Below are 115,343 nucleotides of genomic sequence, written 5' to 3' on the forward strand. Positions count from 1 at the left end.
CTGTACGAACGAAGTTCGATTATCTTAACATCGAACAAAGGTCCTGAAGAATGGGGAGAACTCCTTGGAGATCAGGGAATCACCACAGCTATTTTAGATCGTATTCTCCATCGTTCCGAGGTTCTTCATTTTGATGATAAGAGTCACAGAATGAAGAACCGTAAGTCTTTATTTTAACCGAAAAGTGTCCAAGCCTACCGAGCAAAAAGTGTTCAGAAAGACTTGACGGTTACAAACGGACGTAATCTTCAAAGATAGAGATAACTAAGTTAGTAAAAGGTGTATGGAAATCGTATTAAGAAAGATATCATTGTTTCTTTATCTAGAAGTATATCGATGATAGAACTAAAAAACGCCCACCTCCAGTGTGAAAAAGGTGGGCAGAAATTTGTCATAGGTATACCTTTGTATACCTACGCACCTACTTGCGAATGGAGCGCTGAGCCTCTCCAAAGAGAGTCGCGTACCCCCGCGGCGATATACCGAGCGATCGAAACAGCTTGTCATACATATGGACCTCAAGACCACCTGAACCGCCCTCGGCTCGTGTGACGGTTGTAAGATCAATATCGGCTTTGTCGGCAAGCTCTTTTTGCGTGAGCGACGCCTCCATACGGGCGGAAAAGGCAGCGCTTCCCAATATCGCACCGATACCGTGGAAGAATACCTCAGTCTCCGGAAGTTCTTTGACGATGTCATCCGTACGAGTCAGGTCCTTCATCGAATCATCTCCTTCCAATTCAGAACTAGGTGAATAAACTTTTCATTTTCGATTGAAGAAAGCCTGGAATAGAAAGTAAATGATAACGCCAATTAGAAAAGACAGCAGAAGACCTAAAACATTTGCGTCTGAAGAAAAATCAGCCCCTTGAATTTCTATACCATAGAGGTTATAACCAAAAAAACTAGGAGCTTGTTTAAAATCTGTATATCCTAACAAAATCATTACTATAGGTGCAGATAAAACAACTAAAATAAAAAGAAACATAAAACATAAACCATTAAAAATACTTTTCAGGTACTTCATTAACTAGTCTCCTTCTTTTATTTTCTTGAAATTGTTCACAGCATTTTTACCGTCTGGAAGCGATGGATGTAAAAATAGTATATTAAAAAGAGATAACAAAAATAAAACCGATACATAATTTGATTCAATATATAAATTGAGTAATATTGATATAACAATTGGAAACATCGGGGTACCGTCAATAAGTTTGTGTAAAACAGTAGGGTGATCCCCGGAGGAGGGTTAGTTCTCCTCCTCACTTCCGGTCTGTGATCCATAACGCTCCTCAAATATGGCATGAAGTTCAGGGCTTGCTTCTTTGAACCCACGGAGTTTGCGTGTGGACCACTTGGTGTTGCATTCGTCGGAAACCATATAGATTACCTTTTCTACGGCTTCTTCGGACGGCAGACTGTTCATCGTCTTCAAGCGCTTCTTGAATTCCTTCATGGTGCGCTCGATGATATTTGTTGTGTAGATCATCGGCCGGATGGAGGAAGGATAATTCAAGAATGTGGTCAGGATGCGGAAGTCTTCCCTCCAGGATTTTGCGATTTTCGGATATTTCTTCTGCCACGTGTCACAGAAAGCCTCCAGTTGCTTTTCAGCTTCTTCGCTACTGTTGGACTGGTAGATCCCTTTCATATCTTCACTGATGGCGGAACGATCCTTCTTCCGGACCTTGTTCAGTGTGTTCCGTCCTTTATGGACGACACAACGCTGGACATCAGCCTTCGGATAGACGGATTTCATCGCTTCTTCCAGACCGGGAAGACCGTCGAAACTGCCGAGAAGCACCTCTTCACAACCACGACGGTAGAGGTCAGAGAGAACCTCTTCCCAGCCAAGGGAGCTTTCCTGACCGCCGACATAGAAGCCGAGAATCTCTCGATACCCGCCTTCCGTGACCCCGATGACAACGTAGACGACTTCGTTCGCTACGTCGTCCCGGCGCAACTTCAGATACGTCCCATCGAGATAAAGAACGGCATACCTTTTCTGGAGAGGACGCTCCTGCCAGGCACGGATGTCATCCATCACCACGTCCGTGATATTACTGATCGTGCCTGGGGCGTAGGCATGACCAAGAATGCGCTCGAGGAAATGTCCGATTTCACGCGTACTCATGCCTTTCTGATACATCGTGATGATCTTCTCCCCCAGCCACTGTTCATACCGCTGATAAGGTTGGAATACTTCGGTCTGAAACGCATTTCCCCGGTCTCGTGGCACCTGAAGATCTTCGATACGCCCGTATTTCGTGTCCAGTTGACGGCCGTAGCTGCCATTTTTATAGTTTTTCAATTCCGGATGTTCTTCGAAGAACTGGTTCATTTCTTCCTTCATGATCGTTTCCAGCTTCTCCTGGACGAAAGAACAGACCATATCGTCCAATTGATTTTCGAAGTTGTTTTGTCCTATACTTGTAGACATGAGGTAGGGCATCTCCTTTTACTAGTTGATTTGGTCGTTAACTATGAGGATACCCTACCTCTTTTTTTATCTTCAAGAGCTTTTACACAAACTATTGTACGTCATCTAAAATTCCTGCTCATCTTCTTCTAATAAATACCGATTTTTTTCAAATGCATTTATCAATTTCTTAATTGATTTAGTAGGTCCTGATACCATCCCTTTAGTTAGGTCTTGATTTAGACGTTGAGATTTAACTAAATTTTGTTGTGCTATTTTCATTAAATCTTCAATACTATTGTTAACTTCTTTTTTCTCACGCTTTTTATCTGGGTGGGAAAATAACACCCATAACAGAAATCTAATAAATTCAATAACAAATACGGCATACACTTTCTTAAAAAAAGACTCAACTCCCACTTCTTGTATCTATTGTCTTTAAAATGTAGACGTCAAGTCGAACTTGGGTCTTACTCATTTTTGGTGAGAAGCAGCGTGTTCCTTTTTCAATGAAAGAAGAGATTTTTTAGCTTACTGAATTCGGTAAAGCATACGCACACATAATAGTGGGAAACTGGCTCTCCCGTAGAGAAGGCGTTTCATCATTTTCAATCGATTTATTTGCCCTTCGACATATCCATTACTATCTTCGTTCATGAAGGCATGCAGGGTTGGTTGAAAGTCTGTAAGCAACCTTTTGGTAAACGTCTTTGTGAAAGGGTCCTTTCTTTGTTTTTCAAATAGAATGAGAAATCGCAATCCTTGCAAGCTTTCGAGCAAGAAGTTTTCCATCATAGACTTCTTTGCTTGAGGGACTTGTGGGGCCATTCGCTGTGAATTTAAACAAATCAATCTTTTTCGGCCGGAGACTTTTAATCATTTTTAGCATCAAAGAGATATGCCACCCGAGAAGTAAGTGATGAGCAAACTAGTGCTCATATCCGTAGGCTTGAAAATAGCTCCGTTTATACAAACATAATATTTTAGCCAATAAAAAAATTGATAACCCTTACGTCGGGGAGATACTGTCTCTGTTCCAAAACTCGTGATTTTCTGAACGTGGAACAAGACCCTTTGTATCAAAATCTCCAATCATTACAAACAGGAGAAAGTTATGATCTTGATGAACAAACAGAAATTCACTATAACACTCATGGGTTATATGAAGTTATAGCAGATGAAACCGAACAAGCATTTTCTTCTCTTGAAGATTGTTATTCTTATATTTCTGCCTTTGGCTTTGAAATAAAGGCTGATCATGTATAAAGACGTTTGATATAATGTCATTGTCTGGATGGATGGTGACAATGCCACAAACGGGCCAATTAATTGAAAAGCACTTGGGGGAATTAGTGTGAATATAAAGCGGTTTTTGTCAGCTGTTTTAACAGGATATCTCTTAATGGCTTTGATAGTGTATCTCTTTTTTGATTACTTTTCTTTAGGGCTCACTGTTGGTTTTATCTTTGGAGTTATTTTATTAGCACTTATCACAACAGTACTAAGAAAACGTATTAAATAAAGCCACAATCGGGCGCAATTCTCTAACAAGGATTAGCGCCCAATGTTGAAGAATCGGAGCCTTTTGTTGGAAAAGGGGGAAGGTAAATTGAACAAACAGACTTTTAACATAATAGGATGGATTTTACTTTTAGTAATGGGAGTATCCTGGATTGTATTTGGTTATTCGAGCTGGTATCTGTTGTTACTCCCATTATCTTATATCAGTTTTTCAATCAGTGATGGTAGCATAAAAAAATTAGGGAAACTGTCTATATCACAAGCTACTTTAATCTTGTTTGCGTTAGCGGTATCGGTGGGTATTGTATTTGGTCTAATTCAATTAGCAAATTACGTCATTAACGAAAAATTACATCTTACAGGAGTAATCAAAACAGTCAGCCAGATAATTGCTATTATTATCTCGTTATACCCTGTTAAGTTTACGTTTGGCAGCATTGTTTATAAGATATACGGTGATTCAAATGCTAATAAAACGTAAGTATTGTTATACAATATTGTGCCAGAATAGGGCGCGATTGCTGAATAAAACCATTTGCCTTAAGGCTTAGGGGGTTGCCATGAAGGCAACCTTTTTTTACATTGAATGTTCAAACAGGGTATAATCTAATTGAACAAAATATGATTGCGAATTAAGATGTTTGGAGTGTTCAGTCCATGTTCAATCTCGAATATTGTTTAACACTCTCCTAAAGCATTGAGACTGTAGAGGGAAACGAACAACCTTTATTTTAAAGCTACACTACATATGACTTATGACATCTATAAAGAAAAGGGAAAACTGGTCATTCGTAAGCAAATGACGAACGCTTTCCTACAAATGATTTGGTAATTTGAGATCTACCCTAGGATGCCTTCTTTTTGTGTTATTGAATTATTGTAGTATTGAGTTAAAGTTCCATTGTGACATTGTGTTACCAATGACTTCATGAACCATGAAGTAAATAACCAGAAGATGAGTAGATCATTCTTTGAAAACGGTAAAGGTGGCGTGAGAAGGGTACATTCCCTTCTCTTTTGTTTACTATACAAAAAGGCGGTAAAACAATGAACCAAAGTAATATTTATGATTTTCTGAACGTTGACCAAGACCCTTTATATCAAAACCTCCAATTATTACAAGTAGGGGAAAGTTATGATCTTAATGACCACACAGAAATTCCCTGTAACGCTCATGGTCTGTATGAAGTTATAGCAGAAGAAACGGAACAAGCATTTTCTTCTCTTGAAGATTGTTACTCCTATATTTCTACCAGTGGCTTTGACATAAAGACCGATCATGTATAAAAACGTTTGTTATAATGGCATTGTCTGGCTGGATGGTGACAATGCCACAAACGGGCCATTTAACGGCACATTGAAAGGTGGTATAAAAGCATATGACAACTAGTAATTCTTCAGAAAAAAGTCCTTGGTATTTAAAAAAAGGCTGGGTATATGCAATGTGCTTAATAACACCGCCAATTGGTTTGATTAATGTTTTATTGAATCGAAATCGTTGGCAACGTGATGAAAAACAATTGTATTTAGGCATTGCTATAATTATGGGCATTGTTTGGCTTTTAAAATTTTTTCCGTTTTGGGTTTCAACCGTATATGCCATTGTTGGATATTTAGTTATCCATATATGGCCTGAGAAACCTGAACAAGAAACATAGTCAAGTTTAGGCAATCGGGCGCGATTCTCTAATAAAGACTTGCGCTCAATATTGAAGAAAAGGGCCAAATTGAGGCATAAAGGAAGGGGAGCTTTTTTGCAACTGGTGAATATTGATGGGTTTCCTGATTCCGAGTTACTAAATAGAATATTGGAAATACACGAGAATATTTTTAAAGACTCTGGCACACTAAGTAGCAAGGCTTAAAATAAGTCGAAAATGGGTATCTTTGCCCACCCCATCGAAAAGGTACATTTCAAAATAGTCTAATCCCCTATAAGTCCTGAGAACAGCTCTGTTATGGGAATTTTTGAATATCATTACTTGACTTAATTTACAACATTTCGAATGTTCCTTTCACAAGGAACAGCTTTCTTGAAAAGGTACGTTTGCTGCCGTTTTGTTATTTCAAATGTACGACATATACCATCATGGCATATGTCAAATTATCTGAAGTAATTTTGACATGCTTAATAAGATGTTAAAAAGTCTGAATTAGACCTTTTCGAGGCTTTGGGTAAAAACATCCAAGGAGGAAAAGAGAGAGGGATAGATTATATCAGGAAGAAAAACGTCGTGAGCGTGGTGATATGACTCGAAAACAATATCTCGAAAAAGAACGCGACAAAACAATCGAAAAAGTAGCTGAGTTAAAGAAACTACTGGACAAAGGTGTTCAACGAAAGGAAATCATAAAAAGAATGGGAATATCTTTACCTTACTATAAGAAGTTGAAAAAACAGATTTAGGGGGATACAGGTTCATCGCCCTTATATTATGGGCGTAGCCTGCTTTCTAGGTTGTGTAAGTGGCCTGTGCTCCTTATTTTCCCAATCTTACCAGCGCTATGAACACTGGCTGGGTGACCCGTTCCTTACGCTGTATTGGAAACTCTGAGGAACGCTCTGAGTCTTAAGCAGAGACAGAGAAAAAAGCTGTTCTCTCCTCCGGAGATCTTTTTCCTGTCTTACACAGACTTATTGACGGTACCTTTCTATGACGGGCGTATGCAGTAGTATATAGCATATTTTGGAATTCAGGTTCTTGCTTATGATTTTTCTTATGTGGTTTATAATAAACTATTGTTGATACAATGCTTAAAATTAAAATTCCTATGTAAAACAGATAACCATGTAAAAACTCAATGACAAGAATTCGTTGGCTATTTCCTTTGTGGACAATATTGGTGACAAGGGAGAGAATTTGATGGGAAAGCTTAAAGCGGAGCTGAGAGAGTTGGAACAAGCACATGTGAATATCGAAGTAAGAGCATCTGCAGAAAGACTTGGTGAAATTCTGGCTGATGATTTTCGAGAAATAGGCAGTTCAGGAATAATGCTTAATAAAGAAGATTGTCTGGTGGACGGTGTAGTTTTGTCAGAAATGAGTATACATAATTATGAGGTGGAACAGTTAGCCCCTGACATTGTACTTGCCACTTACTATATTAAGGATGAAACGAGGGAAAGAAACACCTTGAGAAGTTCAATATGGAAACGGATAAACAACAGATGGCAACTGTATTTTCACCAGGGGACAGTATCTAAGTGATATAACCGATAATATACAAAAGCCTCCGGCACTTTGAAAAACGTTTCCAGCTCCCGCAAAGGTTACGGGTTATGGAAACGTTCATCTTTGGATTGCCGGGGTTTCTTCTTATGCCTGTTCCCCGTACTCCCTGATGATTTTATAAATATCGGGAGCTGATCGGTTAAGGCGGGTCGGCTTAAAGTTTTCGTTGACCCATGTATGTTCCGTACTTCCGGAGGCAATGAGTTCACCGCTGGGACGGGAAACAATTTTGTCCAGGTGATCCCTCTCTGCTTCTTCCGATACTTTCCGCACTTCGTAGACGAATTTCAGTTTCAGTGGGGAATAGTCCGCAATTTTAGTGAAAAGGACGATACAATCATCAAAAGTAGCGGAACTTTTATATCGGCAATCTACATTTGCGACAGGTAGCGAGAAGCCTTTTGTTTCAATTTCTTTATAGGCGATGCCGTAATGTCGCATGAATTCAGTGCGGGCGATTTCAAACCAGTTGATGTAATTTCCGTGATGGACTACTCCCATCCGGTCTGTGTCCTTGTAAGGGACACGGTAATTTGTTTTATGCCATTGCGCGGTCAATGGATGACCTCCCTTCCTTTATCTGGTGCCCTGTTACTTATGTTCCAACCGCTCTTTTGCCAATTCCTGAAGGCGGAATTTCTGGACTTTCCCCGTACTGGTCATAGGCCATTCCGAAGAATGAATAAAAAAGACGTGTCGCGGTACTTTAAATTTAGCGAGTCGTTCGGCGCACCACCGGGTAATATCTTTCCTCCTCAATGTTTCCCCTTCTTTTAATTCGACAAAAGCCGCTCCGGCTTCCGTTGTGAGTTTATCTTTAACGCCGACGACCTGTACTTCTTTCACTTCCGATAGATGGGAGATTGCAATTTCCACCTCTCTCGGAGAAACGAGTTCCCCGGAGACTTTAAACATTTCCTTGCTTCTGCCAAGCATTTGGATATAACCGTTCTCATCGATTTTCCCGACGTCTCCCGTTTTCAGCCAGCCGTCTTTGTCGATGGCCTGTGCTGTTTCCTCGGGTTTCTTGTAATAGCCGTGGGTCACGGTGGCGCCTCTGACCGCCAGTTCTCCCATCTCCCCGTGGGGTAAGTCTTCCCCCGTGTCCCGGTGAACGGTTTTATACTGAACGCTGCTCCCGTTAAATTCGGGAAGTCCGCTCACACCGTTTAGTTTGGGACGGCCGACGCGAGTGGCAACACGCTCCAGAGGGTCTCCGATTTCAGTAGTTACGCCTGAAGAGACGACTTCCGTCTGACCGTAACCCGTGATTATTTCAGTGATATCGAGTACATCCACGGCTTGTTGCCACGTCGACACGGGAGCAGCGGCTGCTCCACACCACATAGCAAACAATGAAGACAGATCAAATTCTTCCACCTGTGGATGGTTCAATACGGGTGTCAGCATCGAAGGAACGCAGAGATAATCGTTGGCCCTGTACCTTTCCATTAATTCCAGTGAACGTAAAGGGGAAGCCCCTAATGCGGAAACAATAGAGCCGCCGACAAAAGACATAGCGAACAAAGCTTCGATAATCGCAAAACAATGATAGAAAGGCAGGGGAGCAAAAGTAACTCTTCCATTCTCAATGGCCCGACTTAAAACAGTGCCGTAGGAACACCGGAGGAGCATGTCATCTGTCAGCATAACTCCTTTAGGATTCCCAGTGGACCCTGAGGTGTACATAATAATAGCTACTTCATCGGGATAGAGGGATAACGCCCGCTGTTTACTCAGTGCCGAAGTGGTCACCGTCCCGGCGCCTTCCAAAAAACCACCCCAGGACAGGAAGTGTTCATCGACCGGTTCTTCCCGTTCCGGGCCGAAACTGATGACTTGTTTAAGACTGCTCTGTTTTTTAAAAGAAGGAGTGGAGAATAGTTCTTTCACGGCCTCGCCGTGGTGCTTGTCTTTAATCTGCTCCTGAACAATTAAATAATGGGAGTCCGACTGTGTTAAAATGTACCCCAGTTCGTTTTTGGTTAACATAGAATTGATCGGGATAAGTACAGCACCAATCATGGATGTGGCGATCATAAGCGAAGGAAAGTGTTCATTATTGTCCATTAAAACAGCTATATGCTCTCTTCGTTTGACTCCCAGGTTCAGGAACCCTTTCGCATAAGTGAGTGCCTGCTCCCATATCTCCCGGTATGTATATTCATTATCGTGAATGTACAGGTAGGGACGGTCGGCATAGGTATGAACCGCTTTCTCAAAATGGCGGGCTACGGTGTCCCGGGGCCATACAGGGAATTGTTCTTCGATTCGATTTCTGCGTTCTTCCACACGTTCCGCTATAGAATTTGCCAAAATGATTCTCCTTCCTCTGTCCGAAGTGCTCCGTTAATGATATTTTTTAAAAGTTAATACGGCATTATGACCACCGAAACCAAAACCGTTGGATAAAGCCACTTCCACTGATCCTTTCTCTGCTTCGTTCGATACATAATCCAACGTACAGTCGGGATCGGGGTGATGCAGATTAATTGTGGGAGGAAAAGTATCGTTCTGCAGACTTTTTAGTGTGATGATACTCTCAACACCACCAGCCGCTCCGAACAAGTGTCCAGTCATCGATTTGGTAGAGCTTACTTTCAACCCGCCTGCATCGTTACCGAACAGTCCCTGGATAGCTTCTGTTTCAGATATGTCACCCGTAGGAGTCCCCGTTCCGTGGGCGTTGATGTAATCGACATCTTTTGTAGAGAGACCGGACCGCTCCAGTGCAAGTTTCATAGCTTTTTGTGCACCGAGTGGAGAAGGGCTGGTCATATGGTAAGCATCTGTTGTACTTCCGTACCCGATGATTTCGCCGACAATTTCTGCGCCGCGCTGTTTAGCGTGGTCGTAATCTTCCAGGAGCAATACCCCGGCTCCTTCAGCCATAACGAATCCGTCCCGGTCCCGGTTGAACGGCTGAGAAGCCTGTCCGGGTGTTTCGTTTTTCGTGGACATGGCCCCCATTTTTGCAAAACCGGCAAAATAAAGCGGGTTGATCGGTGCCTCTGATCCACCAGCAAGCATAACGTCCGCATAGCCGTGAGCAATGGTGTGGTAAGCCTCTCCAATGGCATGGTTACCTGTGGCGCAGGCGGAGGACGGGGAGAAACTTGGCCCTGTAAAGCCTGTTTTGATTGCAGTCAGACCGCTCGCCATATTAGTGATGGAAGTGGGCAGCATGAAAGGGGAGACGCGTTTCGCTCCCTTATCAAGCATCGTTTGATAGTTCTCCATTAAAGTATTCAATCCGCCGGCACCGGAGCCTATATAGATGCCCGCGCGATCCTTATCCAACTGTTGAAGCGGCAGGTCCGACTCTTCCAGGGCCTGTACGGCTGCCGCGTAGGCATACTGAACGAATAAATCGTGTCGCTTCGTTTCTTTGGGTTCAAGATATTCCTCACCCCGGAAATCTTCCACACAGCCTGCAATACGTGTGTTTACCTGATCGAAATCGCTCGAAGTAAGTTGTTGAATCCCGGAATTTCCGTGTTTAATGTTATTCCACAGGGTCTCCGTATCATTTCCGAGAGGGGAGATGGTCCCTGTTCCTGTAATGACCACTCTTCGTTTCATAATGCCGACCTCCTTTGCTGCTTGAGAAATTTCAGTCGATAATCTCTAAAAAGACATGTTAAATTTTATAAGAATACAATCACAATTTTATCATGAAGTCATATTGGTTTGTACATTGGCTCTATAAATGAGCTGATTATTAACAAGGAAGTTGGTATCCTTCGGAATACGGGCCTCAGACTTATTTATTCATTAATTAAAGCACCTTTCTTGTTTAAATTTTATGATAAAATAAGGAAAAGTCAGTTTGTAAAATAAATACAAAATAAAAAATAGAAAGTAGCCACTACGGAAGGTTTTACTACTCCTGAATGTTTTCCGGACAAGGCAATAGTGATTGGATAATTTTAAATGACTCGAATAACAAATATAAATGGTTTAGTAAGGAGTTTCATCCGAATGTAACTACACCCTTTTTCTGTCGATTCTAAAACGATATGAAAGGGGTAGTAAAAATATGAACACTTCATCCTTCCGGTTTTTGTGGGTTGGCCAAACGCTGGCCAATCTTGGTGATGTAATATATATCGTCGCCTTAATCTCTATTTTGTATACAACTTCACAGTCTGCTTTTTACTTAGCTCTGCTTCCGTTTGTTAATACGTTTGCACGTTTTATCAGTGGGTATCTTTCCCCCGTATTATTTAATAAATATCCATTAAAGACGCTTTTGTTCGGTTCTCAAAGCAGCAAGACGTTCTTTCTCTTTGTTTTGGCGTCTTTGACAACAACACAGCTCCGGGACTCTTTAATGCTTATCTTTTCCCTCGTTTTTGTAATCGCCTTCCTCGATGGGTGGGCTGCTCCGGCAAGCCGCGCGATGATCCCGAGGTTGGTCGATAAGAAGGAGATCGTACAAGCGAATAGTTTCTTTTCGGTAGTTTCTCAAATCGTTCAGCTTGGTGGATGGGCGTTAGGAGGTCTGCTCGTTGCTACCGCCGGAGGTCAGTATGTCATATGGCTGACATTGTTCCTTTATATCTTATCTGCGGGGTTACTGATGTTCCTGCGAGATTCGACAACTTTCCGAGTTCCTTACGAGAAATCCCCACTCCGGTCTACTTTGAAAGAAGGATGGGAGATTATTTGGCAGAACCCTATTTTCAGAAAAATCCATGTAGTGATCTTTCTCGAGTCTATAGCAAGTGTTGTGTGGATCGCTGCTATCATATACGTGTTTGTATCTGAGGTCCTTCAAAAGAATGAAGCATGGTGGGGATATATCAACACTACTTTCTTTTTAGGTCTTCTCGTTGGTGGGGTGGTTTGTACGAAGTATGCCATACGAGTTGAAAAAAACTTGAAAAAGCTATTGCTTGCTACTTCATTCATCGTAAGTATAGTAACCATATGTTTTGGGTACAATAGCCTGCCATGGATGGCCTTAGTTTTATCCGTGTTATATGGTGCCGTAGAGCAGGTTAAGTCCATAGCTATGGAAACTTATCTTCAAAAGGAAGCTTCTTCTGAAAATTTACCTAAGATTTATGGAGCCCAGGAGGCGATGACTTCACTGACATTTGGTTGTGCATCCTTGTTGTTTGGCTGGATGAGCGATGTTTTCGGTGTTTCACACGTTTTCCTTTTTGCTGGAATATTGTTGATGATAGCGGCTGTTTATCTGGCTTTATCGAAACATGTTTTTCCTGCAACTTACGTGAATGAGTTCAAAGCTTAAGTCAGCGAAGAGACTGTGCTATTGGCAGGTGCAGTCTCTTTGCCTATTAACATTTTCGCACCTGTATTTATTTTAGAGGAACCTTCCACAAGAAAAAGCGACTTTGATAAGTTCTTCGATTGTTTTGAAGATAGGGGGTGCAATTGTTGACCAACTTGTATTTAGTCAGACATGCTCATTCCGTGTACACTCCGGACGAGCGCGGGAGACCATTGTCCGACAGAGGACTTACGGACGCAGCTATTGTTACGGAACTGCTTAAGAAAGAGGATATCAGCCGGGTGGTTTCAAGTCCTTACAGACGTGCTTTCCAAACAGTTGAAGGAATAGCCAGGCATATAAATAAAGACGTTGAAGTAATGGAGAACTTTAAAGAACGTCTTTTGGCAGGAGAACCCGTAGGGGATTTCACGGCAGCTATTACCAAAGTATGGGAAGATTACGATTTTTCATGGGAAGGCGGGGAGTCGAATAGAATGGCCCCACAGAGAGGGGTGGCTGCCGTTTCGCAACTGCTGAAAGATAGTCCTGAGGAAAATATGGTGATAGGCACACATGGCAACCTTATGACTCTGATTATCAATTATTTCGATGTTAATTGTGGTTTTGCATTTTGGAAGGAGCTTGCAATGCCTGATATTTATAAGCTCTCGTTCGAAGGAGAGAAGTTTTTACACATGAGAAGGTTATGGTCGTAACGGGTTGCATAAGGGAGGTGAACATCATAGCCAGCACTACTTATGAATACTTTGCAGAAAAAGTCGGGGAAGGGGAACCGGTGATTTTTCTTCCTGCCGGAGGATTTTCCGGTAATGAAGGTTTGAATATAGCCGAATACCTACAGGTTGATTTCGAGACTCATATGATTGATTTGCCGGGTATCGGCAGAAGCAGCGGCATCAGTGGAAAGGTGACATCCATTGTGCTGGCGGACTGGGTGAAAGAATACATGGACCGGAGGGAAATGAAGAACGCGGTGGTAATCGGACACTCGTTAGGCGGGGCTGTCGCTCTGTCTTTCGCCAGACACTATCCAGAGCGGGTGCGTACCCTGATTTTATTGGATCAGGGACACAAACCTTTCCCGAAAGTGCCGACTTCGGAATTCGGAATTTTCGCTTACGCTTTTCCATTACTGAATGCGGGAGTGAAGCTGTTCGGAGAGCGTCTGTTAAAAAGACTGGAAACATTTTTTAAAGAGAGTGGAAACGGTGATTTTGATAGGCAGGTTACCAATTTTTGTGCACATGTAAATGTAGAAGAAACTCGGTACGTGCGTACGGCTTTACGATCTCAAACCGACTTTTCCGCCCGCGGGCTGAACTTGATGTTCGGGTACTACAACCTTGATATCCCGGGTCTCCTTAATAATATTACTTTGCCCACCCACGTATACTATGCAACATTCGCCGATCTGGACGATAGAGAACGGAGAAAAACGGAACATCATTTAAAAAAGCTTCGGAACCGTTCTTTTCCTGTAACCTGGCACGCTGTTGAAGGCGGACATTTTGTGCACTGGAATGAAAATTTTTCTTTGAAGAGTGTGAAGGAAGTTTTAACGTTTCACGAAGAAGAAAGGGAGAAATAGTATGAGTATGTCGTTTATTTTTTCTATCATTATGACAGCAGGTCTTATCATTTCCATAATCATTCTCGTCAAAAAAAGAAAAGAAGCGGATATTACCGGGGTTAAAAGCGCGCTGACTTCCATTTGCTTCTTTCTTATCGCTGTAACGAATCTCGTTGCCTACTGGTTTGATATGTTGGGACTAGTATCCTGGTCTCTTACTGTTATTTTACTAATCGCAGGTGCCTATTTTACGAAATACCTGCCGGAAAGAAAGGAGCGGAACTATGGCCGTTGATACCAACGAACAGGAGAACCGCAGTGAGGGTAATTCTTCCAGAGAAACGTATATCAATGACCAGATGCAGAAACACTCGCCATTTTTCAGGAAAATATACCATACCCTATATACGATCAACGATTTTCTGCTGGGGCTGTGGTTTTTCCTCGGGAGTGTCTGTTTTTATTTTGAGGAGCCTTGGCGTGTAATAGGGGTTACTCTATTCGTGGTGGGGAGTTTTCAATTTCTTCTCAGACCTTCGATCCGTCTCGTCCACGAGTTCCATGCACGACGTCATTACGGAGAAGAATACGATAAGCAGCAGAGCGGGCAATAGCTTTCGTCTGCCATAACAAAAGCCGCCTTACCATAATGGTAAAGCGGCTTTTTTGAATGTTTATGAAGTGACTGCTTCGCTTTCGGCAGGAGCCGTGTTGCGAATCAGATAGTCGAAAGCACCGAGGGCAGATGTTGCACCCTGACCCATGGAAATGATGATCTGCTTATAGGCACTGTCTGTACAGTCGCCTGCCGCAAAAATTCCGGGTACGTTTGTTGCACCTTTTTTATCGACTACGATTTCACCGGTTTTCGTACGCTCAATGGAATCATCGAGCCATTCGGTGTTCGGTACGAGACCGATCTGGACGAAGACACCTTCGAGTTCCAGGTGGCGTTCTTCCCCGCTCACGCGGTCTGTGTAAGTCAGGCCGTTCACTGTCTCGTCTCCTGTAATTTCCGTCGTCTGTGCGTTTGTAATAAACGTTACGTTCGGAAGACTGTGAAGACGATCCAGCAGTACGGAGTCCGCTTTCGATGCGGAAGAGAACTCAAGGACCGTGACGTGTTTAACCACGCCTGCAAGGTCGATGGCTGCCTCCACACCGGAGTTGCCGCCGCCGATGACCGCAATGTCTTTCCCTTCGAACATCGGTCCGTCGCAGTGCGGGCAATAGGCTACTCCTTTGTTCTTGAATTCCTGTTCGCCGGGAACGCCGATATTACGCCAGCGGGCACCTGTGGAGAGAATGGCTGTTTTACTTTGCAGAACAGCTCCGTTTTCCAGTTCCACTTCGATGTGGTTATCTTTGCGTTCGATATTCGCAGCTTTTACCTGATTCATCACGTCCACATTGTAGCCTCCGACGTGTTCGTGAAGATTGGAGGAAAGCTTCGGTCCGTCTGTTTCCTGGACGCTGATAAAGTTTTCGATAGCGTTCGTATCGAGAACCTGGCCGCCGACACGGTCGGTAAGCAGTCCTGTACGGATGCCTTTACGTGCAGCATAGATAGCGGCACTTCCGCCGGCCGGGCCTCCGCCTACGACAAGAACATCAAACGGGTCTTTCCCTTCGAATTCAGAGGAGTCGGGACCGCTTCCGAGAGCAGAAAGAATCTCTTCCAGCTCCATGCGGCCGCCGCCCCATTCTTCATTGTTCAGGAAGACGGTCGGAACGCCCATAATATTTTTGCTGTCGACTTCGTCCTTGAAAGCGCCGCCTTCGATCATGGTGTGGGAAATACGCGGGTTCACCACGCTCATGATGTTCAATGCCTGAACGACGACAGGACAGTTGTTACAGCTTAAGCTGACGTACGTTTCGAAATGATAGTCTTCATCAATCGCTTTGATGCGATCAATCACGCTCTGTTCAACCTTCGGCGGACGACCGCTCACCTGAACGAGCGCCATGACGAGAGACGTGAATTCGTGTCCGAGAGGAACCCCGGCGAATGTGATGCCGATCTCTTCATCCGGACGATTGACGCTGAAACTTGGCGTGCGTTTCAGCTCTGTCTTCTCTACGTTTATGCGGGAAGACATAGTGGACAGTTCATCCACCAGCTCGAGCATCTCTTTGGATACGTCATCCGAGCCTGCACTTACTTTCAGGACGATGTCGCCTTCAAGCAACTGAAGATATTGTTCAAGCTGTGCTTTAATATCTTTGTCTAGCATATTTTATCCTACTCCTTAGATTTTACCTACAAGATCAAGGCTTGGTTTAAGCGTTTCTTCGCCTTCTTCCCATTTGGCCGGGCAAACTTCACCAGGGTTTTTACGAACGTACTGGGCAGCTTTCACTTTATCGATAAGCGTGCTTGCGTCACGTCCGATACCGTCTGCGTTGATTTCGGCAGCCTGTACGACACCGTCCGGGTCGATGATGAACGTACCGCGGTCCGCTACACCTTTTTCTTCGATAAGAACGTCGAAGTTACGGGAGATTTCGTGGGAAGGGTCCCCGATCATTGTATAGGTGATTTTATTGATGGCTTCCGAGTGATCGTGCCATGCTTTGTGAACGAAGTGAGTATCCGTGGATACGGAGTATACTTCAACCCCAAGCTCCTGAAGTTTAGCGTACTGATTTTGCAGGTCTTCAAGTTCTGTCGGGCATACGAACGAAAAGTCCGCAGGATAGAAGCAGACGATGCTCCATTTCCCTTTCAGATCCTCATCAGTAACCTCGATAAAATCATCGCCTTCTCTGAAAGCTTGTGCGCTGAATGGTGCTATTTCTTTTCCGATTAAAGACATTTAATATCCTCCTAAATAGTAATAGTAAAGGTCATACCATATCTATCTTACATATTGTTCTGTGCAATGTCACACAAAACGCACAGGAAAAAATTAGACAAAATTGTGACGGAACGTGACCAAATTTTCACCGCTGAACCTGACCTGATTCTTCCTGTTATAAGTCTGTGCATCAGCAATATCCCGGACCCATTTTTTGTGAGTTGATTCCCTATTGGAATGTAAACATTTTTATGCAGTTCCTTTCAAATGTTACGATAGGTTTTTCTTTGAATAGGAAAAAAATGGTTTGTGTGTACATAGTGAAGTTAGAAATCAGTTTAATGAAGGGAGTAATTACTATGCAGACCATCTACTATGGCGGGGACATTCTCACAATGGAAGGAGAGGAAGTTCCCGTAGAAGCCATTCTGGTGGAAGACGGTGTTATTAAGAAGAAGGGGAATCTGCAGGAGGTGGAAGCGGCAGCCGAAACAAAGGGCACAGAACAAGTACATCTGAACGGGAAAACGCTTATGCCTTCTTTTATTGATCCTCACAGTCACTTCCCCTTCGTAGGGCCGGTGTCCCGTATGGCGGACTTGAGTGGATGCGGAAGTTTCGAGGAGGTTGCAGACGTTCTTCGTAAGTACCTGGAACGGAATGAGTTTGAAAAAAACGAAGTGGTCCTCGGATTCGGGTACGATCATACGATGCTGAAAGAACAGAGTCACCCTGTAAAAGAGGTGCTGAACGAAATAACCGATCGCCCTCTCTTCGTGTTCCATGCGTCCGCCCATATGGGATGCGCTAATGATGCCCTTCTGGACATGGCGGGTATCGACTCCCGTACGGAAGAGGTGGAAGGCGGAACGATAGGAAGAATGACGGGCAGTATGGAACCGGACGGCTATCTGGAAGAAACGTGCCTCTCGCTCGTCCAGCAGTACATAGCAGGTGGATCGGAACGTGAATACTTAAAGTTACTGGAAGAAGGTCAGGAAGTATATGTACAGAATGGAATAACGACTGTCCAGGATGGGGCGGCGTCTCTTGAGACGGTGGAACTGTGCAAAGCCCTGGCCGAACAAGGTAAGCTGAATGTCGACGTTATCTCATACCCGCTAGTCGATAATGACCCGGGGAAAATATTTGAAGCGAATGCGCCTTATGTAAAACGGTATCATAACAGATTCAAACTCGGTGGATACAAAATGCTGTTGGACGGGACTCCTCAGGGAAAAACGGCATGGCTCACCGAACCTTACGAAGGAGACGAGGAGTACAGAGGAACGTCCTGGTACAAAGACGAAAAGGTGAGAAAAGTGACGGATGAGGCTGTTCGGAATAATATTCAACTATTGACCCACTGCAACGGAGACGCTGCCGCGGATCAGCTGCTCAGAAATTATAAGAAGTCCATGGAAGAACCACAGCAGTCCGGGAAAGAAGAGTTGCGTCCGGTTATGATTCACTGTCAGACAGTTCGTGATGACCAGCTGGATGTAATGAAGGAAATACAGATGATTCCTTCTATATTCGTCGATCATACGTATTACTGGGGAGATGTCCACTTAAGAAATCTCGGAGAAGCGCGGGGAAGCAGAATCAGCCCTGCCAGATCCGCTATAGACAGAGGGCTGCCGGTTAATCTGCATCAGGATTCTCCAGTGATCAGGCCGGACATGCTTCAGACGATCTGGAGTGCGGTGAACCGGCAGACAAGAGGAGGAGTAATAATCGGTCCGGAGCAGCGGATCAGTGTGAAGGAGGCACTCCAGGCCGTCACGATTCACGCTGCTTATCAATACGGGGAGGAAGACACAAAAGGGAGTATCAAAGAAGGGAAGTGGGCGGATCTGGTTATTCTTGACCGTAATCCTTTGGAGATTGATCCCATAGAGTTAAGAGATATTCAGGTGGAAGAAACTATTAAAGAAGGAGAAACGCTTTATAAAAAAGCAGAAAAATTGAATATACAGTAACCTGTTCCGTTAGTTTGGAGTTTTCTTACGTATAAGTGTAGAGGGGCTATTCACGTTAAAACTCGGTTGCACAATCCTGCTTTATTAAAAAAGAGGAAGGTCCTGTTTAAATCGGAAGGACCTCCCTCTTTTTATGCTACGCATACTTTGTTTCTTCCCGTCCGTTTAGCTTCGTAAAGCGCTTCGTCTGCATCGTTCAGAAGCGCTTCGGGTGATTTGGTCGTTTCTCCATAACAGGCGACACCGACAGAGACGGTTACACTGATGGTTTCACCGGTGGTCAGTAAAAAGGAATGATTCTCGACGCTTTCGCGGATTCTTTCTCCTATTTGTACGGCACGGTCGGTAGGACAGTCGAGAAGAATCACCGTGAATTCCTCCCCGCCGTTCCGGCTCACGATATCAAAAGAACGCACCGCATTTTTCAACAAATTGCCAAGCTCTATTAATACCTCGTCTCCTTCTTTATGACCGTACGTGTCATTAATGCTTTTGAAATGGTCGATATCAATGAAGAGAAAAGAAAGTCTTTCGTCTTTCTTTCGTGCTTCTTCGCTTACCGAATTGAAGATCTGGTCAAATTTCCTGACGTTGTTCAGCCCGGTCAATGCATCAGTGGAAGATTCGGCCTTGAACTGAATCATCATCCTTTGATTTTCCCGGGCGTACTCAATGACATAGAAGGAGCTGAAGCCCGCTATATAGGAAATGGTCCAGTAAGAAGGGATCATCGGGAGAAGGATACCCGTATCACTGATCAGATAAAGGATCAGCATAGTAAACAGTATGTTGGAAGCGGTGAGGGACAGAAATATCTTGACCCGTCTCCCTCTATTAAGTTTTCTCGCGCCAAGCGCAGCGAGAGCGATAAGCACGATGAAAATGATCGCCAGCAGGGACGATTCACCGAAACTGATGAAGAAGCGGCCGATTATAATGAACAATAAGGCTACGAGACTCGGAATACCACCCCCGTAGTATGTAACGAGAACGAGAGGGATATGCCTCAGGTCGATGATAGTCTGATCGAAATGCATACTGTACTGCATTAAAATATTACTTAAAACTCCTGCGAGTGCCCCGGTAATAACTTTTTTTCTTAACGAAGAGGAGGTCCTCAATGAGGAATCGTTGGTAAGCTGGGAGTAAATGAACAGGCAGGTGATCAAAATGGCCAGGTTAGACGTTAACTCTTTTAAAATCATACAGTCACCCCATGTTTCTGCAGCTGAATTATGAAACCGATACAATTTATACTATACCATTTTCACAAATTTGGAAATCTGTATTAAAAGAAAGCTCCCGCACATTCTGATGCGGGAGCTTTCTGCTTTCCTAAGTGCGGTCCGGCTGCAGGGTTTCTTTCATTTTCACCCAGACGATGATACCGGACAAAAGCGGAAGGAACGCGACGAGACCGATGGCCCAGGTAACGCTTAAGATATCTGCTAAAATACCTGCAATCAAGGCTCCGAAGGCGTAGCCGCTGTCTCTGAAGAACCGGTAGATGCCCATGGACGTTGCCCGCCATTCGGGGTGGGCGACATCGCTTATGGAAGCAAGGATGGTCGGGTAGACCATGGCGGTCCCTATTCCGAGCAGAGCCGCTCCGGCTATCCATAGTGGGTAGGTATCCACGAGCAAGATGAACCATAAGGATAAAGCCTGAACAATCATGCCGGGTACGATCAGTTTTTTCCGTCCTATTTTATCGCTCCACACTCCGGTGAACAACTGGAATATTCCCCACGCTGTCGGATATACTGCCACGACCGTACCGGTCTGTACGACACTTAATCCTCCGGCCGTAAGAAAAATGGGGAATAGCCCCCAGGCCATCCCGTCTTTTAAGTTGGTCGTCAGCCCGGCGAAGCTGCCACTTGCGAGGTCAGAGTTTTTCCAGGAGGTACGTTTGAAAATCTCCCACCCGGACACGTGCTCCGCATCTCCCTGTTCGCTGGACTGCGTTTTTACGTGTTCTTCTGTATTCCGTACGGCAAGAGAGAGGAGGAACCCGAGGACGACGAGTACAATTCCTATATAAAAAGGTTCCGGGCTGAGGGAGTAAGTGGAAGCCACGTACCCGGAAACCGAGGCCATAACTGCAAGTCCGAGGTACCCTGCGAATTCGTTGAAACCTACAGCCAGTCCCCGCTGCGTCGACTTTGCGAGATCTACTTTCATATTGACCGTCATCGACCAGGTAAGCCCCTGGTTAACGCCAAGAAAGACGTTCGCGACGATGATCATCCACCAGGCTTGGGCGAAGATGACCATGATCGGTACAAATAAACCGATGCCCCAGCCGAAAAGGAGGACTCTTTTTCTGCCGGTTCGATCCGCCAGGTTTCCTGCGAATAAATTGACCAGAGCTTTCGAGAAACCGAAGCTGACGATAAAGGAGAGCGCAGCACTGGTCGACAGCAGGCCGAAACGCTCTTCTCCTATCATCGGAAGCACGGTTCTTTCCAGACCGACCATGGACCCGACGAACAGGTTAATGATTACGAGCATTACAAATTGCACAATGTTTTATCTGATTCCTACCTGAACTTTTTCCACGCTTCTTCTCTCCTTTTCAAAACTGCATCGGATTTCATATATCTATATTCGTGCATGAAAATTTCCTTTACGACCGGCCGGATTCTGCTGCGGCCCCGGCAATAAGCCGCCACTTTCCTGTCGATCTCTTCTGATTCTGTAATGAAGTCTTCACGCAAAAGAAAGGTATGAGTAGTCCGGTCTGCGTCTAAGGATTTTATGGAGAACAAATCGACTGCCTCCGAGCTCTTCGATATTTACTGAACCGGGAGAACTTGTAATAAATGATATCTTTGAAAGTTCTGATATCCAACCCGTACACCCTTTTTACTATATTTCATTCAACTAATCGATTAAATCTTCTCATCGGCGAAAGTGAAATGTGAAGTATTATACAGCCCAAAGGATAAAAGAAGAAAGTGTGTGTAACCCCGGCAGAATCACGTGGGACCCTTCAATATAATTTAGCAACCATCAGATAAGTCATTATAACGAAGGAATTGTACGATATACGGACGTAAACTCTATACAATTTAAATTGTATAGAAATCCAAAAGTTTACGCGGTTATTTGGAAGTTTGTTTATCAGCTGCCAGAGCTTATACTTTCACACAGATTGAAGGAGAGAAAAATTTGGAGGTGGCGAGTTTGTTGCAATTTGAACGTGTAATGAAGAAGTACGCTGACGGGACGCCTGCTGTCAGTAATCTGAATCTGAACATTGAGGAAGGGGAATTCGTCTGTTTCATCGGGCCGAGCGGCTGCGGAAAGACTACGACGATGAAGATGGTCAACAGACTGATTGATATTACGGAAGGAACGATTTACATAAACGGTAAAGATATAAAGTCCCAGAACGCTGTGGAACTGAGGCGTTCGATCGGATACGTCATCCAGCAGGTAGGGCTGATGCCGCATATGACGATCAAGGAAAATATTTCTCTTGTAGGAACGCTGCTGAAGTGGCCTTCCGACCGTAAAGAGAAACGCGCTAAAGAACTTCTGGCACTCGTCGACATGCCGGAGGAGTACCTTGATAAGTACCCTCACGAGTTAAGCGGCGGGCAGCAGCAGAGGATCGGCGTACTTCGTGCTCTGGCAGCCAATCCGCCGTTGATTCTAATGGATGAACCTTTCGGAGCGCTGGACCCGATCACGCGTGACTCCCTGCAGGAAGAGTTCAAAAAACTTCAGAAGGAATTGAATAAGACGATCGTATTCGTTACTCACGATATGGATGAAGCTCTGAAACTCGGAGATCGGATAGTCATTATGAAAGACGGGGAAGTGGTGCAGGCAGATACACCAGAAGAAATTCTGCGCAACCCGGCCAATGAGTTCGTGGAAACGTTCCTCGGTAAAGATCGACTCATCCAGGCACGTCCGGACGTCACGACGGTGGGTCAGATCATGGACACGGATCCGATTACGGTGACTTGCGGTACCAGCCTCAAGGACGCTATCGCAACGATGCGCGAGCGCCACGTCGATACCCTGCTTGTCGTCGATCGTGACGGTACGCTTCGGGGATTCCTTGATGTGGAGGCGATCAACCTCAATTATAAAAAAGCGGCTTACGTGGAGGACGTTATGGAAACGGACCTGTTTTCCGTGTCCGAAGACAGCCTTCTGAAGGATACTACGCATAAGATTCTGCGTCGCGGTGCCAAATACATCCCCGTTACCGATGGGAATCATCACCTTACCGGAATCGTTACCCGGGCCACGATGGCGAATATCGTATACGACACCATCTGGGGAGAAGGTCAGGAGCTCGACAGTCTGACTGCTACTACATGATAGGGGGAGGAAATGATGCAGACATTTTTTACTGAACACGGAACAGAATTACTCGTGAAGACGTGGGAGCACTTATATATATCGTTCACCGCGGTCGTACTCGGGGTACTGGTCGCCATTCCACTGGGGATTCTTTTCTCGAGAATGCCTAAGTTTGCGGATAAATTCATCTCGGTGATCGGGGTTTTGCAGACGATTCCGAGTCTCGCCATACTGGCGTTTTTCATTCCGCTCGTAGGTATCGGGAAAGTGCCGGCGATCATTGCTTTGTTCGTATATTCACTGCTGCCGATTTTGCGTAACACATACATCGGACTTCGTGATGTCGACAAAAACGTACTCGAAGCCGGATCCGGGATGGGTATGAGTAACTGGCAGTCCATCGTGAAAGTGGAACTGCCGCTGGCGGTACCCGTGATTTTGGCGGGCGTACGACTGTCCACTGTCTATCTTATCGGCTGGGCTACGCTGGCAGCCTTCATCGGCGGCGGCGGTCTCGGTGACTTCATCTTTGACGGCCTGAACCTGTATCAGCCTGTGCTGATTGTCGCCGGTACCGTTCCGGCTACGATCCTGGCCATTATCGCTGATCGTGGACTGGCTTTTGCAGAAGGAAAATTGACCTCGGATGGACTGAAAGACTCGTATAAAGCTGCTTAAATTTTGGAGGTGACTGCACGTGAAGGAGAAAACGACCAAACTGCTGCTGATTGCAGTTGTTCTGGTAATGCTTACGGGCTGTACGCTGCCCGGGCTTGCCAGCGGAGGGAAAGATACGATTAAAATCAGTTCGCTGGCTACGTCGGAATCGGAAATTCTGGCGGAGATGCTGTCGATTATGATTGAACGCAATACGGAGGCGGGAACGGAGCTTGTCAGTAAACTGGGCTCCTCCATCGTCCAGCACCAGGGAATGGAACGCGGAGACATCGATATTTCTGCAACCCGTTATACCGGGACGGACATTGCCGGGGCCCTCGGTATGGATCCCATCAAAGATCCGGAGAAAGCACTGAAAACCGTGAAGGAAAAATTTCCGGAACGTTTCGATCAGACGTGGGCTCCAAGCTATGGATTTGAAAACAGCTACTCTGTTGCTGTGACGAAAGAGTTTGCGGAAGAAAACAATATAGAAAATGTCTCAGACCTCGAGCCGTACGCCGATGAACTGCGCTTCGGGGTGGATAACGCCTGGGTCAACCGGAAAGGGGACGGGTATGACGGTTTTCAGGAAACCTATTTTTCCTTCGGAGATGTATTCCCGATGGACACCGGTCTCGTATATGAAGCCGCTGCAAGCGGTCATATGGATGTCGTGCTGGCTTATTCCTCGGACGGACGCATCAAGGATTTCGATTTGAAAGTGCTCGAGGACAACGAACAGTTCTTCCCGCCTTATGATGCTTCCCCGGTAATCGCGAACGATACACTGGAAAAGTATCCGGAGATAAAGACCATCACGGAAAAACTGTCCGGACAGATTACTACGGAAAAAATGCAGGAGCTCAACTTTAATGCGGCCGTTGAACACGTGAATCCGAGAAAAGTTGCCCGTCAGTTCCTCGAAAACAACAATTACTTTGAAGATGCGGCAAAGGAGGAGAACTGATATGGAAACGATTGTTGAATTCATCAATTATACTCTGCAGAACAGTGGATATATCTGGACCCAGTTTTACCGTCACTTTCTGATGGCGGCCTACGGTGTTCTGTTTGCCGCAATTTTCTCCATCCCTCTTGGCATTCTGATTGCCAGGTACGGCAGGCTCAGCAGCTGGGTGCTGGCTGTCGGCAGTATGATCCAGACCATTCCGGCACTCGGGGCTATGGCGGTTCTCATGATTTTTATGGGACTTGGAACTAACACTGCGATCGTAACGCTGATGCTTTATTCTATTCTGCCGATTACCCAGAATACATATGTCGGTATTAAAGATGTCGATCAGACAGTCATCGAGGCCGGGTATGCTTCCGGTATGACCCGTTTTCAGCTGCTGCGGATGGTCGAACTGCCACTGGCGATCAGTGTGATTATGGCCGGTCTCCGGACGGCTCTCGTCATCGGTATCGGAATTGCAGCTATCGGAGCTTTCGTAGGAGCCGGGGGCCTCGGAGCCATCATCCTTACAGGAACCAACGCCACCAACGGCACTGCGATCATTCTCGCCGGGGCTGTACCGACAGCTGTTATGGCCATCGTAGCCGACCTGATTCTCGGAGGAATCGAGCGGAAACTTCAACCGGCTAATAACAATTGATCCCGGAAGTTTGAACAGTTCGTAGAAAAAAACAGCAGTGCGAGGAGGTGGACGATGATTATCGAGAAGAACGCAGCATGTACGCTTTCGGACGGGGAAGTACTGCGGGCCGATGTTTACCGGCCTGACGATGAGGAGCGGCATCCCGTATTGATGATGCGTCTCCCCTATGACAAAGAGACGCCGAGGTATTTTGAAGAATATTTGTCTGTACCCCGAATGGTGGAGGCAGGGTATGTCGTTATTCTGCAGGATGTGCGCGGCCGATTCGCCTCCGGTGGAGAGTTCTACCCGTTCGTCCATGAAGGAAAGGACGGATATGATGCGGTCGAATGGGCGGCGCGCCTCCCTTTCTCCGACGGCCGGGTGGGAATGTTCGGGATGTCTTATCACGGTTATACGCAACTGGCAGCGGCTTCCCAGCACCCTCCGTCCTTGCGGGCGATAGCCCCCGTCATGACGATGGCTGATCCCTGGGAGGGGCTTCTGAATGATTCGGATACAGTGTCCGCGACCGGAAAATTCGAGACCTGGGTGCTCGGTTCAATGATAGAGGACCATCTGAAACGTAAAGGTACACTGGATGAAGAAAAACTTCAGCATTATCTCGATAACCTGCCGGATTATCTGTATGACTTCCCTGCTGACACATGGGGACCCGTGCAGGATCTTGATCCGGACTCGTATTTTTTTGAAGTAATGCAGCGTCGTGTCCCGTCCAGGGTAGTAAAGGAAGCTGACCTGCGACAGACTCTGCAGTCGGCTACGGTACCCGCTTTATTCATGGGCGGCTGGTATGACGCCCTTCTTCCGTCGACTCTTTCGGCTTATCGGGTCTATAACGGAGAAAAATCGTTCTGGATTGGCCCCTGGACACACGAAGAGATGACGGGAAGGGCCGGTGAGGTCTTTTTTGAAGGAGCGGAAACAGAAATCGGAACTGAGCGTATTAAGGATACGACGGAGCTTCATATCAAATGGTTCGATCACTGGCTTAAATCGAAGCCTTCCGGAGTGGAAGATAAGGTACATCTGTACATTACGGGCAGCAACAAGTGGCGATCTTTTCCATCCATGCCGCATGGCAGAGAGGCAGAAACATTTTTTCTGAAAGGATCTCATGAACTGTCAGCTGCTGAAGGGGGAGGCGGACTTGGTAAGGAGAAAGATCAGCAGCCCCTTCCTCACCATATGCTTCTGGATCCCGGGGCGCCCGTCCCCACTTACGGGGGGAGTGCTCTCGTTGCCGGCAACGAGTCCGGAATGTTCGATATCTCCGGACTGCAGACAAGGCCGGACGTTCTCGTTTACACGAGCGAACCTCTTAAAGAGAAAAAGCTTATTATGGGAGAGGTCGAAGCGCGACTGTGGGGAGAAGCACCTTCCGAATTATTCGATGTGTTCATCCGTCTGTCCGAAGTGGATGAGTCAGGACGGGCCTGGAATATCACCGAGACGTATCACCGGGAACGCGTCGTACCACGTGAACCGGCCGAAATGAATCTGAGCGTCGGGGTCACAGCTCATGAGGTGAAGGCAGGGCACCGGTTACGGATCGATCTGTCAGCCTCGAACGCCCCTCATTACGACGTAAATCTGAATAACGGTCAGACGACAAGGACCGCCGTCCACGGGGAAAAGGCGACCGAGTTCATATATAGCGGGCCGGAAAGAGCTTCAGCCATCTATTTACCTGTTGAACGTTAAACAGGTACCGGCATCTGTTTGGAAACGGCACCGGCTGTGGTATTGTTCAGTTAACACAGGTGAAAAGGGTGGATGGAAAATGGAGAACGAGAATAAGAAAATAGAGGAAATAAGAACACAGTTCGTAGAAAAGATAGCTGATAATATGAATGCTTTCGGTGCCCCGACAAGTCTTGGCCGTGTGCTTGGAATTATCTATATGAATCACGAACCGATGACGCTCGATGAACTGTCGGCGGAAATGGGGATGAGCAAGACGAGGATGAGTCAGGTGGTCCGCGAAATGATAGACATGAACATTGCGGAACGGGTCTTCCAGAAAGGGGTACGCAAAGATTTGTACCAGGTCGAAGAAGACTACTATGAAACATTCATTTCGATTTTCACCTCGACCTGGCAGAAAGCCAGTACCCGAAGCCGCCATTTTGAGGAGCGGATCAACAGGAAGATAGAAGAAATACAGGAGCAGTCCGACCTGACTGAAGATGACGAAAAAGCGATCAATGAGTTATTGGAAGAACTTCATCGATGGACCGAATATTATGACTGGATCCGTCGTGTTACTTACTTTTTCGAAAGTGGCGAAATATTTAAACATGTACCAAAAACAACAGGAGGCGATGTAAATGAGTCGTAAAGTTATGATGTCGTGTGCACTGACAGGAGCAGGAGATACTCCCGGGAAAAATCCTTCCGTACCCGTAACTCCAAAAGAAATTGCGGATTCGGCGATTGAATCGGCGAAAGCCGGGGCTACTATAGCCCATATTCACGTGCGTGATCCGAAAACGGGAGCTCTCAGTCATGATGTGGAGCTGTTCCGCGAAACGGTGGAACGCATCCGTGAATCGGAAACGGATATTATCATCAACCTCACTTCCGGCGGCGGCGGTGACTGGGTGCCGAGTGATGCAGATCCGACCCGTGGTGGAGAAGGGACGGATATGCAGACGCCGGAAGAACGCCATGAACCGATCGGTAAACTTCTTCCGGAAATGTGCACCCTGGACTGCGGAAGTACCAACTTCGGAAACATGCTGTACGTCGGTCCGACAGACTGGCTGCGCCGTCAGGCCAAACTCGTACAGGAGAGCGGTGTGAAGCCTGAGCTTGAGTGTTTCGACACCGGTCACGTGCGCTTTGCCAACCAGTTGATCAAGGAAGGACTGATTGATGGAGATCCTTTATTCCAGTTCTGCCTGGGTATCCCGTGGGGCGCAGAAGCCGATGCGGAAACGCTCGCGTACATGAAGAGTCGTATACCGGAAAACAGCCGCTGGGCTTCCTTTGGTATCGGCCGGATGCAGATGCCTATGGTCGCCGAGTCTGTATTGCAGGGAGGACACATCCGTGTCGGCCTGGAAGACAACATGTATTTGAAAAAGGGTCAGCTTGCGACGAATGAACAGCTTGTCGATAAAGCAGCGGGAATCGTGGAAACACTCGGTGCTGATTTGATGACACCGGCTGAAGCACGTAAAGAACTTAATCTGCTTGATCCGTATGCGAAGAGGGGGTAACGGGAATGTCATCATCGATCACAAATATTACAATTGTAGGAACAGGGGTCATCGGCAACGGCTGGATCACCCGTTTCCTGACTAACGGCTATAAGGTGACGGCCTATGATCCTGCTCCCGGTGCAGAGGAAAAAACGAGGGAAGCGGTGCGTAGTGCCTGGGACTATGCCGGAAAGCTGGGACTGAAAGAAGGTGCTTCAGAGGAGAACCTTACGTTTGAAGAGGATCTCGGGAAAGCTCTGGCTCATGCGGACTTCGTCCAGGAAAACGTGCCGGAACGGGAAGAGCTGAAAAGGAGCGTTATCGCCTCCATCGACGAACATGCACCGAAGCATGCAGTCATTTCTTCCAGCACGTCAGGGATTTTACCGACGGTACTTCAGGCGGACTGTGCACATCACCCGGAAAGGGTCATCGTCGGGCATCCTTTCAACCCGGTATATCTCATGCCACTCGTCGAACTGGTGGGCGGCAATAAAACGGAGGACAGTTTCGTTGACAAAGCCCGGGAATTTTATGAAGGTCTTGGCATGAAACCTCTCATCGTTCATCAGGAAATTGAAGGACACATTGCCGATCGTCTGATGGAAGCGGTCTGGCGTGAATCTCTGCATATCGTTAATGACGGTGTGGCGACGACCGAAGAAGTGGACGCCTCCATCGTTTACGGTCCGGGTCTTCGCTGGGCGCTGATGGGCCCGTTCATGACTCTCCATATGGGAGGCGGCAAGGCCGGTATGCGTCATCTCCTGCATCAGTTCGGTCCGGCCTTGAAACTACCGTGGACCAAACTGGAGGCGCCGGAACTCACGGATGAGCTGGCAGAGAAAGTCATCACCGGCTGTGAAGCGCAGACGGAGGGTGTGGATATGCAGAAAATGGAAGAGCGTCGGGATGACTTCCTCGTGGAACTTCAGCAGCTGCTGGAAAAATACTGGCCGGGCGCCAACTTAACGACCGGCGACAGCAAAGAAGCCGTGCAGGGAGGCGATAAGACATGAGTGAAGCCAAAACCCTCATTACGTCAAAAGTACCTGCCGACTGGATCGACTACAATGGTCACATGAACGATGCCGACTACGTTCGTGCTTTCAGTATCGGTGTGGATGAGTTCATGAGTACAATCGGGCTGGACGAAGAAGCCCGCGGGAAGCATCAATATACGATATATACACTGGAAAATCACGTATGTTATCTCGACGAAATGCATCATGAGGAAGCGTACGAGGTGAAGATGTATATTCTGGATTACGATGCGAAGCGTGTGCATGCGTTCCTCGAGCTTTACGGGGAAAATGGCAAAAGAGCCGCTACGAGTGAGCAGATGCTGATGGGAATGGATCAGAGTGAAGGACGGCCAGCTCCTTTTCCGGAAGCGGTGTCTGCACAGCTTAAGGTATTCGCAGAATATCACACGCCTTCCGAGGCCCCCGAAGAAGCCGGACGGGTAATCGGTATCAGACGTAAAAAGTAATACAGTTCTGTGGGTTATTGAAACGAACAGGAAGACTTCCCATTCATTTTTTTATGAATGGGAAGTTTTTTTGTGGAAAAAATTATGGAATTTCCAGCATTATACTGAAACCTTGGGAAAGTATAATCGTGTCATTCCTTTTTTCAGATAATTATGATAATCTGATGTAACAGTTTAATCTGAAAATGTGAAAGGAGCCTGAGAACATGACTACATACCCGGCAACGCTGCAGGAAGAGCTGCTGAAATTTTTGAGGAATGATCAGGTGAGTGCGAACGATACCGTGCTCGCCAATCATAGCAAAGATGAATCTTACCACGAGTGGAGCACCCCTGATCTCGTCGTTTTTCCGGAGAAGGCGGAGGAAGTTAGTCAAATTATGAAAGCAGCTGAAACTTCAGGGGTCCCGGTCATTCCGTTCGGACTGGGCTCGAGTCTTGAGGGAAATGTGATCGCTTATGATAAGGGGATTACGATCGACTTTTCCTCCATGAATAGAGTAACGGAAGTGCGGGATAAGGACTTCCTCGTGAAAGTGCAGCCCGGGGTGACGAGGTCGCAGCTGAATAAAGAACTGAAAAAATATGGGCTGTTCTTCTCTGTGGACCCGGGAGCCGATGCTACGCTCGGCGGGATGGCCGCCACGAACGCAAGCGGGACGACTTCCGTGAAATATGGGGTGATGAAAGACCAGATCCAGAGTCTTGAAGTCGTTACACCGGGTGGAGATATCATTCATACCGGAAGCCTTGCCAGAAAATCTTCGTCCGGCTATGATCTCACCAGTCTTTATGTAGGCTCCGAAGGGACACTTGGCTGTATTACGGAGCTTACGCTAAGAGTGTACGGCATCCCTGAACATGTCATGGCTGCGAGAGCTTCTTTCCCGACCATCGATTATGCGGTGGGAGCAGTGATTTCCATGTTGCAGGCAGGGGTTCCGGTCGCCCGTGTGGAACTGCTGGATGAAGCATCGATACGGCAGGTGAACCGGTTTAATGACACGGATTACATAGAAAAGGCGACACTGTTCCTGGAATTCCACGGAAACGAAGCAGGATTGCAGGAGGACGTCGCCTTCATGGAAGAGATCGTATCGAGTCATAAGTGTGAAGCTATTGATTTCGAGAAAGATAATGCCGCCCGCGTGAAGCTCTGGGAAGCGCGTCACAATCTCGCCTATGCCTACATCCATGACAGCCCGGGCAAAAAAATGATGGTTACGGACGTCTGTCTTCCGATATCGGAACTCGGCGGGGCCATCCGGCACGGCAGAGAGAAGATGACGGAGCTGTGTCTTGATGGAGGGATTCTCGGTCATGTCGGCGACGGAAACTATCACGCCCTCCTTATGCTTGATATGGAAAAAGAGGAAGAACGCAGAAAAGCTGAAATGTTCAATGAAGAGATTGTGGAATACGCCCTGGCCCGCGGAGGCACCTGTACGGGGGAGCACGGCGTCGGAAAAGGGAAAATGAAGTATCAGGAAAGAGAGCACGGAAAAGCTCTTCCTGTCATGCAGGCGATTAAAGAAGCGCTCGATCCTAAAGGAATTATGAATCCCGGTAAGCTTATTCATAACGGAAGGGGGAACAGACAATGAAGGTGATCGAGTCCATCAGTCGCGTCGCCGGAAAATATTTTGCGCTGTGGGTCATAGCAGCCGCTCTTATATCTTTTTTTGTACCGGAAGTCTTTCTCGGTCTCGGGGCGTATATAACCATTCTGCTTGGAGTAGTCATGTTCGGCATCGGTCTTACGATGCAGCCGGTCGATTTTAAACTGGTCATGAAAAAACCGCTCCCGGTGATTGCCGGTGTGGCGGCCCAGTACGTACTTATGCCGCTGACGGCACTCGGAATCGCTTATTTGCTCAACTTGCCGGCGGAACTGGCGGCCGGTCTGGTCCTGCTCGGTTCTGTTCCGGGAGGCACGGCGTCGAACGTCATGGTATATCTCGCCAAAGGGAACCTGGCATTGTCTGTCGCGATGACTTCTTTCTCCACACTGCTGGCCCCGATTCTGACGCCTGCCATCTTACTGATGCTTGCAGGCCAGTGGCTGCCGGTGGATCCTGTGTCCATGTTTCTGTCAATCGTGCAGGTCATCATTGTTCCTATTACGCTTGGACTTCTCGTCAGGAAACTGTTTCCGGAAACGGTGGACAAAAGCGCCACGGCTGTGCCGCTCATTTCCGTACTGGCTATCATCACCATCGTCTGTGCGGTAGTAGCTGCAAACGTCGAGAGTATTACAAGTTCCGGACTGCAGATCTTTGCAGCCGTGATGCTGCACAATCTGATTGGCCTTATCCTAGGCTACGGAGCGGCTGTGTTGATGAGACTCGATGAAAGTAAACGGCGTGCCATCTCCATTGAAGTAGGTATGCAAAACTCCGGACTAGGCGTAGCACTCGCTACGGCACACTTCGGACCTCTCGCAGCTTTACCGAACGTGGTCGCAGCCGTGTGGCATAATATCTCAGGGCCCATTCTGGCCACCTTCTGGTCGAAGAAACCGGTGAGAGGAGAGGACGAGCCTGAAGTTGAGGAGGAGCTGGAGAGCAGAGTGAAAAGATCGGGAACATAAGAGGGGAAACGTTGCAAAAAATATTTATGGATACAGAAAAAAACACGAAGGCATCCCGGTATACGGTGTCTTCGTGTTTTAGTGAGTGGGAAGTCTTTGTCCGGTGATACGCCGCTTCCGCTGATAGGTTGAGAATATAACACCGCCCACTATCAGAAGAGCTCCGGCTATTTCCACGTCCGTGATGGGTTTGTGAAGCAGTACGAGTCCTGTAATCATGGCCAAAAAGGGTTCCAGGTTCGATAAGATGGAAGCTTTGGAAGCATCCACCTGTCTGATATTCGTATTCCATATGAGCGTAGCTATACCGTGAACGGTAATCGCGGTTCCGATCAGGAAAGCCCAGTCGAAAGTCGTGACACCGAATCGTATCGGATCGTCCCACATAAAGACGAAAGGGATGGATATGAGAAAGCCGATAATATTGGAATAGAGAGTGATAGGGAGCGGGTCTATGCGCTTCGAGAGCACGCGCGTCATTATGATCATTATGGCGAAGGTTATCATTGTCACTACTATCCATAATAGTCCTCTATCCACCTGTAAAACCGTAAAACTTCCTTTCGTAACCACGAGAAAGATACCGGTAATCGCAATTACCGACCCGAGCAGCATACGGATCGTCAATCTCTCTTTCAGGAATGTGGCCCCCAGAACGCCGGCTAAAATAGGCGTCGTGGCAAGAATGAGAGCGGACGTGGTCGGGTCTGCCGTTTCCAGTCCAACAAAAAAAGACCACTGGTTGATAAATACACCAATAATTCCTAAGACGGAAATCGCTATCCATTCTGTTTTACCTAAACGATTCACGCGTTTCTTTGTGAAGGACGCCAGACCGAGCAACAGCAAAACAATAAAGAAAAGCCGTAAAGACGTCAGAAATGCCGGGGAGAAACTCTGCAGCAGTATTTTCCCAAAAACGAAATTGCTGCCCCATACGACGACGCAGAAAACCAGCCAGGAATAAGCTTTAACATGTATAATCCAGTCTCCTCTTTCTAAAGTAACAACTTATATATTTTAAGCTTTTGAAACCCGTTTGTATACCTTTCCGCTTTGATGAAGAATAAATGATTTTCCAGGTAAAAGGGGCAGGAGTATTCGGGGAGGAAAGAATAAATGAAATATGGGGAAGAAAAAAAGATGGGGGTAATAATTACAAATGAATGAAATTAAAAAAATAGGTACGTTGTGTCCTTTGGATACTCAAGGGTACATCATCAACCAGGCTGCGCCTGCATATATTGATAATAAATTTCTGGAAGTCATCGAGCTCATTAACAAAAGCTGTCTGTCCGCTTTGCCGGGGGAAGTCCACAGTATTTATTTGAGAGGATCCGTGCCAAGAGGGGCAGAGGTGGAAGGTGTGTCGGATGTAGACGTAATCATCGTAACTCAATCCGATCCTGAAAACCTTGATTTGGGGTGGACGGAAGAGGCGACCCGGTTTATCGATCAGAAATATCCTTTTATCAATGGTGTTGAGCTGGGATTCAGTTCCCTCAGGGAAGTGAAAGAATACGAGTACTGCTCTATGATACCGTTCATTTTAAAAACTTACGGGGTCTGTGTGTACGGGGAAAACCTTATCAGTCAGCTTCCCGATTACAAACCCGACAGCTCTCTTGCTAACGAACATCTCTTTCATCTGTCCACTTTGATCGACAGAGCCAGACGCGAGCTTGAAGGGAATGAAGATACAGAGGATATTGAAGATTGCTGTTCATGGATTATGCGGATCATAGTGAGAGCCGGCGGAGCGCTTGTTATAATTCAGGAAGAGGCGTATACGAGAGATTTGTATCCGGCATATGAATTGTTTTCGAAGCATTATCCCGAGAAAGAGAAAGAAATGAGGACGGCTCTTTGGTATGCAATAAATCCTTCATCCGATTCTAGAGAAATAAAGAAGTTTCTGGATTGTTTTGGGAACTGGATCGAAGAGGAAACAGAAAATTGGCTTGATATTTATAACAAAGAAAGAAAAATCCATCTGCCACTTGCGTAATCCGGAACAGGAATTTGCGTATTCAAAAGTTGAAATAATAAGAACGATACGTACTATCCAAATGAAAAAGTCTGGGGGGTGATACACCCCCAAACCATGGAGCGTTACAGATAAACCTGTAAGGTTACTGCTAAGAACTCGATTAACAGAGCGGGCATTACACCACTTTAACCAAAATATCGGTGATACAGGGACCTGGCTTCCGCAACATCACTGGTACCATGCACCAGTACGCGTCCGTCCTGAAACAGGACAAGCCGGTTGGCACCAGTGGAGAAAGAAAGGAGAAACGGGTTTTGTTCGACCTCACCTAATGGAGAAAGGTCTTCGGCCGTTCGCTTCAGATCCGGTTTACGTGTGGAGGAGGGACGGATCTGGACTGTATCCCTCCCACACAGAACAGCTGTCCTGGTCTGGTTTTGATAATCCAGGAACGGATAGGAAGGGGAGGCGCCGCACGATGAACAATTATCGTTTTTAAGCATTTGCACATCAATAGAAGAGTGCTGATTGCTCCATAGATCGAAAGAAACGAGATTCTCACGTAACGCATCCCGGTTCCCGGTTAAAATCTTCAGTGCCTCTGCCCCCTGATGTGCCGTTACCAGTTGAACGATGGGGCTGATGATACCGGCCGTATCACAAGTTAAACCGCCGAGCGGAACCTGTTCCATCATGCAGTGGAGGCATGGGGTCTCCCCGGGGATAATCGTGTAACTGATACCGTAACTTCCGACGACTGCCCCATAAATCCAGGGGATATTGTGCTTCTGGGAAATATCATTCATAATCATACGGATTTCGAAATTGTCTGTAGCATCGAGCATCAGATCCACTCCGCCGATGAGCTCTTCCAAATTCCAGGGCGTCACGTCCGTAACGTGAGCTTTGATTCTCACATCCTGATTAATAGCTTCCAACTTCTCCTTCAGTGCAATAGCTTTTGGAAGGCGGTTCTGTGCATCTTCTTCAGTGTACAGCTGTTGTCGCTGAAGATTGCTCCATTCCACGTAATCTCTATCTGCAATCGTTATTTTGCCGGCACCGGCACGGGTGAACATTTCCGCTGTACTGGTCCCGAGAGCCCCGGCCCCTATAATTAGGATATGGGCCTGCTGTAATTTTCTTTGTCCGTCAGTGCCGATGGGGGAAAATAATGTTTGTCTCGAGTAACGCTGTTCCATCAGAAACTGATTCCTTCTTCCGGACTGCTGGCGGTAGCGTACCGTTTTTTTGGTATTTTTCCGGCCTCGAAACCGAGTCTTCCTGACTGCACGGCCAGTTTCATCGCCTCAGCCATTTTTACGGGGTCTGGAGAGCCGGATACAGCTGTGTTCAGCAAAATACCGTCCGCCCCGAGTTCCATGGCCGTGACCACGTCCTGTGGAGACCTTATACCTGCATCCACAATCACCGGTACGTGTGACTGCTCAATGATCAGACTCAGGTTCAGAGGATTGATAATACCCTGGCCGGAGCCGATAGGTGATGCCCCCGGCATGATAGCGTGAGCCCCGAGTTCTTCCAGCTTCCTGGCTAAAACCACATCATCAGATGTATAAGGGAGGACAATGAATCCTTCCTTCAAAAGTTCTTCGGTAGCTTTCAGTGTTTCCACCGGGTCCGGCAACAGCGTTTTTTTGTCCCCGATCACTTCCACTTTAATCATGTCACAAAGACCGGAGGCATAAGCCAGCTTGGCCGTTCGTACAGCTTCTTCGGCTGTATATGCCCCTGCCGTGTTCGGTAACAGGTCGTAGTTGCTGGTGCTGATTTTTTCCAAAAGATTGGGTTGGGAAGATTCAAAAATATCCATTCGACGGACGGAGAAAGTCAGTATTTCTGTTCCGGATGCATCTACCGCCTGTTTTTGTACATCGATATCCGGATATTTGCCGGTTCCGAGCAGTAAGCGGGAGTGAAAAGATTTATTACCGATAGTTAGCATGTCAACCACCTCCTACAAAATTAACCAGTTCTATTTTGTCGCCGTCTTTAACATTTACGGTCGAGTGATTTTCTTTAGTCAGAATGTTTCCGTTGTGTTCAACGACGACCGCCGGCCGGTCGGGTATGAAATAATCGATGACGTCGGAAACAGTTGTAATGTTATTTGATAATTGCACCGTCGTACCATTAATCAAAAGTTCCATAGAATCGCCTCCTTAACGTATCTATCACTGAATCTTAAAGGATTCATATACAGGTTTTCCTTCAATATAATCCGCCATGAGCGACCCGGTGATCGGAGCTAATAAAATACCGTTGCGAAAATGGCCGGCCGCTACCCACAACCCATCGATTTCCGGATGTTCCCCCATATAGGGGAGGCCTGTCTGTGTCTTGGGCCTGTGCCCGCTCCAAGCTTCGCCCCATTCCGCATGCTGCAGGTCAGGAATTAAACGGATAGCACGTTCCATCAGAGAACGCAGACCTCCGATGCTTACAGAATTATTCGGGTCATCAGGTTTTTGTGTAGCGCCGACAATGAACCTGCCGCCGGCCTTCGGTACGATATAACATCCAGGTGAAAATATGCTTGCCGTCGTCAGATGTTCTTTATGATAAACGGAGAAACACTCGCCTTTTACCGGATACATGTTCAATGTGTAGCCCGTTTTTTCGAAAAGCTCCCGGCTCCACGTCCCACCAGCAGAAATGACCGTTTGTGCCAAAATATTTCCGGAGGTTGTTTTGACTCCGGTTACGTGTCTGTTTTCGGTCAGAACATCCAGCACTTCCGTATGTTCCATAATCTCTGTACTGAATTCAACGGATGCATGTGCCAGTGCTTTTGTTAACGATGGGGCATTGACCTGGCCGTCTCCGGGCATGTAGAGTCCCCCTGTAACGGAGAGGTGGGAAAGACGGGGTTCTCTCTCCTGTAACCGGCTTCGTGAAAGCCATTCCGAACAATCTCCCGAACGTTGCTGACGTTCATTCTCCCGTTTTAACTGTTTCGCTTCTTCTTCGGTACGGGCGACTCTGACTATGCCATTTTGAATCAGTTCAATGTCTATGCCGCTGACAGATTCCAGTTCTTCTGCTAAAGAAGGGAACATTTCTCTGCTTTCACGAGCGAGCCGGGAGAGCGGGCTGTCAGGACCCACTTCGTTCTGCGCCCCCAGCATTCCGGCTGCAGCTCTGGAGGCTTTTTGTCCGATTTCCTCCTTTTCTATTATGAGCACGCGATAGTTTCTTTTAGAGAGTTGAAAAGCGATCGAGCTACCGATAACACCTCCGCCTGCAATAATAACGTCATACATTTCCTGCGCCTCCTTTGCGTATCGCTTCTCTGTAGGCCACAGCTTTTTCAACGGGATCATCAGCTAGCAGCACACCGGACAGAACGGCAACTCCACTGGCACCGGCTTCCATCACGACGTTGGTATTTTCCGGAGTAATTCCACCAATTGCTAAAACAGGCACTCTTACATGCTGCACGACTTTTTTCAGTTCTCTTATACCTTTAGGGGACAATCCGGGTTTCGAACTGCTGGTGAAAACGTGACCGAAGATTAAATAATCAGCGCCATCGTGCCAGGCTCTGACGGCTTCCTGTACGGAGCAGCCGATCGTCAAATCCGGATAAAGGCGACGAACTTTCACCTGATTCATGCTTGCATGAGTGAGTTGTACCCCTTTAGCCTTTACCTTGTCGGCGATGGTCGCCCGGTGGTTAAGAATAAGTTTATGCATGGGCATTCCCACGGAATAAAGCTGCTGGGTAAAACATATCATCTGTCTATCGCTCCATTCTTTTTCCCGGAGATGTACAGAATCCACATAGGGGAGCACCTGACCTATTATTCTCATCAGCTCTTCACCAGGCTGCTGACCAGTGGAGATGACATGAAGTTTTCCTATACTGTCCTGACCTGGTTGCTCAAGTTTCACTGAGACCCCCCTTTATCGTTTTTTGAAATTAAAAAAGTCACTTTCCTGGTAAAAGAAAAGTGACTTTGAACGTATGATTAAACAAAAAATAGCAAAAATATCGTCCGCACACTTCCCTTCGCCGGTATCAACCGTATCAGGTTCCGAGGGTCTCAAAGTCGATTACTCTGATCTCAGCCTTTTGAAAAGGCACCCCTAGTGATTTATATTAAATTGTAAGTAAAATTCTAACATTTGTACAAGTATTGTCAACAGTGTGTTTTTTAACATTCATTTTTATAGTTACTCCTGTTTTTCATAGCTTTCACATACCGAAGCTGTAAAAGCGTAATGTACAAGTTCGGGCAGCAAGTGTAACTGCTTCTACAACAGGGAATAGTAAGGGTGGATATCAAAACATGCCTGGCACCAGAAGGAGGAAGATATGATGACTGATAAACATTCGGAAAATGAAGAAACCCTTAAGCAGATCAAAGAACTCATCAAAGATGAAAAAGTGGCGATGCTGACGACCGTATCTCCGGAGGGCAGATTGAGTTCCCGTCCGATGCACACCCAGGAAGTATTGCTGGACGAGGAAGAATTCTGGTTTATCACGGAGAAAGATACAGATAAATACAGGGATATCGGTAATAACCCTTCGGTGAATCTGGCCTACGCCGGCAGTTCCTACGTGTCCATCAGTGGAACGGCTGAATTCGTGCAGGACGTGAAGAAGAAGAAAGAGTACTGGAATAAAATTGTCGAAAAAGTACTGAATGCTTCGGCCGAAGACCCGAACGTTGTGCTTGTAAAAGCGACTCCTGACGTTGCTGAATACTGGGAAGCAGGTGTGAACGTCAAAACCGTTAAAGAATTCGTGAAAAAGATGGCCAGCAGCAATTCCATGGACGACAAGAATAAACTGAAAGACACCGTCCATTTCGACGAAAATTCGAACTAGATACGATCATTTTTCTGAAAACAGAGAATCCCCGCCCGGAGCGTTGACTCGGGACGGGGATTTTGTTCGTATCGGAGGATGTTTCTGTTTAGTGACGACGAAGGTCTCAATGATTTTTAAGATACCACTTCCTTCTTAGCAACCATTGTGGCCGATTTCGGTTTAATGAACATGATACTCCCGATGAACACGGCTAATACATTCAGAAATAACGTAAGTCCGATGACTCCGGCGGCGTGAAGCGTCTCGTAAAAATAACCGTTAACTGCTAAAAGGACGACGACTGTTCCGAGTATTATACTGCTTTTTACAGGGCTGGCAGCAGATATTTTCCAGGTGCCGTAACTGAAAACGACAGTGAATACTATCATGGTAAGAATATTGACGCTCATCCCCACCCAGACCGGATGGATATTGAGAAAGAAATCCGACGGGTGCCAGTTGCTCAAATGATACCAGAGCAAGCCTGCTGTGAAGCCTCCGAACAGAGAACCGAGAACAGCTCTTTTTGTAACGAGCGGCCAGAACAGCGCAGCAACTACAGGAGCGAAGGTTGCGGAATTTCTCATCGTCCAGGCGAGTACGTTCCACCAGGCCGACTGTTCCGTACGCAGGAAGCCGAAGACAATCATCAGGCCTGTAAGGAGCAGCAGTGACCATTTCGTATACGTGACCAGCTTTTCGGGAGAAGCGTCAGGGAAGATAGCGCTCCCCACATCTTTTCCGAGACTTGTAGCGCCTGAGAACTGACACGGGGCACCCCACCCGAGAGCACAGGCCCAGATACCGAGGAAGAACATCCCGACCAGCGGAGCGGGGAGGACTCCCATCAGGTACCGGGGCAGTGCTATGAGACCGAGACTTGCATCGGGGACAACCGCAGCCGCCGAGAGTCCGAAGAGGATCCCGAAAAGAATGAAGGGGATGCTCATCACTTCTGCCACAATCAGTCCTTTTTGCCCTTCTTCCGGTGTTCTGCAGGACAGAGCCATCTGGAAAGCAGCCTGAGCTAAAATGACGTTCACAAGAAATGTGGCAAACCATACGAGAATGACCTGAAGACCGGCTCCGTCCCAGTCGAACATCCCGGGCTGTTCGACTGCCAGCTGCTGCAGACCGGAAATGCCGGGTTTAATGAAGAACGCTGCTGCACCGATTATGAACATGAGGGCGAAAATGATAGTGTTCATCGTTTGTGTAAAGGCGACCGCCCACATGCCGCCCGACTGTAAATAGACGAATAAAAGAAGGGCTGTGAACGCCACGGATAAAGACAGAGACACGCCGGTGAAGACGTGGAAGGCAGAAGCGAATGCAATGGCCGTGGCCACCGACCACATCGGGAAAGCGAAGGCCGTAATGGCGCCGGATAAAGCTTTGGCACGTCTGCCGAACTGATCACCGATCAATCCGGTGATGGTGACGATCAATTTCTCCCGGAACGATTTTATAAGCAGAAGGGCGATCAGGAGAACCTGCAGTGTTTCTGCGACCCCGTACCATATAGCTGAGATCCCCGTAAGATACGAAAGCTCCACAATCGATATGTACGTTGAACCCGAAAAAAGACCTGTAATACAGAAAGCGACCGTCCACCACCGGAACGTCCGTCCCCCTATAAAATATTGCTCGCCCCGGCCGGCTTTCCGCTTTGCCACGTTGCCGACGATGATTAACGCGAGCGTATATAACAGCGCCAGTGTAATGACCCATACTCCATAAGAATTCATTTCCTCTCCTCCTTTACATATCTGTACATACAAAAAGAACCCTTCCACTTTTCCGTAAGAAAAATAGAAGGGTTCTCCTGAGCGTCCCTGCTCTTATCTTTCAGACAGATAGTGTCTGCTGGAAGAAGCACCTTGTTCTTTACGAACAGGTTGCCGCGGGATCACAGGACCAGATTCCTCCACCGCTCTTGATAAGATGTGTATGAAATTAACGTTCATTCTACCGGGGGAAGAAAAGGAATGTCAATGATTTTTTAGAAATTTCGAAAAATAGAAAAGACAGGACTGTATTTCGTTCTCAAAAAAAGGGACGCCGAAGGGCGTCCCTTTAAAGCTGCTGTATCAGACTGTCATTTCTTCCTTCAGGTGTGCTCCTGCAATACCCGGGTAGGTCATTTCATAACTGTCGAGAATAATTTCCAGGTCTTCATAATTCAAAACCTCATACTCCATACAGAGGGTACGCACCGTTTTGCCCGTTCTTATGCCTTCCTGGGCGATTTGTGAAGAGCGTTCGTAACCGATGTGCGGGCTTAAAGCCGTAATGATTCCAAGGCTTTTCTCCACGTTCTCCCGGAGTACTTCTTCGTTCGCCTGCAGATCTTTCAGGCACAGATCCGTGAAAACGCCGAACCCGTTGTTCATAACAGTGATGGATTCAAGCAGATTGAAAATCATGACCGGTTCCATGACGTTCAGCTCCAACTGTCCGGCTTCTGAAGCCATGCTCACCGTGTGGTCGTTTCCCATAACTTGAAAAGCGATCTGGTTAATAACTTCCGGCATGACCGGGTTCACTTTCCCGGGCATAATGGACGAGCCCGGCTGTCGGGCCGGGAGAGTGATTTCGCTCAGTCCGGTTCTCGGCCCGGAGGCCATCAGACGAAAATCATTCGCTATTTTGGACATGCTCGTCATAGTGTTTTTCAAAGCGGAAGAAACTTCCGTGTAAGCATCGGTGTTCTGGGTAGTGTCTACCAGGTTCTCTGCTGCCCTGAGCGGAAGTCCGCTGATGTCAGCCAGATACTCCACTACGAGCTTCGTGTATACCGGATCGGCGTTCAGACCGGTACCGACCGCTGTTGCCCCCATGTTGATTTCGAACAGATTATCTTTGGAGCGTCTAATCCGGTTGAGGTCGCGTTCGATCACACGCTGGTAGCTTTTCAGTTCCTGTCCGAGCCGGATCGGAACGGCGTCCTGCAGGTGCGTACGTCCGACTTTGATGATGTGATCGAAATCAGCCGCCTTTTTACCGAATGTATCAGCCATCGTTTCCATCGTCTGTTCCAGCCGGGTCATCCCGGTTACAGCAGCGATATGCATTGTGGTAGGGAAGACGTCGTTGGTCGACTGTGCCATATTCACATGGTTATTCGGATTGATATAATCGTAGTCGCCTTTGTCCCGTCCTGCGATTTCAAGAGCCCGATTTGCGATAACTTCGTTCGCATTCATATTCACGGAAGTACCGGCTCCGCCCTGGATAGGATCTACAAGAAACTGGTCATGGTAATAGCCTTCCAGCAGTTCATCGGCAGCCCCGATGATAGCTTCGCTTATGTGAAGAGGGAGGTGGCCGGCGTCCCTGTTCGCCATAGCTGCCGCTTTTTTGACCATAGCCACGGCCGTAATCATGGAATCATCGAGGTTGTACCCTGTAATCGGGAAGTTTTCTTTGGCACGCAGTGTCTGGATGCCGTAGTAAGCTTCGGCGGGAATCTCTTTTTCTCCGATAGAGTCTGTTTCTGTACGATATAAACGGTTCATGGTATCTTTCCTCTCTCTGTGAATTCTTATTACCCGTAGTGGGCGGTTGTGTAGTTTTCTTCGTCTTCCAGAACATCGGGGCGGTTCCTGTCAGACGAGCTGACAACGACTGCGGCTGATGCATCCCCGAGAACGTTCACGGAAGTTCTGATCATATCCAGAATACGGTCGATTCCTGCGAGCAGTGCTATACCTTCGAGTGGCAGACCGATGGAAGTCATAACCATCGACAGCATAATAAGTCCGGCACTCGGGACGCCGGCGGTTCCGATGGAAGCCAGTGTAGCGGTCAGCACGACGGTAAGCTGATCGATGAAAGTCAGTTCCATTCCAAAGTACTGAGCGACGAACAGCACGCAGACCCCCTGATACAGGGCTGTACCGTTCATGTTGATGGTCGCGCCGAGCGGCAGTACGAAACTGCTGATCTTTTGCGGTACTTTCAATTTTTCTTCGGAATACTTGATCGTCATAGGTAAAGTTCCCGAGCTGCTGGACGTACTGAAAGCCACCATAATGACCGGTATCAATTCCTTGAAGAAAGTGACGGGGCTCATCTTGCCGAAAACTTTCACGGAAAACGAGTAGACGAGCAGAACGTGCACGAGTGAGCCGACGAGCAGCGCGAGAATGACCTTGAATAAAGGCCACAGTACGGACACCCCGTATTCCCCGACGGTAGGTGCGATAAGGCCGAATATACCGATGGGGGCGAATCTCATTACGACACCGGTGATTTTATACATGACTTCCGCCAGCTGATCGAATATTTGATAAAGTGTACGTGCTTTTTCACCTGCCATCGTGATACCGATGCCGAGGAAGATGGCAAAGAAGATGACCTGCAGCATGTTACCTTCCGTAAGTGCGGCAATCGGGTTGGTCGGCACAATGTTCAGCAGCGTCTCTTTAATTCCGGGAGTTTCCTGGGCAGCGACCTGTTCACCTTCCGGAACTTCAATATCAACTCCGGTTCCGGGAGAGAACAGATTTCCGCTCAGAAGCCCGATGGAGATGGCGACCGCTGTCGTCACCATGTAGTAGGAAACCGTTTTGAAACTCAGGTTCCCGAGCTCTTTCAGATCCCCGGTGCTGGCAACTCCGACTACCAGGGAAGACAGAACGAGGGGAACAATGATAAATTTAATAAGCCTGAGGAAAAGATCTCCGAGCGGCTGTACTACTTGTATGTCAGGTCCGACGAAAATGCCGAGAACAATTGCTAAAAAGAAAGCGATGAATATTTGGAATACGAGATTATTTTTCATAACAACCCTCCAGTCAATATGTAATACACAATGTAAGCGCATACCTACGGATACATACAGAAATCTACGCATACATACAAATAAATCCGTGAATTTTTGAAGGAGAGACCATGATGATTAAAAAGAAACTGCTGATTGTTATAATGGTTATTGTGATGGTGCCGCTGGCCGGAGAGCTGAAATTTTATCCGTTTGAGGGAAGCTTCCGGGTAAGTTTCGGCACCCCCCTGTTTTTCTTTTTTCTGCTGTGGAGGGCGAATCTGCGCCAGGTCACCCTGACACTGGCAGTAGCGACGTCGGTCGTGCTGTTCCGGACGGGACTGGATGTGTACGGAAGTTCCGTGCCGCTTGAGGAAGCGTTCTCCACCCACTTTCCGGTATTCTTTTATTACCTCACCTACGGACTGCTGTTCCGCTTCCTGAAGGTTTCAAAGTACTACCATAAACCTATCGTCGTCGGATTGTTAGGAGTTTCCCTTGAAATCCTGGCAAGTACGGCCGAGATATTGCTGCGAAGCGGAGTCATGGACCAGCCGGTGAATTTCGGAACGATAGGGCTGTTGCTGGAGGTCGCTTTTATCCGCAGTTTTTTCGTCCTTGGTTTTTTCAACATCCTGCTGTATAAACAGGCGAAAACGGAAGAACTGCAGCAGAAAAAGCAGAAGGAGCATATGATGATGGTGCTGTCCGGTCTGTACACGGAGGCCGTTCATCTGTCCAAAACGATGCGGGATGCCGAAACGGTTACGAAAGAGAGTTACGAGCTTTACCGGAATATGAAAGAGGAAAGCGGAAGGGAGGAGTCTTCCTCTCTGCTTGTCATAGCGAATAAAGTGCACGAAATAAAAAAAGATAACCAGCGGATCTACGCCGGGTTATCGAACGTGATTTCAAGGGAAAGCGACACTTCCTGGCTGAGTATGGAGGAAATAGGGAGCATACTGAAAAAGTCCAATGCTGCTTACGCTGAGCTTCTTCAAAAAAACATACGTTTCACTCTCCGTAATAAAACGGGGGAGAATCGTTACCCTACCTACGTACTCCTTTCCGTACTGAATAACCTCATCTCCAATGCCGTAGAAGCCATCGACGGGGAAGGAAACGTGGAAATGATGGTGGAAAGGAGAGGCAGTCACCTGGAAGTAACGATTTCCGATAACGGACCCGGCATCCCTGAAAGGATGGAGGAGGTCGTTTTTGAAGAAGGCTATACGTCCAAGTTTGATTCTGCCGGTGCCCCGTCTACAGGGATAGGGCTGTCCTACGTACGGGAAGTCGTGAAAAAAATGGACGGGAGAATCCGGCTGCTTCCGTCAGTACAGGGAGCTTCTTTTTTAATTCGGATTCCAGAGGAAAAATTAATGGAAATGGGGAGTGACAATGAATTACTTCATCGTGGATGATGATATATCGGTGAGGGCCATGCTTGCCGAGATGATAGAGGATGCGGATCTCGGAACGGTAGCCGGGGAGAGAACTGACGGCCGGGAAGTGGATACTGAATTGCTTGAGGCTCATCAGGTGGATATTCTGCTGATTGATCTTCTGATGCAGGAAAGAGACGGCATAGAGACGATACGGGAAATCAGTGGAAGCTATACGGGAAAAACGGTGATGATTTCCCAGATAGAAAGTAAAAATCTGATAGGAGAAGCGTATTCGCTCGGTATCGAATACTACATTACGAAACCTTTGAATCGGATCGAGGTGGTCAACATTCTGAAAAAAGTTAAGGAAAGACTGGTACTGGAGCGGTCCATAGAAAGTATTCAGCAGTCTCTGCAGGCGGTAACGGGAAAAAGCGCCGGAACCGGGAGTGCGGCTGCTTCCAGAAGCATTAAGGAAGAAGGATACAAAGTACTGGTGGAACTCGGAATGGTCGGGGAGAACGGCTCCAGGGATCTGCTGGATATCATCTATTATCTGGATCAGAATAATATGACGGGGGGAGAGGAAATAATTTCCCTGAAGAATGTCTATCAGAAGACGGCTGCCGACAAGATGAAAGAAGGAGCGAAGCAGCCAGGTCTGCAGCGGGAAGTGAAAGCGGCGGAACAGCGCGTCCGGAGGGCTGTACATCAGGGTATTTCGCACATCGCCTCGGTCGGACTGGATGATTTCAGCAATCCTGTGTTCAGTAAATACGCTTCGACATTTTTTGACTATGAACAGGTACGGAAGAAAATGATGGAGCTTGAGAAAGAGAAGAGATACAGAATAAGAGTCGATACGAAGAAATTTATTCAGATGCTGTACTGGGAAGCAAAACGCCGGATGCAGACGTAAAAAAGCTGAGACGAGGGGGGAGAGCCCTGTCTCAGCTTTTTGTTTGAACTCAGTTGTTGGCGGAGCCTTTGGATAGTTCACCCATAATATAGCCTGCAATCTCATCGGACCCCTGCAAACCGATATCACCTATACTTACGACACCGCTCACTTTATCTTCATCTACTACAAGAAGGCGGCGGATTTGGTGATCCTGCATCAGACGCGCCGCTTCCTGTACTTCCATATCGGAAGTAGCCGTAACGACTTTGTCCGTCATAATGTCTGAAGCTTTTACATTTTCCGCGGATCCTTTAGCCAGGCCGTTCACTACGATGTCACGATCCGTAATTACACCTGCGTACTTATCCTGCTCTGTAATGACGACAAAGCCTACCTCTTCTTCTTTCATGCGTTTCGCTATAGTTGTCAAAGTGTCGGATGCCTCACAAGCTACTACCTCGGTATTCATATAATTCTTAAGTTCTGGCATGATTCCTCCACCTTTCTAATTGAATAATTCGCTTTCCACTTAGAAGTTTTTACTTTTTATGGGTATTTTAAACAATAAATCCCGGGCTTTGTTTCGATTCCTACAAAAGTCAGGGGGATTCTTGAAAAAGAAATTGAGTTTCTGCTGTTCATTTGAAATAATTGTAACTAATGAAAAAGCTGGAGGAAGAAAGGAGAGGAACGAAAATGGAATTCGATTTTTTCTGGATAGCAGTGGGGATAGCCTTTGCCGGATATTTTATCGGGGAAGGTCTTAAAAACTTCAAAAATCCCGAGGCCGGTGATTCGTTCAGTGAAATCTTCAGGGAGGAAGAAGACTACAAGTTAATAAAGGAAAAAGATGTACATTACTACATAGGTGTATCAAAAGAAGATACGAAAGCGCTGCTGCAGGAGTACCCGGACATTCCGCACGTTACGATCAACAATAAAATTTACTACCCGAAAGCACGTCTTCATGAGTGGTTGAAAAGTATAGGAAAGTAACTTAGAAAGTATACGACGATAGGGGGGAGCACCGATGCTGAGAAAAAGCCTGCGGTTCAGTATAATCTTTTTCCTGGTGCCCACCATATGGCAGTGGAGTTTCCAACCGGTGGTTTCGTGGACAGAGAACGTAGCGAGCGCATGTGCCGCTTTTTTGATTTATTTACTGGTAGAGTGGTCCGCGAAAGATTATGACAGGCAAATAAAAATCGAAAATAATGAGCTTTAAATAAATTGAAACGCGTCCTCTTTTTAATCGTATGCTAAGAGAAGCGTTTTCTCACAGGGGAGGCTCAGGCTATATGGAAGTGTTTTTGATATTAATTATTGCAATACTTCTACTTTTCGGTTTTAACCGGCTTATGGGTTACAAAAAAGGTAACATCACGATCGATTTTGACGATAGATATGTAAATAATAAGAAATACGTAGAAGCTATAAAACAGGAACTCGCCTCACAGGGAAGGCAAGTCAGTTATAAAGGTAACCGGAAGTTTATCATAGATGGCCGGTCCTACATTTTTATGGAGCAAAATGTTTCCATGGGCGGTGTGCCTCTCCAAAGGACGATTCTTAAACCTGAAAAATAATGCCTCCGGAGATTACGACTTGAGCAGGAAAGAAGGGGTCGCATGGTATCAGTTACGCAAAGAATTTCAGAAATCAGGCAACCTCGGGGAGGATACGTAAACCCGGGTGAATTCGCCGTCACTTCTCTGCCGGATGAATGTGACCTTAAGGAAAAAGAGAATCTACATCCAAGTCTTACAGGACTGGCGGTAGATTACTTAACGCGGTGTAAAACCGGTACACCGGCTGAAGAGGTATTCAGTATTTCTCTGCTGGGAGCCGCACGTATACGGGAGAAGGAGAGAGCAGCGAACCTGGTCAAAGGAATAAACGGTACGGATGACACTTCCGTTATAAACGCCTGTAAACTTTCCGGATACGATGTGATTGTTCGTGCGGGGGTACAAGGTTATAAGCCGGTTAGATTGATCGAACCTGACAAAGATACGATCGGGAATATACGAGTGATGGTCCAGAGAGCCCTTACGTTTTTTGATATCTACGGGCCGGTAGTGAAAGACGGTTTCACCTTTCAGGGTGGATATACGGATCTTATCCACAGCGGAGACGGGGACTTCCTGACCGCAGATACCTTGTGGGACTTCAAGGTTTCGAAATCAAGGCCGACCGGAAAGCATACGTTACAACTCCTCGTTTACTACCTGATGGGAGAGCAGTCCATACATCCGGAGTTCGCAAAGATTGAAAAGCTGGGGGTATTTAATCCGCGTTTGAATAATGTCTACCTGCTGGATATTAACAGGATTTCCGAAAAGGTGGTAAAGGAAGTCCAAACTGCCATTATAGGATATTGAGCATTAAGCAGAAGGTATTATCTATCTTCCTGATTGACTTATATTCAAAAAAATTGTTAATCTTTCAATAAGTTTACTGTAAGCGTTTTCAATACAGCGTTGTATAGGCGTTTATTCGGAATGTGAGAAACTCCCGGATGATAATCTTGGCAGTACTCTAATAAAACAGGGAAGGTGATGAAAATGGCTCTTTCCGTTAAAGAACTATTGGAACAAAAAGGTATAGATCCTAAAGAAGAACACCTGGAAATTTTAGAGAACCGGTGGGCAGGGCTTAAAGCAGCGCGAGGGAATCTTGAAACTGTGAATGTGGATGATGCCGACATCAGTTTAAGAAACGTTCCCGGAGGTGATCATTCTGAGTAAAGAACTGGCATCACAATCAGTCGAACAACTTGCACCGCTTTTGAAAAAAGGGGAAATATCTCCGGTAGATATCACAAATTCGGTTCTGGACCGGGCAGAGGCTACGCAGGAAACGATTAATTCCCATATTGAAATATACAGGGAAGATGCTTTGAAAGAAGCGGAGAAAGCGGAAAAAGAAATCAGCAGTGGGCAGTACCGGGGCATGTTCCATGGTATTCCTATGGCTATAAAAGATATCATTTATATGAAAGACAAAGTGACTACGATGGGGTCGAAAATCCACAAAGACTTTGTCTCCGATCACGATGCGACAGTGGTATCCAAATTAAAAGAAGCAGGGGTCGTCTTCACCGGTAAATTGAGCCTGCATGAATATGCCTGGGGTGTGACGAATAACAACCCGCACTATGGTGCAGTACGCAATCCATGGGACACGAATAAAATACCGGGAGGCTCGAGTGGAGGATCCGGCGCAGCACTTGCTTCGGATGCCACGATAGCCTCTCTCGGTACGGATACCGCCGGTTCCATACGGATCCCTTCCTCTGCCTGCGGGACCGTCGGTTTAAAACAGACTTACGGAAGAGTCAGTAAATATGGGGTTTATCCACTGGCATGGACGCTCGATCACGTCGGCCCGATGACGAAAACAGTAAAAGATGCAGCTGGGTTGCTTCAAATTATTGCAGGATTTGATAAAAAGGATCCGACTTCAATCAATGTCCCTGTGGATGACTACGTAGGGGCCGTGACAGGGAACGTGAAAGATCTCGTTATAGGTGTCAACGAAGATTTCTTTTTTAAAGGCGTAGATTCAGGAGTGGAAAAACTGGTACGCAACGGAATTCAAAAATTGGTCGACCAGGGTGCTAAAGTGCAGGAAGTCAAGATCCCTTCTCTTCAGTATTCGGATTGGGCGGAACTGATCACCTCCCTCTCGGAAGCATCCGCCATACACCATAGCGATTTACAGAGCAGACCGCAGGACTTCGGAAGTGACATACGTCTGCTGTTTGAACTTGGCGAACTCCCTTCTGCTGTCGATTATCTTCAGGCTCAACAGGTAAGAAGACAGCTGAAACAGGATTTCCAGAAAGCATTCAATAAGGTTGACGTCATTATGGCTCCGACACTGCCTGTACTTCCGAACAATATTGGGGAAGACTTTGCCTATTTGAATGGAGAAAAAGTGGATGTAATAGATAATATTATCCGGTTCATGGGGCCGGAAAACTTAACCGGTCTTCCGGCATTATCCGTGCCCTGCGGACTAAGTCAGGGGTTGCCGGTAGGCATGCAAATCATCGGGCCGGCATTTCAAGAAGGAAGAATCCTTAATGCAGGATATGCTTTCGAAAAAACAGCTCCGATGCAGGGGAAGAAGCCTGAACTCAGGTAAAGTGTTAAACAGGTGTTAATTCTGAATAAACTCACCTGAAATTTATGAAATAGTTTATGTTACAGGACCTGCTGCTCCATTTGGAAATCAGCAGGTCTTTAAACTCAATAGAATGAAAAACGAAGTCGGAGAGCCGAAAGTACAGTAGGTACGGGATACATAATCGACAGAAACGTTTACAGAACGAGAGGAGAAATGCTGATATGACTTTTTCGATTACAGCAAAATGCAAAGAGACCGGTCAGTTTGGAGTGGCGGTCTCCACCAAAGTACCGGCGGTAGGAGCGCTCTGTCCTTTTACTGCACCAAAGGCGGGAGCCGTGGCTACTCAGTCTTTCGTCAATCCTTATATAGGAATTAACGGTGTCCGTTATCTAAATGAAGGATTTTCCGCAGAGAAAGTGAAAGAAAAGGTTTTAAAAGAAGACGCACAACCAGCCATCCGGCAGTTCTGTATCGTGGACAAGGATGGAAACAGTGCCGCTTTTTCAGGAGACGAGTGCGAAGGATGGTACGGTCATCGGGAAGGTGATCACTTTGCGGTGGCAGGGAGTATGCTCACCGGACCCGAGACCATTCAGGCGATGTATGACTCTTTTCTGGAAACGGAAGGTACCCCTCTCTCCGAAAGACTTGTTATAGCTCTCCAGGCCGGCCAGGATGAGGGAGGGGACAAGCGTGGCCGGCAGTCAGCCGCCGTCCGCGTTTCGGACACCGAAGAGTATCCTTTAGTCGATCTTCGGGTTGATGAGCATCCTGACCCTGTGAAGGAGCTGTACAGAATTCATCAGGTAGCGGAAGAAGAACTGTTCCCTTTCGTCGGGGATCTTCCCACTAAAGATAACCCTAAAGGAAATTTTGATTCCTGATATAGAGGAAGCTCTGATAAGGTAAGAAATAAAGTAATAAAAGGAGCGTTTTCGTTGTTAATTAAACCGCAAAAACTGAAAGCAGGAGACAAAGTGGCAACAGTAAGTACATCTTCAGGCATCGCCGGTGATCCGGACATCCGATGGCGTTATGACCAGGGCGTAAAAAGACTTGAAGAAGTGTTCAATTTAGAAGTCGTTCCTATGCCTAACAGTTTAAAGGGCTCTGAATATATTTACGAGCATCCGGAAGCGCGTGCGGAAGATCTGATGAACGCGTTTAAAGACGAGTCGATTAAAGGCATCATTGCCAATATAGGCGGGGACGACAGTGTCCGCCTGCTGCCGTACATCGATTTTGATGTGATCCGCGATAATCCCAAAGTTTTTATGGGATACTCAGACGTTACGGTTTCCCATCTGTTTTGCCATAAGGCAGGTCTCTCTTCTTTTTATGGTCCGGCGGTCTTAACGGACTTTGCGGAAAATGTGGAAATGGATCCGTATACAGTAAATATGCTGAACCGCACACTTTTTTCAGGAGAAGCTATCGGTAACATTCCTCCTGCCAAAGAGTGGACGAGTGAACATCTGGAGTGGGAAGAGTCGAACAAAAACACCCGCCGTACGATGCAGGCGAACTCAGGTTATGAAGTTCTCCAAGGTTCCGGTATAGCACGAGGCAGACTCATCGGCGGCTGTATCGATGTTCTGGAAATGGTGAAAGGGACGACACTCTGGCCGGAGAAGGAAGCGTGGAAGGGCGGAATTATTTTCTTTGAAACGTCTGAAGAAAAAACTCCGCCTGAGGATATAAAACGCTGGCTTCGTAACTACGCGACCCAGGGGATTCTGCAGAAGGCTGCGGGCATCGTATTCGGTAAGCCGAAAGATGAAGCTTACTATGAGGAATACAAAGAAGTTATTTCCCGGGTAATGAAGGAGTATGGTCTCGTGGATTTGCCTGTGCTGTACAACTTGAATTTTGGCCATACGGAGCCGAAATTTCTCCTTCCTTATGGAGCGCAGGCGGTAATTAATTGCAGTGAAAAGACTTTTTCCATTCTGGAAAGTGGAGTGGAATAGATTTCATTTCTTTTTAAGGATAAATGTTCTTTATTTTGAATTTTTTATATGAAGTGATAAGATAAAGATAGGTTCTCTTATCTTCAGGTCAGCTTTCGATTCTAAAAGGGTTCAACTATCTTTCAGGAGGGAGAACTGCTTTATGAAACTTGAAAGTCAGGTAGCTGTGGTAACCGGAGCTGGTTCAGGAATGGGGAGACAAATCGCTATATTATATGCACAAGAAGGTGCGAAGGTCATCGTTTCTGACGTTAATGAAAAAGGCTCGCAGGAAACGGTCGAGGAAATTGAAAAGAATAATGGAACTGCTACAGCGGTCTTGGCGGACGTGACGAAAGAATCAGATGTCCAGCGTTTGATCGACACAGCTGTCGACACGTATGGAACGCTGGATATTCTGGTTAATAATGCCGGGATGATGGATAACATGATGCCTGCTGCCGAGGTAACCGATGAATTATGGGAAAAGGTGCTGGCGGTAAATACAACGGGACCTATGAGAGCTACTCGTAAAGCTCTTCCGATTTTTTTGGAGAAGGGCCGTGGTGTTATTGTCAACATGGGCTCATCCGCCAGCCTTGCAGGTTCCAGAGCCGGAGCTGCATATACAGCTTCCAAGCATGCTCTGGCCGGTTATACGAAAAACGTGGGTTTCCAATATGCGAATCACGGAATCCGTTGCAATGCTATTGCTCCGGGCGGAGTGGCTACGAATATTGGAACGACCATGTCAGAACCGGATGAATTCGGTATGGAAAGGGCTTTGTCCGGGTCCGGGAATAACCCGAGGAATGGCGAAGCGGAAGAAGTAGCCAGAATCGCACTGTTTCTGGCCAGTGAAGACTCAGCTTTTGTCAATGGTGAAGTGATCAGAGCAGATGCCGGGTGGCTGGCGTACTGACGTTCAATCGAAGTGACCCTCCCGAACTTTTCGGGAGGGTTTTATAATGAGCTTCACCTGCACGTTCAGTGACTTATTTAATATAATTTTCAAAAAACTGATTGACGACAAAGTCATGATTGTATTAAGATAGTTCACATCACAAAAAACTATAAACGTATCTTCTTATCCAGAGAGGTGGAGGGACTGGCCCTTTGAAACCTCGGCAGCGGAACTGATGGAATTCCATCGGAAACCGTGCCAATTCCAGCAGGTGCATCGTACTTGAAAGATGAGAAGAGACGGTTTTCTAAATTTTATTAGAAGACCCCTCTTCCATTTTTCTGGAAGAGGGGTCTTTTCGTTTAAGTAAGGAGGATGGAGCATGATTCAGTTCGAGAACGTTTCGAAAGTGTATGAGCACAACGGAAAAGAGTTGCGGGCGGTGGATGGCGTAGACATATCGATCGAGAAAGGTGAAATTTTCGGAGTGATCGGGTTCAGTGGAGCCGGGAAAAGTACGCTTGTCCGGTTGGTGAATCTGCTGGAGCAGCCTTCCGGGGGCAATATATTAGTGGAGGAGGATGATTTGTCCCGGTTATCTAAGCCCGGGCTCAGGAAAATGCGCAAGCGTATCGGGATGATCTTCCAGCACTTTAACTTACTGGAGTCTAAAACGGTTTTACATAATGTCGCCTTCCCGCTGATCATTTCCGGCACTCCCAAGAAAAAAATAAAAGCCAGAGTGGAAGAGGTTCTTGATTTCGTAGGACTTTCGGATAAAGCACATCAGTATCCGGAAGAACTCTCGGGTGGTCAGAAACAGCGGGTAGGTATTGCCCGGGCGCTTGTTACATCACCGGACATTTTATTATGTGACGAAGCGACTTCGGCACTTGATCCTGAGACGACGAAGTCGATCCTTCAGTTACTGAAAAGAGTACGCGACGAGTATAACCTTACGATATTGATGATTACCCACGAAATGAACGCAGTCCGGGAAGTGTGCGACCGTGTCGCTGTCATGGAAAACGGCCAGGTCATTGAACAGGGGTCCATTTTCGAACTGTTCTCGAATCCTCAGCACCCGACGACGAAAAACTTTATCCAGTCGGTGATGGAGAGCGATATCCCGCCTTCCATCCTCGCGGGTATTGAAGAACGCGGGGGAGGACGTCACGTATACCGGGTCACATTCGTCCGGGAGAAGGCTGCTCAGCCCATCTTTTCACAGGTAGCCAAAAACTATCAGGTCGAAGTGAACGTTCTTTTCGGACAAATTACGGAACTGCAGGGAATCCCGTTTGGCCAGCTGGTAGTGGAACTGCTGGGGGAAGACAGGGAGATTGTCAGAGCACTGGATTATATACAGCGGACAGTAAACGTCCAGGAGGTGGAAGCTGATGCAGGTTAATTTACTGGAATTCTGGCCAAAGATTTTGCAGGCCATCAACGAAACATTGATTATGGTAGGGGTGTCACTGGTGGTAGCGGCACTCATCGGTATCCCGCTTGGAATCGCACTTGTCGTTACGAGACACGGCGGGCTTCTCCAAAATAGCGCATTTTTCAAAGGGTTAAGCGTAGTGATCAACTTCTTTCGATCCATCCCGTTCATTATTCTTCTTGTAGCGATCCTCCCTCTTACAAGGTTTCTGGTCGGCACGTCTATTGGGACTGCAGCGGCTGTCGTACCGCTCGTACTATTTTCAGGACCTTATATAGCAAGGCTGGTGGAAAGCAGTCTTATGGAAGTGAAACCCGGCGTCGTGGAGGCGGCAGAAGCGATGGGAGCCTCTCCTTGGCAGATTATATTACGCGTATATGTACCGGAAGCCTTGAGTTCCATCGTGCTGAACCTGACGATAGCGACGATCGGCTTAGTTGGGGCATCTGCCATGGCCGGCTTCGTCGGAGGAGGAGGTCTTGGAGACCTGGCGATAGCCTACGGATATCAGCGGTTCGAAACGGACATCATGATCGTCACGGTTCTTCTGCTGGTTTTAATTGTGCAAGTGGTTCAGACGCTCGGGAACGTATTATCCAAAAGAATGAAAAGACAATAGGCGGGAGGATTTATAAATGAAAAAAATCATTGTACTACTTGGGCTGCTGATAGCGGCCGCGACATTGGTCGCAGGATGCAGTAAAGAGAGCGGAGCTTCAGGAAGTGACGAAGTCGTTAAAGTAGGGCTGAATGGTTCCGGCGTTCCCATTTGGGAAAAAGTGAAGGAAAAAGCAGCCGAAGAAGGAATTGAAATAGAGCTCGTGGAGTTTTCGGATTACGTTCGTCCCAACATGGCTCTGGCGGACGGGGATATCGATTTGAATGCCTTTCAGACCGTTTCCTACTTCGACTCTTTTATTGAAGAACGGAACCTCGATCTCGAACCTATCGCTACTACAATCATTGCGCCGATGGGTGTGTACTCGGAAGAATATGAAGATGTAAAAAATATTCCGGAAGGGAGTTCTATTGCCTTACCGAAAGAAGCTACAAATATGGGGCGTGCCCTTCTTCTGCTGGAGAAAGCAGAACTGATCGGTCTGCCGGAAGATTTTGACGGGAACGGTTCGCTGGATAAAATAACGGACAATCCTAAGAATCTGCAATTTGAACCGGTCGCAGCTGCCCAGACGCCGCGTGTACTGACTGATGTAGCAGCGTCTGTTATCAACAACGGGGTAGCCGTAGAGGCAGGGTTTGTTCCGGTGGACGACGCTATTTTCATAGAAGATGAGACAGCTGAACCTTATATAAACATTATCGCAGCGCAGGCCGAGGAAGCGGATAAAGAAGTGTATCAGAAAATTGTCGATATATACCAGCAGGAAGATGTGGCAGAACACATTCGTGAAGTGTTCGATGATTCATTGATACCGACGTTCGTCCCTCTCGAAAAAATAGGATGGTAAAGGAGAGTAATTATGACTTTGACGACAGCACACGACTTACAGGAACACATCGCCAGTTTTATTGAAAACAGGAAAGAAACTTATATTACGACGAGTCATGCGATTCATGACAATCCGGAAATAGGAAATGAAGAATTTTTCGCTTCAGGGTTGCTTACTTCTCTCCTTGAAGAAGCCGGGTTCACTATTGACAGGCAAATTCCGGACCACGAAACCGCCTTTTTGGCACGTAAGAAATCGAGCCGGCCGGGCCCTGTTATCGGATATTTAGCGGAATACGATGCCCTTCCCGGCCTTGGGCATGCGTGCGGGCACAATATCATCGGTACGGCATCAACAGCGGCAGCGATTGCTCTCGGAGAAGTGATAGAGGAAACAGGTGGGGAAGTGGTAGTTCTTGGAACTCCGGCAGAGGAAGGAGGGCCGAACGGAAGCGCTAAGGGTACGTTTGTAAGACATGGGTACCTCCGGGACATAGACGTCTGTATGATGGTCCATCCGCTCGGAACTACTTCAGGTTCCGCCCCGACGCTGGCGGTGGATCCGGTGGATTTTGAGTTTTTCGGGGCAGCTGCCCATGCTGCCAGTAACCCGGAAGATGGGATCAATGCTCTGGACGCTGTGCTTCAGTTATTCAACGGCATTAATGCTCTCAGGCAGCACGTATCTGAAGACGTACGGATGCACGGAGTGATTCTGGACGGGGGAGAAGCCCCGAACATAGTGCCGGAATACGCACGGGCCCGGTTTTACTTAAGGGCGAAGACGAGAGAGGACTGTGACCGGCTTACCGCCAGAGTAAAAAAGGTCGCTGAAGGGGCTGCTGCGGCAACAGGTTCTTCCTATACTATGACGAGAATTCAGAACGGGGTGGATAACTTCAACGTGACGCCTGCGTTTGAGGAGATTTTCAAAGAAAAGATCGAAGGGCTCGGGGAAGATTATCGGCCGCTGAAGAAAGGACTCGGCTCCACGGACGCCGGGAACATCAGCCAGGTGGTACCGACTATCCATCCTTACATCAAAATCGGTGAAGAGGACCTCGTTCCTCATACGAAGGAATTCAGGGAAGCAGCCCGCTCGGGAGAAGGTGACGCAGCCTTATTGAAAGGAGCGAAAGCGTTGGCTCTGACAGGAGTCGAGTTGTTATGCTCAGCGGATTTGTTACAGAAAGTGAAGAATGAATACCTTGGCAGGGAGGCGTGAATATTTAGAGGAAAGAAAATCTTCGCCGTTTACTGGGAATAGTAAGCCGGCGAAGATTTTTTAGTTGCCTTTCTGTACTCATTTTAAGGATCAGAAGAGGTAGGGAATATAAACAACGAGCAGAATGATTATCCAGATGGCGTCTACGAAATGCCAGTAGTAATTGAATATTTTATGTTTCTCCTTAAACAGGTTGAAAGGCAGAAGTCTGCCCTGAACAAGGAGTACGATCATCCAGCCCAGCCCGAACGTTACATGGACGGCGTGAAGACCGACTAATACATAGTATGCAGACAGGAAGTTGTTCGTTGAGACGACGTGTCCATCGGTAATGAATTTGCGGAATTCTTCTATCTCGAAGTACATGAAGCCGGCTCCGAGCAGAAACGTGATGACCACACCTGCCACTATCAACTTCATCTTCCTCTCCTTCAGTCCTTTTTCCGAGAGGAGCAGAGTGCCACTGCTCGATATCAGGAAGAGAGAAGCGAACAGTGTCGTCTGCCATTCGAACAGTTCACCCGGGTACGGCCCTGTCTGTGGTGGAGTGTAAATGAGGTAAGTGGCGAACAGTGTCGTGAACATAATCGCTTCCACAAAGAGATATATGAAGAAACCCGTTTTTTTGTCGGCAAATAACTCTTCGGACATTAGCTTACTGCTCATTTTCCTCCTCCTCTCTCTTATATGCCTCCGTGCGTTCATCGGAAAACGCTCTGATGACGAAAGTGCTTAACGACAGGATGCCGCCGAGGATCTGCACCCACACCCATCCGTAAATGAAGCCGAAACTTAAGATGAATAAGCTCCCGGCAAGAAACATCGGCTGGAACGTTCTTCTCGCAATGGGAGAAGGACGGGGGTTTTTTGCGACCGGTAACGGCTTGTTATTGATTTTCGACCACCAGAACATGTCTCTGCGGTCGATGACCGGCATTTTTTCGAACGGGTGTTCCGGAGGCGGGGAAGGGACGCTCCACTCCAGGGTCCGTCCGTCCCACGGGTCGTCTCCGGCTTTGGCGCCGCTGCGATGGGTCTTAATGATATTCCAAAGGAAAAACAGCATAGATACAGCCATAAGATAGGCTCCGATACTGCTGATGAAATTGTAGGACCACACTCCGTCTTCCTGGGTGTATTCATAGACACGTCTCGGCATACCGTCGAGGCCGGCTAAGTGCTGCAGGAAGAAAGTGAGGTGGAAGCCGATAAGAAACAGCCAGAAATGCCACTTCCCGAGTGTGTCGTCCAGTATTTTCCCGGTCATGATCGGATACCAGTAGTAAATAGCGGCGAATGCTGCCAGTATGGTGGAGCCGATGATAACGTAGTGCAGATGGGCGACTACGAAGTAGGAATCATGGAACTGCATATCCGCAGCTGCCGAACTGAGCATCACCCCGGTCACCCCGCCCATGACAAAGGTGGGAATGAAGCCCAAAGCGAACATCATAGGAGCTTTCATACTTATGACGCCGCGTCTCATCGTGAAGAGCCAGTTGAACACTTTAATTCCTGTCGGCACGGCGATAAGCATGGAAGTGATTGCGAAGAAGGTGTTCGAAAATGCCCCGAGCCCCACGGTGAACATATGGTGCACCCACACCATCAGGGCGAGCAGACCGATTAACGTCAGGGAAAAGACCATGGACGTATAGCCGAACACATTTTTTCTTGAAAAGTTGGAGATGATGTCCGAAAAGATTCCGAAAGCCGGAAGAGCGATAATATAAACTTCCGGGTGCCCGAATATCCAGAACAGGTGCTGCCAGTAAACCGGATGGCCGAGTTCCCCGAGGAAGAAAGTGGCGTCGTAAAGCCGGTCGAACTGAAGCAGCAGTAAAGCAATCGCCAGCACAGGAAAAGCGATCAAGATTAAGAAAGAAGTAATCAGCGTAGCCCAGGGGAAAAGCGGCATCCTCGACAACGTAAGCCCCGGTGCCCGCAGGCGAATAATGGTAGCCATCATGTTGATCGCTGCAAATATCGTGCCAAGCCCGGAAACCTGAAGCCCGAATATGTAGAAATTGTTGTTGGGCCCGGGCGTATAAGAATCGGTCGAAAGCGGAGCGTAAGCGGTCCACCCCATGTTCGGCGCAGCATTGAAAAAGAAGGCGAGGAAGAAAATCGTTCCTCCCGTTAAAAACAGATAGAACCCAACCAGATTCAAGTAGGGGAAAGCGAGATCGTTGGCACCGATCTGGAGCGGAACCGCTACGTTCATTAACCCGATTAAAATAGGGGTGGCCACGAAAAATATCATCATGGTTCCGTGAGTTGTGAACAGTTCATTATATTTTTCACCTTGAAAGACCCAGAATTCGTTTTCCGGGGTGATAAGCTGGGTCCTCATAAATAAAGCGTCCACACCCGCTCTTAAAAAGAAAAGCATGGAAAAAAGAATGTACAGGGTACCGATTTTTCTGTGATTGGTCGTCGTGGTATAATCCAAAATCGTCGACCAGTACCGGTTTTTAATGATGATATATAGAACAATAGGTGTGATTATAAGTACGCTTAGCCACCCGGCGATGACGTCCGTGGGTACGAATACAGATTTTCCGTTAAACGAGAATTCCATAGTCTCACCTCTTTAACTGTCTATTTTTCTTCACTCAACCATTCTTCGAATTCCTCTGCCGGTATGACTTCGGTATCAAACCTCATATCGGTATGGCCCAGACCACAGAATTCCGCACATTTTCCCTGGTACGTGCCTGTCTGATCCGGGGTCACCTTGAGCTCGTTTTCCTCCCCCGGAATCGTATCCCTTTTGCCGATCAGGCGCGGCACCCAAAAGGAATGGATAACATCGGTGGACTTCAGATGGAGAACTACTTCACGGTCGACCGGCAGAACAAGTTCCTTATGTGTTTCTTTTCCATTTTCATACGCAAACGTCCAGTTCCACTGCTCGGCTATTACGTCTACATGCAGCGTGTCTTCGGAGCCAGCTTCCGTATTTGAAGCCTGGAACGTATACATCACGGTAGGGACAGCCAGAATGGCAAGCAGAACGAAAGGTATGGTCGTCCAGAGAATTTCCAATACACGACTGCCCTCTTCATGTTTTGGAATATCTTTTCTGTTTAAATCATTCTCGCGGTATTTCACTGTAAAAATGATGAAAAGGACACATACAACCGCAACGACAAACATCATAATTCCAAAACTCAGTTTAATCAGGAAAGCCTGGTCAGCTCCTGCCTCACTTACAGGATTAAGCGTCCGGACGTTACAGCCTGTGAGAAATAACATAATCAGTACAGGAAGCAACTTCTTCATATGCATCTCAACCTTTTCTTCTGAGATTTTAGAAACCTTATTATTCACTGTAGCCTTTATTACGGAAGATGAAACAAATAAAGAGAAGGACTTTCTGCTTAATTTTTCTGTAGGGGTAAACTTGAAAGTCTGCTTCCGAAAAAATAGAAGTTTTAGTACCTGGTCTATAAAGGGAAGAATTCTTGAGAGAAGCAGTAATACTTTATTGTTAAAAGAAACCAGTAGAATTAAGGAGGAGTTCTGAAATGGGAAGATTGGATAATAAAACAGCAATAATCATCGGCGGTACTTCCGGTCTCGGAGAGGCGACTTCGAAAAAGTTTGCAGAAGAAGGCGCCCGCGTGGTAGTCGTCGGTCTGGAAGAAGAGAAAGGGGAAGCAATCGTCAAAGAGATCAGAAAGGCGAAGGGAGAAGCCGTTTTTGTACAGATGGACGTTACAGATCGCGAGTCTGTGCAGAACGGGATAAACAAAACCGTGGAACAGTTTGGCACGGTGGACGTACTTTACAACGGCGCCGGAGTGCACGACGCTTATAAAAACGTAGTGGAAACGGATGAAGATACGTTCGATAAATTGATGAACGTGAATGTGAAGGGGCCGTACCTGGCAGCTAACGCCGCGGTGCCGATATTCCTGGAAAAGGTAAGGGAACGATTATAAACATCGGTTCCCAATCCACGTTCGTTGCCGGAGCGGGCGGCAACACTTACGTTACGAGTAAACACGCCATACACGGATTTACAAAACAGCTGGCGTACGACTTCGGCAGCAAAGGCATCAAAGCGAATCTGATTGCTCCAGGATTCATTGATACACCTATGACGAAAGGCATCGATGATGAGAGGCTGAAAGATATTCCTGCCGGAAGAGCCGGGAAACCGGAGGAAATTGCTGCAGCGGCTGTCTTTCTTGCATCGGATGAGTCAGACTATATGCAGGGTGCGGAATTGAAAGTCGACGGCGGCTGGACCGTCGGCCGGTGACAGATATAAGAATAATTAGAGTGTAAAAAAAGGGAGCCGCTGTTTCAGTCGGCTCCCTTTTTAACGTTAGAATCTTATTGCTCCACAGGAGCCAGCTCTTCTTCCGTTACCCACTTGTGGTTCTCCACTTGTTCTTCCGTATCGGTTGTCGTGAAATCGACCATATATACGGTAGTTTCCTTCGCAGAGTCGATAGTGGCTGTGGCTCCTTCCATGCCTTTCATATGAGTAGCAGTCATTACCGCTTCTTCGCCTTCTTTCATCGGAGCTTCTCCCGGATTTTCAAATTCCTCATGGATCACCCATTTATGGTTCTTTACCGGGTCTCCCCCGTTCGTAGGTGTATAGGAAACAGTATAGACCGTTGTGTTAAAAGCGCCGGAAATTGTACTTTCCGCACCCTTCATCCCTTTCATATGTTCGGCTTTGATTTCAGCTTTGTCACCGACTGCAAATTCAGGGTCTTCCGCTTTTTTCAGACCAGCCGGTACGGAGCCGTCACTGGACATCTCTTCCGCTGAGTGTCCCATTCCTCCCTCAGTGTCTTCTTTCTGTTCTTTAGTGTCTTCTTTTTGTTCTTCCTGTTCTTTTTTGTCACCCGAACTTTCTGTTTCTTCTGCGGAATTCCCGCATGCAGCGAGTAATGCGGCCAAAAAGAGAGCCATTACACCGAAAATAATGTTCTTTTTCATTTATTAATCCCTCCTGAATCATTAATGTCACGTATATGGTACCTTTTCTATGTGCATTTTTCGTGCACCTCCGGTGACAGAATGGCGACAGTATCAAATGTATAAATGTTGACATATAAGGTCACTTATTTTAGGATATAATTATCTTGAAGTCGAGATAAAAAATCTCAGACATTTGAATATGCAGATGAAAACTATCAATTAAAGGAGTTGTAACACATGACAGACGGTTTATTAGGAATTCACCACGTAACAGCGATTACGGACGATGCAGCAAGGAACTATAAATTTTTTACAGAAGTACTTGGTATGAGACTGGTTAAAAAAACGGTGAACCAGGACGACATTCAGACGTACCATACGTTTTTTGCAGATGACGTAGGCTCTCCGGGTACAGACGTCACGTTTTTCGACTTTCCGAACATTCCGAAAGGAAGACGCGGCACGAACTCGATCTCGAGAATCGGTTTGCGCGTACCTGACGATGCGGCACTTAAGTATTATCAGGATCGGTTTGAAGAGTTTGGTGTAAAAAATGACGGCATCCAGGAATTATTCGAAAAAAAAGTTCTTCCATTCGAAGAAGCTGACGGTCAGAGATTCCAGTTGTTTTCCGATGAAAACGATAATGGCGTAGCGCCAGGCACGCCATGGAAGAACGGTCCGGTTCCGGAAGAAAAAGCCGTATACGGTCTTGGTCCGATTGAAATCACTGTAAGCTATTTCGATGATTTCAAAAAATTGCTCGGTGACGTATACAAAATGAAGCCGATCCGCGAGGAAGAGGACGTAACGCTTCTGGAAGTGGGCGAAGGCGGTAACGGCGGTCAGGTTATCCTGCGGAAAGATGAAACATCACCTGCACGTCAGGGGTACGGCGAAGTCCACCACGTCTCCTTCAGAGTGAAAGACCACGATACTTTGAAACAGTGGGAAGAGAAGTATAATGAACTCGGCATGGGGCACTCCGGAAATGTGAACCGCTTTTATTTCGAAGCCCTTTATACACGCATCGGAGACATTCTTGTGGAACTTTCCACGGACGGTCCCGGATTTATGGGTGACGAACCTTACGAAACGCTGGGAGAAAGTCTGTCCCTTCCACCATTCCTGGAGTCACAGCGTGAACAGATCGAAGCGAAGGTCCGCCCTTTCAACACGAAACGTTCCTGAACAGGCAAACGGAAATATAAATATTTCTTTTAAAAGGGAGTTGTTTACAAATGGAACACATTTATAAGGAAAATAAAAAAGGCGCCCCGGTATTTATACTGCTGCACGGTACAGGTGGTACAGAAAACGATCTCGTTCCTGTAGCCCAGTTACTGAACCCTGATTACAATATTTTAGGCATCCGGGGGAACGTTCAGGAAAACGGTATGAACAGGTACTTCAAACGTCACGGAGAAGGGAAGTATGACTGGGAGGATCTCGAATTCCGTGGTAATGAACTGTACGAATTCATTACACAGAAGGCTGAGGAATATGGTTTTAAACTGGAAGATGCAGTACCTGTCGGCTTCTCGAACGGCTCCAACATTGCTATCCAGATGATGCTCAAACATCCGGAAGCATTCAAGAAGGCTGCGCTGTTTGCGCCTCTCTATCCGGCAGACGTAGAAGAGAAGCAGGATTTCAGCGAAGTAGAAGTCTTTCTGTCTCTTGGCAAAGGGGACCCGATTGTTCCTGAATCCGAGAGTGAAAGAGTCATCAACCTTTTTGAGGAAAGAGGAGCTGACGTCACGACTGCCTGGGTGCAGGGACATACGCTTACAGAAGACGTAGCGCGCAAAGCGAAAGAATGGCTTAATAAGTAAGAGGATCGAATGATCGGACGGAAGTATCTCGTGAAAGTTCCGACGAACACGCCGCATCTGCTGGAACGATTTGGACTGTTCACGATTATTTTGTTAGGGGAGTCGATTGTCAGCTTGCTCGCGGTGATGCATCCGGAAGAAGGAGACTGGAGCTCTATCGGATTCTCTCCCGTTTCCTTCGCTATCATCATTTCTATGTGGTGGCAGTATTTCGATAGTATGGAGAAAAAAGTTGATAAGAGGAAAGAAACGGCCGGGCAGATAATCATTTACGGTCATCTGTTCATTTATCTTTTGCTAGGTTTGATCGCTGCACCCATCCGTCTGACGTTTTTGGAAGATGTCTCCTATGTATTTTCTTGAGCCTTCTGGGAGGTTTCCTTCTTATCGATAAATTGTTCATCATACCAAATATCTTAGTTTTTGTGCAGCTGGCGATATTCTTCGCTATCTATGCCAAAGTTACGACCTGATTGCTCGCTGCTTTACGAGTTATATGAGGTGCAAAAAGGGCGTTTTGCCCGTCTCCCGGAGGACGGACAAAACGTCTTTTCTATGCCGTTACTTACGTCAGATAAAATTTTGCACCACTCCGGCAGATATAAGAAGGAGCAGTGGGCGTCTATCTTCCTTTTGTTCCTTGCCCGAGGAATCAGTTTTTGTGTGATAATATTAATGTAGGCGCTATCATAGTTCCTGCCATTTTTATACGATGGTTAACGCTCGCCGCCTGTAAACTGCTGGTACTTCGTTAGTGAGAACAGGATCATGGGAAAAATTTTTCTTCGTACGACAATTTCAGCCGTCACCTCGAATACAGTCCGGCTGATGAAAGGAGAAATGGAGATGTCGCTGCCGCTTGAATCGGTGCGAGTGCTGGATTTGACGCGCTTACTGCCCGGCCCTTACTGTACGCTGATGCTTGCAGACTTCGGAGCAGAAGTAATCAAGGTGGAAAATCCATACAATGGGGACTATGCCAGAGGGTATGAGCCGAATCTTGATCAGGATAGCGCTTTTTTTCATTCACTGAATCGGAACAAGAAGAGTATCTGCCTGGATTTGAAAACGGAAGAAGGGAAAGGGTATTTCCTGGAACTGGTGAAACAGGCAGACGTTGTTGTAGAATCTTACCGGCCGGGAGTGATGGAGAGGCTCGGTCTTGACTATGAACAGCTGAAGAAAGTGAATGACCGCCTGATCTATTGCGCAATCACCGGGTATGGGCAGACCGGCCCTTACCGTAATCAGCCCGGCCATGATGTGAATTACATAAGCTATGCCGGGCTGTTGAATCTGACAGGAGAGAAAGAAGGGAAGCCGATTATCCCTTCGGCCCAGATTGCCGATATCGGCGGAGGGGCATTGCCCGCTGCTGTCGGTATTCTGCTTGCTCTGCTGGAGCGCGAAAAATTCGGCACAGGGCAGTTCGTCGATATTTCCATGCTTGACGGAGTCGTATCGTGGATGCAGCTGCTGCTCCCTGCTTTTTTTAAGGAAGAAGAGGAACCGAAGCGCGGAGAACAGATGCTGAACGGCGGGCTGGCCTGTTATGAAGTGTATCAAGCGAAAGACGGAAAATGGCTCTCGGTGGGAGCGCTGGAACCGAAGTTCTGGAAAAACTTCTGCGAAGCCATCGGCCGTGAAGATTTGATTTCACACATCAATTCTCCTCCGGAAGTACAGGAGAAGTTGAAGTCGCAGATCAGCGGTATCGTATTGACGAAAACTTCTTCGGAATGGATGAAAGTCTTCCGTGAAGTGGAAGCCTGCGTCACGCCGCTGCTTACCTTTGAAGAAATGATAAAAGATCCACAGATAACGGCGAGAGAGATGATCCGGACGTTCGAGCACGATACGCTCGGTTCTATAAGGCAAATAGGGATTCCTGTAAAATTATCGGGCACTCCTGGAATCATCCACTCCCGTGCACCAAAACTCGGGGAACATACGGATGAAATACTTAAAAAGATCGGCGTGAAAAAATGAAGTTGGGTCGATATAAAAAACAACCCGTGACTTTAAAGTCGCGGGTTGTTTTCGTAAGAGCTTATTATTCTTCATTCTCCACGTGCCGGCCATAATCGGGTACGGCAATTTCTTCGAAGTTATCGGTCAAATAACTCAGGTTTTTACTGAGTTCGTTATTTTCCATCGGGAGCCCGTGTCCCGTAATCGCCCGTAACGGGTTCAAGTCCCTTAACTTCCGGACGGAGGCATGGGAAGCTTTCCAGTCAGGAGTAAAATAACGGGGAGGCCCGCTGATGTCCTTCTTCTGCAAGGTCACATCCATCAGATTCTCCTGTTTCACTGTAGTGAAAGCGTCCCCGGCAATCAGTGCCTGATCTTTTTCTCTCCACAGGGAAACGTGGCCGGGAGTATGACCGGGGGTGTGGATCCATTCCCACTCTTCGAGAAATGGTACGCTATCGTCATCCGGGAGAGGATGGACCATATCTCCGAGATTTACAGGGTCTTTGGGGAAAAGACCGGACAATTTAGCTACAGCTCCTCCCTGGACGGATGGATCCGGCTTCATATAAGCTTTTTCTCCACGCAGGAAAGGGAGTTCCCGTTCGTGAGCGTATACAGGAACATTCCAATGCTCGACAAGTTCCACGATGGAGCCCACATGATCAAAGTGTCCGTGAGTCAGTACGATAGCCTTAGGAGGATTGTCTTTACCGAAAGTTTCTTCCGCTTTACTGATAATTTCCCCGGACGAATTTGGCATACCGGCATCAACCAGTACCCAGTCGTCATTTGATTTATTTGCAACGTAGCATAAGTTCACAATCTGCACTGTGTGATACCAAAGGTTTTCTGCAAGTTTCTCGAATTTTCCACTTTCCTTGGAAGTTGCCGGGATATTTTTATAGTCTTCTCCATATTGAATGTCATCTTTCATATTTTTCCTCCTTTACCGTTCGTTATCTTCGTGTGTGAATTTTACCCTTTGCATTTTTTGCTGAAACATGAGCGGGAGTTCCCCTTTTCTTGAAAATACCAAAAGCGGAATAGTTTGAATTATGAAATTTTCGTTTGCAATAATCATTACACTTAGAAAAGGGGTCATTCATATATGAAAACAGAAATGACGCAACAGTTTGAACAGTATCTGGGGAAATTCAAAACTTCAGCTTCGGAAGACGTGCAGAATAAGATGGCGCAGGCAATCGAAGAACTGGAAGCTTCCGACGAAGGAAAAGGTTTATCCAGAGGAACGAAGGCACCTGATTTCACTTTGCCCGCCGCTGACGGGACGAACGTACGACTTTATGAAAAGCTGAAACAGGGCCCTGTAATCATGACATTTTACCGCGGGTCGTGGTGCCCGTACTGCAATATGGAGCTGAGAGCTTATCAGCAAATCGTGAATGAGATTCATGAAGAGGGTGCGGAGCTGATTGCTGTCAGTCCTGAAACTCCGGATCAGTCTCTTACCACACAGGAAAAGCACGATCTCGAATATGTCGTGCTGAGCGACAAAGGGAACGAAGTGGCTGGTCAGTTCAATCTGGTTTATCAGCTGCCTGATTATTTAGTGGACGTGTACAAGGAGAAAGGGCTTAATGTCGATGAGCACAACGGGGATGACAGGTGGAAACTGCCGGTTTCGGCTACGTATATCATTGATACAGACGGCACGATCGCCTATGAATATACAAAATCGGATTACAAAGACCGCGCTGAACCATCAGAGGTCCTGCAAGAGTTGAAAGCCCTCCGAAAATAAAATGAGGCATGTCCTCTTTTGTCATTATTATTGAATAACAGCCCCTCTGAGAGCCGGATGCTACTTTCCGGTTTTCAGGGGGGGTGTTCAGTATTTATCCCGGACTGGGTATTACAAGCCGTAAACGGTCATGCCGCCGTCAACAAATATATTCTGACCACTTACATAACTGGAAGCGGCAGATGCGAAGAAGAGGTAAGGAGATTTCAGTTCTTCAAGCTGACCCAGCCTCTTCATAGGGGAACGGTTTTCCACAGCTTTACGGAAATCTTCGTCCGCAAGGTCACTTTCATTGAATTCAGTTTCGAAGAACCATGGACTCACTGCGTTCACCGTAATGTTGTAAGGAGCGAGTTCCAGAGAAAGCTGTTTCGTCTGATGAATGACGGCTGCTTTACTCGTACCGTACACGGAACTGAAAGATAAACTCACTTCTCCGGCTACGGAAGCGGTGTTGATGATACGTCCATAGTTCTGTTCTTTCATGTAGGGAAGAACGGCTTGAGTTGCAAAGAATATGGATTTCGCGTTCGTTTCCATTACCTGGTCCCATCCCTGTTCGTCGAGGTCTTCCACAGTTCCGGGAACCAATGTTCCTGCGTTATTTACGAGGACGTCTATTTGACCGAAATCATCGTATATATTACTGAGGAACTTCCGGATCTCCCCGGAGTCGGTGACGTCTCCCTGATATCCCTTTACGGTATTACCGGTTTTGTTGTGAATCTCGCTGGCAGCTGCTTCTGTCTTCTCGAGCGTACGGCCTACGATAGCTACAGTGGCTCCGCTTTCGGAAAGACCTTCCGCTACAGTCTTTCCGATTCCGCTGCCTCCGCCGGTTACGATCGCTGTTTTTCCTGTATTGTTGAAAAGTTCCATCATTATCGGACTCCTTTTTGTGATGAGGATGTAATTCCAGGTGTCTGCACATGGAATGGAGCACAGTCTACTTTATCTTCCTGGCACATTCAATTGATCGGTTTGCAACGGTGGAGCGCTGGAAAATCTACCCGTAATACTGAATATTTCACGATTTCATGTATAATGTAGTCACAGTAATTGTCCTGCTTCATAAAACGAGATGGGAGCGGGGGAGAGCGGAGGAATAGTATGCGGAAAAGGATGGGAATTATTTTTGGAATTATCATTCTTGCTTTTAGTGCGTTTCTGATTTTCGGTAACCCGGAAAGTGAGAACGGCACGCAGGAAGAGAAAGATACTTCCGAAAACGAAAATGAGGAATCCGGTGTTCGTCCGGTGGAAATCTTTTCCCGGGCTGAAGAAGGAGAGGTGCCCGGGGTGCCGTTCACAGTCGGCGAAACGAATCGTGAAGAAGTGCGGGAGAAGTGGGGGGAACCGGAAGAGACGTCCGAGGAAAAAGGGGAGACTGTACTGGACTATTCTTCCCGCAACGTGGAAATCGGCCTTAGCGGGGATACGGTGACTATGCTTAAATCGGATAGGAAAGAAGAGATTTCCTTCGGCATCGACGAGCTTAACTCGCACAAAAAGCCCGACCGTACGGAAGAGAAGGAAAGCGAAGAGGATCGGACACTTGTCTATACGCTTTCCGAAGGACGGGTGCTGGAATTTGTTTTTCCCCGGGCGGACGATGAATCGGAGGACACAGAAGTGGACTACGTGACGCTGAGTGCGGGGACACTAGGAGCGGACGATGCGAAAATCAGTAACATGAGTCTTGATGAAAAGATCGGTCAAATGATCTTCGGCGGCGTCAGCGGTACCGAAATGAATGAGGAAACGCAGGAAGTTATTGAAAAATATCACGTGGGCGGTCTTATTCTGTTCGGCAATAACATTACGAGTGCCCCACAGACCGTCGATTTTTTAAATGAGATGAAGCAGGTTAATGAAAACAATCCTTACCCGCTTCTGCTCGGAGTGGACGAAGAGGGCGGACGGGTGTCACGTATGCCTCCGGAAGTCACTAAACTTCCGCCGGGCGGGGAGATAGGAGAACTGGACGACCCTGATCTCGCTTTTAAAACCGGTGAGATTCTCGGGGCGCAGATGAATGAGCTCGGCTTTAATCTGGATTTCGCCCCCGTTCTGGATGTGAACAGTAACCCGGACAACCCTGTCATCGGAGACCGCTCCTTCAGCAGCGATCCGGAGACCGTAAGCGAACTGGGTATTCAGGTAATGAAAGGAATTGAAGAGCAGGAAGTGATTCCTGTCATCAAGCACTTCCCGGGGCACGGAGACACGAGTGTAGATTCCCATCTGAACCTTCCGAAAGTCACGAAAAGTTATGAAGAATTGAAACAGATGGAGCTTGTACCGTTCAAACAGGCTATCAAAGCGGGAGCGGACGTCACGATGACCTCACACATTCTGCTTCCGGCCTTCGATGAACAGTACCCGGCTTCGATGTCTGAAGCGGTGATTACGGACGTTCTGAGAGACGATCTCGGTTTTGAAGGTGTAGTCATTACGGATGATTTAACGATGGGGGCTATTACGAATGAATACAGTGTGGAAGATGCGGCCGTGGAGACGGTGAAAGCCGGAGGGGACCTGCTTCTTATGGCACATGATTCCAACCTGATTTCCACTGTTTTTAACGAACTGAAAACAGCTGTCGAGAACGGGGAGCTGTCGGAAGCAAGAATAAATGAGAGCGTCGCACGCATCGCAGACTTGAAGGAGAAATATCAGATTACCGGGGAACAGACGCCTCCTCCTGATTTTCAGCCTGTTAACCGGAAAGTGGAGGAAGTGCTTGAGCGGGTGTCCTGACAAACACTATTAAAAAGTTCTGCTGCGGGGAAAAGGAAGAAGGACAGGGAGTTCTCGTAATCCGACGTACAGCACTATAATTCAGCAGGAGATTTTTCAACTGCGAACCGGGAGGAAAAAGCATGAAAGAAATCATCTTATCCACCGAAAGCGGTGCCGACCTGCCAGAGGATTTAAGAGTAAAATACAATCTTTACACAGTTCCTATGCACATTATTATGGATGATAAGGATTATCCGGACGGTTCTCTCCCCGTGGAGGAGATCTACAGCTATTATGAACGCACGAAAAGAATTCCATCCACTACGGCTACGAACGTACATGAATATGAAGAGCTTTTCACTGCAATCCGGAAGGCACATCCGGGGTGCGAGATTATTCATATCGGTTACACCTCAAAGGCATCTTCCTCTTTTCAGAACGCCGTTATTGCCGCGGAAGAATTTGAGGACATACACCTCATCGACGCTTTGAATGTAACAGGAGGGCTTGCTGCAGTCGTACTTTGTGCTGCAGAAATAGTGAAGAAGGAGCCGGAAATTGAAGTAGAACAGCTGATTGAAAGGATAGAACAGACGGTACCCAAAGCTAGACTGTCATTTATCCCGGGGAGTCTTGAGTTTCTGAAAGCAGGCGGCCGGGTGAGCAATGCAGGGTCACTGATTGGAACGCTGTTGAAAATAAAACCCCGGATAGATCTGAGAGATGGAAAATTGATTTCAACGAAGAAGTACCGGGGGAAAATGAGAGGAGCCGGAAAGAAACTGCTCCACGATTATTTCGGTGAATACAACCTGGATTCTGATCAGCTGTATTTCATTTACTCTGTCGGTCTGGACGAAGAAATTAAGCAATTGATGGAAGAGACAGCTGAAGATTACGGTTTTCGAAACATCAGATGGATTCAGGCAGGAGGTATGATCTCCACACACTCCGGTCCTGGTGGTTTCGGGGTGGCCGGCCTCGAGAAATAAAAGGAGGGATACAAGTCAGGGCAGTCGTCCGGGCTTGTGTTTTTTCTGTTCACTTACGTAATAGTCCCGTACATAACAAAATCGGATTTTGGCAGCAGAGCAGAAACCCATTCAACGATTTATAAAAGGAGTCCAGCTATGAAACTTGATCGGATAAACCATATATTGAAAGAAGAAGCAGTGGCGCTCCTGGACGGATTGCCTAATGTAACGATTAAAGGAATAACTTATAACTCGCAGGAAGTGAAGGACGGGTACCTTTTCTTTGCAATCGAAGGATATCAGAGAGATGGCCACGAATATATCCAGGACGCAGTCGGGAAAGGTGCGGTTGCCGTTATAGGAGAACAGGAGGACGTGGAAGTTTCCGTCCCTTATATTCAGGTGGCTGATGGCCGGAGAGCATTGAGCATAATCAGCGATTATTATTACGGCTTCCCGGCAGCAGACAAGACGGTAATCGGAGTAACGGGCACCAACGGCAAGACTACGACAGGGCACCTTTTAAAAAGTATGTTTGAAGAAGGCGGGGTTTCCTGTGCCCTTTTCGGCAGTACGGGTAATATCGTCAACAAAGAAAAGCACCCGGCAGGGAACACAACTCCTACATTGCTGGAAATCAACAGGCTCCTTGCGGTAAGTGATGATGAAGTTGTAATTGTGGAAGTGTCTTCCCATGCTCTGACGCAGCACAGAGTGGAAGGTCTTGTGTTCGATTATGCCCTGTTCACCAACCTTTCCCACGACCATCTCGATTACCACGGTTCCATGGATAATTACTTCGCTGCTAAAAAGAAGCTGTTCCGTATGCTGAAAAAGAATGGGAAAGGGGTAATCAACACGCAGAATGAATGGGGAGAGAAGCTTGCCGGTGAACTGAGGAAAGAGAATACTTCCATCGTGTCTGTCGGTGCCGGAGAAGACAGTGATGTGAGCATCAGTGAATATGACGGCGAGGCAGGGGAACTGCACCTTCGTCATAACGGAAAGGGAATCTTTCTGGAACCATCGGTTGCCGGTATCCACAACATGTATAACATAGCTATGGCGTATAGTACCGTGAAGCTGATGGGAATAGAGGAGGAGACAGTCGCTCGGGCGGTTGCCGGCTTCAAAGGAGTGGAGGGCAGGTTTTCAGTCCACTATTTATCCGGAGATCGTACAGTAGCGGTCGATTACGCCCACACCCCGGATGCCCTGTATCATTCCCTGGAAACAGTCAGAAGTCAGTGCACTAGTAAATTTATCCATCTGTTCGGTTTCCGGGGGGACAGAGACGAGGAGAAAAGAGAAGAGATGATTACAGTTTCCGCCAGAATGAGTGATCAGTATATCCTGACTCTCGACGACCTTAATTCGATTTCGAAAGAAGAGATGGAACAGACCCTTTATGAACTTCAGCGCCGGTATGGACGGGAGAATGGGGAGGTTATCCCCGATCGTACGCTGGCTATCGAAGAAGCTCTGATAAGGAGCGGAGAGAAAGACTGGGTGGTAATTACCGGTAAGGGGGAGGAATCGTATCAGCAGGAATATCATTACCCTGCATCCACTGATGCGGAGACGGTTTTTTACCTGGAAAAAAGCATAACCCGGAGGTAGCTCTCTCCGGTACGAAGGGTGCCTGATGTTTAACATTTGCAGAAATAGGAAAGACTCTCTTGTATAGATAAAGACAATACATTCAGTGAAAAATAAAGGAGACTTTCGTTATGAAACGATATCTTAAACATTATATTAACGGAGAATGGGTGGAGTCCACCGGTTCTGAAACGACAGAAGTCATCAACCCTGCTACCGAAGAAGCATTCGGAGAGATAAGTCTCGGAACGAAAGAAGATCTGGACAAAGCGGTGCAGGCTGCACGCGATGCTTTCCCTCACTTTTCACAAATGCCTAAAGAGGAAAGAGTGAAAATGCTTGAGGATATTGCCGAGGAGTATAACAACCGCAAAGACGACATTATAGACACGATTACGGAAGAACTCGGTTCTCCTGTTGAAGTTTCGGAAAAAGTCCACTTCATGATGGGGTACAACCACTTTGCCCAGGCAGCGGAGTCGCTGAAGGATTTTCCGTTCATTGAAGAATATGAAGGACATACGAGGATGAAAGAAGCGAGTGGTGTCAGTGGCCTGATCACCCCGTGGAACTTCCCGACAAACCAGACATCGACGAAGATTGCCAGCGCTTTTGCTGCAGGCAGCCCCGTTGTATTGAAGCCGGCGGAACAGACGCCTTTTGCAGCTTTTATCCTTACAGAAATATTCGATAAAGTGGGCGTTCCAAAAGGTGTGTTCAACCTGGTGAATGGTACCGGGGAAGTTATCGGGGACGGTATAAGTTCTCATAAGGATATCGACTTCGTTTCCTTCACCGGGTCGGGAGCCACGGGTGAGAAGATTATGAAAAATGCGGCAGAAAACATTACGAATATAGCGCTTGAGCTTGGAGGGAAATCTCCACTGATTGTGCTTGATGACGCAGATGTGAAAGATGCCGCCCGTACGGCTCTTACACACATCACGAATAATACCGGTCAGGTATGTTCAGCAGCTACAAGGACCCTTATTCCTTCTTCGATGAAGGACGAATTTGAGCAGGCGATCAAAGATGTGCTGCCTGAATTTAAAGTAGGAGACCCGCATGAAGGAAATCATATGGGACCGATCGTATCTCAGAAGCAATGGGACACCGTCCAGTCCTATATGGAAAAAGGGACAGAGGAGGGCGCCACTCTTCTCGTCGGCGGCCCGGGGAAACCCGAAGGTCTTGAGCAGGGATACTACGCGAAGCCGACTGTCTTCACGGATGTAGACAATGACATGGTCATTGCACGTGAAGAAATCTTTGGACCCGTCATGTGTGTTCTCACGTATGACTCCCTTGATGAAGCTATCGAAATCGCCAACGATACGGAATACGGTCTTGCCGGTTATGTATACGGCAAAGACGAAGAGAAATTAAGAAAAGCTTCCGCAGGCATACGCGCCGGCCGTGTTAAAGTCAATGATACGAAAGCGGACTTTGCCGCACCATTCGGTGGCTATAAACACTCAGGAATCGGCAGAGAATGGGGCGACCATGGTATTGAAGAGTACCTGGAGGTGAAAACCATTCTCGGGTACCCTCAAAAGTAACATTCAGGAAACGGTTCCTTCGCCTCGAAAAGGCAGGAGGAACCTAATACAAAAAGAGTGATTTTCTTGTGTCGTTAAAGAAAATCACTCTTTTTGTATAGTGGGGGTTAAACCGGGAAGAACTCCCTGCGCAATATTTCCCCGGAAATAATCATGTCTGTTCGACGGGTATAGTCTCCCAGTTCAGCTGGTCGGCCACTTTTTTAAGTCTCGGTTCCGGCTGGACCGCGACCGGATTCCCTACGGCCTCAAGAACGTCGAGGTCGGAAAAACTGTCTCCGTACGCATAACTGCCGTTCCAGTCGATGACAGCCGGGCGAAGATGTTCCATCACTTTTTTCATCTTCCGGCCCCCATTTACGTGCTGGATCCGTTTTTTATGGTCGAGATATCCTTCTTTATAGGGAACTTCTGTGCCGAGCACGAGATCAAAAGGCAGATCGCTTGTAATCGTTTCAAGCATCGGCTCAAAGGCACCGGAGACAAGTACTGTATAGTCTCCCCGGTTTTTGTGCCACTCCAGACGGTCGAGCACTTCCCGGTTCAGTCTTTTTTTCATCTGATTCGCCAACTGTGCGAAAAATTTATCCACGTCTTCACGGGATGTCTTCTTAAAAGAAGAGATATAACTTCTCATGGAGTCTTCCTTCATTTTTCTTTCGGGATAGAGTTTCAGTTTGTAAGCAGTGTACATAGGGGCTATTTTTCTCATGAAAGTGTTGTATTTTCTATGATGCATCGGGTGTGTCTTGAGATGGGTCATCATGAGCGGGAAGGTTTCTTCCGGAAACAAAGTACGGTCAAAATCGAAAATGGCTACTCTCATCAGAATCCTCTTTTCGTTTATAGTAATACTAATATTATAGAAGAAGGATAAGTTGGAAATCAACCAAAGGAGAATGCAGTATGGATTATGAAAAATATATGAAAGTCACCAAAATCGAAGAAATCGGAGAAGGGATGAGGGTATGTCTGGACTTCGTGGATATACTGAAGCCTTCTGACGGTGTGTTTGTAGGCAATACGGGGCACGGATATATTAAAGTTCTCGCAGAGAATAGAGAGTCGGAAGGTTACCCCGCGCGTCCCTTCCGGATCAATGCAGGAGCGCTGCATCAGTACGTTCGCCAGGGTGAACAGACGAAATACCTCCATGAGTGCCAGGCGGGCGAGGAGGTCAGCGTTACGGATGGGGAAAAAGAGCGGATGATCGCTCTCGGCCGCGTGAAAATAGAAAAACGGCCGCTTTTACGAGTGGAATGTACTGACGGGGAAAAGCTCATCTCGGCTACTTTACAGAAATCGGCCAGTGTATACGTCAATGAAAAGGAAAAAGGGGAATGTCCTTTACTGGAACTCAAGACCGGGCAGGAAATTCTCGCTGTTTCAGATGAGCCGGGGAGGCACCTCGGTACAAAAGTGGACGAAGAAATAATAGAGAGATAAAAATTTTTGGTGAATGTTTTTTTTACGTGCTGCTGAGGTAAACAGGGAACAAAGATTGAATGATAAAAGGAGGTTTATACATGGCTATAGAGATAGGTGAAGAGGCACTGAAACAGAAACACAACCACAAAAATGTGGAAGTGCTCGATGTCCGTACGGATGAGGAAGTGAAAGAAGGAAGGATTCCCGGAGCTATCCATTTTCCTTTGGATGAAGTAGAAAGCAGACTGAGTGAGCTGGATAACAACAAAGAGTATGTAACGGTGTGTGCTGCAGGCCCCCGCAGTGCCCAGGCGGCAGATATTCTTACAGAAAACGGGATACAGTCACAAGTGCTGAAAGGCGGCATGCGCGACTGGAGCGGCAGCATCAGTAAGTAAAGGTTCTCCAGGTTCATAGATTCAGCCTCAGGTGGATTCCTGGGGCTTTTTTACCCGGGAGGTACTTCGAATTAAAAACCTTTTATTAGAAAAGATGTTTAATCATGTAAGTGAGAGGGGATTGGATAGTCGTTCTACTTAAATTAAGTAACGAAAATATATATTAGGAGGATTCGAATGGGAAAGAAAGGTCTTATTGATTACAAAATATTTATACCCGCCTTATTGATTGTAATCGCCATTAGTATCCCTTTTGCCATGTACGAAGCAAAATCACTGGAGCTTTTGAACTCCATTTTTGATTCAATCGTCACTTCGTTTACATGGGGATATCTGTGGTACGGAATTATATTAGTCGTAGCAGGTTTGTATTTGTCATTTTCAAAATACGGAAAGGTAGTTCTTGGTGATCCTAAAGAGAAACCACGGTTCTCGTTGTTCGAGTATTCTTCCATACTTATCGCCATGGGACTCGGTTCCACTATCATGCGTACCGGTATGCTGCAGTGGACGTCGGTAGCCAACGATCCGCCCGCGGGAGTAGAAGCCGGGTCTCCGGAAGCGATACTGTGGGGGAATGCTTACAGTATGTTTCTGTGGGGATTCCAGGTATTTGCGATATTCGTTCTGATCGCCCCTGCCATGGGTTATATTCTGCACGTGCGTAAGCGTCCGCTTATGCGTGTATCGGAAGCATGCCGGTCTTTATTCGGAGATAAATTTTCAGATGGAATCGGTGGAAAAATATTCGACATACTGTTCCTGGTCAGTATTCTTTCCGGTGCTGCGGTTACTCTCGGTCTGGGAGCTCCAATCGTGACGTACAACCTGGCTCACCTTATGAATATTGAAATTACGTTCACACTAACGCTTATCGTTACTATCGTCTGGGTGTTTTTATTCTCCCTCAGTGCCTATGCAGGTATCGAGAAAGGGATCAAGAGGCTCAGTACGCTTAATATGTATCTTGCCGGAGCGCTAGGTCTGTTTATTATTTTTGCAGGTCCCGGTATATTCATTCTTAATTATTTCTCCGACAGTGTATCTTTCCTGATCTCGAATTACATTAATCTTTCATTGAGCACGGATTCCGTCCATGAAGGCGGAATGTCCCACGTTCAGAGTAATACTGTCTTCTTCTTTGCCTACAGTGCAACGTGGGCGATGCTGCACGGTGTGTTTGCAGCTAAAATTTCTCGTGGCCGCACAGTCAAGGAAATGATTCTTACCTATTTCCTGGCGCCGACTCTGATCTCATGGATAGCTACCGGTATACTCGGCGGCCTTGGAGTGTATCAATACCTGAACAAAGATATGAACATTCTGAAGCTCGTCCAGAACGAAGAGAGGATGGCTGCGATTCCCGAAATACTGTCTACTCTGCCACTCGGGTGGCTTGCTATCACTCTTTTCATGATCGTTGCCCTGATTTTCCTTACGACGACGCTGGACTCCACGACTTATACCGTAGCGGCTTATACAAGTACGCGCGATATGAGTAAATTCGAACCGCCGAAAACGCTCCGCATCATCATAGCTGCGATTATTACCGTAGTAGCTTTAGTATTGATGCGTATCGGCGGTCTGCCGCCGCTCGAAGTCGTCTCCGGTCTGATGGGACTCCCTATTATAGTCATCCAGTTCATTCTCATCTGGGCAGCGATAAAAATGATGAACGAAGACAAGGCATTTAAGTATAATATAAGAAAATGAGGCAGCGTCTCCCCGATACCTTTGAAGGTATCGGGGAGTTTTTATAAAGCCAGTGGTTTTGCTGTAATAACGGCTTTTTACAGACGGGGGCCGCTTCCGGATGTAAAGTCCGGGCAGAAGGAGGAGTATATGAGGAAATTTCTATACAGTCACCTGTACATTTTTTATTCGGCGGTATTTTTACTGAATATCATACATATATTCACTGGAAATGACACGCTTTATTTCGTTATCGGCGTTTTGAGTATTCTGATGATTTTACTTGCATTTCCGAGAGCATCACGGGTGTTTCGGGTTCTCGGCACGGTACTGCTTACAGCCGGAGGATTTTTCTTCCTTTCGGGCTCTCTTTCACTTGGGGATATACCGGGGTTATTCGCCGGAAACGTCGGACTGCTGCTTCTCTTATCCGTGCTGCCGTGGATGAACAGTGCCGTGAAAGCGGGACGCTACAACAAATTGCTTAAGGGCCTGCTGCAGTCAGGGACAGGGACACTCGGGCAGCTTTACGGAAGAAGCGAAGCGACGATGGTGTCGCTGGCTGCTTTTCTTAATCTTTCCTCGGCCACGATCTCCCAGGACCTATTGAAAGAACAGTTAGGCAGGTTCAGCCCGGACGTGAGGAACAGCTTCGTTTCTATGGCTACGTTACGCGGCTACTCTCTCGCACTGCTGTGGAGTCCGCTTGAAATTTTACTGGCAACCTCTATTTTCATTACCGGAGCAGATTATCTGCAGGTGCTCCCGTGGATGCTGCTCATTTCTTTGGCCGGTTTTTTTCTGGATACACTGGCGGGTCGCCGGAAGTTCGGGAATTATGAACTGCAGAAGGAAACAAAACAGAAAAACAGTTATGGAAGAGGAAAGTTGAAAGGGTTTATTCTGGCACTCGTCCTGTTTTTAAGTACGGTGGTATTTCTTGCGAATGTCATCAACTTTGAATTTCTTTTCTCTGTGACTATTGCTATCGTACCCTTTGCTTTTCTGTGGAGTACGATTTTGAAAAGACGGAAAAGTTTCTGGTTAATCGGATGGTCGGCCTGGAAGCGGCACACGAATCATCTTGATAACTTTATAGTGCTCTTACTGAGTCTTTCCGTTTTAACAGAGACGCTGAACGCCTCTCCATATCTTAAACTGCTGCAGCAGCCGGTCATCGCCTATAGTGATTCTCCTGTAGTTATTATGCTCATCATTCAGCTGACTTTTCTGCTTATGACACTTGTTGGCGTTCACCCGCTGGCTACTATGGGGATATTCGGAGGGATCAGCGGACTCCTTATGGAAGCTCTGCCTCCTGTCACTCTGGCTGTCTTGTTATCAAGTTCGGCGATCGCTACAGTCCCTTCTGCTCCTTATGGACTGATCGTCACCATCACTTCCGTCAACTTTCAGATGAATCCTTACCGTATCGTCTGGAAAAACCTCCCCTTTACAATTATTTGTGGAAGTATCGGTACTGCCGTCGCTTTGCTGACAATGATCGTGCATTAGTATAGATATATTTGAAAAGGGGTTGCTATTTGATAATAACGGTGCTATAGTAGTAATTAACTTATTGTTGTTCGGAACGAAAGCAACGAGCATGAGTGTGAAAGCTTGTCGTCTTGAATGCACGTCGTGAGCAGGAATAGTAATACATTGGTGATCAAGAATCACCGCAGGAGGAAACAATATGTTACAAGGTAACGTGAAATGGTTCAACGCAGAAAAAGGTTATGGCTTCATCGAAGTAGAAGGTCAGGACGATGTATTCGTACACTTCTCCGCTATTCAAGACGAAGGCTTCAAAACACTTGAAGAAGGTCAAACAGTATCTTTCGAAATCGTCGAAGGTAACCGTGGACCACAAGCTGCTAACGTTCAAAAATAATTGTTCGTTGCTATAGGAAATTCCCGCGTTCATTGCGAGCGCGGGGATTTTTTTGTTTTCAACAAATCACACGTGTGGCTGCACAAGTTTCAAACGTTTTGAAACAGGTATATGGTAAAACAAAGGAGGCGTTCACTTATGTGTGGCAGATTTACGCTCATCGCTGAGCTGGAAGACGTAAGGGAAGAATTCAAGCTGGATAAAGTGAAGCTTGATAATTGGATGAGCAGTTACAACGTTGCTCCTTCGCAATATATACCTGCCGTTATCCGGAGCGACGGAGAAAAACGGATGGGGTATTTACGCTGGGGACTGATACCGCCCTGGGCAGATGACGAGAAGATAGGGTTCAAAATGATCAATGCCAGGTCGGAAACGGTGGAGGAGAAGAAAAGTTTCCGTAAACCTTTTGAACAGCAGCGTTGCATTATCCCGGCGGACAGTTTCTATGAATGGAAAAAAGACGAAGCGGGGGAGAAACAGCCGTATCGGATTCAGATGAAGGACCAGGGCTTATTCGGCCTTGCCGGGCTGTGGGAGAAGTGGAAAAATAAAGACGGGGAAAACGTATTTACCTGCACGATTCTGACGACGGAAGCGAACGAAGAAATGAGTGATCTTCACCACCGGATGCCGGTAATCCTGCAGCGGAACGATTACGATGCATGGTTTGAAGGGAAGGAAGAAGCTAAAAACCTCCTGACTCCGCTGCCGGATGGTGCCCTCACAATGTACCCGGTATCCAAGCGGGTGAATACTCCTGCAAATAACGATGCTGCTCTTCTTGAAGAAGCGTAATACATCAAGAATATTTCTAAAATTGGCCCTTCCGGAAAAAGACCGGAAGTTTCTTGAACAATTCAGGGAAATGCCATAAAGTAATAGCTAATCGTTATTTGAATGGAGATGGAAAAGCATGACAAGCTATGTGGAAGACAAGCTGCACAACTATAAAGAAAAACATAAAGACAGAGCGAGGTTGCTGATCCACTGTCCGGACCAGCCCGGTATCATCTCCCGCGTATCGGATTTTCTCTATACGTACGGAGCTAATATAGTCGCTTCCCATCAGTATTCCACGGATCCTGAGGGAGGGGAGTTTTTCATCAGAATCGAATTTGACTGCCCGGGACTGGAAACGAAGTTCCATCAGATAGAAGCCGATTTTCAGCCTATTGCTGCCGACTTTCAAATGAGCTGGAAGATGGCAGCTGTCAGCGAACTGAAAAACGTGGCCATCTTCGTTTCAAAACAGCCCCATTGCCTTCTGGAACTGCTTTGGGAATGGCAGAGCGGGGACTTGATGGCGAATCTCGCTCTTGTCATCAGTAATCACGAGGATACAAGAGAGATGGTGGAGTCGCTCGGTATTCCTTTCTATCATGTTCCTTCCAATAAAGAAATACGCAGGGAAGCAGAACAGAGACATAAAGAACTTCTCGAAGAGTACGAAGTCGATCTTATCGTGCTGGCAAGATATATGCAGATTCTTACTCCGGAATTCGTGGAGTCCTACCGTAACCGGATCATTAACATCCATCATTCGTTCCTCCCGGCATTCGTCGGAGCAAGGCCCTATGAACGTGCTTATGAACGGGGAGTGAAAATGATCGGAGCGACTTCCCACTACGTGACGAACGATCTGGACGAAGGGCCTATCATCGAACAGGATATCGGTCGCGTCGATCACAGAGATCACGCCGAGGACATGAAAAAAATCGGTCAGACTATTGAACGGAGCGTATTGGCCCGGGCTGTAAAGTGGCACCTGGCGGATCGGATCCTCGTTCATCAAAATAAAACCATCGTGTTTTCCTGACAGAAGACCGTCTTTTCCGTCTCTTTTTCTTTAAGAGACCTAAAGAGACGGTTTTCTTTACAGCTTTGTAAAATTTCTAAAAATTATTTACAATAGAAGAAGTTTCATATGGCAGGGGGAATAATAATGGATATATTCAAACCGTCCGAGGCGATGGAGAGACTACCGGAACAGTTTTTCGCCAAACTGACGAAACGTGTAATACAGCTGAAGAAAGAAGGAAGAGATATCATTAATCTCGGTCAGGGGAACCCGGATCGCCCGACACCGGAGAGTATTGTACGTAAGCTTGAGGAGGCTGCGAAAAAACCTGCGAATCATGGGTATATCAACTTTCGCGGACTGCCGGAATTCAAGCAGGCGGCAGCGGATTACTACCGGCGCGAACATCAGGTGGAGCTTGATCCCGAAAAGGAGATTGCAGTACTGTTCGGGGCGAAAGCGGGACTTGTGGAAATCAGTCAGTGCTTTTTGAACCCGGGAGATACGGTGCTACTCCCGGATCCCGGCTATCCGGATTATATGTCCGGTACCGCTCTATCTGCAGCCCGTAACGTCTTCATGCCGCTCCGGGAAGAGAACGGCTTCCGCCCGGATTATTCAAAACTGGATAAGGAAAGTCTCAAAGCGGCCCGGCTGATGTTCCTGAACTACCCTAACAATCCTACTGCAGGCATCGCCACGCCCGCTTTTTTCGAAGATACGGTAAAGGTGGCCCGGGAGAACGGGATAGGAGTGGTCCATGATTTTGCATACGGGGCGATCGGATATGACGGGGAGAAACCCGTGAGTTACCTCGAAACAGAAGGAGCGAAGGACGTAGGGGTGGAAATATTCACGCTTTCGAAAAGTTACAACATGGCCGGATGGAGAGTCGGATTTGCAGCCGGGAACGAAAAAGTGATTGAACAGATCAACAAGCTTCAGGATCACATGTATGTCAGTCTGTTCGGGGCCGTGCAGGAAGCGGCTGCCGAGGCTCTGACCGGTGACCAGAGTGAGGTACGGGAACTGGTAGCAATGTATGAACGCCGTCGCGACGTTTTCATCCGGACACTTGCTTCCTTCGGCTACCCTGCAGTTCTTCCGAAGGGTACATTTTTCTGCTGGGTGCCGGTGCCGGACGGATTCACGTCGGAAGGTTTCTCCGAATACGCCATCGAGCAGGCGGGAGTGGTGACCGCCCCGGGGAACGGTTTCGGTTCGGAAGGGGAAGGGTACGTCCGCGTCGGGCTTCTTGCTGACGAAAAGGTACTCCGGGAAGCGGCGGAACGTCTCGGCCGTCTGTACACCCGGTTGAAGCCGTGATGTCCTTTTTGCTCAAGATGGCCCCTTGTAGTATAGTTTAAAATAAATAGAAGTATCTAAAAATTCGGAAATACAGAGAGGGGCAGCACCAGATGTCGCAGTCGTCTTTTATGCTGAACAGTAAAATCGCCGAGGTCATTAAAAATATTAATAAAGTGATAGTAGGAAAAGAGGATGCAGTCATTTTAAGCATGGTGGCACTTCTTGCGAAAGGTCATGTGCTGCTTGAGGACGTGCCGGGAGTCGGTAAGACGATGCTGGTACGTACGCTTGCGAAATCGATGAACTGTGAATTCAGAAGAATTCAGTTCACTCCGGATCTTTTGCCTTCGGACGTGACGGGTGTCTCCATTTATAACCCGAAAACGACGGAATTCGAATTCCGCCCCGGACCGATTCTCGGTAATATCGTTCTGGCAGATGAAATAAACCGCACTTCCCCTAAAACGCAGTCTTCCCTACTTGAGGGAATGGAGGAAGCGAATATCACCGTGGATGGCCGTACCGTTCCTCTTAAGCACCCTTTCTTCGTTATGGCCACCCAGAACCCGATTGAGTATGAAGGGACGTACCCGCTTCCGGAAGCGCAGCTGGATCGTTTCCTTCTTAAGCTGAAGATGGGATACCCGTCCTATCAGGAAGAAATGGAGATGCTCGCCCGTACATCCGGCACGCATCCGATCGATTCCCTGGACCCCGTCATGACGCTCGAGGAGCTCGCTCAGGCGCAGGAAAGCGTGCGGGAAGTCTATGTGGATCGTACTATTGAACAGTACATCGTTTTACTGACTTCCGCGACGCGGGAACATCCGGATGTGTATCTCGGGGTAAGTCCGAGAGGGTCCATGGCCCTTATGAAGGCAGCCAAAGCCTACGCTTATATATATGACCGCGATTATATAGTGCCGGACGATGTACAGTACGTAGCCCGTTTCGTGCTGCCGCACCGCCTCATTATGACTTCGGAGGCTAATTTTGAGGGAAAAACTGCGGAAGAAGTGATTGAAGAGCTGATTGAGAGGACGAACGTTCCTGTACAGAGGAACGTGAGTGAATGAAGCGTAAACTTTACAAAGCTGGAAAAGCCGGGTTCCTTATCATTTTGTTCGGTATTCTGTTTTCTTATGCAATGTTCCAGGGAGGGTTTGTAAGCTGGTTCCTGTTTTACTCGTTCCTGCCTTTTCTGATTTATATGGGAGGGCTTCTTTTTTATCCGCTCGATGACTGGACGGGCGCCAGGACTCTCTCTTCGGGACTTATAGAATCCGGGGAAGCGGTCGAGATAGAGATTGAACTCAGGCGTACGATCCCTTTCCCTTTATACTTTATGAAGGTAAAAGAGAGTTATCCGGAGACGCTCCACCTGGAAGTCCGGTCCGGAGAGGGTGTTGTGACCGGTGACAGGGAGGAGAAAGTGGTGGAAAGAATGATTTTCCCGTGGTTCCGGCGGACGGTACGTTTTCACTACCGCCTCGAACATCTGCCGAGAGGGAGTCATCAGCTGGGGGAGATGTATGTCCGTACAGGGGACTTCTTCGGTTTCGTAAAAAAAGAAGCGGCAGTCCACGCTGGAGGCCGCTTCACGGTTTATCCTCCGAGCCGGAACGTAACTTTGTCTTTAGGTTCGAAAGGGTTCGGTCAGGGGAGGTCCGCTGCTGCGAACGTGAAAGAACGTCACTCGAATATGGTAGCCGGATTAAGGGAGTACGCACCGGGAGATCGGATTTCCTGGGTGGACTGGAAAGCGACGGCCCGTAAAAACAAAATGATGACGAAAGAATTTGAGCAGGAAAAGAGCTCGGAATCCGTACTTGTGCTGAGTACATTATCGTCCCCGGCGAATACTGCCGAGTTCGAAGGGGCGGTGGAGTTCGCTTATTCTCTTATGCTTAAGCTCACGCGCCGGGAGACCCGGCAACTCTCTTTCCTTTCTTTAGGAAAAGCAGGAAAATACGTAGCTTCCATCCATTCACGGCGCCAGCAGGAGATGATCCGGTATCATCTGGCTGAAGTATATCCGGATGAGACAGGTAATTTTGAAGAAGAAATGGCCAAAGGGCACGGCCGGCTTCCGGCTCAGGCAACCCTGATGATCATAAGCACGGACCTCGATGATTCGATAAAGAACAGTCTATTGCGACTGTCTCCCTCGGGAAGGAACGTAGTGCTTTTTGTGATTATGTTTCATAAGGAATGGGATTTTACGAAGCAGAAGCATGTCAGGGAGTTGAAAGAGTACGGGGTCCGGGTGCAGGTGCTGACCGAAAAAGCCTGGAAGAGACCGGAATTTGAGGTGGAAGTATGAAGAAACTGTTGCTGTCGCTGATTTACATCGGTGGGTTTTTCCTTCTCCTTGAATGGTTATGGCCGTTAGGCATCCTTACGAATACCCAAAATGCCGGGGTTTTTTACTTGTACGCAGCTTTCTGTTTCTTTTTAGCATTTATGCAGGTCCGCTGGTACATAGCAGTTCCGCTGAAATTACTGGGACTTATTTTTATTCTTGATGGTTTATTTATTCCGGAACGGATTTTCAGCAGCGGCTGGTGGAGTATTCTTTATGAACAGCTCATGTTCAACGCGGAAGCGGTGTGGGCACAGGAATGGTGGGATTTTACCGCTTTTTTCCGGAGTCTTCTCTTTCTCGTGCTGCTGTGGCTCGTCAGTTACCTGCTGCATTATTGGCTCGTAATTGCCCGAAAAGCACTTTTTTTCATTATCCTTACCTTTATATATATCACTGTCATTGATACGTTCACGCCTTATGAGGCTCAGGGAGCCATTATAAGGACATTTATTCTTGCTGCCCTCGTCCTTGGGCTGCTGCAGTTGGAGAAAGAGGTGAGCGACGACAGGAAAGAAATCAAATGGAAAACGGCGATCCTGGCTCTGGTTCCGCTTGTATGTGCCGTTCTTCTCGCTGTAGCCGCCGGTGCGGCTCTTCCGAAGTTTTCGCCGCAATGGCCCGACCCGGTCCCTTATCTGGAAAACGTTACCGGAGGTGCAGGAACAGGAGGCGGAGAAGGTGGCGTGCAGAAAGTGGGCTACGGAGAAAATGATTCACGTCTCGGAGGGGCGTTCGTCCAGGATGATACGCTCGTATTTCAGGCTATCGTCGAGGATCGACAGTACTGGAGGGCGGAGTCCAAAGATCAGTATACAGGCAAAGGCTGGGAGGATACGCTTGAGGAACCGGTGACAGGAAGGGACCCGGGTGATATCGGATACTCCCTTTTCGAAGAGGGAGTGGAAACGGATCCTTCTCAAGGTTTCATCGATTTCACGGAAGAAGCCGACTTCGGCAAACTCCTCTATCCATACGGGATGACGGCGATAGGGAACCTCGAAAATCCGCTGGAAATAGAGTTGCATACACAAACCGGGGAGATGGAGACGAGAAGCGGAGGAGATGCCGTGCAGCCGGCCAGTTATTCTTTCGACTACGGCGCTCCCGCTTTCGATTTGCGTCAGCTGAGAGAAGCCAGTGGGGAAGACCCGGTCTCTGTAAGGGAAAAATATTTGCAGCTGCCTTCCTCCGTGACGGAAAGGACGAAGGAACTTGCATCGGATGTCGTTTCGGAATACGGCAATCGCTATGATAAAGCGAAAGCGGTCGAATCCTATTTCAGCTCGAACGGCTTCGAGTATTCCACTACGGACGTGGAAGTGCCGGAAGCGGAGGAGGATTACGTCGATCAGTTCGTCTTCGAGACGAAGAAAGGATACTGTGATAACTACTCGACGTCCATGGTCGTTATGCTGCGGGCGGAGGGTATACCTGCACGGTGGGTGAAAGGTTTTACCGGAGGAGAGATTAAAGAAACGGACGCGGAACTGTTCGGCGAAAATTTGAATGCATACGACATTACGAGCGCGAACGCACACTCCTGGGTGGAGGTGTACTTCCCGGATGTCGGATGGGTACCATTCGAACCTACGCAGGGTTTCACCAACAACGCGGATTTCACCAGTGGCACGGATACGGATTCCGGAGAGCCCGAAAGAAGTGAGGAAAGTCCCGAAGTGGAAGCTCCCGATCAGCAGCAGGAAGGGAATCCGCAGCAGATCGGCGAAGAGGAGGGAGCAGAAGGAAGTGCGGAGAATGGGAGAGGAGAAGGTTTTCTCCGTAACCTCCTGTGGTGGATCGTGCCGGCTGTTATTCTAGTGCTTCCCGCAGTCATGTACGTGACGCGGCTCCGCTGGCTGAGCTGGTACCATGGGAGACGCCTTGCAAAAAACGAAACGCCGGATTCCTTTCAGGCGGCTTACCGTCATCTGCTCGTCGTACTCGATAAAAAAGTGCAAAAACGGGGGGAAGGCGAGACGTTGCGGACGTATGCGAAAGCGATTGACCACAGATTCGAAACGGTCGACATGCAGCATCTTACCACTCAGTACGAACGACTCGTGTACCGCAAAGAGCAGCGTCTACAGCGTGCCGGTCTATCAGAATTATGGGAAAATTTAATTAAAAAAGCATTGTCTTGATTCTCACAGGTTCGATTGTTAGAATGGGTAGCAATCGAATAAGCCTTCATATATCCTCGGCGATACGGGCCGAAAGTATCTACCGGAACACCGTGAATGTTCTGACTATGAAGGCAGGAACGGTGACGTATGTGCTTATTCCTGCCTTCTCTGATCTTAAACCGGGGAGGCAGTTTTTTTTATAGGTTCTGTTCAATGATTAGTCAAGCAAGAAATAAACAGTCGGGAGAGAGGGAAACGTGATGGAAAAAGTAAAAGGCATGATTCTCGTTCTGGATTTCGGGAGTCAGTATAATCAGCTGATCACAAGGCGTATCCGTGAGTTTGGAGTGTACAGTGAGCTTCATTCCCACAAAATGACCGCAGAAGAGATAAAAGAATTGAACCCGAGCGGTATCGTTCTCTCCGGAGGGCCGAACAGTGTATACGGAGAAAACAGCTTCCGCTGCGATACCGGCATTTTTGACCTCGATATACCGATTCTCGGCATCTGTTACGGAATGCAGCTGATCACCCATCAGTTTGGGGGTCAGGTGAAACGGACCCCGGAACGGCAGTACGGGAAAGCGGAAATCTCCGTTAAAAACGATTCCCTGCTCTTTCAGAAAACGCCGGTCGAACAGAACGTGTGGATGAGTCATAGTGATAAAGTGATCGCCGCTCCGGAAGGGTTTCAGGTGGATGCTGTCAGTCCTTCCTGCCCTGTGGCGGCCATCAGCGACAGGGAACGTCGTATGTACGGCGTACAGTTTCATCCGGAAGTCCGCCATTCCGAGTACGGTAACGATCTGTTGAGAAGCTTCGTTTTCGATGTTTGTGAAGCGGAAGCGGACTGGACGATGGAACACTTTATCGAACTGGAAGTGGAGAAGATTCAGGCGGAAGTAGGAGACAGAAATGTCCTTTGCGGGTTAAGCGGTGGAGTGGACTCTTCGGTAGTGGCCGGTCTTATTCACCGGGCCATCGGAGATCAGCTTACCTGCATTTTCGTCGATCACGGTCTTCTAAGGAAAGACGAAGGGGACGACGTCATGCGTTTTCTCGGCGATGGATTTAACATGAACATTATCCGCGTGGACGCGAAAGACCGTTTCCTGACGAAGCTTGCGGGCGTCGAGGACCCGGAACAGAAAAGGAAAATCATCGGTAACGAGTTCATTGAAGTTTTTGATGAAGAAGCGGCGAAACTTGAGAACGTGGACTATCTTGCTCAGGGGACTCTTTACACCGATATTATCGAAAGCGGCACGGAAACGGCTCAGACGATTAAGTCCCACCATAACGTCGGCGGCCTTCCGGAGGATATGGAGCTGAAGCTGATTGAACCTCTGAACACGCTGTTTAAAGATGAGGTGCGCGAACTCGGGACTGAACTGGGTATACCGGAACATATCGTGTGGCGCCAGCCATTCCCGGGGCCGGGACTGTCTATCCGTATCCTCGGTGCGGTAGATGAGGAAAAGCTTGAGATTGTCCGGGAATCCGATGCGATTCTGCGGGATGAAATTAAGGAAGCGGGGCTGGACCGCGACATCTGGCAGTATTTCACCGTCCTTCCTAACATTAAGTCAGTCGGGGTCATGGGAGACGAGCGGACGTATGATCACACGATAGGTATACGGGCCGTTACTTCCATCGACGGAATGACTTCGGACTGGGCCCGGATTCCATGGCACGTTCTCGAGAAGGTGTCGACGAGGCTCGTCAATGAAGTGAGTCATATTAACCGGGTCGTGTACGACGTTACGAGTAAGCCGCCGGCTACAATTGAATGGGAATAAAAAAGTGAATAAGCAACTAACGTATAATCTTGGGGATAAGGCCCATAAGTTTCTACCGGACGACCGTGAATTGTCCGACTACGTTCTGAACACCGGGGGCATTCGTCTCCGGTTTAAGAGCTGAAGTGTGGAAACCCCCGGTTATGCCGGGGGTTTTTTATATGGAAGAATACATTCAGTGAAGAGAAAATACAGGATAGAAAAGAGGACAACAATGAAAAAATACTTCCAGTTTGAAAAAAACAAAACGAATTACCGTACGGAGTTCATCGCCGGCCTTACCACGTTTCTGGCGATGGCCTACATCCTTTTCGTCAACCCTTCGACGCTCGCTCTCGACGGTATTGAACAGCTGCCGGAAGGAGTTACGAGAATAGATAAAGGAGCCGTGTTCACGGCCACCGCTCTGTCCGCCGCCATCGGTACGCTCGTTATGGGCTTGTTCGCCAAATATCCGATTGCCCTCGCTCCCGGTATGGGGCTCAATGCCTTCTTTGCCTATACGGTTGTGCTCGGTTTTGGTATTCCATGGGAAACGGCGCTTGCCGGTGTACTTGCTTCCGGACTTATTTTTATCGTTTTAACCGTCACCGGTCTGCGCCAGACGATCATCAACGCCATACCACCCAACCTGAAATTGGCAGTGGGAGCAGGTATCGGTTTGTACATCGCATTCATCGGTTTCCAGAATGCCGGTATCGTCGAAAATAGTGACGCTACTCTGGTACAGCTTGGTAATATTCTGGAACCGACGACGCTGCTTGCGGTTTTCGGAATTTTCATTTCGGTGATTTTCCTTGCGCTCGGGTTTCAGGGAGGTATTTTCTATGGAATGATCCTGACCGCAGTCGCCGGTATGGTAACGGGGTTGATTGCGGCTCCTGCGGCACTCGGGGATGTAGTAAGTCCTGCACCGAGTCTCGCTCCTACATTCGGAGAAGCATTTCTGCACCTGGATGATATTTTCACGATGCAGATGCTCGGAGTCATTCTTACATTCCTTTTCGTCGATTTCTTTGACACAGCGGGGACGCTTGTCGCCGTAGCTTCCCAGGCCGGATTTATGAAAGATAATAAATTGCCGAGAGCGGGCCGTGCTCTGTTTTCCGATTCGGCAGCCACGGTTGCCGGGGCGGTTATGGGAACTTCTACAACGACTTCCTATATAGAATCCACCGCCGGGGTAGGGGCAGGCGGACGGACCGGGTTCACCTCGGTCGTTACCGCTCTGTTTTTCCTGCTGGCTCTGTTCTTCTCTCCTCTGCTCGGTATCATCACGGCAGAAGTGACAGCCCCGGCTCTGATCATCGTCGGAGTACTGATGGCCTCGTCGCTGCGGGCCATCGAGTGGGATCAGTTTGAGATAGCTGTGCCCGCTTTTCTTGTCATTACGGCTATGCCGCTGACGTACAGTATCGCCACGGGGATAGCAATGGGTTTCATTTTTTACCCGCTTACGATGGCCCTGAAAGGCAGAGTGAAAGAGATTCATCCGATTATGTACGGCCTGTTCGTCATCTTCATTCTTTACTTCATCTTTTTGGCTTAACTTTTCACAAGTTGTATACTGGGTGAAAGAAAGCGAAGAAGGAGAAGATGAAAATGGCGAAGAAGAAGAAAGAAAGTAATAAAAAACGCTTCGAAGTCGGAGCCGGTGAATCGATTGAAGATTGCCTGGAACGAATCCGGCTTGAAGGGTTCGTACCTGTACGCCGCATGGAGGAACCGGTATTTGAAGAGAAAGACGGTGAAATGCAGGTAGCAGGAAGGGAAATCGTCTTTGAAGCTAAGAAAATAACCTGAAAAACGAACATTAAAATTTAAATTCAATCAATGATTCGTATTTCATTGACAGAAATCGAAAAATACTGTTATGATTCGAGTAGAAAAAAGCATAAAACGAACCTCATATAGAGCGATAATAAGGATCGTTCGTCTCTACCTGGTCGCCGTAAATGACCGGACTATGAGGGGAGACACCCGGGATACGTATGTCCTGCGGGCACTCCTCTCAAGTCGGATGGGGGAGAGCCGCAGGATATTTTTATGCCGGAAATCACAGTTTCGAACTTTTTATTCAGGGGGCACAGGAATGGCTGAAGTCGGTGTAATTATGGGAAGCATTACGGACTGGACGATTATGGAAGAAGCGTGCACAGTACTCGGGGAACTCGGAGTCTCTTATGAAAAAGAGATTATTTCCGCCCACAGAACTCCGGAGGATATGTTTATATACGCGGAGGAAGCGAGGGGAAAGGGTCTCAAGGTGATCATCGCAGGCGCCGGCGGAGCAGCGCATCTGCCCGGGATGGTTGCATCAAAAACCACTCTCCCGGTCATCGGGGTACCGGTGGAATCCAAATCGCTGAACGGAATCGATTCTCTGCTTTCTATCGCTCAGATGCCTGGAGGCGTACCGGTGGCCACCGTTTCCATCGGAAAAGCTGGGGCGAAAAACGCGGGTATCCTGGCAGCTGAAATAATCGGCAGTTTTGATGAAGCGACTGCGCGGGCTCTGGAATTATATAAACAGGGACTGAAAGACAAAGTGGAAGACATGAGGAGGGAACTGCATGAACGTGATTGAACCCGGTGGAACGATCGGTATTCTCGGCGGCGGACAGCTCGGACGGATGATGGCGACAGCGGCAAAACATATGGGCTACCGGATCGCCGTGCTGGATCCTGCCGAGGACTGTCCGGCGGCTCAGGTGGCGGATATACATGTGAAAGGGAAGTACGACGATCTCGAGGCTGCCGGGGAACTCGGCCTGCACTCCGACGTCGTTACGTACGAGTTCGAAAACGTGGATGAGCGCGTATCGCAATTTTTTGAGAACGAAGGGAAACTGCCTCAGGGGACTCTTCCTCTCGCTGTTTCGCAAAACCGCGGGAAAGAGAAAGAATTTGCGGAAAAAGCTGGTATTCACGTGCCCGCCTACCGGATAGTACAGACCGGTGAAGAGTTCGACCGGGCTGTGACCGACATCGGCCTTCCTGCTGTCATGAAAACAGTGAGCGGGGGGTATGATGGCAAGGGTCAGTATCTGCTCCGGAGTCCGGAAGACTGCAGTAGCGCCCGCGAGGATATCTGGGATGGAAAGTATGATGGAAAGTATATTGTGGAGAAATGGGTAGATATCGACAAAGAAGTCTCCCAGGTCTTCACCCGGGATAGCGCGGGTGATATTTCTTTTTTTCCGGTAGCGGAAAATGTACACAAAGACCAGGTACTGTTCACAACGACGGTTCCTGCTTCCATAAGTGATAATGAAACCCGGGAGATACGAAAGCGGACGGAGGCTCTTGCAAAAGAGCTCGGAGTGGTAGGAACGTTTGCAGTTGAATGGTTTGTAAGCGGGGAAGACGTTTACTTCAATGAAATGGCACCCCGTCCCCACAATTCGGGACACTACACGATTGAAGCCTGCAGTGTCTCCCAGTTCGAGCAGCACATACGGGCCATCTGTGGCTTGCCGCTGCTTCCGGTCCATACATTTCCGGCTGCCAAAATGATCAATGTTTTGGGCAGACACCGTGATGATCTTTTCCAGTCTCTCGGCAGTGAACAGGTTCACGTGCATGATTACGGAAAACACGAATCCCGCCCCCAAAGGAAAATGGGTCATGTTACGATAATAGGGTCGTCTCCGGACGATATAAAACTGGGCGAACCTGCCTGGTCGAAAAGCTGGTAAGGAGGAAACGGAATGATTGAACGCTATACGAGGGAAGAGATGGGAAATATCTGGGAAGAGGAGAATCGTTTCAAGGCCTGGCTGGAAGTGGAGATTCTGGCTTGTGAAGCCTGGAGTGAGCTCGGGGTCATCCCCCGGGAGGATGTGAAAAAGATTCGGGAGAACGCCGGTTTCGATGTATCCCGTATTCAGGAGATAGAAGCGGAAACGAGACATGATGTCGTAGCTTTCACCCGCGCGGTTTCAGAGACGCTTGGAGAGGAACGTAAGTGGGTGCACTACGGTCTTACGTCTACAGACGTTGTGGATACGGCCCTGTCTTACGTTTTGAAACAAGCTAACGATATTTTACGTAAAGATCTCGTCAACTTCATTGAAATTCTCGGAGAAAAAGCGAAAGAGCATAAACATACGGTGATGATGGGACGTACGCACGGGGTGCATGCGGAGCCGACGACTTTCGGTCTGAAAATGGCTCTGTACTACGAAGAGATGAAGCGGCATCTGGAACGGTTCGACCTGGCGAAACGGCAGATCGAAGTAGGGAAACTGTCGGGAGCCGTCGGGACTTATGCCAACATCGATCCATATGTGGAAGAGTATGTGTGCGAAAAGCTCGGCCTTGAAGCGGCACCTGTATCCACGCAGACGCTACAGCGGGACCGTCATGCGAACTACGTCTCGACCCTTGCTCTGATTGCTGCTTCCATTGAAAAAATATCAGTGGAAATCCGTGGCCTGCAGAAGACGGAGACACGGGAAGTGGAGGAGTTTTTCGCCAAGGGACAGAAAGGTTCTTCCGCTATGCCGCACAAACGGAACCCGATCGGATCCGAGAATATGACGGGGATGGCCCGTGTTCTTCGCGGAGATATGGTGACGGCTCATGAAAACGTGGCGTTGTGGCATGAGAGGGACATTTCCCATTCGTCGGCGGAGCGGATCATCCTTCCCGATGTGACAATCGGGCTGAACTACATGCTGAACCGTTTCGGCAATATCGTGAAAAACTTGACGGTCTTTCCCGAACGGATGAAGGAAAATATGGAGAAAACCTACGGACTGATCTTCTCTCAGCGTGTGCTTCTTACACTTATCGATGAAGGAATGGTAAGGGAGGAAGCTTATGACCTTGTCCAGCCGAAAGCGATGGAAGCCTGGGAGCGCGGTGTGCCGTTCCGGGAGCTGATTGAATCCGACGACAGGATAACGTCCGTCCTTTCCGGAGAGCAGCTGGAAGCATGCTTCGATTACCGGCACCATTTGAAAAACGTCGATCGTATTTTTGAACGGATCGGTCTTGCTTAACAAAACAGAGGCATCCGGTGGCTTCCGGATGCCCTTCCATTATTCATGAAGAGGAGTGAGCGGATGAAAGAGTTGCTGTACGAAGGAAAAGCGAAGAAAGTTTTTTATACGGAAGAACCGGAAGAACTTTTGCTCGAATACAAGGATGACGCCACTGCTTTTAACGGAAAGAAAAAGGAATCGTTCCGGGGCAAAGGGGAACTGAACAACAAAATATCCTCGAAGATTTTTACCCTGCTTGAAGAAAAAGGGACCCCCACCCATTTTCTGAAAGAGCTCAGTGATACCGAACAGCTGGTTACGAGAACATCCATCATTCCGCTTGAAGTGGTCGTCCGTAATAAAGCTGCCGGAAGTCTGGTCCGGAGAATCGGTATCGAGGATGAAATGTCCCTCCATCCGCCGCTTATTGAACTTTTTTATAAAAACGATGACCTTGATGACCCGCTGATCAATGACCGTCACGCTCTGCTTCTTGCTGATGTAACACATAAGGAACTGATGGCTATCAAGGAAGAAGCTTTAAAAGTGAACGACGTACTGCTTGAAATTTTTGAAGATTGCGACTTATCTCTCGTTGATTTTAAACTCGAATTCGGAAGAACAGAAGGCGGAGATCTCCTTCTATCCGATGAGGTATCCCCTGATACATGCAGGCTCCGGGATAAACAGACCGGCGCGAAGATGGATAAGGATGTATTCCGTGAGGGAACCGGAGAACTTGTTCCTGTATATGAAAATATTCTGCAACGCCTGGAGGGTGCTACATGTGCAAAGTAAATATTTATATCACGCTGAAAGAAGCGGTTCTTGACCCGCAGGGAAAAGTCATATCCCAGTCTTTGAAAGACCTGGAATACGATGGAGTGCGGGACGTTCGTACCGGTAAGTATCTGCAGGTGGAACTGGCCGACCGGGAAAATGCGGAGAAGAAAATCGAGGATATGTGCAACCGTCTGCTGGCGAACCCGGTCATCGAGGACTACACGTATACGATTGAGGAGGTTGTCTGAGTGAAATTTGCGGTTATAGTGTTTCCCGGTTCGAACTGTGATGAGGATATGTACCATGCTGTTTCCGAAGTTCTTCAGGAAGAAGCGGAAATGGTCTGGTTTGAAGAGGCGGATCTCGATAAATATGACGGTGTACTGCTGCCGGGCGGGTTCTCCTATGGCGATTATCTCCGGTCGGGAGCCGTGGCTTCCGTTTCCAAAGTGATCGCTCAGGTAAGGGAGTTCATCGCGGCAGGAAAACCTGTACTGGGTGTATGCAACGGCTTTCAGGTACTTCTTGAAATGGGAGAGCTGCCGGGGGCTATGCTCAAGAACAGAGACCTGAAATTCATCTGCCGGGAAGAAAGCCTGACCGTGGAGCAGACGGATACTATGTTCACGTCCCGCTATGAAGAAGGGGAGACGATTTCGTTACCGGTCGCCCACGGGGAAGGGAACTATTACTGTGATGAAGCTGTGCTTGAGAAACTGAGAGAGAACCGTCAGATCGCTTTCACTTATAAAAATAACCCGAACGGATCCACCGGAAATATTGCCGGAATCACGAACGAAGCGGGGAACGTTCTTGGTATGATGCCCCACCCGGAGAGGGCCGTCGAGGAGCTGCTCGGAAATGATGATGGTCTTCGAATTTTCGAATCGATTCTGACCCACTGGAGGGACGTACATGTCGTTAATAACTGAATGGACACCGGAAATCATCGAAACGGAACAGGTATATAAGGAAGTCGGAGTGACTGACGGAGAGTTCGCCTACATCAAAAGGGTGCTCGGGCGTGCGCCGAATTACACGGAACTTGGACTTTTTTCCGTTATGTGGTCGGAACACTGCAGTTATAAGCACTCAAAGACGCTTCTGAAACAATTCCCGACGGATGGAAAACACGTGTTGCAAGGTCCCGGCGAAGGAGCGGGAGTGGTTGATATCGGTGACGGACAGGCTGTCGTTTTCAAGATTGAAAGCCATAACCACCCGTCTGCTGTCGAACCGTACCAGGGAGCTGCGACAGGCGTCGGCGGAATTTTGCGTGACGTATTTTCCATGGGGGCGAAACCGATCGCCCTCCTCAACTCTCTCCGTTTCGGCTCCCTCGAGCGGTCCAGGGTGAAATACCTGTTCAGGGAAGTAGTGCATGGGATATCGGGATATGGAAACTGTGTCGGCGTGCCGACAGTGGGCGGTGAGGTACAGTTTGATGATGCCTATAACGGAAACCCGCTCGTCAATGCGATGTGTGTCGGTCTCATTAACCATGAAGACGTCCAGCAGGGGATAGCGAAAGGGACCGGGAACTCCGTCATGTATGCCGGAGCGAAAACGGGAAGAGACGGAATCCACGGGGCCACATTCGCCTCCGAAGAGCTGAGTGAGGACAGCGAATCGAAGCGTCCGTCCGTACAGGTGGGGGACCCGTTCATGGAGAAACTCCTGATAGAAGCCTGTCTTGAGGTCATCCATCACGAGGCGCTCGTCGGTATCCAGGACATGGGGGCGGCAGGGCTGACGTCATCTGCCAGTGAAATGGCAAGTAAAGCAGGAACGGGCCTCCGGATGAACCTGGATTTCGTCCCTCAGCGGGAAATGGGGATGACCCCTTACGAAATGATGCTCTCCGAATCCCAGGAACGCATGCTTCTCGTCGTTGAAAGAGGGCGGGAGGAAGAAATTGCGAAGGTGTTTGAAAAGTATGGACTGGAGGCAGTGACTGTCGGTGAAGTAACGGAAGATAAAAGATTCGTCCTCGAGCATAAAGGGGTAACCGTGGCCGATGTCCCGGTGGACAGTCTGGCAGAGGATGCTCCGGTGTATCAGCCGGAAGCACGGGAACCCGGCTATTATGAAGAATTCAGGAAAACCGACTACGTTCCGGAGGTACGGAATCCGAGAAATGTTCTGCGGGCCCTGCTGAAACAGCCGACCATTGCCAGTAAAGAATGGGTCTACGATCAGTACGACACGATGGTTCAGACGAACACGGTAGTGAAGCCCGGATCCGATGCCGCAGTGCTTCGTGTTAAAGGGACGGATAAAGCGGTGGCAATGACGACGGACGGAAACTCGAGGTACATTTATCTCGATCCTGAAACCGGCGGGAAGATAGCGGTGGCCGAAGCTGCCAGGAATATCATCGCTTCCGGAGGAGAACCTCTTGCGATTACGGATGGGCTGAATTTCGGCTCTCCGGAGAACCCCGAAGTGTACTGGCAGATGCAGGGGGCGGTCCGGGGGATGAGCGGAGCCTGCAGCGTTCTGGGCACCCCGGTCATCAGCGGAAACGTCTCCCTGTACAATGAAGCTGCGGGAGGTCAGGCGATTTACCCGACACCCGTAGTGGGGATGGTGGGACTTGTGAAAGAAGCCTCCCACATCACTACCTCCGACGTAAAAAATGCGGAGGACCTCCTCTATGTAGTAGGGGGAGCGGAAAGAGAGTTCGGCGGAAGTGAACTCCAGGGAATGCTGGAAGGAAAGCACTTTGGCCGGGCTCCGCACATAAATCTTGAGACGGAACAAAGAAGACAGCAGCAGGTGCTGGAAGCGATCAGGAAAGGTGCCGTTTCTTCCGCGCACGATATATCGGAAGGGGGGTTGGCTGTCGCTCTGGCCGAAAGTCTATTCGCGGAAGAACTCGGGTGCGAAGTGGAAATCGAAGGAGAAACCGTAACAGAACTGTTTGCCGAAACCCAGTCCCGTTTTCTTATATCAATCAGACGGGAGAAGCAGACCGAAATAGAGGAACTTATTCCGGAGGCCCGTTTCCTCGGAAAAGCGGCGGCACACGGAAGGTTCCATGTTATCAAAAACGGCGCCACGATCATCGATGAACCTATACAAACGCTGAAAGCGGATTGGAAAGGAGCTATTCCATGCCTGGTGAAATCAGAGGGCTGAACGAAGAATGTGGAGTGTTCGGAGTGTTCGGACATCCGGAAGCGGCCCAGCTTACGTACTACGGGCTTCACGCCCTGCAGCACCGGGGCCAGGAAGGAGCCGGTGTGGTAACGACGGACGGGGAAAATGTGCATGCCGTCAAAGGGCACGGTCTCGTCAATGAAGTATTCTCGGAGAATCAGCTGGTGGAACTGGTCGGACACGCGAGCGTCGGTCACGTACGGTACGCGACGGCCGGAGACGGAGGATATGAAAACATTCAGCCTCTTCTGTTCCGTACACAGAAGGAAAGTATGGCTCTCGCTCACAACGGGAATCTCGTAAACGCTCAAGGGCTGAAGAATCAGCTGGAAGCACAGGGAAGCATCCTTCAGACGACGTCGGATACAGAAGTGATCGCCCACCTGATCCAGCGGGCCGGGAACGTATACAAAGAAGAAGCGATTGCGCAGGCTCTGTCCATGGTAAAGGGAGCGTATTCGCTGGCGATCCTTACGGAAACCTGTATGTACGTGGCTATGGACCCGCGGGGACTGAGGCCGTTATCGATCGGAAAACTGGGGGATGCCTACATTGTCTCCTCAGAGACATGCGCCTTTGATGTCATCGGGGCGACCCACGTCCGGGAAGTGAAACCCGGTGAACTGATCAAAATTGATGAAGATGGAATGAAATCGAGACGATTCACCTCCAAAATTCAGCGCACCCTCTGTTCCATGGAATACGTATATTTCTCGAGACCGGACAGTGATCTGGATGGCAAAAACGTCCACGCCTCCCGAAAAACGATGGGACGGAAGCTTGCGGAGGAGTCCTTTGTGGAAGCGGACGTTGTAACCGGAGTGCCTGATTCCAGTATTTCTGCCGCTATCGGCTATGCCGAGGAAGCGTCCCTTCCATACGAGCTCGGTCTGATCAAAAACCGGTATGTCGGGCGGACGTTCATTCAGCCTTCCCAGGAACTGCGGGAACAGGGAGTGAAAATGAAGCTGTCGGCCGTCCGCGGTATCGTCGAAGGGAAGCGGGTCGTAATGGTCGATGACTCCATTGTCCGGGGAACGACAAGCCGGCGGATCGTCCAGATGCTGAAAGATGCAGGAGCGACCGAAGTACATGTGCGTATCGCCTCCCCGCCCATCAAAAACCCGTGCTACTACGGCATTGATACGTCGACCTCCGGCGAGTTACTGGCTGCGACCCGTACTTTTGAGGAAATGAAAGAGGAAATCGGAGCGGACTCGCTGCATTTTCTTAGTACCGATGGGCTGGAGTCATCAATTCATGAAGGTGAACAATCGCTTGAGCACGGGAGCTGTCAGGCCTGTTTTACGGGAAATTATCCGACCGAAATCTTCCCTTCCACGATACCCCCTTATGAAAAGGAGTAGCTGATATGAGTGAAGCGTACAAGAAAGCCGGCGTCGATGTCGAAGCCGGTTACGAAGCAGTAGCAAGAATGAAAAAGCACGTGTCTTCCACGTATCGTCCTGAGGTTATGGGAGAGCTCGGTTCTTTCGGGGGGCTCTTTGATATAAGCGGACACCGTTATGAGGAACCCGTACTCGTCACCGGAACGGACGGGGTAGGGACGAAGCTTAAGCTAGCCTTTGAAACCGGAAAACACGATACGGTAGGAGTGGACCTCGTAGCCATGTGTGTGAACGATATTGCGGCTCAGGGAGCGGACCCTCTGCTGTTTCTCGATTATATCGGGTGTGGAAAGAATGATCCCGAAGTGATTGAAGCGATCGTTCAGGGAATTGCTGCAGGCTGCCGGGAAGCGGGATGTGCGCTCATCGGAGGCGAAACGGCGGAAATGCCGGGGATGTACAAACAATCGGAATACGACCTGGCCGGGTTCACAGTCGGCATGGCCGGGAAACAGGACGTTCTTACCGGAGATAAAGTGAAAGAGGGGGACGTACTTATCGGACTCCCGTCCTCCGGTGTCCATTCCAACGGCTTCTCGCTCGTCCGCAGCATTCTGGACCAGCATAATCTCTCTCTCGAAGAATCTTATACTCTTCCGGCCCCTTTAAAGGAAGTACTGCTTACCCCCACTTCTATTTATGTCAAAGACATACAGAAGTTGAGAGAAGCGGTGGAACTGCACGGCATCGCCCATATTACGGGAGGCGGTTTTTATGAAAACATTCCGCGCATGCTTCCGCCCGGTCTTGGTGCTAAAATAAACGCATCACTTTTTTCTGTTCCTGAGATTTTTTCTTTCCTTAAAGAATATGGGGAGCTTAGTGATCAGGATATGTACAGCACCTTCAACATGGGTATCGGTATGGTAATCGCCCTTTCTGAAGAAGAGGCAGGGACGGCCTGCGGTGCGGTGGACGGGGCTGTCATTATCGGAGAAGTCACAGCCGGAGAGGACGTGGAAATTATATGACGAAAATAGCTGTATTCGCTTCCGGAACCGGAACGAATTTTGATGCACTTCTTACATCGATGGAGCATAAAGAGAAGTGGGGCGAAGTATCGCTGCTCGTCAGCGACCGTCCTTCCGCGGAAGTGGTACATAAAGCGGAAGCGCGCGGCATTGAAGTCCTCTCTTTTCATCCTGCCGATTTTCAGGGAAAAGCGGGCTACGAACAAGTGATTCTCGGAGCCTGCCGGGAACATGGAATAGAATGGATCGTCCTCGCCGGATATATGCGGCTGATCGGTTCGACTCTGCTTACACCTTTTGAAGGAAGAATCGTAAATGTCCACCCATCCCTGCTGCCAAGGTTTCCTGGCAAACATGCCGTCCAACAGGCCTTTGACCAGGGAGTCGCTGTCACCGGCGTGACCGTTCATATCGTGGATGAGGGCATGGATACCGGGCCGATCCTTGAGCAGGAAGAAGTGGCGATTGAAGCGGAAGATACAATCGGGGATGTGGAACGAAAAATACAGAAGGTCGAGCACGTTCTCTATCCGAAAGTGGTGGAACGGCTCGTGAAAGGAGAGAAATCGTATGACAAAGCGGGCGCTTTTGAGCGTTTCAAATAAACAGGGGCTGAGTGATTTTGCACAAGAACTTATATCTCTCGGGTATGAACTCATTTCCACCGGAGGAACGAAACGGACGATAGAAGAGGCGGGGATAGAAGTACGCTCCATCTCGGAGATTACGGAATTTCCCGAGATCATGGACGGGCGTGTGAAAACTCTGCATCCTGCCGTGCACAGCGGTCTGCTGGCCAGACGGGATAACGGGGAAGATATGAAACAGCTCCAGGAGCTTGGTTTCGGACCGATCGACCTCGTGGCCGTGAATTTATATCCGTTTAAAGAAACGATCGCAAAAGAAGATGTAACGGAAAGAGAAGCGATTGAAAATGTTGATATAGGCGGACCGACGATGCTCCGCTCAGCAGCCAAAAATTTTGAAAACGTAACGGTCGTGACGGATCCCGCGGACTACGATGAAATCGTGGAAGGACTGAAACGTGGAGACCTTACTTATGAATTCCGGCGCAGTCTCGCTGCAAAAGTGTTCCGTCACACGGCCCACTATGATGCGCTGATCACCGAATATTTCACAGGTCTCAGCGGTGAGGAAGCTCCGGAGACCATTACAAAGACGTATGAACACGTGCAGAGTCTGAGGTACGGGGAGAATCCTCACCAGTCCGCTTCTTTCTACAGGGAAGTCAAAGAGGACAGAGGATCACTGGCGTATGCTGAACAGCTGCACGGAAAGGAATTGTCCTACAATAACATTCAGGATGCGAATGCGGCGCTCGAAGTGGCGGCTGAATTCACGAATCCTGCCGCGGTGGCAGTCAAACATATGAACCCTTGCGGCGTCGGCACGGCCGATGACCTGTCACAAGCTTTTGCCAAAGCATATGAAGCAGACCCCGTTTCCATATTCGGAGGAATCGTTGCTTTGAACCGGAAAGTAAATAAAGATACGGCTGAACAGCTCTCCGGCATTTTTCTTGAAATCATCATGGCTCCGGAGTACGACGAAGAAGCGTTCGGCATCCTGGCGAAAAAGAAAAACGTACGGATCATCAAAGTGGACCCTTCCATTACAGAAACGACCGGCGAGAAACTGGTGAGCGTCCGGGGCGGTCTGCTTGTACAGGATAAAGATGAAGGAAAAGTAGCTGTAACGGACCTCCGTACAGTTACGGAACGGGCACCGACGGATAAGGAACTGGAAGATCTGCTTCTGTCGTGGCAGGTGGTGAAACACGTGAAATCAAATGCCATTGTCATTGCCGGAGAGGACAGGACGTTAGGTGTCGGTGCGGGGCAGATGAACCGCGTCGGCGCTGCAGCCATCGCGCTCGGTCAGGCCGGCGAGAAGGCACGGGGAGCAGTAATGGCATCTGATGCCTTCTTTCCGATGCCGGATACTGTCGAGACAGCGGCAAAGGCCGGCATTAAGGCGATCATCCAGCCGGGTGGTTCGAAAAGGGATCAGGATTCCATCGATGCCTGTAATGAACACGGAATAGCTATGGTATTTACCGGAATGCGTCATTTCAAACACTAGGTGAAGGAGGCTTCTATGAACTTTTTAATCGTAGGCAGTGGCGGCAGGGAACACAGTATTGTCCAGAAACTGGCCCGGCATCAGCACACAGTACACGCAGCTCCGGGGAATGACGGCATGGAAGAGGCAAAACGTGTGGATATTCCGGAGACGGATTTTGAAAGCCTGGTGCGTTACGCAGAAGAGGAGAATATCGACTGGACCATTATCGGTCCGGAAGCTCCTTTGTCAGCGGGGATCGTGGATGTGTTCAGGGAAAAAGGACAGAAAGTATTCGGCCCCGATCAGTCGGCGGCCGTTATCGAAGGAAGCAAACATTTCGCCAAACAGCTGATGAACAAGCACGGCATACCGACGGCTGCTTACGGAGCTTTTACGGATGTGGATGAAGCTCACAGGTACATCAGGGAACAGGGAGCGCCCATCGTAGTGAAAGCCGACGGTCTTGCAGCAGGTAAAGGGGTCATCATAGCCGAGAGTGTAGAGGAAGCGGAAGAGGCGGTCCGTTCCATGCTGGAAGACGAGGAGTTCGGAGAAGCAGGTCGTGAAGTGGTGGTCGAAGAGTATCTGGAAGGGAAAGAGTTTTCCCTCATGGCTTTTGTCGAAGGCGACCGCGTCTATCCGATGCTTCCGGCCCGTGATCATAAAAAAGCTTTTGACGGGGATGAAGGTCCTAACACAGGAGGCATGGGCGCATTCTCACCTGTCCCCGGTGTGACGGATGCGAAAGTGCAGAAAGCTGTCGGACAGATACTGCAGCCTGCAGCGGACGCAATGGTGGAGGAAGGCCGGCCGTTCCAGGGGATTTTGTACGCGGGACTGATAGAAACGGCGGACGGGGTGAAAGTGATTGAATTTAACGCCCGGTTCGGTGATCCCGAGACACAGGTCGTCCTGCCTCTTCTTGAAAATGATCTGGCCCGGGTAATTACTGACGTTACGGCAGGGAAGGACCCGTCCCTCGAGTGGAAAGATTCGTGTTCTGTCGGAGTAGTGCTCGCCTCTGCCGGCTATCCGGGTACTTACGAAAAAGGCAAAAAGCTCCCGGGGCACGGTTGTGAAGGCAGTCATTTCACCTATGCCGGCGTTACAAGAGAAGGAGAAATTTTCCGCGGACAGGGCGGACGGGTTCTGATGGCCGGAGCGACAGGCGCTGATTTGAAGGAAGCCAGACAGGCGGTACAGAAAGCTATGGAGCCGTTTGATGCCAGTGACTGCTTTTATTACCGGAAAGATATAGCGGAACATATATAAATTATCGCCTCCACACGTTGTGGGGGTTTTTTCGTGCCTTTCACCCCCGTAATCTCCGAGTGAAGGTAACGATTTTCCCGTTATCGTGACGATGGGGAGGGATATATGAATGTGAAGGTAACGATTTTCGTATTATCGTGCCTTTCGTAAGCGGAGAAGGCGTTTGAAAGTAACGAAAACTTCCCCGGGAGCGCGATGTCCTCGGAAAAGCCCTGCTCTTTTATATTTTCAGTGTTTTGTCACGTTTCGTTTAGTAAATAAGGAGAAGTGTGTGTTATTATGAAAAAAATAGCAGGAGGCGATGTCAGTGAACGAACAACGGTTCCGCTGGAGGAACAAGCAGTTACGCGACCACGCGGATGTAATTGATGGAAACCTGGCGCCTACGAAGGTGCTTAAACATATAACGTATTTGAACGTATTTCTGAAACAGTGGATGACAGGAAACATATGGATTTTTGAAGATCGTATCGTTTACGTCGGAACAAAGATGCCTCCGAATCTTGAGGGAACGGAAATCATTGAAGGTGACGGAGATTATGCCGTGCCCGGTTACATAGAGCCCCACGCTCACCCGTTTCAGCTTTACAATCCCCAGTCGCTGGCGGAATATGCGGCCTGGACAGGCACTACCACAGTTATCAATGATAATCTGATGTGGTTATTTTTAACGGACAAAAAGAAAGCGTTTTCTTTACTGGAGGAATGTATGAAACTGCCGGTCTCCATGTTCTGGTGGGGACGCTTCGATTTTCAGACTACGCTGCGGGAAGAAAAGCAGGAGAAGCTGGAGGAACAGCTCCCTGAATGGTTTACTCATGATGCGATTGTACAGGGCGGCGAACTGACAGCCTGGCCGGAACTTCTGTATGGAAAAGACGATCAGATTCTGCACTGGATGCAGGAAGTGAGAAAAGCGAGAAAACGGGTGGAAGGTCATCTCCCGGGAGCATCGGAAAACACACTCACCAAAATGAAACTTCTCGGGCTCGACGGGGATCATGAAAGTATGACCGCTGATGACGTCGTGAAGAGAGTGGAACTCGGTTATGAGACAGGTGTCCGTCACTCCTCGATCCGGCCGGACCTTCCGCAGATAATGGAAGGGCTGGTGGAGAAGGACTTCCAGGCTTTCGACCGGCTGATGTATACGACGGACGGGTCGACCCCGGGATTCTATAAAGACGGCGTCATAGATAACTGTATAGATATAGCTTTGAAAGCAGGCATACCGGAGATAGAAGCGTACCTGATGGCAACGATCTATCCGGCACGGCATTTCGGACTGGATGAGCGGCTTGGAGCTCTTGCGCCCGGCCATATCGCACATGTGAACCTGCTTGACAGTAAAGACCGGCCTTCTCCTCACTCTGTGCTTGCCAAAGGGGAATGGGTGAAGAAGAGAGAAAAGGATGTCCACACGAAAGTGAAGCTTGACTGGGCGAGTGCGGAAATCGTGCCTCTTTCTCTCGACTGGTCGCTGGACATCGAAGAACTCCAGTTTTCGATGCCGGTTGGAATGGATATGGTGAATGATGTTATTATGAAACCATATGCTGTCGAATCCAACACGTCCGTCGAACAACTGCCGGAGACGACCAATGAAGCGTTCCTTACACTACTGGACAGGGAAGGTACCTGGAAGGTCAATACGCTTTTACGAGGATTCACTTCGAGTCTTGGCGCCCTTTCAAGTTCTTATTCGACGACCGGCGATATTATTCTGCTCGGGAAATCAAAAGAAGATATGGTGCTGGCATTTGAGCGTATGGAAGAAATAGGCGGAGGTATTGTGCTGGTGCACGATAAAAAAGTCGTGTTTGAAATGCCGCTTGCTTACGGTGGTATGATGTCCAGGGAACCTTTTGAGGAACTGATGGAGCAGGAAAGCGTGCTGAAAGAGAAACTCTGTGAGTACGGCTATTGCTTCGGGGACCCGGTATATACCCTGTTCTTTCTCAGTTCGACCCACCTGCCTTACGTACGGATTACCCCGCGCGGGCTGATGGATGTGAAAAAGAAAGAGGTACTCTTTCCTGCAATAATGCGTTAAAATGGTAAAAGAAATTCAAACGGAGGAGGGATGAAAGTAATGCAGATAGATAAACTAAGAGGAAAGACGCTCGATCAGCTGTTCGAAGCCATTCTTTCCCTGCAGGACACCGAAGAGTGCTACCGCTTTTTTGATGACCTCGCCACGATGAACGAAGTACAGTCACTGGCACAGCGTCTGGAAGTAGCCCGCATGCTCGAAGAGGGTCATACGTATCATAAAATCGAAACGGATACCGGAGCGTCTACTGCTACTATTTCAAGGGTGAAACGCGCCCTGAATTACGGAAATGATATGTACACGGAAGTACTGGACCGCGTCCAAAGTTACAAAACAAAATAAAAGACTATAAGACGAATATAGGATCGAAGAATGACCCCGGCGTGATGCCGGGGTCATCTTCATGACTTCAAGGCAGAGAAATCATGATCAGAAAGTTACATAATAACCAGGAACGAATCTTCCTTTTAGAAAAATGGTCCGGTAAATACGTAGGCTGCCACTGTGGTTCCGTGCTTTTTTTGGTATAATAATAAAATGGAGTAAAGAGGTGTAGCGAATGAAAAATTGGAAGCATGCGTTTAAATTGGATCCGAATAAAGATATAACGGAAGAAGAAATCCGCAGAGTCTGTGAGTCGGGGACCGATGCCGTCATCGTCGGCGGGACAGACGGGGTGACGTTCGATAACGTCTGGAATCTGTTCGAACAGATCGAGCCATATGATGTGCCGCTCGTACTTGAAATATCCGACATGGAAGCGGTAGTCCCCGGGTTCGATTATTATTTCGTGCCCGCAGTACTGAACAGTAAAGACAAAACCTGGGTGCTCGATATGCAGCATCAGGCGATGAAACTGTACGGGGATATGGTGGAAGAACAGCTTATCTTCTCGGAAGGCTACTGTATAGTGAACGAAGAAGCGAAGGCTTTCCGTAAGACGAACTGTTTTCCGGTGACGGAAGAGGATATCCTCGCTTACGCCCGCCTGGTGGAGCAGTTGTTCCCGCTCCCGATTTTTTATCTGGAGTACAGCGGCAAGAAGGGGGATACGTCCCTGATCCGAAAAGTGTCAGAGGAATTATCCCGTACCCAGTTTTTTTATGGAGGCGGCATCCAGTCCAGAGAGGAAGCTGAAGAAATACAGGGCATGGTGGATACGATGATCGTCGGTAATATAATCTACGAAGATTTCGAAACTGCGCTTCAGACCGTACCTGAGTAAAAGAAAGGATGATAGATTTATGACGCAGTCGATTCATGCGTTGCTGAAAGGAATGAATGAACCGCAGCAGAAAGCGGTAGCTCACACGGAAGGCCCTCTTCTCGTAATGGCCGGGGCAGGAAGTGGGAAGACCCGGGTACTTACCCACCGTATTGCGTATCTCATACAGGAAAAAGGGGTAAACCCTTGGAATATTCTTGCGATAACCTTCACGAATAAAGCAGCCCGTGAAATGAAGGAAAGGGTGGAACTGCTCGTCGGACCGGGTGCGGAAAGTATATGGATGTCGACGTTCCACTCCATGTGCGTGCGGATTCTGCGCAGAGATATAGACCGCATCGGTATGGACAGGAACTTCTCCATTCTCGATGCCAGTGATCAGCTTACAGTGATCAAGCAGGTGCTGAAGGAACTTAATCTTGATCCGAAAAACTGGAACCCGAGGACGATGCTCGGAGCAATCAGTAATGCTAAAAACGAACTGCTGAGCCCGGACATGTACGAAAGTCGGGTTTCCGGGTATCGTGAGGAACAGGTGGCCCAGATTTACCGCGGTTATCAGAAGAAACTTTCTAAAAACCAGTCTCTCGACTTCGATGATCTTATTATGAAAACGCTGGTGCTGTTCGAGCAGGTACCGGAAGTGCTCGAATATTACCAGCGGCGCTTCCAGTACGTACACGTTGATGAGTATCAGGACACCAACCATGCCCAGTATCAGCTGGTGCAGAAACTGGCGGAGAAATTCAAAAACCTCTGCGTCGTCGGAGACTCCGACCAGTCCATTTATCGCTGGCGCGGAGCGGACATTACGAACATCCTGACTTTTGAGGAGGATTACCCGGACGCTGTCACCATTCTCCTTGAACAGAACTACCGGTCCACAGAAGTGATTCTCGATGCCGCGAACCACGTCATCGATCACAACACCGGACGGAAACCGAAGAAGCTCTGGACGGATAACTACGGAGGGGAAAAGATCCATTATCACGAAGCCGGGACAGAGAGAGAAGAAAGCTTTTTCATTGCAGATAAAATCGAGGATCTGGTGAAGCAGGGCAGTTTCACCTACAGTGACATGGCGATACTGTACCGTACAAACGCCCAGTCCCGTACGGTGGAGGAAACATTTGTGAAGGCGAATATCCCCTATCAGATGATCGGAGGGACCAAATTCTATGATCGTAAAGAAATCAAGGACCTTCTTGCCTATCTGCGTCTGATCTCCAATCCTAATGATGATCTCAGTTTCGAACGTGTGATCAATGAACCGAAACGCGGGATCGGCAAAACGAGTATCGAAAAACTGCAGAGTTATGCTGCTGCACACGACATCTCGCTTTTTGATGCAGCTGCCGAAGCAGACTTTACCGGTATAAGCGCCAAAGCTGCCAAAGCGGTCGTCAATTTCCGGAGGATGATAGATAACTGGACGAAGCAGCAGGAATTCCTTTCCGCTACGGATCTCGTGGATGAAGTGCTGGAAACAACCGGGTATGAGGAAATGCTTCGCACGGATAAGACTCTCGAAGCTCAGTCGCGCCTCGAGAACATCGAGGAGTTCAAATCGGTCACGATGAACTTTGAACAGTACAGCGAAGACAAGACTCTTGTAGCTTTTCTGACGGATCTTGCACTGATCGCCGATATCGATAAGGCGGACGAGGAAGAGCACGAGCATTCGGTTACGATGATGACACTCCACTCAGCCAAAGGTCTTGAGTTTCCGGTAGTCTTTCTTATAGGCCTTGAAGAGAATATCTTCCCTCACAGCCGCTCTATCATGGATGAAGAGGAAATGGAGGAAGAAAGACGGCTCGCTTACGTAGGGATTACGCGTGCCGAGAAGAAACTGTTTATGACAAATGCCAAGATGCGTACTCTGTTCGGAAAGACGAACATGAATCCGGTCAGCCGGTTCATAAGTGAAATTCCCGGAGATTTCCTTGAAGGAAAAGAAGACAGAGAGCCTCTTCCTTTTGCGAATAAGAAACAGTCCATCCAGTCGGACCGGCCTGTGGAGAAGAGAAAAGCCAAGAAAGCAACCGGAGCTTCCGGAGCCGAAAATGCTTCCTGGAAACCGGGGGATAAAGCAAACCATAAAAAATGGGGCGAAGGTACGGTCGTCAGAGTCCAGGGTGAAGGAAAAGATATGGAGCTTGATATCGCATTTCCTGCACCGGAAGGCGTGAAGCGTGTCCTTGCGAAATTCGCTCCCATTACCAAGGTATGAAAGAGGTGACGATGTATGGAAAAAGAAGCAGCGGCACGGCGTCATGAACAACTGAAGAAACTTCTGGAGAAGTACAGCCATGAATACTACGTGCTTGATGCGCCTACGGTTCCGGATGCCGAGTACGATAAAAAGCTGCGGGAGATAACGGAAATCGAAGAAGAATATCCCGAACTGATCACTTCCGATTCTCCGACGCAGCGGGTCGGCGCAGAGCCGCTGGACTCATTCAGAAAAGTACGGCATGAGATTCCGATGCTCAGCCTCGGGAACGCTTTTAATGAACAGGAGCTCCGGGATTTTGACCGGAGAGTCCGTGAGGGAGCGGAGGGGGAAGTTTCCTACGTCTGTGAACTGAAAATCGACGGGCTCGCTGTTTCCCTTTTGTATGAAGAAGGAGTTCTCGTTCGCGGAGCTACCCGCGGAGACGGAACAGTGGGGGAGGATATCACTTCGAATCTACGTACAATCCGGAGCATACCTCTCCGCCTATCCCATCCGGAGACGATCGAAGTTCGCGGAGAGGCGTACATGCCGAAGAAATCGTTCTCCGCTCTGAATGAAGAGAAAGAGGAGAAGGAGGAAGCCCCTTTCGCAAACCCGAGAAATGCAGCAGCCGGCTCCCTTCGTCAACTCGACCCGAAGATAGCGGCCAGCCGGAATCTGGATATTTTTCTTTACGGCGTGGGGATGTGGGAAGACGATCTGAAAGATACGCACAGCGCCCGTCTTGAATATCTTGAAGAACTCGGGCTGAAGACGAACCCGGAGTGGCGTGCTCTCAAAGATATCGAGGAAGTGATCGATTATGTGAAGAGCTGGGTGGACAACCGGAACAGTCTGGATTACGAAATCGACGGTATCGTCATAAAAGTCGATCAGCTGGACGAGCAGGAGACACTCGGCTTCACTGCCAAAAGTCCGCGCTGGGCGACTGCTTATAAATTCCCTGCAGAAGAAGTGGTGACCAGAATGAAAGACATCCATCTGACGGTCGGACGGACCGGCGTCGTTACGCCTACGGCACTTCTCGAACCCGTGCGCGTAGCGGGCACTACCGTCCAGCGTGCCTCTCTCCATAACGAGGACCTCATTAAAGAAAGGGATATCCGTATCGGGGACACAGTGGTTATAAAAAAGGCGGGAGATATTATTCCGGAAGTGCTGCGGGTGATTGAGGAAGAGCGCACGGGAAATGAAGAACCGTTCACTATGCCAAAGACGTGTCCTGAGTGCGGGAGCGACCTTGTACGTCTGGAGGAGGAAGTGGCTCTCCGCTGCATCAATCCGAATTGTCCGGCACAGTTGAGAGAAGCACTCATTCATTTCGTATCACGGAATGCGATGGATATCGAAGGACTCGGGGAGAAAGTGATCACCCAGCTGTTCCGCGAAGAGCTGATCCACAACATTGCAGATATATACAAGCTGCGTAAAGAAGAACTGCTTCAGCTTGACCGTATGGCAGAGAAATCGGTCAACAACCTGCTTACTGCCATTGAGCAGTCAAAAGAGAATTCTATGGAGAAACTGTTATTCGGCCTCGGCGTCCGGTACGTAGGAACGAAAGCCGCCACTACGCTCTCGAACCATTTCGGCTCTATGCAGGCTCTGCAGAAGGCTTCTTCCGAGGAGCTGGAGTCGATTCCGGAGATCGGGGAAAAGATGGCGGAGTCCATTCACAGTTATTTTCAACGTGAGGAAGTGAGGGTTCTTCTGCGGGAATTATCGGAACTGGGGCTTAACATGGAATACAAAGGAAGAAGAGTATCTGCCGAAGCCGCTACTTCTCCGTTTAACGGAAAAACTGTAGTGCTGACCGGTAAAATGGAAATTTACTCAAGATCCGAAGCGAAAAAGAGAGTGGAAGAGCTTGGAGCGAAAGTGACGGGGAGCGTAAGCAAAAATACGGACTTGCTTGTTGCCGGGGAGGATGCCGGAAGTAAGTACACGAAAGCAGAAGAGCTGGGTGTGGAAATTTGGAGCGAGAGTCAGTTCGCTGAAGCTTTACAGAACCAGGAGTGAGCAAAATGAAAAAATGGCTGATAGGTATGGGGATTGTTTTACTGTTTGCAACAGGCTGCACTCCCGTTTATGAGCGTACTGATGAAGTTACTCAAGAAACGACGGAAGAATCGGACGGGGAATCTGCGATCATCCCGGGCTTTACGAAAGATGAGGGAGAGTACAGGGTGGTCCTTAATGAAAACTCCCCCAAAACTTCTGCCAGTCGTGGAGTTACGACGAACCAGATGAATAATCGGGTGGATATTTCAGAGTTCGAAAATGGGTTAAAGCGTCACTCCAAAGAATATTTTCCGACAGACGAGTACTTCTTTCAGCTCGGTCAATATCTGGACAGCGAAACCCTTTATGAATGGCTCGGCCGATCCACCGGCGAAGACGGCAAGGGGCTGAACCCGGAACTCGACGAAGAGTCTGCTACAGAAAAAGAGTTCCGCAATTCCCCGCGGTATATTTCAAACATCGTGGAGCAGAACTATCTGGTCCGGAACGATGACGACTCAGTAGAGATAAAAGGAATCACGATTGGAATCGCTCTTCGTTCCGAATATAACTTTACGGTGGACGGAACGGTGGACGGAAAAGAGAAGACCGAAAACCACACTACGAAGGAACTGAAGAAAAAGGGTAAACAGTACGCATCGACTATACTGAAGCGTCTCCGTAAGTCTGAGGACATCCCGGATGTTCCGGTGACTTTTGCGCTGTATGAAGAAGAAACGAATGCTTCGAGCGTTCCCGGGAACTTCATAGCAAAGGCTTATACAGAAGATGATACTATCGGTAAATTCAAATCCATCGATGAAAATTATGTGCTCTTCCCTTCCACGGAAGCTACAGAAAACCATTTCGATGACTCCCAGATCTTTTCTGAGTTTCGCACGAGCATATCCGATTACTTCCCGGATTTTGTAGGCGTCATAGGAAAAGGGTTCTATGTAAATGGTGAATTGAATAAGGTGAAGATGGATATCCCCGTCGAATTTAATTCCCAGGCCGAAATAGACGGGTTTACGCAGTACGTGCACAGTCTCGTGAAAGAAATGTTCCCGCAGCACTACGGGATAGAAGTGCGTATCAATAGCCTCAATCGCCAGGAAAGTCTTATAGTCAGAGAGAAAGGGGAAGAAACCCCATACGTATATATATATGATTAAGAGGAAGGCCGTCTGCTTACAGGACGGTCTTTTTCTGTCTGGAAAGTTCAATTGAGAGATAAGTGAAACTTTTTTTTATTTATTATAGTGAATAGTTATCAAAAATTTCATACTATATGTGATGTATGTGCATAAATAGTGAATAAAAATACATAGTGAGAAATTAGTAGGAATTTTTGTAATGTTCGTAATATTATAGTATGATATAGTTGCACCTGTGTTCTATATAACCTCTCGCTTCAATCATGAACAGGGGGATATTTCCAGAGGGTACCCTTAATTATCCTCCTGTTTTCAGCAATCTTTTTATGTATCATCTTTTTTCACAGAAAATGATGGATCGAGAGGGTGTATAGCAGGTGCATAATTTATCTATTTGGAGGTGGAAGGATTGGTTGATGTATTACTATCAGCTTCATCCCACAGTTTATCAGGGGGCACGTGGTTCTGGATGTTCGTACCTATGCCGCTTCTGATCATTTTGTCACTTATTACACTATTTACAGAGGGGAGTAAATAACCGAGATGGATACAGCGACGTTAATAACTTTTATAGTATATCTCTTAGGTATGCTCGGAATCGGTCTTGCGGCCTACCGGCTTACCAGTAACCTGTCCGACTATGTATTGGGCGGACGCCGGCTCGGACCCGGAGTAGCAGCACTCAGTGCCGGGGCATCTGACATGAGCAGCTGGCTGTTGCTCGGATTACCGGGAGCCGTGTACGCCGGAGGGTTCGGAGGCGCATGGCTTGCCGTAGGTCTATCGATCGGAGCTTATCTGAACTGGCAGTTTGTTGCCAGACGTCTTCGTAATTACACGGAAGTTGCGAACGATTCCATTACGATTCCCGACTACCTTGAGAACCGTTTTCACGACAAATCACGCATCCTGCGTGTCGTATCCGCAATAGTAATCCTTTTATTCTTTACCTTCTATACTTCTTCAGGAATGGTCGGAGGAGCGAAACTGTTTGAATCGTCCTTTGATCTGAGCTACTCCGCAGCTCTATGGATTGGTGCTATTGTAACCATTTCCTATACGTTCCTCGGCGGTTTCCTCGCCGTAAGCTGGACGGACTTTGTGCAGGGGATTCTTATGTTCCTCGCCCTTATCGCCGTACCGGTCGTAGCTGTCAGTGAACTTGGCGGATGGAGTTCCGCTGTGGATGCTGTAGGGAATATCGATCCGTCTTACTTAAATATGGTGCAGGGCGTAGGGGCTATCTCGATTATCTCCTCGCTCGCCTGGGGTCTCGGTTATTTCGGTCAGCCCCACATTCTGGTGCGCTTCATGGCCCTCCGTTCGGCTAAAGATGTGCCGAAAGCCCGCTTCATCGGTATGGGCTGGATGATCGTAGGCCTGTACGGGGCGGTATTCACCGGTCTGTTCGGTCTTGCCTACATTAACGCTGCCGATCAGGCGACCCTTGAGTCGATCGGTGCTGTCGTGAACAGTGAGGGCGGCATGCAGGTGCTGGCTGATGGAGAGAAGATTTTCATTTCCCTCTCCCAGATTCTTTTCCACCCGGTCATTTCGGGTATTCTGTTAGCTGCTATTCTTTCAGCGATTATGAGTACGATTGACTCTCAACTGCTCGTGTCGTCTTCAGCGCTTGCAGAGGACTTCTACAAAGCGATCTTCCGTCGTAATGCGAGTGAGAAAGAACTCGTATGGATCGGTCGTTTCGCCGTTGCGGGCATTGCTCTTATTGCCGTGCTGATCGCTCAGAACCCGGAAAGCTCTGTTCTGGACCTCGTTTCCTATGCGTGGGCAGGTTTCGGTGCTGCATTCGGTCCGATTATGCTGCTTTCCCTGTTCTGGAGAGGTGTTACGACAGCAGGGGCTGTTACCGGTCTTATAGCTGGAGCCGTTACGGTGGTCGTATGGGGAGATTTCCTTTCCGGAGGTATCTTCGACCTTTACGAAATCGTACCAGGGTTCCTTCTCAGTACTATACTGATCGTCGTCGTCAGTATGTTCGGCAAGCCTTCACCTGAAGTGGAAGCCGAGTTCGATGCAGCTGTCAAAAAATGATAAATAAGGATGCAGCATCTTCTTCTGTTTCAGAAGGAGATGCTGTTTTTTTGTGAATAATTCTATAAGTGACCCCC

General features: G+C 48.0%; 112 protein-coding genes, 1 pseudogene and 6 riboswitches. Of the genes and pseudogenes, 85 read left to right on the plus strand and 28 right to left on the minus strand.

Annotated features, from left to right (window positions below; genetic code table 11):
• Nucleotides 1–177: ATP-binding protein (locus BW931_RS06970; RefSeq protein ID WP_143541866.1), on the plus strand; the 177-nt coding region annotated here is incomplete at its 5' end.
• A 244-nt stretch (nucleotides 178–421) separates the two neighbouring features.
• Here the strand turns inward: BW931_RS06970 and BW931_RS06975 are convergent.
• From BW931_RS06975 to BW931_RS06990, 4 genes are all read right to left on the minus strand, one after another.
• Nucleotides 422–721 carry a helix-turn-helix domain-containing protein gene (locus tag BW931_RS06975; protein WP_076571107.1) on the minus strand — a complete coding sequence of 100 codons (300 nt, stop codon included), beginning with the start codon at nucleotides 719–721 and terminating at the stop codon, nucleotides 422–424.
• Nucleotides 722–763: 42 nt separating this feature from the next.
• Nucleotides 764–1,027: a hypothetical protein gene (locus BW931_RS06980; protein ID WP_076571109.1), complete on the minus strand. Its 264-nt coding sequence runs from the start codon at nucleotides 1,025–1,027 to the stop codon at nucleotides 764–766.
• 222 nt (nucleotides 1,028–1,249) lie between these two features.
• Entirely contained in the window at nucleotides 1,250–2,440 is a 1,191-nt protein-coding gene (locus BW931_RS06985) for an IS256 family transposase (protein ID WP_076571111.1), read from the minus strand.
• Between the two features lie 105 nt (nucleotides 2,441–2,545).
• Nucleotides 2,546–2,839, minus strand: a complete 294-nt coding sequence (locus tag BW931_RS06990; protein ID WP_200802039.1) for a hypothetical protein — start codon at nucleotides 2,837–2,839, stop codon at nucleotides 2,546–2,548.
• A gap of 639 nt (nucleotides 2,840–3,478) precedes the next feature.
• On the opposite strand from BW931_RS06990, the gene BW931_RS13375 reads away from it, so the two are divergent.
• The 6 genes from BW931_RS13375 to BW931_RS07015 all read left to right on the plus strand — a co-directional run bounded on the left by BW931_RS13375 (nucleotide 3,479) and on the right by BW931_RS07015 (nucleotide 7,149).
• The gene (locus BW931_RS13375) at nucleotides 3,479–3,685 is read left to right on the plus strand and encodes a hypothetical protein (RefSeq protein WP_143541867.1); all 207 of its coding nucleotides are present in this window, start codon (nucleotides 3,479–3,481) and stop codon (nucleotides 3,683–3,685) included.
• Between the two features lie 343 nt (nucleotides 3,686–4,028).
• Nucleotides 4,029–4,421: a hypothetical protein gene (locus BW931_RS07000; RefSeq protein WP_019375770.1), complete on the plus strand. Its 393-nt coding sequence runs from the start codon at nucleotides 4,029–4,031 to the stop codon at nucleotides 4,419–4,421.
• Nucleotides 4,422–4,987: 566 nt separating this feature from the next.
• Nucleotides 4,988–5,227 carry a hypothetical protein gene (locus tag BW931_RS07005; RefSeq protein WP_076571116.1) on the plus strand — a complete coding sequence of 80 codons (240 nt, stop codon included), beginning with the start codon at nucleotides 4,988–4,990 and terminating at the stop codon, nucleotides 5,225–5,227.
• 92 nt (nucleotides 5,228–5,319) lie between these two features.
• Entirely contained in the window at nucleotides 5,320–5,598 is a 279-nt protein-coding gene (locus BW931_RS07010; protein WP_076571118.1) for a hypothetical protein, read from the plus strand.
• Between the two features lie 590 nt (nucleotides 5,599–6,188).
• Nucleotides 6,189–6,347: a hypothetical protein gene (locus BW931_RS13515; RefSeq protein WP_159435679.1), complete on the plus strand. Its 159-nt coding sequence runs from the start codon at nucleotides 6,189–6,191 to the stop codon at nucleotides 6,345–6,347.
• A gap of 457 nt (nucleotides 6,348–6,804) precedes the next feature.
• A complete protein-coding gene (locus tag BW931_RS07015) occupies nucleotides 6,805–7,149 on the plus strand; it encodes a nuclear transport factor 2 family protein (RefSeq protein ID WP_327288369.1) in 345 nt (114 codons plus the stop codon).
• Nucleotides 7,150–7,257: 108 nt separating this feature from the next.
• Here BW931_RS07015 and BW931_RS07020 read toward each other — a convergent pair whose 3' ends face one another.
• From BW931_RS07020 to fabF, 3 genes are read right to left on the minus strand one after another with little or no spacing between them, the layout of a single operon-like run.
• Nucleotides 7,258–7,731, minus strand: a complete 474-nt coding sequence (locus BW931_RS07020; RefSeq protein ID WP_076571123.1) for an acyl-CoA thioesterase — start codon at nucleotides 7,729–7,731, stop codon at nucleotides 7,258–7,260.
• A 33-nt stretch (nucleotides 7,732–7,764) separates the two neighbouring features.
• Nucleotides 7,765–9,489 carry a class I adenylate-forming enzyme family protein gene (locus BW931_RS07025; RefSeq protein WP_076571125.1) on the minus strand — a complete coding sequence of 575 codons (1,725 nt, stop codon included), beginning with the start codon at nucleotides 9,487–9,489 and terminating at the stop codon, nucleotides 7,765–7,767.
• Between the two features lie 33 nt (nucleotides 9,490–9,522).
• Nucleotides 9,523–10,755, minus strand: coding sequence for a beta-ketoacyl-ACP synthase II (gene fabF / locus BW931_RS07030; RefSeq protein ID WP_076571128.1), 1,233 nt, complete (start codon nucleotides 10,753–10,755; stop codon nucleotides 9,523–9,525).
• A gap of 457 nt (nucleotides 10,756–11,212) precedes the next feature.
• Here fabF and BW931_RS07035 point away from each other — a divergent pair, with 457 nt between their 5' ends.
• The 5 genes from BW931_RS07035 to BW931_RS07055 all read left to right on the plus strand — a co-directional run bounded on the left by BW931_RS07035 (nucleotide 11,213) and on the right by BW931_RS07055 (nucleotide 14,620).
• Entirely contained in the window at nucleotides 11,213–12,433 is a 1,221-nt protein-coding gene (locus BW931_RS07035) for an MFS transporter (protein WP_076571131.1), read from the plus strand.
• A 137-nt stretch (nucleotides 12,434–12,570) separates the two neighbouring features.
• A complete protein-coding gene (locus BW931_RS07040; RefSeq protein ID WP_327288373.1) occupies nucleotides 12,571–13,131 on the plus strand; it encodes a histidine phosphatase family protein in 561 nt (186 codons plus the stop codon).
• Nucleotides 13,122–14,024, plus strand: coding sequence for an alpha/beta hydrolase (locus BW931_RS07045; protein ID WP_234972601.1), 903 nt, complete (start codon nucleotides 13,122–13,124; stop codon nucleotides 14,022–14,024). The genes BW931_RS07040 and BW931_RS07045 overlap by 10 nt, the downstream gene beginning before the upstream one ends.
• A 1-nt stretch (nucleotide 14,025) precedes the next feature.
• On the plus strand, nucleotides 14,026–14,301 hold the full coding sequence (locus BW931_RS07050) for a hypothetical protein (protein WP_084193874.1): 276 nt from the start codon (nucleotides 14,026–14,028) through the stop codon (nucleotides 14,299–14,301).
• Nucleotides 14,291–14,620, plus strand: coding sequence for a YrhK family protein (locus BW931_RS07055; protein ID WP_008588060.1), 330 nt, complete (start codon nucleotides 14,291–14,293; stop codon nucleotides 14,618–14,620). The genes BW931_RS07050 and BW931_RS07055 overlap by 11 nt, the downstream gene beginning before the upstream one ends.
• A 60-nt stretch (nucleotides 14,621–14,680) precedes the next feature.
• On the opposite strand, the gene ahpF is transcribed toward BW931_RS07055, so the two are convergent.
• Together ahpF and ahpC are read right to left on the minus strand one after the other, a co-directional pair.
• The gene (ahpF, locus tag BW931_RS07060) at nucleotides 14,681–16,243 is read right to left on the minus strand and encodes an alkyl hydroperoxide reductase subunit F (protein ID WP_076571137.1); all 1,563 of its coding nucleotides are present in this window, start codon (nucleotides 16,241–16,243) and stop codon (nucleotides 14,681–14,683) included.
• 15 nt (nucleotides 16,244–16,258) lie between these two features.
• Nucleotides 16,259–16,825 (minus strand): alkyl hydroperoxide reductase subunit C, encoded by a 567-nt coding sequence (gene ahpC / locus BW931_RS07065; protein WP_008588064.1) that lies wholly within the window; start codon nucleotides 16,823–16,825, stop codon nucleotides 16,259–16,261.
• 302 nt (nucleotides 16,826–17,127) lie between these two features.
• On the opposite strand from ahpC, the gene BW931_RS07070 reads away from it, so the two are divergent.
• A complete protein-coding gene (locus BW931_RS07070) occupies nucleotides 17,128–18,789 on the plus strand; it encodes an amidohydrolase (RefSeq protein WP_234972603.1) in 1,662 nt (553 codons plus the stop codon).
• Between the two features lie 131 nt (nucleotides 18,790–18,920).
• Here BW931_RS07070 and BW931_RS07075 read toward each other — a convergent pair whose 3' ends face one another.
• Together BW931_RS07075 and BW931_RS07080 are read right to left on the minus strand one after the other, a co-directional pair.
• Nucleotides 18,921–19,994 carry a GGDEF domain-containing protein gene (locus tag BW931_RS07075; protein ID WP_076571142.1) on the minus strand — a complete coding sequence of 358 codons (1,074 nt, stop codon included), beginning with the start codon at nucleotides 19,992–19,994 and terminating at the stop codon, nucleotides 18,921–18,923.
• A gap of 130 nt (nucleotides 19,995–20,124) precedes the next feature.
• Nucleotides 20,125–21,303: an MFS transporter gene (locus BW931_RS07080; protein ID WP_234972606.1), complete on the minus strand. Its 1,179-nt coding sequence runs from the start codon at nucleotides 21,301–21,303 to the stop codon at nucleotides 20,125–20,127.
• Between the two features lie 675 nt (nucleotides 21,304–21,978).
• Here BW931_RS07080 and BW931_RS07090 point away from each other — a divergent pair.
• The 11 genes from BW931_RS07090 (at nucleotide 21,979) to BW931_RS07140 (ending at nucleotide 32,679) form a co-directional block, all read left to right on the plus strand.
• On the plus strand, nucleotides 21,979–23,130 hold the full coding sequence (locus BW931_RS07090) for a betaine/proline/choline family ABC transporter ATP-binding protein (RefSeq protein WP_076571432.1): 1,152 nt from the start codon (nucleotides 21,979–21,981) through the stop codon (nucleotides 23,128–23,130).
• Nucleotides 23,131–23,145: 15 nt separating this feature from the next.
• Nucleotides 23,146–23,790 carry an ABC transporter permease gene (locus BW931_RS07095; protein ID WP_008588078.1) on the plus strand — a complete coding sequence of 215 codons (645 nt, stop codon included), beginning with the start codon at nucleotides 23,146–23,148 and terminating at the stop codon, nucleotides 23,788–23,790.
• Nucleotides 23,791–23,857: 67 nt separating this feature from the next.
• Complete coding sequence (locus BW931_RS07100; RefSeq protein ID WP_052034734.1) at nucleotides 23,858–24,739, plus strand: osmoprotectant ABC transporter substrate-binding protein; 882 nt, start codon at nucleotides 23,858–23,860, stop codon at nucleotides 24,737–24,739.
• 1 nt (nucleotide 24,740) lies between these two features.
• Nucleotides 24,741–25,388, plus strand: coding sequence for an ABC transporter permease (locus BW931_RS07105; protein ID WP_076571147.1), 648 nt, complete (start codon nucleotides 24,741–24,743; stop codon nucleotides 25,386–25,388).
• A gap of 54 nt (nucleotides 25,389–25,442) precedes the next feature.
• A complete protein-coding gene (locus tag BW931_RS07110; RefSeq protein WP_076571148.1) occupies nucleotides 25,443–27,095 on the plus strand; it encodes a CocE/NonD family hydrolase in 1,653 nt (550 codons plus the stop codon).
• Between the two features lie 79 nt (nucleotides 27,096–27,174).
• A complete protein-coding gene (locus BW931_RS07115; protein ID WP_076571150.1) occupies nucleotides 27,175–27,732 on the plus strand; it encodes a GbsR/MarR family transcriptional regulator in 558 nt (185 codons plus the stop codon).
• Nucleotides 27,722–28,615 carry a beta-keto acid cleavage family enzyme gene (locus BW931_RS07120; RefSeq protein WP_008588089.1) on the plus strand — a complete coding sequence of 298 codons (894 nt, stop codon included), beginning with the start codon at nucleotides 27,722–27,724 and terminating at the stop codon, nucleotides 28,613–28,615. Before BW931_RS07115 ends, BW931_RS07120 begins: the two co-directional genes overlap by 11 nt.
• 5 nt (nucleotides 28,616–28,620) lie before the next feature.
• Entirely contained in the window at nucleotides 28,621–29,616 is a 996-nt protein-coding gene (locus BW931_RS07125; RefSeq protein WP_076571153.1) for a 3-hydroxyacyl-CoA dehydrogenase NAD-binding domain-containing protein, read from the plus strand.
• Complete coding sequence (locus BW931_RS07130) at nucleotides 29,613–30,089, plus strand: thioesterase family protein (RefSeq protein WP_076571155.1); 477 nt, start codon at nucleotides 29,613–29,615, stop codon at nucleotides 30,087–30,089. The genes BW931_RS07125 and BW931_RS07130 overlap by 4 nt, the downstream gene beginning before the upstream one ends.
• 206 nt (nucleotides 30,090–30,295) lie before the next feature.
• Entirely contained in the window at nucleotides 30,296–31,693 is a 1,398-nt protein-coding gene (locus tag BW931_RS07135; protein WP_076571157.1) for an FAD-binding oxidoreductase, read from the plus strand.
• Nucleotides 31,690–32,679 carry a bile acid:sodium symporter family protein gene (locus BW931_RS07140; protein WP_076571159.1) on the plus strand — a complete coding sequence of 330 codons (990 nt, stop codon included), beginning with the start codon at nucleotides 31,690–31,692 and terminating at the stop codon, nucleotides 32,677–32,679. The genes BW931_RS07135 and BW931_RS07140 overlap by 4 nt, the downstream gene beginning before the upstream one ends.
• Nucleotides 32,680–32,757: 78 nt before the next feature.
• On the opposite strand, the gene BW931_RS07145 is transcribed toward BW931_RS07140, so the two are convergent.
• Complete coding sequence (locus tag BW931_RS07145; protein ID WP_076571161.1) at nucleotides 32,758–33,660, minus strand: DMT family transporter; 903 nt, start codon at nucleotides 33,658–33,660, stop codon at nucleotides 32,758–32,760.
• 181 nt (nucleotides 33,661–33,841) lie between these two features.
• Here BW931_RS07145 and BW931_RS07150 point away from each other — a divergent pair, with 181 nt between their 5' ends.
• Nucleotides 33,842–34,687 (plus strand): nucleotidyltransferase domain-containing protein, encoded by an 846-nt coding sequence (locus BW931_RS07150; RefSeq protein WP_076571164.1) that lies wholly within the window; start codon nucleotides 33,842–33,844, stop codon nucleotides 34,685–34,687.
• Between the two features lie 167 nt (nucleotides 34,688–34,854).
• Here BW931_RS07150 and BW931_RS07155 read toward each other — a convergent pair whose 3' ends face one another.
• Genes BW931_RS07155 through BW931_RS07175 form a run of 5 tightly spaced genes read right to left on the minus strand, consistent with a single transcriptional unit; the run spans nucleotide 34,855 to nucleotide 38,584 of the window.
• Nucleotides 34,855–35,871 carry a thiazole biosynthesis adenylyltransferase ThiF gene (locus BW931_RS07155; RefSeq protein WP_076571167.1) on the minus strand — a complete coding sequence of 339 codons (1,017 nt, stop codon included), beginning with the start codon at nucleotides 35,869–35,871 and terminating at the stop codon, nucleotides 34,855–34,857.
• A complete protein-coding gene (locus tag BW931_RS07160; RefSeq protein ID WP_076571169.1) occupies nucleotides 35,871–36,635 on the minus strand; it encodes a thiazole synthase in 765 nt (254 codons plus the stop codon). The genes BW931_RS07155 and BW931_RS07160 overlap by 1 nt, the downstream gene beginning before the upstream one ends.
• A gap of 1 nt (nucleotide 36,636) precedes the next feature.
• Entirely contained in the window at nucleotides 36,637–36,840 is a 204-nt protein-coding gene (thiS, locus tag BW931_RS07165; RefSeq protein WP_008588111.1) for a sulfur carrier protein ThiS, read from the minus strand.
• Nucleotides 36,841–36,864: 24 nt separating this feature from the next.
• Entirely contained in the window at nucleotides 36,865–37,953 is a 1,089-nt protein-coding gene (thiO, locus tag BW931_RS07170; protein WP_008588113.1) for a glycine oxidase ThiO, read from the minus strand.
• Nucleotides 37,946–38,584, minus strand: a complete 639-nt coding sequence (locus BW931_RS07175; protein WP_084193875.1) for a thiamine phosphate synthase — start codon at nucleotides 38,582–38,584, stop codon at nucleotides 37,946–37,948. The genes thiO and BW931_RS07175 overlap by 8 nt, the downstream gene beginning before the upstream one ends.
• Before the next feature lie 96 nt (nucleotides 38,585–38,680).
• A riboswitch (TPP riboswitch) is annotated at nucleotides 38,681–38,791 on the minus strand.
• Nucleotides 38,792–39,011: 220 nt separating this feature from the next.
• Between BW931_RS07175 and BW931_RS07180 the strand changes: the two genes are divergently transcribed.
• Nucleotides 39,012–39,527: a pyridoxamine 5'-phosphate oxidase family protein gene (locus BW931_RS07180; RefSeq protein WP_076571171.1), complete on the plus strand. Its 516-nt coding sequence runs from the start codon at nucleotides 39,012–39,014 to the stop codon at nucleotides 39,525–39,527.
• 116 nt (nucleotides 39,528–39,643) lie between these two features.
• Here the strand turns inward: BW931_RS07180 and BW931_RS07185 are convergent, their stop codons facing one another.
• The 3 genes from BW931_RS07185 to BW931_RS07195 all read right to left on the minus strand — a co-directional run bounded on the left by BW931_RS07185 (nucleotide 39,644) and on the right by BW931_RS07195 (nucleotide 44,295).
• Nucleotides 39,644–41,257: a sodium:solute symporter family protein gene (locus tag BW931_RS07185; RefSeq protein ID WP_076571173.1), complete on the minus strand. Its 1,614-nt coding sequence runs from the start codon at nucleotides 41,255–41,257 to the stop codon at nucleotides 39,644–39,646.
• A 90-nt stretch (nucleotides 41,258–41,347) separates the two neighbouring features.
• A riboswitch (SAM riboswitch) is annotated at nucleotides 41,348–41,455 on the minus strand.
• A gap of 144 nt (nucleotides 41,456–41,599) precedes the next feature.
• The gene (gene aspA, locus BW931_RS07190; RefSeq protein WP_008588120.1) at nucleotides 41,600–43,027 is read right to left on the minus strand and encodes an aspartate ammonia-lyase; all 1,428 of its coding nucleotides are present in this window, start codon (nucleotides 43,025–43,027) and stop codon (nucleotides 41,600–41,602) included.
• A gap of 29 nt (nucleotides 43,028–43,056) precedes the next feature.
• Nucleotides 43,057–44,295 (minus strand): dicarboxylate/amino acid:cation symporter, encoded by a 1,239-nt coding sequence (locus BW931_RS07195; protein WP_076571176.1) that lies wholly within the window; start codon nucleotides 44,293–44,295, stop codon nucleotides 43,057–43,059.
• A gap of 113 nt (nucleotides 44,296–44,408) precedes the next feature.
• On the opposite strand from BW931_RS07195, the gene BW931_RS07200 reads away from it, so the two are divergent.
• The gene (locus BW931_RS07200) at nucleotides 44,409–45,698 is read left to right on the plus strand and encodes an ATP-binding protein (protein WP_159435680.1); all 1,290 of its coding nucleotides are present in this window, start codon (nucleotides 44,409–44,411) and stop codon (nucleotides 45,696–45,698) included.
• Nucleotides 45,676–46,581 (plus strand): response regulator, encoded by a 906-nt coding sequence (locus tag BW931_RS07205; RefSeq protein ID WP_076571182.1) that lies wholly within the window; start codon nucleotides 45,676–45,678, stop codon nucleotides 46,579–46,581. The genes BW931_RS07200 and BW931_RS07205 overlap by 23 nt, the downstream gene beginning before the upstream one ends.
• 49 nt (nucleotides 46,582–46,630) lie before the next feature.
• Here the strand turns inward: BW931_RS07205 and BW931_RS07210 are convergent, their stop codons facing one another.
• The gene (locus BW931_RS07210; protein ID WP_008588128.1) at nucleotides 46,631–47,053 is read right to left on the minus strand and encodes a CBS domain-containing protein; all 423 of its coding nucleotides are present in this window, start codon (nucleotides 47,051–47,053) and stop codon (nucleotides 46,631–46,633) included.
• 206 nt (nucleotides 47,054–47,259) lie between these two features.
• On the opposite strand from BW931_RS07210, the gene BW931_RS07215 reads away from it, so the two are divergent.
• The 13 genes from BW931_RS07215 to BW931_RS07275 all read left to right on the plus strand — a co-directional run bounded on the left by BW931_RS07215 (nucleotide 47,260) and on the right by BW931_RS07275 (nucleotide 57,669).
• On the plus strand, nucleotides 47,260–47,559 hold the full coding sequence (locus BW931_RS07215) for a DNA-binding protein (RefSeq protein WP_076571184.1): 300 nt from the start codon (nucleotides 47,260–47,262) through the stop codon (nucleotides 47,557–47,559).
• A 34-nt stretch (nucleotides 47,560–47,593) separates the two neighbouring features.
• Nucleotides 47,594–47,788, plus strand: a complete 195-nt coding sequence (locus BW931_RS07220; RefSeq protein ID WP_076571186.1) for a hypothetical protein — start codon at nucleotides 47,594–47,596, stop codon at nucleotides 47,786–47,788.
• A gap of 73 nt (nucleotides 47,789–47,861) precedes the next feature.
• Nucleotides 47,862–48,149 (plus strand): hypothetical protein, encoded by a 288-nt coding sequence (locus BW931_RS07225; protein WP_076571188.1) that lies wholly within the window; start codon nucleotides 47,862–47,864, stop codon nucleotides 48,147–48,149.
• Between the two features lie 42 nt (nucleotides 48,150–48,191).
• The gene (locus tag BW931_RS07230; RefSeq protein WP_076571190.1) at nucleotides 48,192–48,944 is read left to right on the plus strand and encodes a hypothetical protein; all 753 of its coding nucleotides are present in this window, start codon (nucleotides 48,192–48,194) and stop codon (nucleotides 48,942–48,944) included.
• A gap of 183 nt (nucleotides 48,945–49,127) precedes the next feature.
• Nucleotides 49,128–49,310, plus strand: a complete 183-nt coding sequence (locus BW931_RS07235; protein ID WP_076571192.1) for a hypothetical protein — start codon at nucleotides 49,128–49,130, stop codon at nucleotides 49,308–49,310.
• The gene (locus BW931_RS07240; protein WP_076571436.1) at nucleotides 49,303–50,712 is read left to right on the plus strand and encodes an amidase; all 1,410 of its coding nucleotides are present in this window, start codon (nucleotides 49,303–49,305) and stop codon (nucleotides 50,710–50,712) included. The genes BW931_RS07235 and BW931_RS07240 overlap by 8 nt, the downstream gene beginning before the upstream one ends.
• A gap of 203 nt (nucleotides 50,713–50,915) precedes the next feature.
• On the plus strand, nucleotides 50,916–51,581 hold the full coding sequence (locus BW931_RS07245) for a DUF1028 domain-containing protein (RefSeq protein WP_076571195.1): 666 nt from the start codon (nucleotides 50,916–50,918) through the stop codon (nucleotides 51,579–51,581).
• A 54-nt stretch (nucleotides 51,582–51,635) separates the two neighbouring features.
• Nucleotides 51,636–52,667, plus strand: coding sequence for a S66 family peptidase (locus tag BW931_RS07250; protein ID WP_076571198.1), 1,032 nt, complete (start codon nucleotides 51,636–51,638; stop codon nucleotides 52,665–52,667).
• 142 nt (nucleotides 52,668–52,809) lie between these two features.
• Nucleotides 52,810–53,568, plus strand: a complete 759-nt coding sequence (locus BW931_RS07255) for an SDR family oxidoreductase (protein ID WP_076571200.1) — start codon at nucleotides 52,810–52,812, stop codon at nucleotides 53,566–53,568.
• A gap of 162 nt (nucleotides 53,569–53,730) precedes the next feature.
• Nucleotides 53,731–53,846, plus strand: a riboswitch (SAM riboswitch).
• A gap of 86 nt (nucleotides 53,847–53,932) precedes the next feature.
• Nucleotides 53,933–54,961 (plus strand): methionine ABC transporter ATP-binding protein, encoded by a 1,029-nt coding sequence (locus BW931_RS07260; RefSeq protein WP_076571201.1) that lies wholly within the window; start codon nucleotides 53,933–53,935, stop codon nucleotides 54,959–54,961.
• Nucleotides 54,951–55,613, plus strand: a complete 663-nt coding sequence (locus tag BW931_RS07265; protein WP_076571203.1) for a methionine ABC transporter permease — start codon at nucleotides 54,951–54,953, stop codon at nucleotides 55,611–55,613. The genes BW931_RS07260 and BW931_RS07265 overlap by 11 nt, the downstream gene beginning before the upstream one ends.
• Nucleotides 55,614–55,629: 16 nt before the next feature.
• On the plus strand, nucleotides 55,630–56,463 hold the full coding sequence (locus BW931_RS07270; protein ID WP_076571205.1) for a MetQ/NlpA family ABC transporter substrate-binding protein: 834 nt from the start codon (nucleotides 55,630–55,632) through the stop codon (nucleotides 56,461–56,463).
• Nucleotides 56,464–56,475: 12 nt separating this feature from the next.
• Complete coding sequence (locus BW931_RS07275; RefSeq protein ID WP_076571208.1) at nucleotides 56,476–57,669, plus strand: M20 family metallopeptidase; 1,194 nt, start codon at nucleotides 56,476–56,478, stop codon at nucleotides 57,667–57,669.
• Nucleotides 57,670–57,759: 90 nt separating this feature from the next.
• Here BW931_RS07275 and BW931_RS07280 read toward each other — a convergent pair whose 3' ends face one another.
• The 3 genes from BW931_RS07280 to coxB are packed head-to-tail and all read right to left on the minus strand — an operon-like array spanning nucleotide 57,760 to nucleotide 60,954.
• On the minus strand, nucleotides 57,760–58,335 hold the full coding sequence (locus BW931_RS07280; protein ID WP_076571210.1) for a cytochrome c oxidase subunit 3: 576 nt from the start codon (nucleotides 58,333–58,335) through the stop codon (nucleotides 57,760–57,762).
• Nucleotides 58,325–60,250, minus strand: coding sequence for a cytochrome c oxidase subunit I (locus BW931_RS07285; RefSeq protein ID WP_084193876.1), 1,926 nt, complete (start codon nucleotides 60,248–60,250; stop codon nucleotides 58,325–58,327). The genes BW931_RS07280 and BW931_RS07285 overlap by 11 nt, the downstream gene beginning before the upstream one ends.
• 20 nt (nucleotides 60,251–60,270) lie before the next feature.
• Nucleotides 60,271–60,954: a cytochrome c oxidase subunit II gene (gene coxB / locus BW931_RS07290; protein ID WP_076571211.1), complete on the minus strand. Its 684-nt coding sequence runs from the start codon at nucleotides 60,952–60,954 to the stop codon at nucleotides 60,271–60,273.
• A gap of 245 nt (nucleotides 60,955–61,199) precedes the next feature.
• On the opposite strand from coxB, the pseudogene BW931_RS07295 reads away from it, so the two are divergent.
• A pseudogene (locus tag BW931_RS07295) lies at nucleotides 61,200–61,939 on the plus strand (SDR family NAD(P)-dependent oxidoreductase).
• Between the two features lie 74 nt (nucleotides 61,940–62,013).
• Here the strand turns inward: BW931_RS07295 and BW931_RS07300 are convergent.
• Nucleotides 62,014–62,631 carry a YdhK family protein gene (locus BW931_RS07300; protein ID WP_008588155.1) on the minus strand — a complete coding sequence of 206 codons (618 nt, stop codon included), beginning with the start codon at nucleotides 62,629–62,631 and terminating at the stop codon, nucleotides 62,014–62,016.
• 219 nt (nucleotides 62,632–62,850) lie between these two features.
• Between BW931_RS07300 and mhqE the strand changes: the two genes are divergently transcribed.
• The 4 genes from mhqE to BW931_RS07320 all read left to right on the plus strand — a co-directional run bounded on the left by mhqE (nucleotide 62,851) and on the right by BW931_RS07320 (nucleotide 66,437).
• On the plus strand, nucleotides 62,851–63,804 hold the full coding sequence (mhqE, locus tag BW931_RS07305; RefSeq protein WP_076571213.1) for a ring-cleaving dioxygenase MhqE: 954 nt from the start codon (nucleotides 62,851–62,853) through the stop codon (nucleotides 63,802–63,804).
• A 50-nt stretch (nucleotides 63,805–63,854) separates the two neighbouring features.
• On the plus strand, nucleotides 63,855–64,448 hold the full coding sequence (locus BW931_RS07310) for an alpha/beta hydrolase (protein WP_076571215.1): 594 nt from the start codon (nucleotides 63,855–63,857) through the stop codon (nucleotides 64,446–64,448).
• 9 nt (nucleotides 64,449–64,457) lie between these two features.
• Entirely contained in the window at nucleotides 64,458–64,811 is a 354-nt protein-coding gene (locus tag BW931_RS07315; RefSeq protein WP_008588161.1) for a low temperature requirement protein A, read from the plus strand.
• Between the two features lie 405 nt (nucleotides 64,812–65,216).
• Entirely contained in the window at nucleotides 65,217–66,437 is a 1,221-nt protein-coding gene (locus BW931_RS07320) for a CaiB/BaiF CoA transferase family protein (RefSeq protein ID WP_084193878.1), read from the plus strand.
• 64 nt (nucleotides 66,438–66,501) lie between these two features.
• On the opposite strand, the gene BW931_RS07325 is transcribed toward BW931_RS07320, so the two are convergent.
• On the minus strand, nucleotides 66,502–67,356 hold the full coding sequence (locus BW931_RS07325) for an MBL fold metallo-hydrolase (RefSeq protein WP_076571217.1): 855 nt from the start codon (nucleotides 67,354–67,356) through the stop codon (nucleotides 66,502–66,504).
• Between the two features lie 174 nt (nucleotides 67,357–67,530).
• Here BW931_RS07325 and BW931_RS07330 point away from each other — a divergent pair, with 174 nt between their 5' ends.
• Nucleotides 67,531–68,184, plus strand: a complete 654-nt coding sequence (locus BW931_RS07330; protein ID WP_076571219.1) for a peroxiredoxin-like family protein — start codon at nucleotides 67,531–67,533, stop codon at nucleotides 68,182–68,184.
• A 111-nt stretch (nucleotides 68,185–68,295) separates the two neighbouring features.
• Here the strand turns inward: BW931_RS07330 and BW931_RS07335 are convergent, their stop codons facing one another.
• Nucleotides 68,296–69,066, minus strand: a complete 771-nt coding sequence (locus BW931_RS07335; protein WP_076571221.1) for an SDR family NAD(P)-dependent oxidoreductase — start codon at nucleotides 69,064–69,066, stop codon at nucleotides 68,296–68,298.
• A 228-nt stretch (nucleotides 69,067–69,294) separates the two neighbouring features.
• Here BW931_RS07335 and nagZ point away from each other — a divergent pair, with 228 nt between their 5' ends.
• From nagZ to BW931_RS07355, 4 genes are all read left to right on the plus strand, one after another.
• Nucleotides 69,295–70,944 (plus strand): beta-N-acetylhexosaminidase, encoded by a 1,650-nt coding sequence (gene nagZ / locus BW931_RS07340; RefSeq protein ID WP_076571223.1) that lies wholly within the window; start codon nucleotides 69,295–69,297, stop codon nucleotides 70,942–70,944.
• 122 nt (nucleotides 70,945–71,066) lie between these two features.
• The gene (locus BW931_RS07345; protein WP_076571225.1) at nucleotides 71,067–71,918 is read left to right on the plus strand and encodes a DegV family protein; all 852 of its coding nucleotides are present in this window, start codon (nucleotides 71,067–71,069) and stop codon (nucleotides 71,916–71,918) included.
• Nucleotides 71,919–72,056: 138 nt separating this feature from the next.
• A complete protein-coding gene (locus BW931_RS07350) occupies nucleotides 72,057–73,520 on the plus strand; it encodes a UDP-N-acetylmuramoyl-L-alanyl-D-glutamate--2,6-diaminopimelate ligase (RefSeq protein ID WP_076571227.1) in 1,464 nt (487 codons plus the stop codon).
• A 110-nt stretch (nucleotides 73,521–73,630) separates the two neighbouring features.
• Complete coding sequence (locus BW931_RS07355) at nucleotides 73,631–75,058, plus strand: aldehyde dehydrogenase family protein (protein ID WP_076571229.1); 1,428 nt, start codon at nucleotides 73,631–73,633, stop codon at nucleotides 75,056–75,058.
• Between the two features lie 151 nt (nucleotides 75,059–75,209).
• Here BW931_RS07355 and BW931_RS07360 read toward each other — a convergent pair whose 3' ends face one another.
• Nucleotides 75,210–75,884, minus strand: coding sequence for an HAD family hydrolase (locus BW931_RS07360; RefSeq protein WP_076571231.1), 675 nt, complete (start codon nucleotides 75,882–75,884; stop codon nucleotides 75,210–75,212).
• 80 nt (nucleotides 75,885–75,964) lie between these two features.
• On the opposite strand from BW931_RS07360, the gene BW931_RS07365 reads away from it, so the two are divergent.
• The 34 genes from BW931_RS07365 (at nucleotide 75,965) to putP (ending at nucleotide 115,266) form a co-directional block, all read left to right on the plus strand.
• Complete coding sequence (locus BW931_RS07365) at nucleotides 75,965–76,504, plus strand: 3-dehydroquinate synthase II domain-containing protein (protein WP_076571233.1); 540 nt, start codon at nucleotides 75,965–75,967, stop codon at nucleotides 76,502–76,504.
• A gap of 80 nt (nucleotides 76,505–76,584) precedes the next feature.
• Nucleotides 76,585–76,884 (plus strand): rhodanese-like domain-containing protein, encoded by a 300-nt coding sequence (locus tag BW931_RS07370; RefSeq protein ID WP_076571235.1) that lies wholly within the window; start codon nucleotides 76,585–76,587, stop codon nucleotides 76,882–76,884.
• Nucleotides 76,885–77,061: 177 nt separating this feature from the next.
• Nucleotides 77,062–78,597 carry a BCCT family transporter gene (locus BW931_RS07375; protein WP_076571237.1) on the plus strand — a complete coding sequence of 512 codons (1,536 nt, stop codon included), beginning with the start codon at nucleotides 77,062–77,064 and terminating at the stop codon, nucleotides 78,595–78,597.
• Between the two features lie 129 nt (nucleotides 78,598–78,726).
• The gene (locus BW931_RS07380) at nucleotides 78,727–80,091 is read left to right on the plus strand and encodes a hypothetical protein (protein WP_076571239.1); all 1,365 of its coding nucleotides are present in this window, start codon (nucleotides 78,727–78,729) and stop codon (nucleotides 80,089–80,091) included.
• A gap of 181 nt (nucleotides 80,092–80,272) precedes the next feature.
• Nucleotides 80,273–80,470, plus strand: a complete 198-nt coding sequence (locus BW931_RS07385; protein WP_008588184.1) for a cold-shock protein — start codon at nucleotides 80,273–80,275, stop codon at nucleotides 80,468–80,470.
• Between the two features lie 138 nt (nucleotides 80,471–80,608).
• On the plus strand, nucleotides 80,609–81,268 hold the full coding sequence (locus BW931_RS07390; RefSeq protein WP_008588187.1) for an SOS response-associated peptidase: 660 nt from the start codon (nucleotides 80,609–80,611) through the stop codon (nucleotides 81,266–81,268).
• A 118-nt stretch (nucleotides 81,269–81,386) separates the two neighbouring features.
• Nucleotides 81,387–82,289 (plus strand): formyltetrahydrofolate deformylase, encoded by a 903-nt coding sequence (gene purU, locus BW931_RS07395; protein WP_008588189.1) that lies wholly within the window; start codon nucleotides 81,387–81,389, stop codon nucleotides 82,287–82,289.
• 126 nt (nucleotides 82,290–82,415) lie between these two features.
• Nucleotides 82,416–83,597 carry a pyridoxal phosphate-dependent aminotransferase gene (locus BW931_RS07400; protein WP_076571241.1) on the plus strand — a complete coding sequence of 394 codons (1,182 nt, stop codon included), beginning with the start codon at nucleotides 82,416–82,418 and terminating at the stop codon, nucleotides 83,595–83,597.
• A gap of 92 nt (nucleotides 83,598–83,689) precedes the next feature.
• Nucleotides 83,690–84,655, plus strand: coding sequence for an AAA family ATPase (locus BW931_RS07405; RefSeq protein ID WP_076571243.1), 966 nt, complete (start codon nucleotides 83,690–83,692; stop codon nucleotides 84,653–84,655).
• The gene (locus BW931_RS07410; protein WP_076571244.1) at nucleotides 84,652–85,902 is read left to right on the plus strand and encodes a DUF58 domain-containing protein; all 1,251 of its coding nucleotides are present in this window, start codon (nucleotides 84,652–84,654) and stop codon (nucleotides 85,900–85,902) included. The genes BW931_RS07405 and BW931_RS07410 overlap by 4 nt, the downstream gene beginning before the upstream one ends.
• Nucleotides 85,899–88,085 carry a transglutaminaseTgpA domain-containing protein gene (locus BW931_RS07415; protein WP_076571246.1) on the plus strand — a complete coding sequence of 729 codons (2,187 nt, stop codon included), beginning with the start codon at nucleotides 85,899–85,901 and terminating at the stop codon, nucleotides 88,083–88,085. Before BW931_RS07410 ends, BW931_RS07415 begins: the two co-directional genes overlap by 4 nt.
• A 26-nt stretch (nucleotides 88,086–88,111) precedes the next feature.
• Nucleotides 88,112–88,213, plus strand: a riboswitch (purine riboswitch).
• A gap of 114 nt (nucleotides 88,214–88,327) precedes the next feature.
• Nucleotides 88,328–89,866: a glutamine-hydrolyzing GMP synthase gene (guaA, locus tag BW931_RS07420; protein ID WP_076571247.1), complete on the plus strand. Its 1,539-nt coding sequence runs from the start codon at nucleotides 88,328–88,330 to the stop codon at nucleotides 89,864–89,866.
• A riboswitch (purine riboswitch) is annotated at nucleotides 89,866–89,967 on the plus strand. It overlaps the preceding gene by 1 nt.
• A gap of 113 nt (nucleotides 89,968–90,080) precedes the next feature.
• Nucleotides 90,081–91,415 carry an NCS2 family permease gene (locus BW931_RS07425; protein WP_076571249.1) on the plus strand — a complete coding sequence of 445 codons (1,335 nt, stop codon included), beginning with the start codon at nucleotides 90,081–90,083 and terminating at the stop codon, nucleotides 91,413–91,415.
• A 53-nt stretch (nucleotides 91,416–91,468) separates the two neighbouring features.
• The gene (locus tag BW931_RS07430; protein WP_076571251.1) at nucleotides 91,469–91,669 is read left to right on the plus strand and encodes an NETI motif-containing protein; all 201 of its coding nucleotides are present in this window, start codon (nucleotides 91,469–91,471) and stop codon (nucleotides 91,667–91,669) included.
• Nucleotides 91,670–91,752: 83 nt separating this feature from the next.
• Nucleotides 91,753–91,853, plus strand: a riboswitch (purine riboswitch).
• Nucleotides 91,854–91,958: 105 nt separating this feature from the next.
• A complete protein-coding gene (gene purE, locus BW931_RS07435; RefSeq protein WP_076571252.1) occupies nucleotides 91,959–92,453 on the plus strand; it encodes a 5-(carboxyamino)imidazole ribonucleotide mutase in 495 nt (164 codons plus the stop codon).
• A complete protein-coding gene (gene purK / locus BW931_RS07440) occupies nucleotides 92,440–93,564 on the plus strand; it encodes a 5-(carboxyamino)imidazole ribonucleotide synthase (protein ID WP_076571254.1) in 1,125 nt (374 codons plus the stop codon). Before purE ends, purK begins: the two co-directional genes overlap by 14 nt.
• A gap of 12 nt (nucleotides 93,565–93,576) precedes the next feature.
• Nucleotides 93,577–94,872 (plus strand): adenylosuccinate lyase, encoded by a 1,296-nt coding sequence (gene purB / locus BW931_RS07445; protein WP_076571256.1) that lies wholly within the window; start codon nucleotides 93,577–93,579, stop codon nucleotides 94,870–94,872.
• 63 nt (nucleotides 94,873–94,935) lie between these two features.
• Entirely contained in the window at nucleotides 94,936–95,652 is a 717-nt protein-coding gene (gene purC, locus BW931_RS07450; RefSeq protein WP_076571258.1) for a phosphoribosylaminoimidazolesuccinocarboxamide synthase, read from the plus strand.
• Nucleotides 95,640–95,885, plus strand: coding sequence for a phosphoribosylformylglycinamidine synthase subunit PurS (gene purS, locus BW931_RS07455; protein ID WP_008588212.1), 246 nt, complete (start codon nucleotides 95,640–95,642; stop codon nucleotides 95,883–95,885). The genes purC and purS overlap by 13 nt, the downstream gene beginning before the upstream one ends.
• Nucleotides 95,886–96,569 (plus strand): phosphoribosylformylglycinamidine synthase subunit PurQ, encoded by a 684-nt coding sequence (gene purQ, locus BW931_RS07460; protein WP_076571260.1) that lies wholly within the window; start codon nucleotides 95,886–95,888, stop codon nucleotides 96,567–96,569.
• Complete coding sequence (purL, locus tag BW931_RS07465) at nucleotides 96,553–98,778, plus strand: phosphoribosylformylglycinamidine synthase subunit PurL (protein WP_076571262.1); 2,226 nt, start codon at nucleotides 96,553–96,555, stop codon at nucleotides 98,776–98,778. The genes purQ and purL overlap by 17 nt, the downstream gene beginning before the upstream one ends.
• Complete coding sequence (purF, locus tag BW931_RS07470) at nucleotides 98,754–100,166, plus strand: amidophosphoribosyltransferase (RefSeq protein ID WP_076571263.1); 1,413 nt, start codon at nucleotides 98,754–98,756, stop codon at nucleotides 100,164–100,166. Before purL ends, purF begins: the two co-directional genes overlap by 25 nt.
• Before the next feature lie 5 nt (nucleotides 100,167–100,171).
• Nucleotides 100,172–101,179 (plus strand): phosphoribosylformylglycinamidine cyclo-ligase, encoded by a 1,008-nt coding sequence (gene purM, locus BW931_RS07475; protein WP_076571265.1) that lies wholly within the window; start codon nucleotides 100,172–100,174, stop codon nucleotides 101,177–101,179.
• On the plus strand, nucleotides 101,176–101,784 hold the full coding sequence (gene purN / locus BW931_RS07480; RefSeq protein ID WP_008588222.1) for a phosphoribosylglycinamide formyltransferase: 609 nt from the start codon (nucleotides 101,176–101,178) through the stop codon (nucleotides 101,782–101,784). Before purM ends, purN begins: the two co-directional genes overlap by 4 nt.
• Nucleotides 101,750–103,282, plus strand: coding sequence for a bifunctional phosphoribosylaminoimidazolecarboxamide formyltransferase/IMP cyclohydrolase (gene purH / locus BW931_RS07485; protein ID WP_076571266.1), 1,533 nt, complete (start codon nucleotides 101,750–101,752; stop codon nucleotides 103,280–103,282). Before purN ends, purH begins: the two co-directional genes overlap by 35 nt.
• Before the next feature lie 15 nt (nucleotides 103,283–103,297).
• Nucleotides 103,298–104,536, plus strand: coding sequence for a phosphoribosylamine--glycine ligase (gene purD, locus BW931_RS07490; RefSeq protein ID WP_076571268.1), 1,239 nt, complete (start codon nucleotides 103,298–103,300; stop codon nucleotides 104,534–104,536).
• 301 nt (nucleotides 104,537–104,837) lie between these two features.
• Entirely contained in the window at nucleotides 104,838–106,589 is a 1,752-nt protein-coding gene (locus tag BW931_RS07495) for an adenine deaminase C-terminal domain-containing protein (RefSeq protein WP_076571269.1), read from the plus strand.
• 39 nt (nucleotides 106,590–106,628) lie between these two features.
• A complete protein-coding gene (locus BW931_RS07500) occupies nucleotides 106,629–106,931 on the plus strand; it encodes a YerC/YecD family TrpR-related protein (RefSeq protein WP_008588231.1) in 303 nt (100 codons plus the stop codon).
• 217 nt (nucleotides 106,932–107,148) lie between these two features.
• Nucleotides 107,149–107,814, plus strand: a complete 666-nt coding sequence (pcrB, locus tag BW931_RS07505) for a heptaprenylglyceryl phosphate synthase (RefSeq protein WP_076571271.1) — start codon at nucleotides 107,149–107,151, stop codon at nucleotides 107,812–107,814.
• Between the two features lie 19 nt (nucleotides 107,815–107,833).
• The gene (pcrA, locus tag BW931_RS07510; protein WP_008588234.1) at nucleotides 107,834–110,047 is read left to right on the plus strand and encodes a DNA helicase PcrA; all 2,214 of its coding nucleotides are present in this window, start codon (nucleotides 107,834–107,836) and stop codon (nucleotides 110,045–110,047) included.
• A 15-nt stretch (nucleotides 110,048–110,062) separates the two neighbouring features.
• A complete protein-coding gene (gene ligA, locus BW931_RS07515) occupies nucleotides 110,063–112,072 on the plus strand; it encodes an NAD-dependent DNA ligase LigA (RefSeq protein ID WP_008588236.1) in 2,010 nt (669 codons plus the stop codon).
• 5 nt (nucleotides 112,073–112,077) lie between these two features.
• Nucleotides 112,078–113,229 (plus strand): CamS family sex pheromone protein, encoded by a 1,152-nt coding sequence (locus BW931_RS07520; RefSeq protein ID WP_076571273.1) that lies wholly within the window; start codon nucleotides 112,078–112,080, stop codon nucleotides 113,227–113,229.
• Between the two features lie 391 nt (nucleotides 113,230–113,620).
• Entirely contained in the window at nucleotides 113,621–113,749 is a 129-nt protein-coding gene (locus BW931_RS13765; protein ID WP_268794163.1) for a hypothetical protein, read from the plus strand.
• Nucleotides 113,750–113,754: 5 nt separating this feature from the next.
• Entirely contained in the window at nucleotides 113,755–115,266 is a 1,512-nt protein-coding gene (gene putP / locus BW931_RS07525; protein ID WP_076571275.1) for a sodium/proline symporter PutP, read from the plus strand.
• Nucleotides 115,267–115,343: the final 77 nt, after the last annotated feature.

Origin of the sequence: Salimicrobium salexigens, assembly GCF_900156705.1 — a bacterium.
GTDB classification, from domain to species: Bacteria; Bacillota; Bacilli; order Bacillales; family Halobacillaceae; genus Salimicrobium; species Salimicrobium album.

Excerpts from the sequence above, each read along its gene's own strand:
- purB (WP_076571256.1), top strand. The coding sequence starts at position 93,577 with ATGATTGAACGCTATACGAGGGAAGAGATGGGAAATATCTGGGAAGAG.
- BW931_RS07125 (WP_076571153.1), top strand. The coding sequence starts at position 28,621 with ATGTCATCATCGATCACAAATATTACAATTGTAGGAACAGGGGTCATC.
- BW931_RS07265 (WP_076571203.1), top strand. The coding sequence starts at position 54,951 with ATGCAGGTTAATTTACTGGAATTCTGGCCAAAGATTTTGCAGGCCATC.
- BW931_RS07115 (WP_076571150.1), top strand. The coding sequence starts at position 27,175 with ATGGAGAACGAGAATAAGAAAATAGAGGAAATAAGAACACAGTTCGTA.
- BW931_RS06980 (WP_076571109.1), bottom strand. The coding sequence starts at position 1,027 with ATGAAGTACCTGAAAAGTATTTTTAATGGTTTATGTTTTATGTTTCTT.
- BW931_RS07320 (WP_084193878.1), top strand. The coding sequence starts at position 65,217 with ATGGGAAAAATTTTTCTTCGTACGACAATTTCAGCCGTCACCTCGAAT.
- BW931_RS07015 (WP_327288369.1), top strand. The coding sequence starts at position 6,805 with ATGGGAAAGCTTAAAGCGGAGCTGAGAGAGTTGGAACAAGCACATGTG.
- thiS (WP_008588111.1), bottom strand. The coding sequence starts at position 36,840 with ATGGAACTTTTGATTAATGGTACGACGGTGCAATTATCAAATAACATT.
- BW931_RS07220 (WP_076571186.1), top strand. The coding sequence starts at position 47,594 with ATGCTGAGAAAAAGCCTGCGGTTCAGTATAATCTTTTTCCTGGTGCCC.
- coxB (WP_076571211.1), bottom strand. The coding sequence starts at position 60,954 with ATGAAGAAGTTGCTTCCTGTACTGATTATGTTATTTCTCACAGGCTGT.
- BW931_RS07200 (WP_159435680.1), top strand. The coding sequence starts at position 44,409 with ATGATTAAAAAGAAACTGCTGATTGTTATAATGGTTATTGTGATGGTG.
- BW931_RS07160 (WP_076571169.1), bottom strand. The coding sequence starts at position 36,635 with ATGCTAACTATCGGTAATAAATCTTTTCACTCCCGCTTACTGCTCGGA.
- BW931_RS07375 (WP_076571237.1), top strand. The coding sequence starts at position 77,062 with ATGGGAAAGAAAGGTCTTATTGATTACAAAATATTTATACCCGCCTTA.
- pcrA (WP_008588234.1), top strand. The coding sequence starts at position 107,834 with ATGACGCAGTCGATTCATGCGTTGCTGAAAGGAATGAATGAACCGCAG.
- purE (WP_076571252.1), top strand. The coding sequence starts at position 91,959 with ATGGCTGAAGTCGGTGTAATTATGGGAAGCATTACGGACTGGACGATT.
- BW931_RS07080 (WP_234972606.1), bottom strand. The coding sequence starts at position 21,303 with ATGCTCGTAATCATTAACCTGTTCGTCGGGTCCATGGTCGGTCTGGAA.
- BW931_RS06975 (WP_076571107.1), bottom strand. The coding sequence starts at position 721 with ATGAAGGACCTGACTCGTACGGATGACATCGTCAAAGAACTTCCGGAG.
- purD (WP_076571268.1), top strand. The coding sequence starts at position 103,298 with ATGAACTTTTTAATCGTAGGCAGTGGCGGCAGGGAACACAGTATTGTC.
- BW931_RS07335 (WP_076571221.1), bottom strand. The coding sequence starts at position 69,066 with ATGATGGAACTTTTCAACAATACAGGAAAAACAGCGATCGTAACCGGC.
- BW931_RS13515 (WP_159435679.1), top strand. The coding sequence starts at position 6,189 with ATGACTCGAAAACAATATCTCGAAAAAGAACGCGACAAAACAATCGAA.
- pcrB (WP_076571271.1), top strand. The coding sequence starts at position 107,149 with ATGAAAAATTGGAAGCATGCGTTTAAATTGGATCCGAATAAAGATATA.
- BW931_RS07155 (WP_076571167.1), bottom strand. The coding sequence starts at position 35,871 with ATGGAACAGCGTTACTCGAGACAAACATTATTTTCCCCCATCGGCACT.
- BW931_RS07360 (WP_076571231.1), bottom strand. The coding sequence starts at position 75,884 with ATGAGAGTAGCCATTTTCGATTTTGACCGTACTTTGTTTCCGGAAGAA.
- BW931_RS07105 (WP_076571147.1), top strand. The coding sequence starts at position 24,741 with ATGGAAACGATTGTTGAATTCATCAATTATACTCTGCAGAACAGTGGA.
- BW931_RS07280 (WP_076571210.1), bottom strand. The coding sequence starts at position 58,335 with ATGAGCAGTAAGCTAATGTCCGAAGAGTTATTTGCCGACAAAAAAACG.
- purS (WP_008588212.1), top strand. The coding sequence starts at position 95,640 with ATGTGCAAAGTAAATATTTATATCACGCTGAAAGAAGCGGTTCTTGAC.
- ahpC (WP_008588064.1), bottom strand. The coding sequence starts at position 16,825 with ATGTCTTTAATCGGAAAAGAAATAGCACCATTCAGCGCACAAGCTTTC.
- BW931_RS07365 (WP_076571233.1), top strand. The coding sequence starts at position 75,965 with ATGGATTATGAAAAATATATGAAAGTCACCAAAATCGAAGAAATCGGA.
- BW931_RS07300 (WP_008588155.1), bottom strand. The coding sequence starts at position 62,631 with ATGAAAAAGAACATTATTTTCGGTGTAATGGCTCTCTTTTTGGCCGCA.
- BW931_RS07285 (WP_084193876.1), bottom strand. The coding sequence starts at position 60,250 with ATGGAATTCTCGTTTAACGGAAAATCTGTATTCGTACCCACGGACGTC.
- BW931_RS07110 (WP_076571148.1), top strand. The coding sequence starts at position 25,443 with ATGATTATCGAGAAGAACGCAGCATGTACGCTTTCGGACGGGGAAGTA.
- ahpF (WP_076571137.1), bottom strand. The coding sequence starts at position 16,243 with ATGCTAGACAAAGATATTAAAGCACAGCTTGAACAATATCTTCAGTTG.
- purC (WP_076571258.1), top strand. The coding sequence starts at position 94,936 with ATGAAAGAGTTGCTGTACGAAGGAAAAGCGAAGAAAGTTTTTTATACG.
- purH (WP_076571266.1), top strand. The coding sequence starts at position 101,750 with ATGACAAAGCGGGCGCTTTTGAGCGTTTCAAATAAACAGGGGCTGAGT.
- BW931_RS07210 (WP_008588128.1), bottom strand. The coding sequence starts at position 47,053 with ATGCCAGAACTTAAGAATTATATGAATACCGAGGTAGTAGCTTGTGAG.
- BW931_RS07390 (WP_008588187.1), top strand. The coding sequence starts at position 80,609 with ATGTGTGGCAGATTTACGCTCATCGCTGAGCTGGAAGACGTAAGGGAA.
- BW931_RS07260 (WP_076571201.1), top strand. The coding sequence starts at position 53,933 with ATGATTCAGTTCGAGAACGTTTCGAAAGTGTATGAGCACAACGGAAAA.
- BW931_RS07310 (WP_076571215.1), top strand. The coding sequence starts at position 63,855 with ATGGAACACATTTATAAGGAAAATAAAAAAGGCGCCCCGGTATTTATA.
- BW931_RS07350 (WP_076571227.1), top strand. The coding sequence starts at position 72,057 with ATGAAACTTGATCGGATAAACCATATATTGAAAGAAGAAGCAGTGGCG.
- BW931_RS07095 (WP_008588078.1), top strand. The coding sequence starts at position 23,146 with ATGCAGACATTTTTTACTGAACACGGAACAGAATTACTCGTGAAGACG.
- BW931_RS07195 (WP_076571176.1), bottom strand. The coding sequence starts at position 44,295 with ATGAAAAATAATCTCGTATTCCAAATATTCATCGCTTTCTTTTTAGCA.
- nagZ (WP_076571223.1), top strand. The coding sequence starts at position 69,295 with ATGCGGAAAAGGATGGGAATTATTTTTGGAATTATCATTCTTGCTTTT.
- BW931_RS07270 (WP_076571205.1), top strand. The coding sequence starts at position 55,630 with ATGAAAAAAATCATTGTACTACTTGGGCTGCTGATAGCGGCCGCGACA.
- BW931_RS07075 (WP_076571142.1), bottom strand. The coding sequence starts at position 19,994 with ATGATTTTAAAAGAGTTAACGTCTAACCTGGCCATTTTGATCACCTGC.
- BW931_RS07355 (WP_076571229.1), top strand. The coding sequence starts at position 73,631 with ATGAAACGATATCTTAAACATTATATTAACGGAGAATGGGTGGAGTCC.
- BW931_RS07325 (WP_076571217.1), bottom strand. The coding sequence starts at position 67,356 with ATGAAAGATGACATTCAATATGGAGAAGACTATAAAAATATCCCGGCA.
- BW931_RS07045 (WP_234972601.1), top strand. The coding sequence starts at position 13,122 with ATGGTCGTAACGGGTTGCATAAGGGAGGTGAACATCATAGCCAGCACT.
- BW931_RS06985 (WP_076571111.1), bottom strand. The coding sequence starts at position 2,440 with ATGTCTACAAGTATAGGACAAAACAACTTCGAAAATCAATTGGACGAT.
- mhqE (WP_076571213.1), top strand. The coding sequence starts at position 62,851 with ATGACAGACGGTTTATTAGGAATTCACCACGTAACAGCGATTACGGAC.
- fabF (WP_076571128.1), bottom strand. The coding sequence starts at position 10,755 with ATGAAACGAAGAGTGGTCATTACAGGAACAGGGACCATCTCCCCTCTC.
- guaA (WP_076571247.1), top strand. The coding sequence starts at position 88,328 with ATGGAAAAAGTAAAAGGCATGATTCTCGTTCTGGATTTCGGGAGTCAG.
- purN (WP_008588222.1), top strand. The coding sequence starts at position 101,176 with ATGACGAAAATAGCTGTATTCGCTTCCGGAACCGGAACGAATTTTGAT.
- BW931_RS07230 (WP_076571190.1), top strand. The coding sequence starts at position 48,192 with ATGGTATCAGTTACGCAAAGAATTTCAGAAATCAGGCAACCTCGGGGA.
- BW931_RS07100 (WP_052034734.1), top strand. The coding sequence starts at position 23,858 with ATGCTTACGGGCTGTACGCTGCCCGGGCTTGCCAGCGGAGGGAAAGAT.
- BW931_RS07055 (WP_008588060.1), top strand. The coding sequence starts at position 14,291 with ATGGCCGTTGATACCAACGAACAGGAGAACCGCAGTGAGGGTAATTCT.
- BW931_RS07520 (WP_076571273.1), top strand. The coding sequence starts at position 112,078 with ATGAAAAAATGGCTGATAGGTATGGGGATTGTTTTACTGTTTGCAACA.
- BW931_RS07380 (WP_076571239.1), top strand. The coding sequence starts at position 78,727 with ATGAGGAAATTTCTATACAGTCACCTGTACATTTTTTATTCGGCGGTA.
- BW931_RS07405 (WP_076571243.1), top strand. The coding sequence starts at position 83,690 with ATGTCGCAGTCGTCTTTTATGCTGAACAGTAAAATCGCCGAGGTCATT.
- BW931_RS07035 (WP_076571131.1), top strand. The coding sequence starts at position 11,213 with ATGAACACTTCATCCTTCCGGTTTTTGTGGGTTGGCCAAACGCTGGCC.
- thiO (WP_008588113.1), bottom strand. The coding sequence starts at position 37,953 with ATGTATGACGTTATTATTGCAGGCGGAGGTGTTATCGGTAGCTCGATC.
- BW931_RS07430 (WP_076571251.1), top strand. The coding sequence starts at position 91,469 with ATGGCGAAGAAGAAGAAAGAAAGTAATAAAAAACGCTTCGAAGTCGGA.
- purU (WP_008588189.1), top strand. The coding sequence starts at position 81,387 with ATGACAAGCTATGTGGAAGACAAGCTGCACAACTATAAAGAAAAACAT.
- BW931_RS07370 (WP_076571235.1), top strand. The coding sequence starts at position 76,585 with ATGGCTATAGAGATAGGTGAAGAGGCACTGAAACAGAAACACAACCAC.
- BW931_RS07315 (WP_008588161.1), top strand. The coding sequence starts at position 64,458 with ATGATCGGACGGAAGTATCTCGTGAAAGTTCCGACGAACACGCCGCAT.
- purK (WP_076571254.1), top strand. The coding sequence starts at position 92,440 with ATGAACGTGATTGAACCCGGTGGAACGATCGGTATTCTCGGCGGCGGA.
- purF (WP_076571263.1), top strand. The coding sequence starts at position 98,754 with ATGCCTGGTGAAATCAGAGGGCTGAACGAAGAATGTGGAGTGTTCGGA.
- BW931_RS07500 (WP_008588231.1), top strand. The coding sequence starts at position 106,629 with ATGCAGATAGATAAACTAAGAGGAAAGACGCTCGATCAGCTGTTCGAA.
- BW931_RS07010 (WP_076571118.1), top strand. The coding sequence starts at position 5,320 with ATGACAACTAGTAATTCTTCAGAAAAAAGTCCTTGGTATTTAAAAAAA.
- BW931_RS07185 (WP_076571173.1), bottom strand. The coding sequence starts at position 41,257 with ATGAATTCTTATGGAGTATGGGTCATTACACTGGCGCTGTTATATACG.
- BW931_RS07130 (WP_076571155.1), top strand. The coding sequence starts at position 29,613 with ATGAGTGAAGCCAAAACCCTCATTACGTCAAAAGTACCTGCCGACTGG.
- BW931_RS07215 (WP_076571184.1), top strand. The coding sequence starts at position 47,260 with ATGGAATTCGATTTTTTCTGGATAGCAGTGGGGATAGCCTTTGCCGGA.
- BW931_RS07330 (WP_076571219.1), top strand. The coding sequence starts at position 67,531 with ATGAAAACAGAAATGACGCAACAGTTTGAACAGTATCTGGGGAAATTC.
- BW931_RS07245 (WP_076571195.1), top strand. The coding sequence starts at position 50,916 with ATGACTTTTTCGATTACAGCAAAATGCAAAGAGACCGGTCAGTTTGGA.
- BW931_RS07410 (WP_076571244.1), top strand. The coding sequence starts at position 84,652 with ATGAAGCGTAAACTTTACAAAGCTGGAAAAGCCGGGTTCCTTATCATT.
- BW931_RS07275 (WP_076571208.1), top strand. The coding sequence starts at position 56,476 with ATGACTTTGACGACAGCACACGACTTACAGGAACACATCGCCAGTTTT.
- BW931_RS07345 (WP_076571225.1), top strand. The coding sequence starts at position 71,067 with ATGAAAGAAATCATCTTATCCACCGAAAGCGGTGCCGACCTGCCAGAG.
- BW931_RS07050 (WP_084193874.1), top strand. The coding sequence starts at position 14,026 with ATGAGTATGTCGTTTATTTTTTCTATCATTATGACAGCAGGTCTTATC.
- BW931_RS07425 (WP_076571249.1), top strand. The coding sequence starts at position 90,081 with ATGAAAAAATACTTCCAGTTTGAAAAAAACAAAACGAATTACCGTACG.
- BW931_RS07415 (WP_076571246.1), top strand. The coding sequence starts at position 85,899 with ATGAAGAAACTGTTGCTGTCGCTGATTTACATCGGTGGGTTTTTCCTT.
- BW931_RS07005 (WP_076571116.1), top strand. The coding sequence starts at position 4,988 with ATGAACCAAAGTAATATTTATGATTTTCTGAACGTTGACCAAGACCCT.
- BW931_RS07150 (WP_076571164.1), top strand. The coding sequence starts at position 33,842 with ATGAATGAAATTAAAAAAATAGGTACGTTGTGTCCTTTGGATACTCAA.
- purM (WP_076571265.1), top strand. The coding sequence starts at position 100,172 with ATGAGTGAAGCGTACAAGAAAGCCGGCGTCGATGTCGAAGCCGGTTAC.
- BW931_RS07120 (WP_008588089.1), top strand. The coding sequence starts at position 27,722 with ATGAGTCGTAAAGTTATGATGTCGTGTGCACTGACAGGAGCAGGAGAT.
- putP (WP_076571275.1), top strand. The coding sequence starts at position 113,755 with ATGGATACAGCGACGTTAATAACTTTTATAGTATATCTCTTAGGTATG.
- ligA (WP_008588236.1), top strand. The coding sequence starts at position 110,063 with ATGGAAAAAGAAGCAGCGGCACGGCGTCATGAACAACTGAAGAAACTT.
- BW931_RS07235 (WP_076571192.1), top strand. The coding sequence starts at position 49,128 with ATGGCTCTTTCCGTTAAAGAACTATTGGAACAAAAAGGTATAGATCCT.
- BW931_RS07135 (WP_076571157.1), top strand. The coding sequence starts at position 30,296 with ATGACTACATACCCGGCAACGCTGCAGGAAGAGCTGCTGAAATTTTTG.
- BW931_RS07225 (WP_076571188.1), top strand. The coding sequence starts at position 47,862 with ATGGAAGTGTTTTTGATATTAATTATTGCAATACTTCTACTTTTCGGT.
- BW931_RS07400 (WP_076571241.1), top strand. The coding sequence starts at position 82,416 with ATGGATATATTCAAACCGTCCGAGGCGATGGAGAGACTACCGGAACAG.
- BW931_RS07495 (WP_076571269.1), top strand. The coding sequence starts at position 104,838 with ATGTCAGTGAACGAACAACGGTTCCGCTGGAGGAACAAGCAGTTACGC.
- BW931_RS07140 (WP_076571159.1), top strand. The coding sequence starts at position 31,690 with ATGAAGGTGATCGAGTCCATCAGTCGCGTCGCCGGAAAATATTTTGCG.
- BW931_RS07205 (WP_076571182.1), top strand. The coding sequence starts at position 45,676 with ATGAATTACTTCATCGTGGATGATGATATATCGGTGAGGGCCATGCTT.
- BW931_RS07255 (WP_076571200.1), top strand. The coding sequence starts at position 52,810 with ATGAAACTTGAAAGTCAGGTAGCTGTGGTAACCGGAGCTGGTTCAGGA.
- BW931_RS07180 (WP_076571171.1), top strand. The coding sequence starts at position 39,012 with ATGACTGATAAACATTCGGAAAATGAAGAAACCCTTAAGCAGATCAAA.
- purL (WP_076571262.1), top strand. The coding sequence starts at position 96,553 with ATGTCGTTAATAACTGAATGGACACCGGAAATCATCGAAACGGAACAG.
- BW931_RS07385 (WP_008588184.1), top strand. The coding sequence starts at position 80,273 with ATGTTACAAGGTAACGTGAAATGGTTCAACGCAGAAAAAGGTTATGGC.
- aspA (WP_008588120.1), bottom strand. The coding sequence starts at position 43,027 with ATGAACCGTTTATATCGTACAGAAACAGACTCTATCGGAGAAAAAGAG.